We start from the raw sequence: 115343 nt of genomic DNA, 5'->3' as shown, positions 1-115343 counted from the left end.
CCAAACTCGCGATATAAAATCTCTCCGCCTCGTCCGTAAAAATCTCCGAACGCACCAAGCGATTTCATGTCTCCCCCTAAAATCGCCACTTTTTTGTCACCCACGACCTCGTGCACGGCTGGCTTATACTTCGCCACTTTGCTATCCCAGTTCGCAATCCACGCTTCTGCTTCCTGCTCCCTCCCAAACGCTTTGCCAAAAGCCCGAAGCTGCTCCCGCAAATTTTTTTCCCCGTATTTGATCGCGACAGTCGGCGCTATTTTTTGGATGTTCTCCAGGTTTTTCGCGTTGTCCAAGGCGATAATGACGTCAGGCTTCAGCTCCAACAGCTTTTCCAGCGAGTTGCTGTCATCGCCATAGCCCCCGATATTTTCAATCCCGTCCACTTTTCCGGCGTAAAAAGGATGATTCAGGGCAAACTCCGACAACCCTACAGGCTTGATGCCCAAAGCGAGGAAATAGCCTACGTAACTGTCTGCCAAAATGATAACCCGCTTCGGATTTTTCGGAATCGTCACCTCTCCGCTTGTCGTCTTGTAGGTGATCGTCTCTACTTTTGCCACGTTATTCGCATCCCCTTGTGCCGGGGCTGCTGCCCCATTACTCGTACTGGTCGCGCCAGAGCAAGCACTCAGCAACAGCATGATGCACAACAGCGCAGTTGCCGCCAGTGACGCTCGTGAACCTCTGCTCATCGGAAAATCCCCTTTTTTTGTATATTGATAATAATTATCACTATCAATGTACCGATTCAGCATCCGTTCCACAATAGAATATGTAGGGAATTTTGCCGGACTATCTGCAACTTTACTCTGTTGCCAATTCCTTCTCCGATACTCGGCAGGCGACACGCCCAGCTTTTTCTTGAACAAGCGGCTGAAATAATACACATCTTTGTACCCGACACCTGCCGAAATCGTCCGCAGCGAAGCGTCCGTCTCCGTCAGCAGGCTCGCCGCTTTTTCAAGGCGAATGCGAATCAAATAATCGATCGGACTGTAGCCTGTGCTTTGCTTGAATGTCGCGGATAAATGGTACGCACTGTAACGAAACATCTCCGCCAAAGACTCCAGCGTGATCGGCTCCGCATAATTTTTTTCCATGTACAGCATGATTTGTGCCGTCAAATCGGGATAGGTCACTTCGCTGCCCTCCCGCTCCAACTCTGCCAGCACCTGATAAACAAATTGGTAGAAAAGAGCTTTGATCTGAAACCGCCTCAGCGACTCTGTGCCCTGCCATTGCTCGTGCATTTGTTGCAAGTGGTGAAAAAGCAAAACCGGGCTGCTCGGGATCAGGCTGTATTGCGCCAAAAACGGGTTGCTGCGCTTTAACAATTCAAGCAAACTCTGGCTTGCGGGTGCCGGAATCGTTGCTTTGTAAAAAATCGAGTAGTATTCAAACGCTTCACCCGCAGGCACAATCTGGAGCGTGGCTCCTTTTCCGCTGTGCATGAGCTGAAACCCTTTTGCCATGTACGCCGTCCCATCCAACAAAACCTGCGCGTTGCCCCGCGTGGAAAAAAGAAACATGCTGGCCGGGAGCTTGTACGGTCCAAACCCTTCCCCCGGTGCCAACGCTGTGTGACGGATGTCCAAAATTTTAATGGCAGCCTGGTTCCATAGCAGCGCTTGGGTGTTTTCTTGCTTCAATGTGACCAGTCCTTTTTGTTTGGTTGCTTTATTATAATTGATAATAATTATCAGTTGAAGAGCAAGAACAGCAATCTGGCTAAAGCGAACCGGAGCCATCGCTTTGCTGTGCTCATAGCTTTTTTCGCTGTTTATCCGTCTCCCATAAGAGTGGTCGAACCAGCGATTGACGGCATTATAAATGCATATAGTCATGAAAAACTGTCTTCCCAACAACAACAACCGCTACCTGCCAGACAGCTCCGGCATATAGCGGTTGTTTATGTCTCTGGTTAGTTGGATGAACCGTACAATGTACAATTGCCAAATGATAGTTACACCGAGCCTGAGTCTAAGTCTGAGCAAGCCTTGCAATCCCTTGTTGACCCGCTTCCCGTCCCTACAAAATTCACTACGTCCGCCGCATGTAAGCCCGCACCGTCAGCGGAGCGAAAATAGCCACGATAACGGCAGCGCTCGCGAGCGACAGAGCGAACTCCGTACCAATCGTGCCGCTATTGACCAATTCGCGAACCGCGCTCACCAGATGGGAAATCGGGTTGAGTTGGACGAACCACTGGAGCCATCTCGGCATCGTTTCGACTGGTACAAATGCGTTGGAGAGAAAAGTCAGCGGAAACAGCACCAGCATGGAAATCCCTTGCACGCTTGCCGCCGTCCTCGCAATGACGCCGAAAAAGGCGAAAATCCAACTGACCGCCCACGAGCAAGCAATGACAAGAATCCCCGCAATCGCGACGAATCCCAGTCCGCCCTCAGGCTGGTAGCCCATGATATACCCCATCGCAAAAGTAAGCACGGTCGCAATCGTATAGCGTATCGTATCGGCAAGCAAAGCCCCGGCCAAAGGCGCGATCCGGGCAATCGGCAGCGACTTGAAACGGTCGAAAACTCCTTTGTCCATATCTTCGCGGAGCTGGACGCCCGTCACGATGGACGTCGAGATAACGGTCTGCACGAGAATGCCAGGAATGATGATCGGCAAGTAATTTTCCACGTTTCCTGAAATCGCGCCGCCAAAAATATACGTGAACATCAGAGTAAACAGGATCGGCTGAATCGTGACATCAAACAACTGCTCGGGAGTGCGCCGGATTTTCAGCAGCCCCCGGTAGGCCATCGTCAACGAATGGCGGAGCGCCTGAGCGAAACTGGCGCGGTTTTTCAACGAACGATCAAGCTCTTGCGTCAATGCTGCGCTTTTCATACAGTGGCTTCCTCCGTTCTGTTCGGTTGTTCTGAGGCTTGCTGTGCATTTTCGCTGGCACCGTGCCCCGTAATCGTTAAAAAGACTTCGTCTAGCGTCGGCTTTTGCACGCTGATCTCCGTCAGGTGAATGCCTCTCGTCCGCAGAGCGATCAGCAAATCGGTGACCTGGTCGGCGCTCGCCATTGGCGCCGTAATCTTGCCTGCTTCTGCCGTTATGCTGGAACGAACTCCGAGCACTTGCTCCACCATTTCACGGGCATTGGCAATGTCCTGCACATTTTGGACTCGCAGATGCAAGGCGGAGTTCCCGACAGATGCTTTCAACTCATCCACCGTACCTTCTGCCACGACCCGCCCACGGTCGATCACCGCGATTCGGTCGGCCAGTTGGTCTGCTTCATCGAGATATTGCGTGGTGAGCAAAACTGTCGACCCTGTTTCTACCAGGCGGCGAATCGTATCCCACATTTGCGAACGCGTTCGCGGGTCCAGCCCGGTCGTCGGTTCGTCCAGGAAAATGAGCGGTGGCTGCGCGATGAGACTGGCAGCCAAATCCAGCCGACGGCGCATCCCCCCGGAAAAGTGCTTCAATGGACGTTTGGCAGCCTCCGTCAGACCAAACTCTTCCAGCAGCTCAGCAGCTTTTCGTTTCGCCTCGGCGCGCCCCAAGCCGAGCAAACGAGAGAAAATAATCAGGTTCTCTGTGGCGCTTAACGATTCATCGACCGAAGCGTATTGCCCCGTTACCCCGATCAACTGCCGCACGACATGCGCCTCTTTCGTCACATCGTGCCCGAAAATGCGCGCCTCTCCGCCATCCGCCCGGAGCAAAGTCGCCAACATGCGAATCGTCGTAGTCTTGCCCGCCCCATTTGGACCAAGCACGCCGTAAATCGAGCCTGCGCGCACGTTCAAATCCACACCATCTACAGCGCGATTGTCTCCGAACACTTTGACAAGCCCACGGGCTTCGACTGCCCATTCATTGCTGTACTTCTTGTTCATTCTGGCATCTCCTTACCCACTGTTTATTTGATATCGCAACAATACCGTGCGGATTTAAACTGAATGTAAACTGGTTGTCGTTTTTTTATTTTAGGGCTTTTTGTCCGGTTGTTACACGTACATGGGAAGGGGGTGGAGGTCAGTCTGGAGGAGGAGAGGGAAGTGTTTTGCCGTGACATAAAAAGAGAATGATTGTCCAGAGACAATGTGGAATGTTCTTGGTTAGCTACAACAATCCGCTTTTAACTCCAACAAAAAAACGGCATCTCAGCCGTTTTTCGTGCCTTTTATATGCTGGCGCACGTAAGCGGGAGCGCACGAGCACCATTGGCAGTATAATCAATGTAGCAATGGCGGTGATATTACTGAAACCACCGCTGCTTGCCGTATTCAAGGGAAAACAAAACAGTATTACGATCATTTTCAAGCTTCTTATAATTCCAATTTTGACTTGATGCACTGCTGTGCCCAAACATGTTAATGATGTTTTCCTTCGAAGTTATATAAGCGTTAATGACATTCTCCTGATCAATAACAATCGCAAAGTAAGGTTTGCAAGCAAAATGCCCGCACGCCTCGTCTACTTTTCGAAATTCATCACTCGGTCTGGTAATTGTCAGTGCGTTATCAATTTGCCCCGCTGCCCTGCTTCGCGATTTAACGGATATGCCCAACCGTTCACCTGTTGACTTCCTCGTTGCAATGATGTCAATTCCCGTATGAGTGACATGCACACACTCGAATCCATGTCGAGACAACCAGTACATAATTAAATGTTCGGCAAAATCCCCCGTAATTTTCGAGTGATTGCTGCTCTTGTCAACGCTTTGCATTTTCTGTTGTGCCTCCCGATCCTAACGTTATTTCGTTCCTCATCTCTCCAAAATCACCCGTCAGCCAATCTGCTTTTTCCAGTCAAAAAACATTTTATCATCTCAATGCTTGGATAAGTTTATCGATCTGCGCCCGGCTGGCAAATGACTCATCAATTGATAGGAAAGACAACATGGAGACGGGCATTTTGGCATGAGCAGCCGCAAACATTTTGTGATGTCCGTCTAGCAAGTAGTGCGATCAGGCAAAGTGAGGATCGGCCACACTTTTACACAGGAGAATCTATCAAAAGTTTTCCTCATAGTAGCATAACCTAGTATAGTCAGCTAGGCTGCCGACTTTAGTGCCTGGCACGGAAAATCGTTTGGTTAAAACATTGTTCGCAGATCATTCGCGGAAGCCGTCATATCCAACAAAAAAACGGCACTTCTGCCGTTTTTGCAAGATCCATCAAAGCGTTTCTTTCATGTGACTGCGGTAGCGGCTGGCTTTACGGTCCAGCTGATAACTGACAAAGGTCAACAATGATGCAGCCACCGCAACGATCCCGCCTGCCCAGGATACGTCGATAAGTTCCCTGTTCACCGTGACGATTCCCCCGAGAGCCGCTCCAAATGCGATTCCGACGTTTATAGATACAGGAGCCAACGACGAAGCCAACTCCTTCGCTGCCGGATAATACTTATGTGCTACATCAATGAAATACAATTGCATGGTCGAGTTCATCATGTAAACAACAAGAGCAATGAGTGCGATACTAATCAAGGCTGCGACAATCGAATGGGAAGAAAAGTACAACGAAGCAAGGATAGCAGCTTGAATCAGAAACACATACCTCAACTTGCCAATCCCGTTACGGATCGCCAGCTTCCCGCCAATGAGCGTGCTAAAAACGGAAACAACACCGTACAGCAAAAAAATGACGCCGATGTAACGCTCAGGCACGAATAGCACTTCTTGCAGCAAAGGAGCCAAATACGTATATACCGTATAGGTAGCCCCAATACTTAATGCGGGAATAAAAAAGCCGATGACAATACGCGGATTGGTTATGAGACCCATTTGTTTTTGCAAGGAACTCTTTGTTCCCCTCAGCTGTTTGGGAATGGTCACAGCGCTTACGATTAAGGATACGATACCCAATACGCTGGTAAACCAAAAAGCCATTTGCCAGCCGCTCCATTGCCCGATATACGTTCCGATCGGCACCCCGACTACGCTTGCTATCGTAAACCCCGCAAAAATAATCGATATAGCTGGCCCCCGCTTGTCGGCAGGCATCGTTTCATTCGCCACACTCATTGCAAGTGCGATCAGTACCCCGGTAACTACGGCCGTGACGATTCTGCTGGCAACAAGCAGTGCAAACGATCCCGATAAAGCTGTAATGACATTTGCGACAATAAACACCCCGATCAGGGCAAGCATCAGCGGATACTTGGAAAATCGGCTTAAAACAGCCGTCAAGATCGGCGTGCTTATGGCAAACGTGATGGCAAAAACCGATACAAGCGAACCCGCCGTTGATATCGCTATTTTCAAATCTGCTGACACTTCATTGAGCAACCCGACAATCACAAATTCACTCGTTCCCAAGACGAAAGTTAATAAAAACAAATTGAAAATCAGTCGCTTATGTTGTTTCGCCATTCATTGAATCTCCTCTCCAGATGAACTTCCTCATGCTCTTTCTATGGCAACCTGCAACTCGGCAACGTGAGCTTCCGGATCGTTTGACTTTTCATGCGGCAAACAAATTTCGCGCCGCGGTTCATTCTCTTTCATACGATATCCGTTCCGTTCAATCCACGCTGCCAATACCGCGCTTGCACTACAGGGGCGAGTCGTCCGGCAAAGGTGGATAAGCGTAGCCATCATCGGAACTTCCGGCAATTGTTTCACCGTAAAAGGAGGCCGGCTCGGCATATCAAGAGTCAGAGGCCGTGCCACTTCCATGTCAATTTCGTCCTCGCTTTCTTCACATCCGTGCCAAAGTACAATTTGAGGCGTAGATGGCTGAACGGAATTTCCCAATTGATCATCCACCTGTTGGAAAAGCTCCGGAATTTGCTTGAGCGAAGCTTTTTGGCGGTAAGACAGCACAAGTTGAGGCCCGACTTCCTTTACAATAACGTCGTGCGACTTTTGATTCTCGCCTTCATTTTCGATGAAAGACAGCCGTTCCTTAATTTGCGTCAGTTTTGCCTGCTCCTTAGCCAAATTGGACAAAATCTCGCTTTCCTTCAACCGAAACATTCCCCGAATTTGTTCTTGCGAGATTTGCTCTCCTACCAACTGGCGAATTTGCTCTAACGAGAAGCCCAGTTCTTTAAAGGCCAAAATCCGATTGAGTTGAAACATTTGGTCAGCCGTATAATACCGATAACCTGTAAATCGGTCGGTGTGATTCGGCTTGAGCAAATTTAACTGGTCGTAGTAACGAAGCGTCTTTACGGACACCTGGCTGATTTTTGAAAACTCGCTGATTTTAAACATCCATCCATCTCCTTGCACGGGTCATTCTATTCTCTCCCTGGTCTTTTCCGAGTATAACGTTCCAGTTGAGGGGAGAGTCAAGGGAAGCGATCTAGGAGAAATTTTCGTATAAACCGGAATTTCTGCGTCTTCGCCATTTCTACCTGGAGCCGCTGAACCTGTCATTCGTCTCACCGTTTTAGTAGAAGACACTAGGTTGGCAACAAGATTCCTGCATCATTCAGAGGAGAATCCTGTTCGCGAGTCTTTCGTTGCTCTAACGTATCGCGATTGCCCCTGCATTTATCTGAAAGTAAACAGGCCGCTCCCGACACAGAAAAAAGCAGCCTTCATTTTGGCTGCTTTGGATGTTTAAGTATGGTTAACCTACTAGCGCCTCCTTCACTCATACGTTTTCTGGCTGCTAAAACGTTTTGAGGGCTGCGGTTTGAAATGAAAAAACCCAGGATTTCTCCTGGGGAATTGTGGTGCATGCAACAGAACTATGGGGTAGTGACAAACAAGATCGTGTATGTGGCTGTTGTCGTTCCATCCGTTGCTGTAACCAGCACATAATCTCCTGTTTCCAAAAGGTCGAAGGAACCTTTTTCGACGTGAGAAGCAGAGAACAGCTTGACCGTTGCGCCATCTGGGCCTTCAAGATGACCCATCAATGCAGATCCGACATAGGTAGAACCACTGAAGAAGACAGCACTTCCATCAATCACTTTTGCGGCACTGTCGATTGTGAACATCGCAGTAGGTTTCGCAGTCAATGTCACATCATTGTTGATGGCAAAATCAGCGGTAACGGTCACAGAGCCCTTCTGTACCACATGATGATCAGCATCATCAGTAATCACGTAGCTAATCACTGCCGAGCCTCCACCTTGCCTCGAAATCTTGCCCTCTGTGTCGACTGAAATTTTGCTTGGATTGCTTGATGTCCAAGTAATGGTTTGTCCGGAACCTGCCGTGATCGTTTGATCCGGGGATATAGCCGTATCGCCTTCAGCAAGGTTTCCATTCGTTCCAGTACCCGAGTATGAAGGGTTGGTTTCTTGCGCTGTAGCGTAGACTGTCACAGTGACACTGTTTACAGCTCCATTAGAACTTGTATATTGGATCGTTGTCGTTCCAGGTGAAACTGCCGTGATCACTCCAGTGAAAGCATTCACAGTCGCTACTGACGGATTGCTCGATGACCAAATCTTGGTTCCTGGTTCTGTTGTTGTTGCTGTTCTCGTAATTGTCTCGCCAATCTGTAAAACTGTTGCAGATGTACCTACTCCTGTAATTGCTTGTCCGCTATTTCCGGCTAACCCAAAAACGGGCTTTTGCACAGACCAACACCGTGCAGGCGCCTTTCAACGCACACGGCGTTCCATCAACACTAAAGAAGGACTCCTTTCCTAGGACTTTAGAACTCCTACAACGGGCAATTTGATTGTATCATAGATTTCATCGGCTATAAAAGTAAATACTGAAAAATCAGTTTTGGGGGCTAGGCGTGAGGAGTTCGTGTAATTATTCTATCATTTTCGAATTATCGAGCCTCAGCAGATCAAATGAGATATCTGTATCAAATCACTGCTTATCAAAGTGAAATGGACAAGTTGTCATTCGCATACAGAGCTATTTGAAACTCGTCCATTTTTTTACATAAGCAGCTATAATGTGATGGTATCTCGATTTTTCCCACTTGGGAGGGCGTATAAGAATGGGATTGTTAGTTGATGAAATAAAAATACATATCAATGCGTATATTAACTATCTTACATTTAGAATTCGAAAATTGCTCTTCTACTTCTTTCCTGCCAATACATCGAGGACTAAACCATTATTGATATGCTACTTAGTAGCATCGCAGCCATCTTTGCTATACAGTAGAGTGTTAATGTAGAGCAACCATAGCTTCCCATCCCAAAAAGCAGGTACACTTTCCAGAAAAGTCTAGGATCAAGCAAAAAATTGGCGATGAACAAAATGTAAAACAGCATTACTGCCGTTTCCGTAGTTAAATGGTGAACTATTGAGATCAAACTACCGGCCTATGTCTACTAGCTGAGCTAACTTCTCTGTATTTGGTAGTACATCTGACCAGTTCGGACTTCCACCAGAGTCAGGTGTCACTGCCCTAAACAGGTCCTCAAATTCTCCAGTAATCACGCCTGCCTACGACAGGCGACGTGCTGCTCATTGGCAGCGATGTTTTGTAATTTAAAGTTTCAATCCACGCCTGCCTACGACAGGCGACTCAGGAACTTCACCAAAATTTAACGCCCTCCTTGTTTCAATCCACGCCTGCCTACGACAGGCGACGTTGGTTGACCTTACTTCTTGCGTTGATCGGAACTGTTTCAATCCACGCCTGCCTACGACAGGCGACTTTGCATCTGGCTCGTTCGTCCATAGGCTCAAATGTTTCAATCCACGCCTGCCTACGACAGGCGACATGCTTCTTTCAAATAACCAACATCAGACCATGGTTTCAATCCACGCCTGCCTACGACAGGCGACCCGACGGTGTATACGAGTAACGTGACGATCGAGGTTTCAATCCACGCCTGCCTACGACAGGCGACGGAAAGTGGCTCAAGGCTACTTACGAAGAGACAGTTTCAATCCACGCCTGCCTACGACAGGCGACGGTGCGTGCGGTAGATGATGCGGATTTTGGTGCAAGTTTCAATCCACGCCTGCCTACGACAGGCGACGTGGACGAGGCGCTATCTGGTGGGGCACAACCTGGAGTTTCAATCCACGCCTGCCTACGACAGGCGACATCCACCGATGCCAGCATAGTCGGCATCACACTTGTTTCAATCCACGCCTGCCTACGACAGGCGACAGGCCGTATGTGGTTTGCTGAGCGCAACGGTCTGTTTCAATCCACGCCTGCCTACGACAGGCGACCCCCGACGATAAGCCCTTTCGACCGCATGAATTCGTTTCAATCCACGCCTGCCTACGACAGGCGACTTTCTTCCACTTCTTTGTAAGAGTGCTCCACCAGTTTCAATCCACGCCTGCCTACGACAGGCGACGAGTGTTTTGACCGTCTGGATGGCATCGATTGTGGTTTCAATCCACGCCTGCCTACGACAGGCGACACGATAACGAGGTGGTTATCCCTTAGTTACTATAGTTTCAATCCACGCCTGCCTACGACAGGCGACTGGCGACACCTTGCAATTTGTCATTTTCACAACGAGTTTCAATCCACGCCTGCCTACGACAGGCGACTGCAATACCTAGGAAGCTTTGTCCTGACTAGGGATTTCACGCGATTTCCGCGAACCTCGTTTATACGGTCGCATAATACGCAGCAGCATATACCAAAAACACCTCGAATCCCAGCAACGGCAGGCATTTGCGAACCTCCCTGAAAATCGATGTGAGCCTAGTGTTCGCAAATGCCATATCCACTGCTAAATCATCAAAAACCCCTCTGGATCATACCCTTGTTTAGCGCCAACATGTTCAACCTTACCTTTCCAATTACTCCCAATCCGATAGAAGCGCAAGCTGTCCATCTCCGGATCTATAGTCTTTTTCAGCTTAATCTGCAATTCCTTCAGCTGCTGCGAATCAATCAAACATTCAAACACCGAATTTTGCACTCGCTGACCGTAGTCCTCGCATGTTTTGGCAACCTGTCTCAAGCGTCTTTGCCCATCAGCAGAGGTTGTATTCACATCGTAAGTAATTAACACCATCATCCCACATCACTCCTACTTCCAGAAAAATGGCGGGTAATCATCCAGGTCGCCACGCATATACCTGGCCAACAACATCGCTTGCGCGTAAGGAAGAAGTCCAACAGCAATCTTCTCTTCAAAAAATGGATGATAAATCTCGTCCCGCTTCCTCTGCTGCCACTCCGTCAAAACAAGCTTTCTGGCCTCATCGATCAATATAAACGCCCCGGACTCCTTCTCTACAAAGTCATCCTTGGTCACCTGTTTCCGGTTGATAAGCGTCAGCGCCGTTCTATCCGCCATATAGACCCGAAACTCCTCCATCAAGTCCAACGCCAGGCCATTCCGCCCCGGACGATCCCGATGCAAATATCCGGCCTGAGGATCAAGTCCGACCGTCTCCAGTGCATGAGTAACATCATTCGCAAGCAACGTGTACAGAAATGATAGCAGTGCGTTCACCCGGTCCCGAGGAGGACGTTTCACTCGGCCCCTAAACTCGAAGTCCTCTTTATTTGCCAAAATTTGCTCTGGCAACACCGAAAAATAATGCCGCGCCGCCAGTCCTTCGATTCCTCGCAGTTCATCCAGTGACTTTGCCTTCACGACTTCCCTCATTTGCCGATCCAGCCACGTCACAACTGACTGACAATGTTCCGCCTGAATACGTTCTGCGTAGTCACGGAGCGTACGCTTAACGGACACTCTTGCATTGACAAGCTTGGAATAGATGAACCGTTTCGCCAGCAGCAGCGACTGGTCCTCCCTGTCGCACCAGCGGTACTGCGTACGCCGCAGGTGAATATTGCCGGATACCTCACCCGTCACCCGTGCCTTGAACCGGCCCGAGGGCGTCAGAAACACAAGTGAAATTCCGTTGTCCACACATAAGTTCATCGCTTCCGGACTGACGCCGACATAGCCAAAAATAACAATCGACTCCAAATTAATTCGCGGCACCTGCAATTCCTTGACGCCTTCAGCGCTTACAAGCAGTGTTTCGCCTCTCGCCCTCAGATAGGCATTTTCCATCGTGATATACAAGGTGTTCAACAATCGCCTCATTGTCTATGCCCTCCGATCCACTGCTCCACATAAGCGGCAGCCGACTTTGCACCTCTGCTGCTCCACTTCGGCTGGCATAACGATACAAGCGAGCATTGGCGGCAATGCGTCTTGTACACCGCCTTGGGCGTCCGTGACTCCGCATGCATTTTCGTCATTTCAACCGTAATTTTCGCTACGCGCTCCCGCAGTCCAGAGGTAAGTTCAATCTTCTCGCGCTTCCTGACCTCGTGATAAAATATTTCTCCCTCAGAAATGGATACACCCATCATTTCCTCCAGACAAATTGCCTGCGCGCATAGCTGAAGCGCATCGCGGTCATCTCTCTTCGGCTTACCCCGTTTATACTCCACCGGTATGACCGACCAATAGCCTGCACGCCCTTCCAGCACAACCGTTGCCGACGAAGGCTGCTCCTGCCGTCTAAATTCCACCATATCCGCCGTCCCACGAACGCGCAAAGCCTCGGATACAAGCGGCATAGAACGCACCACCCTTTTGTCTCCCCGCGTCTCGTCAAATTGCGGATCGTCCACCATACGATGCACATCGTTGCCTTCTGTCGTCAGCACATTTTCTTTCCACTGTTGCTCCACATGAATAAGCGCCCACTGTCTAGGGCAAAAGGCGAAATGCTGAATGCCCGACAGCATCAGATAATCGTCAGGTTCCAATGCCGTAACCGTCATATGAACCTACAGCTTTTCCAAAATACGAACCCCGTCAGGAGCCGCGTAAATATCAACGACATAATCGTCGAAAGAGCGAGGAATATCCGATCCCGGCTTGCGGTATACCTGGACGAGTTGGAACAGCTTATGCGCCGGCGCGTTGCCCAGCCGGGTCTCATGCTCGAATACGATCAGCTTCTGTGCAGCCATCTTGCCCCTTGCAGCCGAGCGGTCATGGTCGAACATGTTGACAAGCGCACTCCACAGCAGCTCCAGGTCCTCTTCACCAAAATTCGTCTGATTCGCCAACGGCGCGGAAATAAAGCCTTCCATTCTGTACAGTCCGTACGGAACGATGCTCTTGCGTCCCATCGTGCGCTCCTTCTCCGCGTCCTTCTCGTTCGTCACCGCCATCCGCGTAATCGTAACATCCATCGGCGAGATTGGATCGATGCTCCGCGCAAAGCTGAACTGCACTGGTCCGCGCACTTGCCCGCAATTGACTCCGGTCGTCATGACCGCGCCGAAAGCGCGAATATCGTAGTACTTGTCGCACATCCAGCGAGCTAGCGTCTGCTGGTCCTCTCTTTTCTTAGCGGCCATCTTGTCCGGCTTGTTGTCCTTCAATTCCATGTCCGGATGATGGAGGAAGGCTTCTTTGTTCAAATTGTTCAGCACAGCGGCTTCCTTGACATAAATACCGTATGAATCCCGATCACCCTGCGCCAGTTCAATATAGTTGCGCACTTTACGCTTGATGGACACATCTGTTACAAGCCCGCAACCAGTCTCTGGATCAATGCGTGGCAGGTTGCCTGCATCTGGGTCGCCATTCGGATTTCCGTTTTCTACATCGAACAACAGCACAAATTCATACCGTTTTGAAAGCGGTGTTTTTTCCGGCATAATCAAATCCCTCTCTTTCCAAATATATAGTGCTATTCGTGCGTCTCCGTCTGCTCAACCTGCTGCAACGCATCCGCAGGCTCCGATGATGAAGATGTATAGAAGCTTTGCCGCTTATGATAATAGCCGATGGCAAATATGCCCTGCTCCTCCAATGTGAGACGGCGGGGGAAACGGTCCGGCAGCGAACCCATCACATCCTGTATCAAATGGTTGTTGTAGCCGCCCCATTTCTCGTCCTTAGACACATGATGCTGGGCCAGATGAAGCAGCCGTGGAAATACATTAGCCGGGGAAGCCGATGCCGCTCCCCAGAAACGGTCGCGAATCGTTGCGTTAATGCCTGCTCCTAATGCGCTCGCCTGTGTCTTCTCCAAGCAAGCGAACAGCCTTCCCAAATTGTACGCCACGTTCGTAGAATCTTTATTTTCCGCCACTGACAATTCTCCTTCCATCGTCTTGTCTTGGTTGCTCCGGTAAGCTCGAAGCAAATATGCCTTGATCATCGCCGCCCGAATGCTGCCAATTTTGTACAATCCTTTGCGCGGATCGTCCGAATCCACCCTGACGCGATTCATCAGCTGGGCGAACACCGCCTTCGAATACGGCAGTCCTTGCAGGATCGAGCGGAGCATCTGGCCTTCCATATTGGGCGGGATGTTGCTCCAGTCATGACCGACGGCCAGCTCCTTCAACAATTGCCGCACCGTTGGCGTTCGATCCAGACCGACAATGGCAAGATCCTTGTAATGGCGCCACACTCGCTCCCCGATCTCCCCAAGCGTACCTTTGTAGAAGAAACGAATGGACAAACGCGCTGCATTAGGCGATATTCCCAACACGTAAAACGTTGTCTCAAAATGTAAATCCCCGAATGTATCCCGAAACTCCTGGCCGTTCCGCACTCGGGACATCGCACTTTTCACCCGCTCGCGCACGCTGTCGGGATCGGGCGGCTGCCCGTTCTCTCCATCCCCGTCGCCTTGATACTCCTGCATCAGGCTTGCCAGGAAGATCTGCTCATGATCGAGCGACGACTCCGCCCAGAACACAACTGTCATATCGTTCATTCTGACGCGGTGCCTGGGATCGGCAAGCAATTTGTTCAGCACATAACCGTAAGCATCGGCCGCTTTCTTCGAAGTAGGCGCATTAAACGACTTCTCCCTGCCGAAGGAGATAAACGAATCTTTGTTGAACGATACAAGTGCTGCTCCTGATGATTGGGCTCCGACTACATTTTTGATGTTGGGGTGCAACCGCGCAATTTCTCCTACGGATACAGTTTCACCGGATACAAGACATCTCTGCGTCACATCGGAGTGGTCCGTATCGGCCTGTGCCTTCAAATAGCGCTCCCACGCCTTCTGCAGCAAACGGTTGTCTTGCAAGAAGCGGCCTGTTGGCGCATACTTCAGCACGCACAGTCCGCCTGACGAAAGCAATGTGCTTACATCCTCTCTTAGCAACCTTTCGAACTGTCCTGCCAATTCCTCCGTATCCCATTCTATGAAGCGCAACAAAGCCTCCAACTCCGGCGCATCGGCATCCGTATCCGCATAAGCCAGCACCTTGCGCCAGAGCGACTGCAGCTCTTTGCGACACGTTTCCCGCAGCGAAAGCGCCGCCCCGAACAAATAGTCTGCCTTGTCGCAGAGAAAATAGGGGAAGACATTCACAGATCGCTTCACCTGCTCTGGCACATTAAAGGTTCTCTTGATCGGCTTCCCCTTCTCGTTCACATAAGAAATAACGTCAACAACCGTACCGCTCTCATCCAGATGCACTTCGAACGAAACGTCAGCTGCGGAGTAGCCTTCCCTTGGCATGTTATCGCCGTCCTGCCCCAGCAAAATATGATAATAAGAATGAAGCGCCTGTAAAATCATCCGATCACCTCCCGGGGACTCGGAACGCTGATAACTCCATCCACCATTTGAGCCCGGAAGAAATACGGCGTTACCTCCTTGACCTCCCCCTTCTCATCCAATTGGAAGGACTGATCGTATAGCATGTATCCAAGATCAACGGTTCCTTGATGCGGATTGGAAGGTACTGTTGGCGTTCCCTCTATCAGCTCAAAGCTAACGGGAAACTCCCGTGTCCCAAAATACGGTCGATGGAAGCACTGACCCTGCCGCGCTCTTCGCAGAAAAATGTTGTAATGCTTTTCAGGACTTTCTTCACTTCCGCGCCGGTCCGTCATTTCAAAGTGAGCTTCAATGATATACTCCACATTTCTAAGTACCAGGGACGCTCTCTGCTGCCGCTCCTCCGAGGCGTAAATCGCCGCTTTCCGCGCAGAAGCTTTGGTTTCCACCTCATTACGCCGAATATTCTCGAAGCGGATAGGCTGCAGCACATGAATCCGGTCCACGATCCAGCGTATGGCCGGCTTCCAGTGGATGGCCTCCAGTATGCCTCGCGCCGCCGATGGCGTTATTACATCGTAGCTAACCCTCTCCACCTTCATCTCCGGCCTTGTAAAGCAAGCATAATCGCCCCAAACCTTCAACTTGATCCCATACCCCATTGACGCAACTCCTTCCTAAAATAATAAAACCTCATGCTCCACCAAATCCTCAGGCTGAAGCAAGCCCGTCTCTTTGTTGTAATAGGCGCTTTCCGTTAAATAAAGAACGCCACCGCTGCTCGCAAGCAGATCAGCTCTGAGCATGGCAGCCAGCTCGAATTGATAGACCTGCACCGAGTAAGTCTGCAGCTTGCGCATAATACCAGCGGGATGAGCACTGTATCTCAATGCCTCAATGGCTTCCGTCGCTTTGGCATCATAAGGAACGACGATACTTTGCATCTGACCATCAATAAACTGGAATCGATCCGCAATCTCTTCATACGGAATTTGGAGATTCATATTTTTGAGGCTAAGTAGCTCCATGATGCCTTTATCGTCCGTTTTCTGGAGAACGGTGTTGTCATTGAATCCATAGATTCGGTCAAAATAGTTCCGCATGGCTGACAGCGAAAGCGCGTCACCCTCATACCGCAGTACATGCTGCGCTTCCGCCGCCGTCTCCTTCATCCAACCTTTTGTCGGCATGCCGTGCCGCTCCGGGTAAAATACACGCACCTCGCCCAGTACCGCCCCCCCTTCGCGATTGCATCTGCCAGCGGCTTGCGCAATGGAATCCAATCCGGCCATCGCCCGAAACACCTTAGGGAAGTCGACATCGACTCCCGCTTCTATTAATTGCGTGGATACGACGCGACATGGCAGCCCTGCCGCCAACCGTTTCTTTATCTCCTCCAATATGCTCTGGCGATGGGATGCGCACATGCGGCCACTCAAATGATAGATGCCATCTATATGCAGCAACTTTAGATGTTCGAACAGCAGTCTGGCATGCTTGCGCGTATTGACGATACAAAGGACTTGTCCCGCATCCGCAATCCAGTCCACGACAGTTTCGTCAGTGACTGCATCGTCGACTGCACCGTAAACGGAGACTTGAACTCTTTTGAACATATCCATTAATTGCACGGGTGTCGGATCATCCAAAATTTCTTTAGTTTGAACTCCCAGCTTGTCCCATGGGGGCTGTGTTGCCGTACATAGCACCACCGAACACTGGTAATGCTCCACAAGCTCCTGAATCGCATGCAGACATGGCATCACATAGCCTCGCGGAAGACTCTGTGCCTCATCGATCACGATGACGGAGCCGGCAATATTGTGCAGCTTGCGGCACTTGCTTCTTCGGTTCGAGAACAACGATTCAAAAAACTGAACAGATGTCGTGACGACAACAGAAGCATCCCAATTTTCCGAATTCAGCTTGAGCAACCGTGCTTCCTTCGGATCATGATTCTCTTCGTACTCTTCCATATTGAAATTGCTGTGATGCTCAAGTACGGCATCTTCACCAAGCGCCCTCCGAAACACTCTCGCATTCTGTTCTATTATGCTCGTAAAAGGGATGACATAGATGATGCGGCGTAGTTTGCAAACCTTGGCATGCTCCAAGGCGAAAACCATAGACGATAGCGTCTTGCCGCCGCCCGTCGGCACCGATAGCGAGAACAGTCCTCGGGCCGACTGGGCCTGCCGTCGACACACATCTTGGATTTGCCTGCGCTGTCTGTTGATTTGGGTATCTTCGGCCTGCTTGAAAGGACGCAGATAATTGTTCAACCGCTCCAGCAATTGTTCCATCGACGGTTGATTTCGTTCCTGTATCATAAGACGGTCGGCATCACTCGCGAAATCTCTCGTATCGATAGAATCCGCATCGACTAAGCAGGAATACAGCATTCTGCCAAGAAAACTGTATTTCCAAGCTAAAAGGTGCTTATGCTTCAGCAGCAGCTCCGGTTGAAAGACTGGTGGAATCGGTACCTTACCCAACGGAACTTGTATTTCGTCCCATGCGGAAGACCATGACGGAATTTCGGCATCGCTCTTGGACACGCGCTTCTTGAATGAACCCTCTTCGTCCCGAGTACCGTAGTTTTGCAGGCCGCCATGATGACCAGAAATAGACATCGCAGCCAGCGTCGCCAAATATGCGGCCGCACCGCTCGTTCCAATGTGCCTGCTGTACGACTGCTTGTCCAGCATCCATTTCGCTCCCGCAGTAGAATGATCTACCCGCACATTTTTCCCTCTCACCCGTTCCTGGAAAAGCTCTGAATATTTGCCGACATCATGCATGAGGCCGATTATATAGCCCAATTGGCCTAGTCCAAATATATCCGCGTTGCTTTTGCACCTTTCCGCAACCGCTTCCAAATGGATCTTCAATAGCTGATAATCTCCGTTGTCCTTGCTGTGGGCGTAAAATTCCATGGATCTCCTCCTGTCAAAAAAGGGATGCACATAGATATTATTGTTGGAATTTGTAGCAAACTGTAACAGGATTAAATGAACATTTCTACGCCTAAAGTCTCATTCCTTTTAAATTTAATTATTTTTACATAAATGATAGATTATGGTACAAATTGCGGCACCCAAACCATTTCTAGCCCCACCCATTTGTTAGAGCTTCGAATTTACGTCAAACTTGATACTCCTTTATTTACAATAAAAAACGGCATCTCTGCCGTTTCCGTAGTTAACATTATGATGGAACATAGCCGGATCGAACCGCTTACCTCTACATTGCCAGCGATGCGCTCTCCCACAATAGTTTGTTTCACTCCCCATAAATCCGAAACAAACTAAACGACACATAATGAACGAGGCACCTGGAACATCGTTTTATTATAGTGAGAAAGTTATGCAAGCCACATGTTTACCCCGCCAACAGGACTGCTGCTAAAAAGACGAACTGAAGCCCTGTACGAAGAAGTAGCTTAGGTACAGGTCTCCCCCCAATCGTTAAGGATTCCCTGGCCGCACGCACATTGGCTGGGAACATCGCCACCAGCAGCACGGCCAAACCTATGGAAGCCGCCTGAGAGGTGGCAGGGAACAGAATGCCGATGGCTCCGGCAATTTCCAGCAACCCGGTAGCTGTCACGATCCAACCTGGCTTCGGAAAAATCGGCGGAACCATGCGGATTAGGTCAGGACGTTTTGCCCCCCAGTGGGCAGAAGCGGTAAGCAGCAGCATAACAGCTACCGCTCCCTGAAGCGAGGAATGCCACCCTTCGAAATAAGACAAGCCGATTAACCCGAGAATCTTGAACAGCAGAAAAGCTCCGACAAGCACGTAAAAAGGCACCATTTTCATCTCTCCCTTTAGGAATCTGCTTATTAAGGAACGTGACGAGGGTCAGACCCTTGTTCTATTCGCTGTTGTCCCCAGCCTTTTATAGAAGCCTGTCACTGCCAAGAGGTATACCATCAACCATCACGATGGGCGGTCGCCGTAATGGCGATGCCGAAAACTGCCCAAGAGCGGGAAGTCTCACGATACTCCTTGGAGATTTTGCCGCTTTTGATGTGGTGGAAGCCGTAGCGAATCATTCTGAGCTGCAACGGAATAAGTACGGCTAACCAGGCTAGTTTTTATCTTTATGCCGAGCATTTGGTGTCTATATGCCAATTATAAAATACCGACCGTCGGTTTGTAAATGAGCAATTTCTTTTTTGGAGATATTTATCATTGCGCTTTTCTTCTCCTCATAAAATTGAAGTATTTTAGGGAACCATGCTATTTTAGGTTCCTAAGATATGCTCATAGAACGTTTGAATCACAACAAAAAAACGGCATCTCTGCCGTTTTGACGATTAAGTATGGTGGAGACAAGGGGGATCGAACCCCTGACCTCTTGACTGCCAGTCAAGCACTCTCCCAGCTGAGCTATGCCCCCACGATAAAATTAAAGCTGGTATTCATTTTTTGGTAGTACATTTGACCAGCTCGGACTCCCAGCTGAGCTAATGCCCCATTATGTATTCTTCAGCGATATTACCGCCTCAGTGTTCTAAGTATAGCACACGGTCCGTTTACACTGCAAGCGAAAAAACAGGAAAAATTCCCACTCCTTTTGAAAAATCCTTCGGCCATTCCTTCGCCTTTTCATTTAAAGAAGGGAGTCGTTAGTTTGATGACCTGATGGTGTGTCAGCTGTGCTAATCGTGCTTTCTTTTTGGGGAGCAGCCGAGTGGCGAAGAGGAATAGGGGGCAAAGCTGGTGGGTGACCCTTCCGCTCCAGTTGCTCTCTCTGACTCACCCCACCAAGCCGCAAACATTACTCCCCAGACCCCTTACCTGCCTCCCTCTCTCTTCCCACGCCCTACTCTCCCAACTCCCCCTCCATAAACTTCATCAAATAAACCTCCGGCCGCTTCATAAATTCTGCAAAGCTGGCCAGGTCGGCATATTCCTGGTGCTCCTCGTCGTAGCAGCCGATCATGCCTTTTTTCTGTGGATTCCATACCAAAACCAGACCGGAGTAGTTGTCGACGCAGGCGGAGATGCGCAGCAGCTTTTTGCGGCCGATTTTCATTTCGACTGTATCTGTCAGGGACAAAAAATCGATGTGCTTTATCTCGAAATCATTGTCTGCAAGCTTCACGTGCAAGTTGTCTCCGGTGAGGAAGGCGATTAGCTCGGCGGACAGCTTGTGCTTTTGCAGTTCGTATTTTCTGTTCTCCAGATCATGCAGCTCGGCGGGCTCCAACGATTTTAAATAGGCGGCCAGTTCCTCCTGCTTGTTGCTGACGGCAATCGTATAGGGGCGCTCGCCGCCTTTTTCCGCGAAGGTGACGTCTGCGCCGCGCTCGACCAAGTATTTGACCATGCCGACGTTGCCCATGCGGGTTGCGACGGTCAGCGGTGTTGCCTTGTACGGATAGACCATGTCTGGCTGATTGTAGTTGATGTCTACGCCATGCTCCAGCAAGTAATCGATTGTTTTGCGGTCGTTGTCCGCTGCGGCCTTGCGCAGCACCTCTCCCGCGTGCTGTCTGATGTCCAGACCGAGCTCGTGGATCAGCGGGATATTGCTTTTTTGGCCGTAGTAGGCTTGCTCATATGCGCCGGACTTGACCCGGTTCAGCATATCCATGCGGGCGCCTTGCTCTGCGATATAGCGAACGATGTTTTCTTTGCAATAGCGGACAGCCAGCAAAAAAGCAGGCTTCTCTTTCGCATTGAGGTTGGCGCCGTGTTCGACGAGAAGCTTGACTACTTCCAGCTTCTCCGCCATTAACGCCAACTCCATCGGGCTGACTGTCGTGTATTGGCTCAAGACGATTTCTTTTTCCAGATCCCAGCCGGCTGCCAAAGCTGCCTGCAAAGCGTCGACATTTCCTTCGTAAATGTGCGCTGCGATTTCTGGCAACACCTCAAAATTCCCTAAGTCCTTGATCTTGGGCATGTGTGGCCCTCCCTTTTCTCTTTTCCCTAAAAAAAGGGGGTCTCCTGCCGAATACTCGGCTGATGAGACACCCCCTGGAGCTAATGCTTCTATAGATCAGATCTAGCGTACGGTTACGACGATTGGCGTTTTCTTGCCGCCGTAGCTGACGTAAATGGTAGCTTTGCCGGAGCCAGTCGCCTTGATGATCCCGTCCTTCACGTCTGCTACGAGCAGGCGAGAGGTGGTCCACAGGGCTGGCTTCGTGACGTTCGCTTCGGTGCCGTCCATGTAAGTAGCGATCGCGCTGACTTGCTTCGACTCGCCTTTGCTCATGACGACTTGAACGACGTCAGTTTTCAAATATTTCAGCGTGTCCACATCGACCGGGACGCTCACGCTCTTGTCGCTGTATTTGGCGCTGATTGTCGCTTTGCCGAAAGCCAGACCTTTGACCAAGCCTTTGGATACGTCGGCAATTTTATAGTTGCTGACCTTCCAGTCTGCCATGTTCGTGACGTCCATCGTGCGGCCGTCTGACATGGTTGCGGTCAGGGTGATTTGTACCCCGCCACCGTTTGATTTCAGGCTGACAAAGCGCTTGTCCGCCTCCAGCTTGGTCACAATGCCTACTTCTACCGGAAGCGATACAGACTTGCTTCCGTATTTGAAAGTGATTGTCGCGCGACCGTTGGCAAGCCCACGCACTTTGCCGTTTTCCACATCCGCTACCTTCAGGTTGGTCGAGGCCCAATCTGCGGTTTTGGATACGTCGATAGTAGCGCCGGAAGCGTCTGTCGCTTTCAATTCGATTGAGGCCGTGTCATTGACGTTGATGATCAAGATTCGCGGATTGATAGTCAAGGTCTGTGCCTGGTCTACCTCGACCGTCACGGTCACGCTCTTGCCTTCAAAAGAACCTGTAATCGTCGCTTTCCCGGAGCCGATTGCTGTAATTTTGCCTGCGTTCACTTCGGCTACTGCCGCAGAAGTGGACGTCCAAGTCGCTTGCTCATTGATGTTGTTTTTGACTGTTCCATCCGCATAAGTGGCGGTCAGCTTGACTTCCTGGCTGTCGCCTTTGCTTAAGACCACTGACTTTTTGTCTACCGTCAAAGATTGCAGGACACCGACCGATACCGGAATGGTGATCGAGCGTGTGCCAAACGTCGCTGTGATCGTTGCGGCACCCGTCGCTACACCTGTGACCAGACCTTGGCGCACGGTTGCAACTGCTGGCGCGCTGGATGTCCAGGTGACTTTTTGTGTCACATCTTCACTGCTTGCGTTCGGGAAGGCAGCCGTTACTGTGATCTGCTTGACGTCGCCTACCTGAATTGCCACTTTGGAAGGATTCGCCGTCAAGCTTTGCGGTACATCCACGTCCACCACGAAGTTCGCTGTCTTGCCGCCGTATTTCGCCGTCAATGTCGCGGAGCCCGCTTTGTAAGCCGTAATGGTTTTCCCGCTGGCAAACACGATGTCCGGTTGATCCGAGGACCATTCCAGCTTGTCCGTAATATACTCACTTTGTCCATCTGCAAAATAAGCTTTTACCACTACGTTGTTGCCATTTGGTGCCGTTCCTACTTCCACGCTTTTGCCGCTTTGCATCGTCAGGTAGGACGGAATGATATCCAGCGAGCGCGGCACTTCTACATCAACGAGAATTTGCACCGTTTTGTTGCTGTATTTCGCCGTAATGACGGCTTCGCCTGAAGCTACAGCATGAATTTTCCCGTTGCTGTAGTAAGCGACGTTTTCCTTGTCCGAGGACCATTCTGCCTTGTCCTTCACGTCGACAGGAGTGGTGGAGTTGGCATAGGTAGCTTCCAGCTTGACCGTCTGCTCTGCGCCAACTTTCAAAAAGACGTTTTGTGGCGAAACGACCAGTCGTTGCGTATTGTCCACATCCACCTTGATCGTAGCTGTTTTTGTCCCGTATGTGGCGGTAATGGTGGCAGTACCCGCGCTGTAGGCGGTAATTTTTCCTTTGATGGCGTCTGCTACTGCAGCGTTGTCAGAAGACCATTCTGCTTTTGCAGCGACATCCTTATCTTCGGAGCCATCCGGATAAATCGCGGTCAGCACGATGTTTTGCGATTCTCCCAAAAGCAGCGACAGTTGGGTTTTGTCCGGGTCGAGTCGATGCGCAATCTCGACGCTTACCTGCATGCTTGTAGACTGACTGCCGAACTTGGCAGTAATCGTTGCCGTACCGGAGCTAAGCCCTCTGATCTTGCCGTTGATCACGGTGGCGACGGCCGGCTTGTCGATCGACCAGTCTGCTTTTTCTGTTACTTTTTCCGGTTCGCCTTCGCTGTAATACGCAGTCAATTCAACCGTTTTCTCTTCCCCGATGCGAGTGTTGACCGACTGCTGATTCAACGACAGCGCCTTGACTTTTTTCGTGACGGTTACATTGACGATGGCTGTCTGGCCCATATATTCCGCAGTAACTACGGCGTTTCCAACAGCCTTGGCCGTAATTTGTCCTGAGTAGACGTTAATCACTTTGCCCTGGTCAGGGCTTTGCCAATTCGTCTTTACCGTAACATCTTCTGTTTTTCCGCTCTCGTAAAGGGCTGTGGCTCCTACGGATACCGTGTCACCCAACTCTACCGTTACCTCGTTTTTGGTCAGCACCAGGCGGTTGATTACTTCCGCAGCCAATCCGACCCCTGCGCTCCCGGTTCCCACAAAAAGCAGGGCGGCCAGAAACAAGAGCATTGTTTTTTTCCAGAACATTGCCAGCCTCCTCGCAAGTATGACATTTGCTGTTTTTCGAAACCATTCCACCATTACTATATCGGCATTTGCGAGAAATAATTTACCAGTGATTTATGTCGGCCATGTGTCGAAGGGTGTAACTAGACAGCTGTTTCCACGTCTAATGAAAGAGAAAGAACTAGCATTTGTGCGAAAAAGAGAGATACAAGGGAGCAGCAAAAAAATGAAGAATCTAGCAAAACGACTGCAAATATTTTTTCCGCGAAGAGTTTTGGTCGCGTTGGCTATCCTTTTTCTGATCGGCGGAGTGTGGGTCGGCTATCATTGGTGGCGGATTGAACAAGCAGCCGCACAGGCGATTCCTCGCCATGCCGATATCGGAATTGTCCTCGGCGCTGCTGTGTGGGGGGAAGGCCCCAGTCCCGGACTGCGCGAACGACTGGAGGAAGCCGTCCGGCTGTACGAAGATGGGTACGTTTCCACTTTGCTGGTCACTGGCGGGCTTGGTGAAGGCAAGACGCGAACAGAAGCAGAGGTCAGTCGCGAGTATTTGATCGCCCACGGCGTTCCGTCCGGGCAGATTCTCATGGAAGACGAATCTACCAGTACATACGAAAACCTGCTGAATAGCCAGCAGGTTTTGGAAAAGCACTCTATTCGACATGTGTTGATCATTAGCCACGACTACCATTTGGCGCGGGCGATGACGATGGCTGAATCGCTGGGAATCAACGCCTCTCCCGTCGCCGTCCATTCGCACGTCCTGTTTGGACCGTACCATCGCGGCAGAGAAGTGCTGGCTCTCTCCTATTGGGAGGTTTCCAGCCTGTTCTCATTAGTTGCCCGCTCGGTGGTTCTGGCGGCGGATTTCGTAGACGTCCACAAAATGGCGAATCCGCTCCATGATCCGGGCCGCTTTCGTCTGTTCAATCCGGTTGCCGTTGGAGATAGACAGATGCTCCTGTAGTTCCTCCAGCGAGTAATTCGATGTAAACAAAGTCGGCAGGTGATTGTTCGCCCGCTGGTTCAGGATGACTCCCAAAATCTCGTCGCGCACCCATGGCGTCAAGTTTTCCGCGCCAATATCGTCCAAGATGAGCACGGGCACTTCTTTGAGCAACTCGAGCTTTCCGGCATACGATTGATCCGAGATCGAGTCTTTCATTTCGCGGATAAAGTCGGGAACGTAAACGAGCAGGGAAGCCACGTTCTTCTCGGAAAGCTCGCGGCCGATCGCGCCCATGATGTAGCTTTTTCCTACGCCGAACGGGCCGTGAAAATACAGACCTTTTACCCGCTCGCCCGTGCCGATCTTTTCACAAAACTGCACGGCCGCTTCCACCGAGGCCAAATTGTCTGTGTCGATGACCATTCCTTCAAAGCTCGCGTTCAATGTCTCTTCTGACACGTAGTAGCTGCGCATGAGGCGGCGGCGGCGCACTTCTTCCTCATGGGCAAGCTGCTTGGAACAGGGAGTGATGGAGCTGACGATGTTCTGGTGGGCCACTTCCAGCTGCGTGCTGTGGCCCTTGACCAGATTCGGGCACTCTTTCAGCCCTGGACAACGCTCGCACCAATACTGTTCTTTGACCGCTGTATATATACTGGAGAGCGAGCGCAGGTAATCGTCTCGGGTCAATGCCGGGTGCTCCGCTTGAAATGCTTTCAGATAGGCGGACGAACGAAACATTTTATCCAATTGCTGATCGGGTGTCAGCAGCTGACGCGGTGTTCGCCTGGCAAGCTCCTGCATGAACTCACTGATAGATTCCATTTTCCCTCACGCTCCTTACTTCCGTTTTCGCAGTGTTTCCAGTCTCTTCTGCAAGTCCGGAAAATCTTGAATCGACTGTCCTTTGGCAACGTCTGGCGCTGCCTTTTCCTGCGACATTTGCCACTCCACCGAAGCCGGCAGCTTGTCTTGCAAAATCGCCCTGCCGTTGCGTCTGACTGGCGTCGTTTCCTTTTTCGCTGTCTTGGCTTTCTCGGCCGATTGCGCCCGTTGCTCGGAGCGCTCCACGATTTGCTTCACCGCTTCATCGACCGTGGCGATCCGCTTGGCCTTCCAGCTGTCGCGAATCGTCTCCATGTACGCTTTTGGCAGCTCCATTTGCATGCTGGCGAGCGTGTGCAAAAGCAGTGCGTTCACTACTTCAGCGGACATGCCGTCTGCAAAAACGAGCGTCTCCGCCCGTTCCAAGTACACTTTGCTCACGCGGCCGCCCACGACCTTTTCGAGCAGCGCAAGCGGGGAAAGCAAGCGGCATGCACGCACAAACGCTTCGCTGCCCGGCTCGGGCAACTTGCCTGGCCCCCAGTCGTCATCCAGCGATGCAGGCGCCGAATCGCTGCGGTACAGCTTGTCTTCCGTGTAGCGCTGCATGAGCCGTTTGCGCAGCACATCCCCGTCCAAACTCCGATCCGTATTGTACAACGTCCAGTCCCGCAGTTCCTGCCCCATTCCCCAACTGTCCAACTGATAAAAATGGCAGAGGGAAAACAACAGCTCCATGCTTTTGCCATCCAGAACCTTGGCAGGATCGGCATTGTCCGGCAAATAAAGCCGCAGCGACGACACGCTCAGCGAGTGGTTCACCTGGGCCTCGAAGCCGGATTTCATCGCAGCCTGCGGGAAGCTCGTCTCCATCTCGCTCAAAAAGCGCTCGCGCTCCGAACCTTTTTTCACTTCCAGCTCCGACGGTTTCAACGATTGGAACACTTCATGAAAATCTTTCGTTATGTTTTCGACCTGCGAATATTCTTCCGCCAACTGGCTGCCCAGCCCATCCGCATACTGCTGGCGCAGCTGGGAGAAGCGGACGTTTTCGATCTTGTTGAGCAGCATTAGCGAGAGGACGTAATCGGCAAAAAACTCTCCGGGTGCAAGCGGAGGTTTGATCAAGTATTCGTAGTAATAATCGCGCTGCTGGTTTTCGCGGCGGCGCACTTCTACAAGTCCGATGGCCTCCAGACGTTCACGCGCATCCAGCAAACGATCCAGGGACAAGGAAGACGCAAGCATGAGACTGCGGTGGGTTCCCTCCGCAGAGGCCCCGCTCGCTTCCTGCATGCTATGGACAAGCATTTGGTAGAGGGCGTACGATTCGACGCCAATGATCGGCAAGTACAACTGCGTGACAAACCCCATTTCCGAAAAACTGAGAGGTCTTGCCAGCCGCACCAAATAACGATCCTTGGGCAACAATTCGTTCCAGACTAAACGGCGCATCCGATCTTTCCTTCCTGACAAAATTCGATTCTTTTATTATAGCATGGCAAACGAATGTGCGTAGAAAAATAACTGGAAAGCAAAGAAGCCCTGGCGTTTTTTCGCAAGAGCGTGAGGAGAAATCTATAGGAGCGGACGCGTCCGCCTTTCTCTATGATTCTTTTGGGGATGATGGCTGGCTGCCCCTCGCCTGCGTCAGAAGCTCCTCCAGCTCTTTCATGAATACATTGATATCTTTGAATTGGCGGTAAACGGACGCGAAACGGACGTAAGCGACTTCATCTACGTGGTACAAACGTTCCATGACCTTTTCCCCGACGTCGTTGCTCGGGATCTCGGCCTGGCCGCAACTGCGCAATTCTTTTTCGATGTCGTTTACCACATTTTCCAGGACTTCCAAAGGAACGGGCCGCTTCTCGCAGGCGCGCACCAATCCGCGCAGCACCTTTTCACGGCTGAACTCTTCGCGGGTGCCATCCTTTTTCACAATCAACAGCGGGGTCTCCTCGACCATTTCAAATGTAGTAAAGCGACGCTCGCACGATTCGCACTCACGGCGGCGACGGATCGATTTATTATGATTAAACGGACGCGAATCCAGGACTTTAGTCCCGTTGTATTCACAAAATGGACAACGCATATCAGAATCAACTCCAATATTGACAATACATGTCTACAGTGTCCCTCATATTCCAGTCAGAAGTCAAGTCAATCCTTGTACCTATTTATATGATAAGTCGTTTGGAGTACAATATGGGTACTGTTGGAGGGATTGCAATGCGTTTAGTTTCTTTAAGACAAGTCCAGCCGGGAATGAAGCTCGGCCGTACCGTTTTCACGGAAGATGGCAAAGTGCTGCTTGGCGTCGGTATGCAATTGACAGAGCGCTTGATTTCTGGGCTCCAGCGATCTGGTGTGGACTCTGTGTACATCGATGATCCGCGTACAGAAGACATCGTGGTGGAGGAAGTCATTCGCCCCCAGACTAGACAAATCGCGGTCGAAGTCATCGAAAAGACGATCAAGCAGATCACCAACTCAAACAAGCTCGCCCGTAAAATCTCCTTGAAAGAGATGGGGTTGCATTTTCAACGGGCTTTTAGCTCCATTCTGGACGACCTGATGCAAAACAAGCAAATGGTCGGCCACCTGACGACAATCTCTTCTCACTCTCCGTCCTTGTATCATCACTCGGTCAACGTGGCCGTGCTCGCGACAGCCGTCGGCATGTCGATCGGCTACAACCGGACACAACTGATGAACCTGGGCGTTGGGGCCATGCTGCATGATATCGGCAAAGTCAGCTTGCCTGAAGAGTTGTTGCAGAAAAAAGAGCGCTGGAACGCGGAAGAACAAGAGATTGCCAAGCAGCATACCACGCTCGGATTTAATCTGCTCCGCAAGCAGCATGACATTTCTTTGATGTCCGCACACGTCTGCTTGCAGCACCACGAACGGCTGAACGGAAGCGGATATCCTCAAGGACTGGTCGGAAAGCAGATTCACGAATTTGCCCAAATCGTGGGCATCTGCGATATTTACGATTCATTGACTTCGCCTCGTCCTTGGCGTAAACGATACATGCCGCAAGATGCCGTCGAATACTTGCTCGGCTCGGGCGGTCACCTGTTCGAGCACCATCTCGTGAACGCCTTTATCAAGCATATCGCCATCTTCCCGATCGGAAGCAGCGTCGTTCTCAATACAGGCGAGACAGGGGTAGTCAGCCGTGTTGACCCGGACTATTCGCATCGGCCAACGGTGCGTATCCTGAGAGACGGCCGCGGCAACGATGTCATCGCTCCTTACGATCTCAACCTCAAGGAGAACATCAGGCTGTTTATCATCGGGTTCGAAGATGACCAGTTGTTTAACATCAGTGGATTGTCTGAATCCGAATCCTCGTGACTTGCTATCCGGCTTCGTCCACTTGCGGCGAAGCTTTTTCTTTTCCCTTCTCATGTCATGAAAAAACCCTCTGCCCGTTCAATCGGGACAGAGGGTTCTCCATAGCAGCAACTTAGTTTACACCAGCTGTAGCCGCTTCTTTCACAGTTGTTTGGTTGTGCATCTCAGATACGTGGCGAACCAGGTCAACAACGCGGCAGGAATAGCCCCACTCGTTGTCGTACCAAGCGATCACTTTTACTTGGTTAGTTCCCATTACCATCGTGGACAAACCGTCTACGATCGAGGAGTTGTCGTTTCCGTTGAAGTCGCTGGATACGAGCGGCTCGTCGCAAAATTCCAGGTAGCCTTTCATATGGCCTTCGCTCGCTTCGCGCAGCACGCGGTTCACTTCTTCGACCGTTACAGGCTTTTTCGTGTTGATCACCAGGTCCACAACCGACACGTTAGGAGTTGGGACACGCAGCGCGAAGCCGTTCAGCTTGCCGTTCAGCTCAGGCAACACTTTGCCTACCGCGCGGGCAGCACCTGTAGTGGTCGGGATGATGGACTCGCCAGCAGCGCGGGCACGGCGCAGGTCTTTGTGTGGGTTGTCGATGTTTACCTGATCGTTCGTAATCGAGTGAATGGTTGTCATCAAGCCTTGCTCGATGCCGAATGCATCATTCAGCACTTTTGCCACAGGAGCGAGGCAGTTGGTTGTGCAGGAAGCGTTGGACACGATATGGTGATTCGCATGGTCGTAGATGGAATCGTTTACACCCATTACAATCGTTGCGTCTTCTTCCTTGGCAGGAGCGGTAATGACTACTTTTTTCGCTCCGCTTTGCAGGTGCTTGCCAGCGCCTTCGCGGTCTTTGAATTTGCCTGTCGCTTCTACGACGATTTCCACGCCCAGTTCGCCCCAAGGCAGTTTCAGCGGGTCGCGGTCAGACAGGACAACTGTCGCTTTGCCATCTACGATGATTTTGTTGTCTTGTACTTCTACTTTATTTTGCAGGCGTCCGTGAATGGTATCGTATTTGAGCAAATGTGCAAGCGTCTCCGCTGGGTAGCTAGCGTTGATCGCTACGATTTCAATGTTGGGGTCCTGAATAGCGCGGCGGAATACCATGCGCCCGATACGGCCGAAACCATTAATACCAATTTTGATTGTCATAAATAGAAACCCCTTTCGCGATTAAGTTACGCTCATCTGTTACTTTCATTATAATAAGTATAACACAATTATCAATGTGTTTTACTGAAAAATAAATATTTGGACGATTTTCCCCTCCTATTTTTTGTCCGTTTTGTTTCTTAGCCTGCCCTAAACACGAACAAAAGCCGCCCTCATACACGAGAAGCGGCTTTTACCTCAATTGGAAGTCATATATGCGCTTGTAACGGTCATGATAATAGAGGACTCGCTGCACGTACTGGCGCGTCTCTCCGAACGGAATGTCTTCAATCGTCTCGCGGTGCCCGCTCCACTGCTCGGTCGTCAGCCAGCCGTTTACTTTTCCCGGGCCGGCGTTGTAGGCGGCGACGACCTTGATCAGATCGCCCTCATACCGATTGAGCAAAAAGTTCAAATACCATGTTCCGATCTCGATGTTCATGACCGGATCGTACAAGTATTGCTCGTCTTTCGGTTGAAATTTGGCCTGAGTGACGATCCATTCAGCGGTGTCGGGCATGATTTGCATCAAGCCAACTGCGCCCTTTTTCGAGACGCGATCCGTCTTGAAGCCACTCTCCGAACGGATGACGGCCAACACGAGATAAGGGTCCACATTGTATTTGATCGCTGCTGTCAAAATTTCCTGCTGATACTTGATCGGGTACATCCACTTCCAAACCATAGGCGTGCCTTGCAGCAAAAAAACGCTCATCAAGACGAGCAGGATGAATGCTGCGCGTTTGCCTGATTTCATGATCGCAGCTCCGCCCGAATCTCGGCGAGAAGGGCTTCCACTTGTCGCTCTGTCTCTTCGCGTGAAAAGGAGTTGTCGATCAAAAAGTCGGCTTCCAGCTTCTTCTGGTCAATCGGAAATTGCGCTCGCAACCGTTTTTGCGCCTGTTCTTCTTCCAACTCGTCCCGTTCCATCATGCGGGCGAGCTGCATATCGCCTGGCGCGTAGACCACGACGATTTTCTCGACCATGTGTTGCAGCTTGCTCTCGAACAACAGCGGGATGTCCATAAACACGATGTCAGCCCCGTTGGCCTCTGCTGCTTCCGCTTCCTCCCGCATGACTCTCCGTACCTCAGGATGGACGATGGCATTCAGCTTTTGTCGCTCGGATTCGTCTGAGAACACGATTTCTCCCAGTCCTTTTCGATCAATCTGACCGTCTTCCAGCAAAATGTCTCTTCCAAAATGACGCACAATCGCTTCATAGGCTGGTTTCCCCGGCTCTACGACTTCTCTGGCAATCTGATCCGCATCGATCACGGGAATCCCGCGTTCTCTGAGCATCCCTGTGACTGTGCTTTTGCCAGTGGCGATCCCGCCTGTCAATCCTAAAATCATATCCATCCTCCTCCCTCGGCAAAAATGTTACTTCTTCTGGCACACCGGACAAATATGGGTTCCTCTGCCACCCACGACAAAGCGGACGATCTCGGCTCCGCAGCGGACGCAAGCCTCGTTTTTCCGTCCATACACCGTAAGCGATTGCTGGAACATGCCCATCTCGCCCTGGCCGTTCACGTAGGACTTGATGGAGCTGCCTCCTTGCTCGACAGCCTCGGACAAAGTAGCGACGATGCTCTCGTGCAGTCGTTCGACCTCTTCGCGGGTCAATTCTCCTGCCGGCTTCTCCGGGTGGATTCCTGCCTTAAACAGCGACTCGTCCACATAAATATTCCCCAGCCCGACAATACATTCCTGGTTCAGAAGGAGCGGTTTGATTTTTGTTGACCGCCCTGCCAAAAGCTTGGCGAGAACATCGGGAGTAAAGCTCTCTTCAAGCGGCTCTACTCCCAGTTTTGCCAACGGTCCGGTCGCTGTTTCCATTCCTTTTGGAAAAAGATCCATCGTCCCGAACTGGCGCACGTCCCGATAACGCAGCTCCGACTGATCTGTAAAATGGAACACGACATGCGTGTGCTTTTCCATCGGCTCTTCCGACTGGTACAATCCGTACCTTCCTTCCATCCGCAGATGGGAGATCAGCACATCCTGATCCATGAAAAATTGAATGAACTTGGCCCGGCGCGAGATGTCCTGAATCGTTTGTCCCGCCAATTGGGCCTTGAATTGTTCGATATCATCCGGCTGGCGAATGATTCGGGGCAGATGGACACTGACCCGCTCAATCGTTTTTCCCAGCACCAAACTGCGCAGTGTGCGCACAACGGTTTCTACCTCTGGCAACTCCGGCATGGTGCCTCCTCCTCTCGCTGTCTCTTTGCTTACTCTATTGTTTACGGCGACACGCCTGCTTACTTCGCTTCGTACCAGCTGCGTCCGTCACTCACGTCCACTTTGAGCGGAACATCGAGCGCAAGCGCCCCTTCCATGACTTCCGGCACGAGCTTGCGCATGATCTCAAGCTCGTCTTTTGGCACTTCAAACACAAGCTCATCGTGCACCTGCAAAAGCATGCGGCTGGACAGCCCTTTTTCCACCAGACTCTCTTGCATGCGAATCATCGCCAGCTTGATGACATCCGCCGCTGTCCCTTGAATCGGCGTGTTCATCGCTGTGCGCTCTGCAAAGGAACGCAGATTGAAGTTGCTGCTGCGAATGTCCGGCAAATAACGGCGGCGGTGCAGCAGAGTGGTCACATAGCCATCCTGCTTGGCCTGCTGAACGATCTCTTCCATCCAATGTTTCACGCCGGAGAAAACGGCGAAGTAACGCTCGATAAAATCGGCCGCTTCCTTGCGGGTGATGTTCAAGTTTTGCGACAATCCGTAGTCGCTGATCCCGTAAACGATGCCGAAGTTGACCGCTTTGGCCTGACGGCGCATCAGCGAAGTCACTTCGTCTTCGCTCACTCCGAACACGTCCATCGCTGTCCGCGTATGAATGTCCATCCCTTTTTGGAACGCGTCGATCAGATTGGCGTCGCCGGAAATATGGGCGAGAATCCGCAGCTCGATCTGCGAGTAGTCCGCCGCCAGCATGTACCAGTCCTCCTCGGACGGGATGAACGCTTCGCGGATTTTGCGGCCTTCCTCCATGCGGATCGGGATGTTTTGCAGGTTCGGCTCCGTACTCGACAAACGTCCTGTGGCGGTAGTGGCCTGATTGTACAACGTGTGCACCTTGCTCGTCTTCGTATGAATTTCTTTAATCAAGCCTTCAATGTACGTAGAGCGAAGCTTCCCGAGCTGGCGGAAGTTTAGGATCGCGTCGATAATCGGGTGATACGGTGCCAGCTTCTCCAACACGTCTGCGCTGGTCGACGGACCTGTTTTCGTTTTTTTGATCACAGGCAAAGACAGCTTGTCGAACAAAATTTCACCCAATTGCTTCGGCGAGTTGATGTTGAACGAACCGCCAGCCAGGTCGTAAATCTGGGTGGTCAAATCAGCCAGCTTTCTGTCCAGCTCTTCCCCCATCTGTGCCAGGCGCTCGCTGTTGACCTTGATGCCCTGCTTCTCCATTTGCGCCAACACCATGCTGAGCGGCGCTTCCAGATCGCGGAGCAGCTCCACCATTTCATTTTCCACCAGCTGCTCGCGCAGGACGGGCACGCTTTGCCAAATCGCGGCGGCTTTGTGCGCTACATGCTCACTGAGCACATCCATTTCCGGAACAAGCCGTTTGGCTCCTTTTCCATATACCTCTTCTTCGGACAGTACGCGTACGTGGGCATATTGCGAAGCGATGCTGTCAAGTGTAGGGTTGCTCTCCGCAGCGTTGAGCAAATAAGACGCGAGGTACACGTCAAAGCCGATCCCTTTTGCCTCCAGCTCATGCCAGGCCAGGCCGACCGTGTCGCGCTTGCCGTCAAACGCCCACTTTTCCTGCGCCGGGTCAGCCAGCCACGTACAGAATGCCTTCCATTCGCGTGCCACGTCCCACGGTACGAACAGGACGTTCTCTTCTGACGCCAGACCGAAGCCAAGAATCGGCGCATGGTGGTAGTTCTCCCCATCCATTTCGATGTACAGCGCCATTGGCGAGGTCAGCTTGTCTGCGTGCTTGTCGGCATTTTCTTCCGTGACCACTTCGAAGTGGAACGGCTTCGCCTCTGCTTGCTCGCTGCCTTCTCCGGGCTGTGCCACTTTGATTTTGGAGAGCAGCGACTTAAATTCCATCTTTTTAAAGAAATCGCTGACGAGCGCTCCGTCATAGCCGTCGTACGCTGTCTCTTCGACTTGCAATTCGACCGGAGCTTCGCGCAAAATCGTCGCCAACGCCTTGCTCATGTTGGCCTTGTCCACGTTCTCGCGCAAGTTTTCTTGCAGCTTTTTGCCGGAGATGCGATCGATGTTTTCCAGCACCTTCTCGACAGAGCCGTATTCGTGCAACAGCTTCAGGGCTGTTTTCTCGCCGACTCCGGGAACGCCCGGAATGTTGTCGGACGAATCGCCCATCAAGCCTTTCAGATCAATGATTTGCAGCGGCGCAAGGCCGTATTTTTCCTGAATTTCCTGCGGGGTGTACAGCTCGATTTCACTGACGCCTTTGCGAGTCAGCGCGACCGATATGTGATCGGACACGAGCTGGAGCATGTCTTTGTCCCCGGTAATGACGGTCGTTTTCCAAGACTGCTCGTCCGCGTGCTTGGTCAGCGTACCGATAATGTCGTCGGCCTCGTAGCCCTCCAGCTCAAATCGCTTGATGGAAAAGGCGTCCAGAAGCTCGCGAATCAGCGGAAACTGCTCGGACAGCTCAGGTGGTGTCTTGCTGCGTCCACCCTTGTACTCTGCGTATTCGCTGTGGCGAAACACAACTTTTCCGGCGTCAAAAGCAACCATGATATGCGTTGGCTTCATTTCTTCCAGCACTTTCAGCAGCATGGTGGTAAAACCGAGCACTGCGTTCGTATGCAGTCCAGCTGACGTGGACAACAAAGGGAGCGCGTAAAACGCCCGGTTAGCAACACTGTTTCCATCAATCAACACAAAATGACTCAAGGAATCCGACCCCTCTCGTGGCGAAACTACTATCTTTTATCGTAACATAGGGCGATTGCATAAGCCAAGCCGCAGATGTCGCGGGTAAACACGGGCATGGTTGAACAGACTATGAAAAAAATGACAAGGAAGGCGATTGCATGCAACTGCTCAAAAAAATCCCGTTGATTGTAGCGCTTCTGCTCTCGTGTTTTGCCTTTTCCACGGCGACAACGGCAAATGATACGCCTTCGCCCGAACAGCCAAAGCACCTGATTGCTTTTGTCATCGATGATTTTGGCAACAACATGGCGGGAACAGAAGAAATGCTGAACATGCCCGTACCGCTGACGGTTGCGGTCATGCCGTTTATGCCCAGTACGAAGCAGGACGCGGAGCTTGCCCACCAAAAAGGGCACGACGTATTCGTCCATATGCCGATGGAGCCGGTAAAAGGCAAACGCTCCTGGCTCGGCCCCGGGGCGCTCACCACGGATTTGTCCGATGAAGAAATCCGCAAGCGCGTGGAAAAGGCGATTGATGACGTGCCGCACGCGATCGGGATGAACAACCATATGGGCTCAAAAGTGACGGCGGACGAGCGAATCATGCGCATCGTGATGAGCGTCATCAAAGAGCGCGGTCTGGTTTACCTGGACAGCAAAACAACCGACAAGAGCGTCGCAGGCAAGGTCGCGGCTGAAATGGGGGTTCCCCATGCAGAAAACCGGATTTTTCTCGACGACCAGTACACCGTGCCGCACATCACCAAACAAATGGAGAAAATATGCAAGCTGATCGATAACCACCCGGTTTGCATCGCGATCGGGCATGTCGGCCCTCCTGGCAAGAAAACAGCCTCCGTTCTGCGCCAGTACATCCCGCGGATTCAGAAGGAGGCCGAATTTGTAACTATCTCGAAGCTTATTCAACAATCCGGCCATTGATTTGCTCAATCAATGGCTCTTGCCACCAGCTTTCTTCTGTGGACGCCTCCATTTTCAAATTTCCCGTCAAGGTCACGTACTCGCTCACGGCATCGCTGATCGCCTGGGCGATTTTTTCTTGTGACTGGGGATGGGTAAGCATATGTCGGTCAGACGCGTTGCTGATAAACCCCATTTCCACAATGACGGACGGACAGTATTGGTGGCGAAGTACGTAGTACGTTTTGCCTTTGACTGGTTTGTCATTGGTGTTCGCCAGACGGTTGAGGGAGCTTTGCAAAAGATCCGCCAGCATGTAGCTCTGCTCGTTGCTCTGGTAGAGCACGACAGGGCCGCGGCGGCGCGCATCTTTTGACCAGTTGACGTGCAGGCTCAGCATCATTTGCGGCACCATTTCTTTCGCCAAGTTTTTGCGCTGGGCCAGGTCGCGAATGTGCCGGGAGCGATTCCCCAGCCAGCGGTTGTCGTCGCTCAGCGCGATATCCTCGTACCGATTGAGCGCGACGCTGTACCCCGCTTTGGTCAGTTGCTCGTACAAGCGCTTGGCGATTTGCAGATTGATGTCCTTTTCGTAAAGGTCGCCATACGACGTGCCGGAATCAATCCCTCCGTGACCGACGTCAATCAAAATGTGGATGGGAGTCAGCGGGATCGCTTCTGTCCGGGCCGGAAAACTGACGACGACGAACAGGAACAGCAGGACAGCAACACGGAAAAAGAAAGGTAGATATCTCATGCTTGTAGGATTGCCTGATTGAAAAAAAACCTTTCAGGCAACTGGGTAAGCATAACATTGTGAATTTTTCAGGCGGACGTTACAATAGAGAACATCGTGACTTTTAGCAGATATAAGAAGGTGTACTCATGAATCATTCATTGGAAAAGCCGCCTTTTCCCCCGTATCTCGCGCTGTTGATCGGGGTGATTGCGATTTCTTCGTCCGCGATTTTCGTCAAACTGTCCAGTGCACCTGCACCGATCATCGCCACGTATCGGCTGATTTTTTCTGTCGTACTCACGCTTCCTTTTTTGCTCTGGAATCGCGGTGCCATCGCCGAGATCGGAAAAATGAGCAAAAAAGTGTGGCTACTCTGTCTATTGTCTGGCGCATTTTTGGCCAGCCACTTTCTGTTGTGGTTCGAATCGTTGAACTACACATCTGTAGCCAGTTCTACGGTTCTCGTAACGTTGCAGCCCTTGTTCGCCTTTATCGGCGGTTACTTCTTCTTCGGGGAACGCGTGCGGCTGCTCGCGCTCTCTGGCGGACTGCTCGCGATCGTGGGCAGCTTCGTCATCGGCTGGGGTGATTTTCAAGTCGGGGGGATGGCTCTTTTTGGCGATGCCCTCGCCTTGCTCGGAGCGGTGACCGTTACAGGCTACTGGCTGGTCGGCCAATACGTCCGCCAGCACATGTCTTCGTTCTCCTACACACTCGTCGTCTACTCTGCCACGAGCGTGATTCTCGTGGCGTACGATCTCGCACTGGGCTATCCGCTGGTCGGCTATCCCGCGCAAGACTGGGGTTGGTTTTTCTGCCTCGCCCTGTTCCCGACTTTGCTTGGGCACTCGATCTTCAACTGGGTGATCAAGTGGCTGAGTACGACCACGATTTCGATGGGAATTTTGGGAGAACCGATCGGGACGGCCATCCTGGCTTACTTTATTTTGGGAGAGATCGTTACGGTGCCGCAATGGGTAGGCGGCCTTGTCATCATCGCAGGTATTTATTTGTTCATTCGCTATAACCAACCAGCTAAAGGAGTGTCCCAAGGTGAACAAGCACCCCCAACACCGAAAAAGCTTGCGTGAATTTGTCAAAGGACTGAACGTCTGGGCCAAGATCGGCTGGACGATTCTTTTGGGCTACATCGTCGGAAGGATCGTGTACTGGTTGTGGAAGGTTACTTCCTGACTGGATGAAAAGAGGGTCACCCCCGCAGCCTGACACAAGGCTTGCAGGAGTGACCCTTTCTTCTTAGGCAGCCGCCTTTTGCTGCTCGGGCGCCTGTGGAGCTTTCTTCGGTTTTTTATGCAAAAAGTACAAGAGTGGGATCGACAAGGCAATCGGGATGACAGAGACGAGGAACGTGTCTCCGATCCCTTGCACCAGCGCTTCTTTTGCCATCATCCCGTACAGGATCGTGCTCGCTCCGCCTGTTGCGCTCGCCGTATCTACCCCTGCCTGAACGTACAAGCCGGAGATTCCGCCGATAAACTGCGTAGCCATATCCGAGTTCAGGTTGTCGGCAATGGAAGACATGTGGAACGTTTGCCGCGCCTGCATGATCACGGTCAAAATCGCAATCGCGAACGAGCTCATGACCTGGCGCAGCACGTTCGAGAGCGGAGAAGCATCCCCGACACTCGTCCGCGGCACCGCGTTCATCCCGACCGTCGACAGCGTCATCATGCACAGGCCGATACCCACACCGCGGATGGTCAAAATCATGTCCATCCAGGAATGCATGCTGTCTGCCGCGAGATTGTGCAGCTCATAAGTCGTGATGGTCATGATCGTCAGTCCGACCAGTCCGATTGGCCCGATGCCGTATTTATCCATCAGCTTGCCGCTGATCGGCATCATGACTGCCATCGCAATCGACTGCGGCATCAGCAATATTCCTGACTCCATGGCCGTCATCCCCTGAATGTTTTGCAGGAAGATCGGCATCAGGAAGATCCCGCCCATCATCCCCATCATGACAAAACCGGACGTCAGAATACTGATGGAAAAGACAGGAATTTTCAGCAAGCGCAAGTCAAGCAGCGGCTGTTCTTTTCCAAGTTCCACCCAGACGAACAGCGCAAGGCTCGTGATGGCAACGAAGAACAGACTGACAATAAAAAAGGACGTCCATCCTTCCGCCTGTCCTTTACTGAACGCGAGCAGAAGGGCACCAAAGCCGACAATCGCCAGAAAAGCGCCGAGAAAGTCGAACTTCAACTCCGGTTTTTTCGGTGTTTCCTTGAGCAAAACCATACTCATGATTACCGCAAAAATCCCGAAAGGAACACCGACCAAAAACAGAAACTGCCAGCTCAAAAACTCAATGAGGTAACCGCCAAGAGTCGGGCCCAATGCAGGCGCCGTCATCGAAGCAATCCCGAAAATCCCCAGAGCCATCCCGATCTTTTCCCGGGGAACGATCATGTAGATCATCGACATCCCGATCGGCATGATCATCCCGCCACTCACCCCTTGCACGACGCGAAACGCAATCAGGGAAGAATCGCTCCAGGCGAGCGCACAGAGGACGGATGAGATCGTAAAGGCAGACAATGACAGGACGAATATTTTCTTTGCCCCGAATTTGGCTGACAGCGAACCGCTCATCGGAATCATGACGGCGTTTGCCAGCATGTATCCTGTCAAAACCCATTGCATGGTCTCTGTCGTGGAGCCAAAAATACTGACCATGGTGGGCAGGGCAACGTTGATCAAACTGTTATTCAAAATCGCAACGAAGGTTCCCGAGAGAATCGCGATCAATGACAGCCACATGCTGCCGTTGCCGCTCTTTTCCTCCCGCTGTGCCACCGCTTCCGCCATGTCATCACCCCCGTTAGTTTGCGATCACCTTGGTGCCCTCGGACAGTTTGTCTGTCGGGTTCAAAACAATCTGATCGTTGTCTTTCACACCTTGGGTCACAGTTGTCCAGTCACCGCTGGCGTTGTCTACAGAAACTTCCACCTGGTGAACGACGTCGTTGTCCACGGTGTAGATGTAATGCTTGTTTTCTTTGGCAAGAACAGCTGTCGTCGGTATTTTCATTCCTTGGGTCGCCTGACCTTGCAGGGCCACTTCAGCTACCATCCCGGCGCGCAGCAGTCCTTCTTGATTGCTCACCTTCACCTTGATCGGGAACGAGCTGCTGTTAGGGTCAGAAACCGGGGAGACGAACTCTACTGTACCTTTCAACACTTTTCCGCCCAGGCTGCCGACTTTTACGTCAACTTCAGAGCCAACTTTGACGCTGTTGATCTGATCTTGCGGTACGCTTGCCTCTACTTTCACGTCAGCCATGTTGACGAGGACGAGCAATGGCGTGCCTGCTCCAGCCATTTCGCCCGGATCGATGGAACGCTTCGCGACGATGCCGCTGATTGGCGCGCGAATGATCGTGTTGTCATAGCTGCTTTTTGCCAGCTCCAAGCTGGAATTGAGACGGCTTACCTCTGCTTGAAGCGCGGCAACCGTGTCAGCGGTCGGACCTGCTTTTGCCAGATCGTACTGCGCTTGCGCCTGCTCCAGTCCTGTTCTCGCCTTTTCCAGATCGAGCGAGACTCTTTCCAGTTCAGCCTGTGACAGCGCCCCTGCATCGAACAAAGCTTTCATGCGATTGTAGTTGCTCTCTGCCACCTTCAAGCCGGCTTGCGCTTGCGTCACGATGCTCGACAACTGTGTGAGCTGCTCGTTGCGTGCGCCTGCTTTTGTATCGCGCAGCTTGGCGCTTGCTCCGGCAATAGCCGCCTGCGCCTGATTAATTTGTTGCTGATAGTCTGCCGCCTCCAGCGTAACCAATACATCGCCTTGCTTGACGACAGAGCCTTCTTTTACGTTGACGCTCGCCGCTTTGCCGGACACTTTGGACACGACCTGAATTTCATCCGAAGCGGCGATTTTACCGTTCGCAATGACTCCTGTCTGGGAAGGTGTCACCTTCCATGTCTTCACAACCGGAATGCTTTCGCCTCCGGAAGACGCGGAGGATGTATCGCTACAGCCTGCTGTAATGAGCGAAATCGCCATCAAGACAGCGGCGATGGACTTCCATTGAGCTGTTTTTTTCATGCCAGATTACATCTCCTTCACTTGCACTTTGATCTCGGCGTTCAAACCGGCAGCCAAATGAAGACCTGCTGTGTCATCAATGGCAATTTTAATCGGAATACGCTGGGTGACTTTGGTGAAGTTCCCGCTTGTGTTGACGGCTGGCATCAAGGAAAACGTGGAGTTGGTCGCTTTTCCGATCTCCATCAGATGACCAGTCAGTTTTTTGCCCGGATAGGCATCCAGCGAAAATTCTACCTTTTGGCCCAGCTTCAGCCGCTCGATCTCGGTTTCTTCCAGGTTTGCGGAGATGTACAGCTTGCTCTCGTCAATCACCAGCGCAACGGATTGCCCTGTGGAAACAATTTCGCCTTCCTTCGCCTGCGTTTTGATCACGGTTCCTGTAATCGGAGAACGCAGGACGCTGTTTTCCAGCGAAGTAGTCGCGAGGTTGCTCGTATCTTGCTGTCCGACAATTTGATCTGCTACAACCGCGTCGCCTTCTTTTACAGCGAGTCCGGTCAGCTTGCCTGTCATTTTAGGCATAACCCGATAAATATCCCCTGCGACTCTGGCATCCTGCGTCGTAACGTAGTGTTCACCTTGATACCAGTAGTAGTAACCGATGCCCCCGCCCCCTGCGACAAACAGGAGCAAAATGACATACAAAACCAGTTTTCGCTTCATGATTTCTCCTCAACTTTCTCTCTCTTCTAGTTTCGTAATCAACGTTTCCATCGAATAAATAATGCCATCTAGGTCTTCATCCGAAAAACCATGGAAAATCCGCTTGTAAAATTCTTCCGAGAAAAAGTCAACCTTGGCAAACAGTTCGGTAATCTTCTCCGTTTTCTGAATCCAGACAACTCGGCGGTCCTTCTCATCACGCACTCGCTCGACCAGCTGCTCCCTTTCCAGTCGGTCAATGATGCCGGAAACGGTGCTGTACGACAAATCGACAGCTTTGCTCAACTGGCCGATCGTTTTGGGCTCGCAATGAATTTGCCGAATGATCATCAATTGGGGAACGGTCAAACCGTATTTGCTCAGTTCCTTGGTAGCCATCGTCGCGAAGGTCTTGTTCAGACGCTTCAGCAAGTCCCGTATATGCAACGGCTTGTTCATGATGCACTCCTTTCCTAACTAATATTTCGGACACGAAATTTTTATCACAGAAAACACTATACGACTTTTTTTATTCCGTGGCAACTATTTCTTTACATTAAATTTTAACTAGGTAATAAAAAAACCAACATGCCCGTCAAGCTCAAGGCAGTGTTGGTTCCGTGATGGTTTCCGGGCTGGCTGGCCCTTCTTCCGGTGTGTTCTGGCGCACGCTTGGAACATGTCGAGGCTCGTATTCAATCTCGGGAAACGAATGCACGGTCACATACATCGCTCCGTTTCCTGCGATAGCCCTGAGCATGATCGGGTAGGCGTATTTGTTCTGAAACACAAAATCCGGCCCGTACCAGCTCACGGTCGCATCCCGGCCAGGCGGGACGTAGGCGACGTTTCTGCTATGGGAATAGCGCTGCATGATATGCAATCCAGCCTTGTCCACGGCGTTGAACAAAGTCGAGGATACTTGGCAAATCCCGCCGCCAATTCCCTCCGACAGCTCTCCCCTGACGATGATCGGTGCCTGCATGTACCCTTTTTCCTTCGTTCTTTGGCCGACTACTTTATTGAAAGAAAAAATCTCTCCCGGCAAGACGACGTAGTTGTTGATCGCTTGGGAAGCGAGTTTGATGTTGTGAGAGCGGTTTTTGTTCCGCGAATTGAAATAGGTGGCATACTGCCCGATCACTTTTTTCCGGACCTGGCTGATGAGAGCCTTGTCCACTTTTGGATGGACTTCCTGGAAGGAAACTTGTAGAGTCGAAGCGCCCTCGCCGTAGTAATACTGGTAAAACTGCTGCAAAAAAGCAGCTTCATCCAGCTTGCGCCCTTTTTTCTCGGCAACGATGGACCCTTGCGCATTAATCGTCGCATTGATCGGCTCCACATACGCCTGTTTGGCGACATCGTCTATTACTTTTTGCAAACGGTAGTCATCTGCCACTGGGACACCGTCAACAGGCAAGGTATAATCCGCTCGGTCCAGGATGGCTACTGTTTTCTCTCCCAACTCGATGTGCAAAAAGTTGGTCGGATCGAGGGGATTGGCTAGCAACAGCAAAGCCAGCGTCAAAGCAAAACCCATCCGGCCGCTCACCTCCTTCTTGTAGTATGAGCAGCCGAACAGGTTTCATTCGGGTCGATATTGGTTTATCCCATCCGCGCCAGCCTGCTCATGATCGCTTGGGCAACCGCTTTGAGCCTGGACTCATCTGCCAGTTCGGCGTACACATTGTTCAGCTGATCGCGCAGTTCCTTGGCAGCCAAAAGCGATGCTGTCGCTTCCTTGATTTTTTGCGTGTAGCGCGACTTGATCTCAGCCAGCTCATCGTGATACAGCTCGTCGGTGTCAGGGTCGATCGCCCGTGCGTACATGTCGATCACTTCATCTGTTTCTTTGCTGGGGAAGTATTCGTGTGGAGCCGTACTGTCAAAAATCGCCACGCTTTTCTCCGGCACAATCACCATGTCCAGGCTGTGCGGGTCAAGTCCGCAGTGGTATACCTCCACATCGAAGCCGCGATTCTCCGCCTCTGTCACCAGCTTTTTCAGCATGGTCGACTTGCCTGATCCCGGCCGGCCTTTGATGAAATAGCGCTTCTGCAGCGAATCGGTCAGCTTCATGATGTGATCCACCGGACCGTTCGGAGTGGCGGCGCCAAGGTACATTCTGCGCACCTGCGCCCGCTTGTTCTGCTTTTCCTCTCCGAAAAACAGCTCCACGACCTCTTGCGTGACGAGATTGGCTGCCTCCCGGTTCAGGTTCTCGATGTAAGGGGCTTCCCATTCATCGTGGATGCGCAGCGCCTCCCCGAATGCCTGATAAGCTTCTTCGCTCTTTTGGAAAATCTCTTCGTACCACGCCGCGATATGCCTTTTGTACAAAGCCAGCTGATCGGTATCGAGCGCCGACTGCAAGTTGACGTGAATCTCGGTAACGCCGGGCGCAGCCGGTCTCCAGATGCGGGGATAGCTGCCGTCCATAATCGCTACCCGCCATTCGTGAAAGACAACACCATCGTACTGCCCGTTCACGAACGGTGAATGAATCCACTCCACCTGATCGGTCTTGCGAGACATCTCCTTGCCAATCGTCTCGATGAGCGGCGATGTAACCCCCTCCACCACTCCTGACAGGATGTATACGCGCTCCATGCCTTGCAGGACCGAGTCGTAAAATGTTTTGTATCCTCGCGCCGTGTTGCCCGCAGCGTATATGTGACGCACTTTTTTAGCCATGCACATTCCCTCCAGTCACTCACTGATCGAAAATGGATCGGATCGATGTATTGTATGCAGCGAGGAGGAAATGGGCATCTGTCACGACAGGAAAAAGGAAAAAAGCCGCTGCAAGCGCGAACGGCTCACAGCGACTTTTATTCCGTATCCAGAGCGCCCGCTGGCAAAAGCTTTGAGCGTCCTCGATCCTATTTGTTCAAGTCCGTCATTTTGCCTGTGGACATGTAGATGATCCACTCGCAAATGTTCGTGACGTGATCGGCAATCCGTTCCAAATATTGCGCCACCAGGAGCAGATGCGTGCCTTGGGAAATCGCATTGCCATTTTTCGTCATGACCTCGATCAGATCACGGAAGATCGTGGCGAACAGCTTATCGACAATATCGTCTCGCGCAGCGATCTCTTCTGCCGCTTCTTTGTTGCGAGCGATATAGGCATTCAGGCAATCCCTCACCATCGCTTTCACATGATCCGCCATCAACGGAATATCGATCAGCGGCTTGACGTATGGCTCCGCCATCAGGCGACGTGTCGTCTTGGAGATGGACACGGCATGATCGCCCATTCTCTCCAGATCAGTCACCAGCTTCAGCATGGTTCCCAGGCGGCGAAGATCGCTCCCGACAGGCTGCTGCAAGGCGATCAGGCGGAAGCATTCGCTCTGTATTTCCTGCTCCAGCTCATTGATAACCGGATCGGCCGCAATCACTTGTTCCGCCAGATGGACATCCCGTTCTACCAAACTTTTAATCGATTTATGAATCGCTTCCTCAACCAATGTTCCCATGGACATGAGTTTGCGATGCAGTACATCCAGCTGCTCTTCGAAAGCGTGCCGCGACATGTTCCTCGTCCCCCTTCATTTGTCTGACACGACAAATAGTACAAGGGGATTGTAGTCTGCGGGTAAAGCTACTATTTTGTTTGTGTAAATATTTCAGGTGAGCGGCAAGATGACTGTGAAGGTGGAGCCTCTTCCTTCCACGCTCTCTACCTTGATCTGGCCGTGCAGGTTTTCGACCAGATGCTTCACGATGGCCAGACCAAGCCCTGTGCCGCCCGAATCGCGGCTGCGAGCCTTGTCCACCCGGTAGAACCGTTCGAAAATTCTTGCCAGGTCTTTTTCCGGAATGCCGATCCCTGTATCTGCCACCTGAATGGTGATCTGCTTGTCGTCCGCTTCTGTCCTGATCGTGATCTCGCCCTCTTCCGGCGTGTAGGCGATCGCGTTTGTCATCAGGTTCAGCACGATTTGCTGGAGGCAATCTTTGTCCGTCATCAGCCAAATGTCCGGCTGGCTCTCCGGCAGCGTCACTTTCAGCTGCTTTCTTTGCGCCTGATCGTGCATGATCGCGGCCGCAGAACGGATCAGCTCCTGTACGTGCACGTGGCTGAGATGCAGCGGGATGCGCTTCTGCTCGATTTTGGACAAATCGAGAATGTCGCGGATCATCCGGTACAACCGTTCACTTTCATCGGAAATGATTTGCAGGAAGTTGCGGCATGTCTCCTCATCCTGCATCGCGCCTTCCAACAGCGTCTCGGTAAACCCTTTGATCGACGTAATCGGCGTGCGCAGCTCGTGCGACACGTTGGCGACAAAGTCGCTGCGCATCTTTTCCAGACGGCGGATTTCCGTGATGTCATGCAGGACGACGACTACTCCTCGCGACTCGCCCTTGAAATTGATGTACGGGGCAAAATTGACGTCGAGCACGCGTTCCTGCGGGTAGTAAATGTGAACCTCCTGCCGAAACTTCTCGCTCTTGTCCAGGCATCTGTCGATGTACTGGGACAGTCCAAAGCTTTTGCCTGCCTCGATGTGCAGCTTGCCTACCAGCTCATGCCCAGCCGTCCCGAGAAGCTTCTCGACCGCAGGGTTGACGAGCATGATTCTGCGCTGCTCCGATATGAAGATCACACCGCTCGTCATGTTGGTCAAAACCCCGGCGAGCCTCTGCTGGTTCTCGGAGATTTCGTACATTTGCTGCTCCAAGCTGGAAGCCATGAAGTTAATCGCCCCGGCGAGCTGACCGATCTCGTCCTTGGCCTTGATCCGTACCCGGCTCTCGTACTGACGCTGGGTAATGTTGCGGGCTACCCTGGTGATTTCCTCAATCGGACGGATGATGGAAAAAGAAATGCGTGAGACCACGATGGAGCCGACCACCAGTGTGACCAAAAGCCCTGTAAGCAAGCTGTACCACATGTTGTGAATCGTGTCCGTAATGTCTTTCATCGACATGGCGGAGCGAACAGCCCCGACAATGTTTGTGCCTTGCTCGACTGGCACCGCCACGTACATCATGTCATAGCCGAGCGTCTCGCTGAACCGGCGGGAAATGCCTGTTTCGCCCCGCAGCGCAGCCTTCATCTCCGGCCTGTCGTGATGATTTTCCATCTCCTCTACATGGGAGGAGTTGTCGTACAGCACCTGACCTTCGCGGTTGATGATCGTCAGGCGGACTTCGTCGGAAGGAGCCACTTGCTTGACGCGATCCGCCAGCGTAACCTGATTGTCAAAAACCGTCGGGAAGCGAACAGCCTGGGCAACAAGCTTGGACTCGCGGGATAAAAGCTCATGCAAAGATTGCAGGTAAGAGTTCTCCAGTACCTTCGCAAAGTACATTCCCATCAAAAGGAGAACCAATGAGATTAATCCCAAGATAGTGAAGGTGAGTTTGATACGAAAGCGAGTCAAGGTCGTGCCTCCTGTTATCCTTCCAGTTTGTATCCCAAGCCGCGGACTGTTTTAATGTAGCGCGGATTTTTCGTGTCTTCTTCCAGTTTTTCTCTCAGGTGGCTCACATGTACGTCCACAATCCGCGAGTCGCCGATGAAATCGTAGTTCCAGACGGCATTCAGCAGTTGATCGCGCGTCAGGACACGTCCCTGGTGGCTGGCCAAGTAGTTGAGCAGCTCAAATTCTTTCGGAGTCAGCTCGATTTTGGCGTCTTTGCAAAACACTTCATATTTTTCCGGATAGATGCGGATGTCGCCAAATTGAAGCACGACGTCTTCAGGAGCAGTAGCCGTTTCCGGTGTCGATTGGATTCGTCGCAAAATGGCTTTGACGCGTGCCACTACCTCTCTCGGGCTGAATGGCTTGGTCAAGTAGTCGTCAGCCCCAAGCTCCAGGCCGAGAATCTTGTCCAGCTCGTCATCTTTTGCGGTCAGCATGAGAATCGGCGTATTGATGCGTTCCTGCCGCAATGTTTTACAGACATCCATGCCGTCCATTTTTGGCAGCATCAAGTCGAGAATGATAAAGTCAGGCTGCTCGCTTTTCACCATATCCAATGCCTGTCTGCCATCAAATGCAGTAACGACCTGAAATCCCGATTTTTCCAGATTGAATTGCAGCAGCTTCACGATAGAAGCTTCGTCATCCACTACCAAAACCTTGATCATTTTGTCCGTTTCCCCCTACCAATGCGATGCTACAGATTGAATGTTGCAGACCTTCGTCCTCTGATTTGTTTCTTCTCTCTACACTACTCAGTCTGCCAATGCTGAAACCGGAAGACAAGTAATTTTTTTGTAAAGGTGTTTAGCGACAGGCTACTCTGGGCATGAAATTTGCTTTGGACTGTAGTATTCCTCGAAATCGGCTTTGGCATGAAAAAAGACGCCCTTCACGAAGAAAGGCGTCTTTCGTATTCCGATCAGACAAACTATTTCAATACAGCCATGACATTGCGCACCGAGTCGGCCGATTTGTCGAGCGCGGCTTTTTCTTCTGCGGTGAGTTCCAGCTCGATGACTTTCTCGATTCCGTTTGCACCCAGAAGGGTCGGAACGCCGAGGTAAATATCTTGATAGCCGTACTCGCCTTGCAAAAGCGCAATGGATGGAAGGATACGTCGTTTATCCTTGATGATCGCTTCCGCCATCTGTACGAGAGCAGCAGCCGGCGCATAGTAAGCGGAGCCGTTGCCAAGCAGATTGACGATCTCGCCGCCGCCTTTGCGGGTGCGTTCGACGATGGCGTCCAGGCGGTCTTTCGGGATCAACGTTTCCAGTGGAATGCCACCCGCATACGAGTAGCGAACCAGCGGAACCATGTCGTCGCCGTGACCGCCGAGCACGAAGCCTGTCACGTCCTCAACAGAAACGTTCAGCTCCATGGCCACGAAGGTACGGAAACGCGCCGTATCCAGCACGCCGGACTGCCCGATGACACGCTCTTTCGGGAAGCCGGACGTTTTAAAGAAAGTGTAAGTCATTGCATCAACGGGGTTGGAAAGGACGAGCACGATCGAGTTGGGAGCATATGTCTTCACTTGCTCCGCAACCGACTTCATGATGCTTGCATTGGTGTTTACAAGGTCATCGCGGGACATGCCTGGCTTGCGGGCAATGCCTGCGGTGATGATCACCAGATCAGCGCCTTGAATATCCTCGTAGCTTGCAGTACCTGTAATCTGGGCGTCGAAGCCAAGCACAGGGGAAGACTCCATCATATCCAGCGCTTTCCCTTTTGTCGGGTTCTCCAATTGCGGAATGTCAACCAAAACTACGTCGCCTAATTCTTTTTGCCCCAAAATAAATGCTGTGGTTGCACCAGTGAAGCCACTACCGATAACAGCGATTTTTTTACGGTTGAATGCCATGACTTAACTCCCCTCCAAACTGTAAGTGTAAATAGTTGCCAAACTATCTCTATCTTACATGTTTTGAATCAGCGCGTCAGCAAACTCGGAGCATTTCAGTTCAGTTGCGCCATCCATCAGACGAGCGAAATCGTACGTTACTGTTTTCGCGGAGATGGTTTTTTCCATGGAGTTGATGATCAGATCAGCTGCTTCGTTCCAGCCCAAGTGACGCAACATCATTTCTCCGGACAGGATCACGGAGGATGGGTTCACTTTGTCCAGACCAGCGTATTTAGGAGCTGTACCGTGTGTTGCTTCGAAGATCGCATGACCAGTCAGGTAGTTGATGTTCGCTCCTGGAGCGATACCGATACCGCCTACTTGTGCAGCCAGAGCGTCGGAGATGTAGTCACCGTTCAGGTTGAGGGTAGCTACTACATCGTACTCAGCCGGACGAGTCAAGATTTGTTGCAGGAACGCGTCAGCAATCACGTCTTTTACGATGATTTTGCCAGCTGCTTCTGCTTCTTTTTGCGCTTTGTCAGCGTCGCCGCCTTCTGCTTTGATGCGGTCGTATTGTGCCCAAGTGAACACTTTGTCGCCGTATTCTGCTTCAGCCACTGCATAACCCCAGCTTTTGAACGCGCCTTCGGTGAACTTCATGATGTTGCCTTTGTGTACGAGGGTAACGGATTTGCGTTTGTTATCGATCGCGTAGTTGATCGCTGCGCGAACCAGACGCTCTGTACCGTCTTTAGAAACAGGCTTGATCCCGATACCGGAAGTTTCCGGGAAGCGGATTTTCTTCACGCCCATTTCGTTTTGCAGGAAGTCGATTACTTTTTTCACTTCTGGAGTGCCTTCTGCCCACTCAACACCAGCGTAGATGTCTTCTGTGTTCTCGCGGAAGATCACCATATCTGTCAATTCAGGATGTTTGACAGGGGATGGAACGCCATCGAAGTATTGAACAGGACGCACGCAAGCGTACAGATCCAGCTCTTGACGCAGCGCTACGTTGATGGAGCGGATACCGCCGCCTACTGGTGTAGTCAGAGGACCTTTGATTGCGATCAAGTATTCGCGAACAGCAGTCAGCGTATCTTCTGGCAGCCACTCGTTGTATTGGTTGAACGATTTTTCGCCTGCGAACACTTCGAACCAAGCGATTTTTTTCTCGCCGTTGTACGCTTTTTCTACTGCTGCATCCAGAACGCGAACGGAAGCGTTCCAGATGTCAGGGCCAGTACCGTCACCCTCGATGAAAGGAATGATCGGGTTGTTTGGAACGACCAGTTTGCCGTTATCTACGGTGATTTTTTCACCAGCAGTTGGTTGAGTAAGGTTTTTGAACACAAGAATCCCTCCAGTGTTGAAGATATTGGGTGATTATGAATATTTCCAGACGTAGGAGAACTACCACTTCTTGTGGTAGTTCTCAAGCTTGCACTTAGGGCTGGTCAGCATGGCTGCACACGGCCCTCCACGCTCGAAAATAGCGGGTTTTTAGCGGCGGTCAATCGGAACGTAATGTTGGTTGACCGGACCGATGTAATCCGCGCGAGGACGGATCAGACGATTGTTTTCATACTGTTCCATGATGTGTGCCGTCCAACCGGACATGCGGCTGATGGCAAAGATCGGTGTGAACAGGTCTGTTTCTAGGCCGAGAGAGATGTACACGGATGCGGAGTAGAAGTCAACGTTTGGCTTCAATCCTTTTTCCGATGTAATCATGTTGTCGATTTTCACGGACATTTCATACAGCTCAGGACGGCCGATTTGCGCCGTCAGCTTTTGAGACATTTGCTTCAGCCATTTCGCACGCGGGTCGCCATCTTTGTAAACGCGGTGTCCGAAGCCCATGATTTTCTCTTTGTTGTCCAGCTTGCTGCGGATGTAGGATTCCACGTTGTCGAGTCCGCCGATTTCCACCAGCATTTTCGCAACCGCTTCATTGGCGCCGCCGTGCAGAGGGCCTTTGAGCGTGCCGATTGCGGACACGATACCGGAGTAGATATCTGTCAGGGTCGCAACGGTTACGCGAGCAGCAAAAGTAGAAGCATTGAACTCATGGTCTGCGTGCAGAACCAGCGCAACATCAAACGCTTTCACAGCTGTTTCTGTTGGCTCTTCGCCAGTCAGCATGTAAAGGAAGTTTTGGGCAATGGTGAAATCTGCACGAGGAGCGATTGGCTCCAATCCTTTGCGCATGCGCTCGTAAGCAGCAATCAGAGTAGGAGTTTGAGCCATCAGACGGATGGATTTGCGATAGTTGGCTTCAGGAGACATATCTTGCGCTTCTGTGTCGTAGAGCGCTAACGAAGAGACAGCTGTGCGCAACGCCGCCATTGGGTGCACGCCTTTTGGGTAATGGCGAATGCTTTCCAGCACTTCTTTTGCTACTGCTGCATTTTCACCCAATTGTTTTTTCAAAGCGTCCAGCTGATCACGCTTCGGTAACGCTCCATGCCAGAGCAAGTATACAACCTCTTCAAAAGTTGCATGTTCTGCTAACTCATCGATGTTGATCCCGCCATAGCAAAGAACCCCATCGACGATCGAACAGATCGATGATTGAGCGGCAACGACGCCTTCAAGTCCACGTGTTGTTGTCATAGAACTCCCTCTCCTTTTCCACTCAAGTAATAGTGCTTATCCAGTCCTTCGCTTGTCCTCGTGACTGATAAACGACCTCTTCTTAAAGAAATTGATAGCAGCGGTTTCTTTCATCCACCACTCTTGTCAGGAAATATATCCACGCAAATCCTTGAGCATGCCAAGGGGGAGAGGCGAGAGAAAAGAATCCACTATAAGTCGACCCAATTATAAAAGATTATTGCGATTTTGTGAATAAGATTGGCGAAAAAATGTTTCAAAGGATGAAACCCAGTTTTGTTTTTTCGCGCGCTTGCTCCATTTGTCCCGATTGCTGCATAATAGTTCCATAAGCATTTGTTGCTGTTTTTTGGCAGAAAGGAGACCTTTTTGAATCAGGAAAACTGGGTGGAGCGCGTCTTTCAGATCATTCGCTTTTTCTGGGTATGCCTGCTTGTTTATGTAGGAATCTGGCTGTTTCAGTTTGCAACACCATTACTGTACCCATTTATAATCGCTTTAGTCATTGCGCTCATGATCCACAGACCCGTCACTTTCATCACGAAAAAGTTCAAAATTCCCCGCTGGCTGTCGGTTACGATCGCCCTGCTTGTACTGATGCTTCTCGCCATCGGCCTGGCTACCCTGGTCGTAACGGAAACGGTCGTAGAGATCGGCGAACTGGCAAAACGGCTGCCGGTGTTTGCCCAAGAGCTGTCCGAGTATTTGCAGCGGACGATTTCCCAAGACTTCTTGCTCGGCATCTACAACCAGGTTCAATGGATTTACGACCAGCTTGATCCGAACTACAAGGACAAAATCAGCAACACGGTCGGCAGCGGCATCACTTCGATCACACACGCCGGACAAAATCTGATTGTCAGCTTCCTGGACGGCTTGAAAAACTTGCTCGTCTCCTTGCCGAACATGGCTACCGTCTCGGTCATCTCCATCATGGGCGCTTTCTTTATTTCAAAAGATTTCTTCCTCTGGGAATCTCGCTTCCGCCGCCTTTTGCCAAGCGGGGTCAACAATCGCCTGGACCAGATTTTCCGCGATCTGCGCGCCGCTTTGTTCGGGTTCATCAAAGCTCAGGTGACGCTTATTTCCCTGACTGCGGCAATCGTGATCATCGGACTGTTGATCATGCGCGTGGAATACGCGATTACGATCGGCCTGATTACCGGATTGGTTGATCTCCTGCCGTATCTCGGCACGGGAACCGTTTTCGTTCCCTGGATCATCTACATGTTTTTCAAAGGCAACTACACCATGGTCATCGGTCTGTCGATTTTGTACGCTGTCGTGCTCATCTTCCGCCAGATCATCGAGCCAAAGGTTGTAGCAGAGAGCGTCGGCCTCGATCCGCTGCTCACGCTGGTCGCCCTGTTCGTCGGGTTGCAGCTGTTCGGGTTCCTCGGACTGATCATCGGCCCCGTCTCCCTCGTGTTGATCAACGCCCTGGTCAAAGCCAATGTGTTCGTCGACATCTGGATGTACATCAAGGGAAAACGCACCTAAAGAAAAAACCGCTTGCGAGCTGCCTGCTGGGGCAAAGCTCGAAGCGGTTCTTTTTTTGCCATAACCTGTCTGTCTTCTACCTAGCGACTTAGCGACGGAACAAAAAGCGAATCCGTCCCGAAGAAATCAAATACCACAGCCATTGCTTCAGCAAGTGCCGCAGCATCATCCGGGTGTAAGGGATGAGAAAAATCAAACCGATCACATCCGACACAAACCCTGGGAGCAAGAGCAAAATGCCGCCAACCAAGATCAGCACACCGTCGATGATCGTCTCTGTCGGCATCTGCCCGCGAGACAGTTGGAACTGAAGCGTGCGAAACACTTGAACCCCTTGTTGCTTCGCGAGCCAAGCGCCCAACAGCCCCGTAACAATGACCAGCAAAACGGTGTTCCATCCGCCGATCAGCGAACCTACTGTAATCAATCCCCATAGCTCCAAACCAAATCCGATCACAAACAGGATCACGAGAAAGCGCAACATGCTATTCCCCTCCTTTGTGCTGGGCATCCAGCCAAGCGTAAACTTCCGGCTCCGTTTTGGCCAGGCGTATCGGTCTAAGCTCGCTGTTCGTGAAGACGTGCATCGTCTCCCCCGACACAAGCAGCTCCTGATCCGACACGCGAATAACTTCGTAAGCAAACGTCAGGCGAACGGCAGTCAGTTCTTTGACCCGCGTCCTGATCTCCACCATATCATCGTAACGAGCAGGCTTTTTGTAAGAAATGGCGGCATCCGTAACCGGCAAAAGCACGCCTCTTTCCTCCAGCTCGCGATAGGTGAGTCCCGCTTGGCGGATCAACTCTGTTCGCCCCACCTCAAACCAGTTCAAGTAATTCGTATGGTAGACCACACCCATCTGATCGGTTTCGCCGTAGCGCACTCGCAATTGATGAGTATGAATAATTGGACTCACAAACCATCGCCCCTTTCTCTCTAAGGCTATTGTACCATAGACAAACTGCGCTTGCGGTTGACGATGGTATGGCATTTTTTCATTCGGTCAATACTCGAAGAAAAGACTGCCTAAATCAGGAAAGTAGGAAAAAAGGGAATGTGGGGAGCAGCGTTTGTTTTGGTCACAGCGGCCATCATCGCCTGGTTTGAAGTCCCGAAGCTTGTTCGAAGACGCTATCATCGGGAGCTCGTCGTGTTTTCCCTCTTGCTTCTGCTCGGCGCCATTACAGGAACGCTCAAGATATTGGACGTACCTGTCCCCAATCCGGGCGACTGGGTGAAAGTCATCTTGAGTCCCTTCGGAGAATTTTTGCAGAAACTGTTCGAATAGGAGGACGTCAGGTGCTGTCCACAGTCAAAATCTCGAATCGGCAAATGACGATCATTACTTGCCTATTCAGCATCGGCACGACGATTCTGGTCGCCCCTTCCACTCTGGCTGCGAACGCACAACAGGACGCCTGGATTTGCGCCCTCTTGGGAAATGCAGTCGGCTTGGGCCTGGCCTGGCTGTACATCTCCGTCGGCTTGTTTTATCCAAAAAACAACCTGCTGGAAATAAACGAACGGATCTTGGGCAAATGGCTCGGCTGGCTTGCTTCGTGCTTCTTTCTGTTCACCATGCTGCTCTCCTCCGCTCAGGTGCTTTTTTACATCGGCAATTTTTTAAAGACAAACATGTTCCCGGAGACGCCCATCATCGCGCTGCACATTCTTTTTTTGCTCGTCGTCATGCTCGCTGCCCACCTGGGACTGGAGACGTTTGCGCGAAGCATCGAGTTGTTTGTGCCGCTTTTGCTCTTGTTGTTTTTCTCCCTGATCTTTTTTCTTTTTCCGAGCATGGAGATCGAAAATATCCAGCCGATTCTGGAAGCGGACGGGAAAAGCCTCGTAAAAGGAACCTTGACGTTTGCCAGTATGACGTATTTGACACTTCCCACCTTGCTCGTCTTTTTTCCCGTTTGCCTCACTGATCCCCGCTCCGCGCGCAAATATTTTATTGCCGGAGGGCTGATTGCCGGTTTGAAATTATCCATGGTCATCCTGGTCAGCATTTTGGTACTGGGGCCGGATGGCTCGATCCTTTACGCCTATCCCAGCTATACGCTGGCCCAGCGGATCAGCATTGGAAATTTTTTACAGAGGGTGGAGGCGATCGTCGCCATCCTCTGGTTCTTTACCATCTTCGTCAAACTGAGCATGTACTTTTACGCCGGATTAATCAGCATGACCCACGTCTTTCGGCTCCGCACCTACAAACCGTTGATCATCCCGACCGCTTTCGTCGTAGCCGTTTTTTCGCTGATTGTCTACCCGAACACAGCGTACATGGCAAAATGGGATGTCGATGCCTGGTTTCCCTACAGCCTGATCTTCGGACTGTTTTACCCGCTGCTCCTGCTCATCGTCGGCCTGATCCGGGCCAAAACAAAACCAGGGAGAGACCCATCGTAACGGTCTCTCCCTGGTTGATGACTGACTGGATTAGCGAATCGGGCAAGCGCCGCCTTCGCAAGATTCTGCGGTCGACAGGTCTGCATCTGTGCCTGTCTCGTATTGCTGCAAAATAGCAGGGTCAAAAGGCTTCATCGACTGCTTGAGCGCTTCGTACTGCTCTTTGCTGCATTCCTCGTACGGAGCCAACTGGTAGTTTCCGCCATCGAGCTGCAAGAAAGACACGCCGACAAAATTGTCCCAGTTTGCATAGACGATCTCTTCCACTTCGTTCCATTCTTCCTTGCGAACGGTAATCGTATTGGAAGAATTGTGTTCGGTGTACTCCTTTTGGAAACGGAAGTACGTATCGAATTGGCGCTTGGCGCTCACTTCGTTTTTCGTTTCCTGCGCACCCGACGCTACCGGGAAGTCAATCACGAGCGTGCGGGCATTCGCCATGCGCTCCTCGTGCGTCTCCCCTTGTGTGCCGACCTCCGGGTGAACTGTCCAGCCGAGAGCTTGTACCGCTTTTGCCAACGGGTCTTGCGCGTTGATGCGAATGCGGCGGATGTAGTACGGCGAGTGCGACCAGTGCAAGCCGCTGGAAACCCCGCCAGCCACCTGTGACAGCGTTCCTTCCGGCTTCACTGTCGTGACCAGCAGCGGCGAATTGACGCGCAGCTCGTACGCATAGCGGTTCGCTTCGTCGCGGGCAGCATTTCCGAGCTGACGCAGCAGTTCAAGCTCCTGCTCCTCCGTATAGCCGAGAGACGCGAGCGCATCTTTCAAGCCAGTCAGCGACGTTCCGAGCAAACGGTCGCGCTGCTGCACCGTATCCCAATGTGGCAGCTCCAGTGTAACGAGCGTCATCCGCAGTCCTGCACGGGCAGATTTGCGTTGCGCATCCAAAAGCCCATCCAGATCCAAATACTTGGAGCCGTCTTCGTTCTCACGCACAAACTGAACGAGATTGACCGTAGTCAAGTTGCAAACGCCATATGAATCAAGCAAAATTTCCGCACAAGGATTCAAGCCCTCCGCATTTGGACGACGGCGATTGGCTTCTTCCAGGTTGATAAAGCCAGGCTCGCCTTCCAGTTGCATCAGCGTGAACACGAGATGCAAAAACTCTCTAGACGGTTGTTTCGTAAAGGCGATGGAGTTGTTGGACATGCGGCGGTGATCCAGGCCGAATCGTCCGTCCCCTACCTTTTCAATGCTGTCAAACCATACAGGCTTGTGCTCGCCCAAAAGTTCGCCGACGCGGCGGTGATGCGCCAGCTGCTCTTCCGTCCAGAAGCCGTTGATGCCGTATTTCGCCAGCATGCACTCGTAGTCGTCGTGATCGAACAGGAAAATTTCCGCTGTGCGGCGCACGCCCCCAACTACGACGTTTGCTCCGATCAGATTGCCAATGTCGAGAATATGTACGGGGCGAATCTTGCCGTACCCTTTTTCGTCACTTTCAATCGGGGCCAGATGCTCGTCGATCTGGTTTTTCAGCACTTTGTCGATGCCTTCAAACATCTCGCGAAGCGGCTCATGTCCGCTTGCTGTACCGCCAAAACGCTTCAGTCGCTCTCCTTTTGGACGCACGCTGTTGTAGGAGATTTTCACTGTATGAATATGCTCGTAGGAACCGTCGGTCAAAATTTGCAGGTACAAGCGCAGCGACTCTACCCAGCCCTCTTTGCTGTCTCCCACGTAAATTTTGGCGAAACCGTTATCCAGCACATTCAGCTCGGAACGCTCCAGTCGCTGATGCTTGGGCAATGGGCGGTACTCGGAAGAAAGCAAGGTCACGTTGGTCCGGATCGGACCGAGTCCTGCTGCCATTGCTTTCGTGCATTTGAAGCCGACACCTGTTCCTACCAGCAGCAGGTAGAACAAATCGCCAAGGTCGTCCCACGATTTGATGTTCAGGAAAGAGCAGTTGAAGTTGGCCAGCGGGTACAAATCGGCCACGCCATTTTCAGCTCCGCCCACCCACAGCGTCCGGCCGGACAAAAACTGACGCAGGTTGAACATGTTGTCAAACAGACCTTCCGCTTCTGCTTCCATCGCACGCTCATCCGGGTACAGGCCGATTTTTTGCAAATGTTGATACGCAAGCTTCATATTGTAATCCACCGAACGGCGGCATGTTTCTTTCCATGTTTCCCGTCTGCCTTTTTCCGGGATAAAACGAGAATAAGTCCGATAGTACACAAATTGTCCCAGAGGATTCATATGATCGGGAAAGTCTTTGTATTGTGCTAAAAATTCATCCCTCAAGAAAGCGGTGCGGGATACAGTTTCGGTCGCCAGCATAACGTTCCTCCTTCGAATGGTTCCTCTCTAGTTAACTATCTTTATGGGAAAAACTCAATAGTTTTATCTATATGTTGTACGCAATAAAATTCGACAACACTATATGTTGTGTTTTGCTAAAAAATAGTTCTTGACATCGCTCATCCTGCAACGGGAAGCGATTTTCGGTGTTTTCGCTCCTTGCAAACAGGCCATTACAGTGAAAACTCGACACTTTCCCGGCGCTTGCTCAGACGAACACCTGATCGATTTTATCAGATTCCCTCCCCGTTTGCACCACCTAAAAAACACCGTATTCTGGAAAATGCTATCAGCGAAAATCGCGTTGCCACCAGTCTGCCCAATGCAAAAAGGGGTGACAAGATGCCACCCCCAAAAAGTGCTTTTGCTATAAAAATGAGTCTGATGACCTACAGAACCCGCGTCTGCCCTGAATAAATATGCCCACGCTCGGAGTCAACCGTAACGATTTGGCCTTCCTTCAGCAAATCGGTAGCAAACTGCACGCCTACGATCACTGGGACGCCCAAATTGAGCCCGACGATCGCTGCATGGGATGTCAGCCCGCCCTCTTCGCAAATGACCGCTCCTGCCTTGCTGAACGCTTCAATCATGTCCGAGTCCGTTCCGATCGTCACCAGGATCACGCCGTCTTCTACTTTTTGCAGCGCTTCTTCTGCCGAACGGGCGATGACGACTTTGCTCGTCACGACTTTGCGACCGATGCCTTGGCCTTTTGCCACGACATCGCCGATCACGTGAATCTTCATGAGGTTGGTTGTCCCTACTTCACGCACAGGCACACCCGCGGTAATGACTACGAGGTCGCCGTGGCGCACGAAGCCTGCGTCGATTGCTTCCTGGACAGACATCTCCAGCATCTCATCGGTTGTGTTTGCCAGCACGCCTTTGACCGGATATACGCCGTTTACGAGCGCCAGTCGGCGAATGACAGCTTCGTGCGGTGTGACCGCTACGATGGGAGCTTTCGGACGGAATTTGGATACCATGCGCGCTGTATGTCCGCTCTCTGTCGCCGTAATGATCGCTGTCGCATCGAGATCGAGCGCTGCATTGGAGACAGCCTGGCTAATCGCATCGGTAATCGTCACTTGCTTGAGCTGCGCTTGCGCATACAAAATCTCACGGTAGTTAAGCTCTTGCTCTGCTCGTACCGCGATGCGGTCCATCGTTTCGACCGATTCTACCGGATATTTGCCCGCAGCCGTCTCACCGGACAGCATGATCGCGTCTGTGCCGTCAAAAATCGCATTGGCTACGTCGCTTGCTTCTGCGCGAGTAGGACGAGGGTTGCGCTGCATGGAATCGAGCATTTGCGTCGCCGTGATGACAGGTTTGGCCAGCTCGTTGCATTTTTTGATCAGCTTTTTCTGGACGAGCGGCACTTCCTCAGCAGGTATTTCCACGCCGAGGTCGCCACGCGCTACCATGATGCCGTCTGTTACGACGAGGATTTCATCGACATTGTCGACGCCTTCCTGGTTTTCGATCTTCGCGATGATGTCAATGCGCACGTTGTGGCGCTCCAAAATTTGGCGGATTTCGAGAATGTCGCTCGCCTTGCGGACAAAAGAAGCCGCAATGAAATCGACTTGCTGCGCAATCCCGAACTCGATATCTTGTGCGTCCTTTTCCGTAATTCCCGGCAAATTGATTTTGACGCCTGGCACGTTGACGCCTTTTTTGCTTTTCAGCGTTCCGCCGTTTTTGATTTGGCAAACGATCTCGTTGCCTTGCACTTCCAGAACCGTCAGCCCGATCAGGCCGTCATCAATCAAAATCGTGTCGCCCGGATTGACATCCTGAGGCAGTTCCGAATAAGTGATCGAAACTTTCTCTGCCGTTCCTGCCAGTTCTTCTGTCGTCAAAATCAGCGTCTTGCCTTCTTCCAGCTCGACCGAATCTGTAGCAAGCGTGCCTGTGCGGATTTCCGGCCCTTTTGTATCCAAAAGAATCGCCACCGGCTTGCCTGTCTCTTCGGACGCACGACGAATGTTCACGATCCGCGCTGCGTGCTCTTCATGGCTTCCGTGGGAAAAGTTCAGACGGGCTACGTTCATCCCCGCATGAATCAGCTTTTTCAACGTTTCAACGGACTCACTCGCCGGTCCGATTGTACACACGATTTTTGCTTTCCTTAACATAGGAATTATGCCTCCTCTATACACTGCTATCCAGGCTTTGCCTGATCAAATAGACAGTGTGCGCGCCAGTTGATATACGGATAAATCCAGTTGGTGTTTCTGGGACAATGCTTCATTGAAATCGACGTCGACGATTGTGTTGTTCTGGATGCCAACCATCCGGTCTTTTTTGCCTTCCAGGAGCAAGTCGACTGCGGCTGCTCCCATCCGGCTCGCCAGCATGCGGTCCATCGCGGTAGGTGAGCCTCCGCGCTGAATGTGTCCGAGCACGGTCACGCGCGTCTCCCAGCCTGTTTCCTTGGTGATGGCTTCCGCGTACGAAGCAGCGCTGCCTACGCCTTCCGCCACTATAATGATGGAATGCTTTTTGCCACGGCGCTGTCCGGCATGCAGGCGTTCTATAATATCGCTCATGTCCTGGGATTCTTCCGGGATGATAATCGACTCGGCCCCAGCAGCAAGTCCTGCCCACAGTGCCAAATCGCCTGCGTCCCGGCCCATTACCTCGATAATGTAGGTGCGCTCATGAGAGGTTGCCGTGTCGCGAATTTTATCGATCGCTTCCACAATCGTATTCAGAGCGGTATCGAACCCAATCGTAAAATCGGTGCACGGAATGTCGTTATCAATCGTTCCCGGCACGCCGATGGTCGGGAAGCCTTTTTCCGTCAGCTTCTGTGCGCCACGGAACGACCCGTCTCCACCGATGACGATCAGCCCTTCAATCCCGAATTTGCGCAGCTGCTCCACTGCTTTTTGCTGCCCTTCCTCTGTTCTGAAGGCTTGGCTGCGGGCAGAGTAAAGGATGGTTCCTCCTCGCTGGATAATGTCCCCAACGGAGCCCAGTGTCATTTCCTGGATATCGCCATTCATCAGACCTTCGTAGCCGTGATACACCCCGTACATTTGCACTCCGTGGTAAGCAGCACGACGAACTGCCGCACGCACCGCGGCGTTCATGCCGGGCGAATCTCCTCCGCTGGTCAGAACCGCAAGCTTTTGCATGGAATCCACCTCTCCAATCCATTTCGTCTTTAGCATGTCATGAAACGGAAACAGTATGTACCATAACGGCTATGAAACATGCTGTATTACTCCATTTCGTATATCTGTTATACACAGAACAGAAATGTGCCATACTTTTTGAAAGCTCTGATAACTCGCTTGTTCGAAATCGATTGTAGCAGATTTTCCGTGCCAAAAAAAGATAAGAAAACTTGGCTGTGCCATGATTTTATTGCGGTCTGTGTTCAGACCATACGATCGTCCATCAATAGACTCAGTCTTTTTACCGCACAAAAAACGCCCCCTGTGACTTACAGGGAGGCGTATTCGCCGATTCGTTTGAACTTCTCATATCGGTCCTGTATCAGTTCATCCGGGCTCAAACGACCCAACTGTTCCAATTGCTCGGCAATCACCGTCTTGACCGCTGTTGCCTGCGCAATCAAGTCTCGATGCGCCCCGCCGAACGGCTCGTCAATGATGCCGTCGATCACGCCGAGCGCGAGCAAATCAGGAGCCGTAATTTTCATCGACTCCGCTGCGCGCATGCCAAGGCTGGAATCTCTCCACAAAATGGCCGCCGCGCTCTCCGGTGCAATCACGGAGTAATAGGAATTCTCCAGCATATAGATGCGATTGCCGACGCTGATCGCCAGCGCACCGCCACTGCCGCCTTCGCCGATGACGATACAAATAATCGGCACGCGAAAAGTAGCCATTTCCCGCAAGTTGCGAGCAATCGCTTCGCTCTGGCCGCGCTCTTCTGCCGCTTTGCCCGGATACGCTCCCGATGTGTTGATGAAACAAATAATCGGACGTCCGAATTTGTCGGCCTGCTGCATGATGCGCAGAGCTTTTCTGTACCCTTCAGGATGCGCCATCCCGAAATTGCGCTTGATGTTGTCCTTGGTGTCTTTGCCTTTTTGATGGCCGATCACAGTCACCGGACGACCGTCCAGCTTGGCGATGCCGCCCACGATCGAATGGTCATCCCCGTACAACCTGTCCCCGTGTACTTCTATAAAATCAGTAAAAAGAAGTTGAATATAGTCCAAAGTCGTTGGTCTTTCCGGGTGACGGGCCAGTTGGACGCGCTGCCACGGCGTCAAGTTGCCATAAATTTGTTCGGCAAGCTCTTTTGCCTTTTGCTCCAGACGCTTTACTTCGTCGGAGAAATCAATGCCTTTTTCTTCGGTAAAGCGGCGCAATTCCTTAATCTTGTCTTGCAATTCTACTAATGGCTTTTCAAAGGGGAGTTCGCCTGCCATATTTCCACTCCTTCCCGTGACGTGTGCATCTCTACCAGTTTGGACAGCGTTTGACGCATGTCCTTGCGATGTACGACCATGTCGAGCTGACCGTTTTTCAGCAAAAACTCCGCAGTCTGGAAGTCTTTTGGCAGCTCCTGGCGAATCGTTTGCTCAATGACGCGACGTCCCGCAAAGCCGATCATGGCTCCCGGTTCTGCGATATTGTAGTCGCCAAGGGAAGAGAAGCTTGCAGATACACCGCCATATGTAGGATTCGTCATGACCGAAACGAACAGCAAGCGCTCGCGGTCCAGTCTGGACAAAGCGGCACTGGTCTTCGCCATCTGCATCAGACTCAGTACGCCTTCCTGCATGCGCGCACCGCCGGATGCGGAGAACAGGATGAAAGGCAGACGCCGTTCGATCGCTTGCTCAATTGCACGCGTAATTTTTTCCCCGACAACCGAGCCCATGCTGGCCATGCGGAAGCGGGAATCCATAACCCCGATCACGATGCGGTTGCCGCCGAGCAAGCCCTCGCCAGTGATGATCGCTTCGTTCAAATTCGTGTTTGCCATATCCTGCTCCAGCTTTTCCAGATAGTCAGGGAACCCGAGCGGATTGGACGCGATCAGGTTCGCGTCAAACTCCTCTGTCAGGACACCTTCATCCAAAAGGGATTGCAACCGCTCTGGCGCGGACATGGAATAGTGAAACTGGCAGCCTTTGCATACGCGCAAGTTTTTTTCCAAATCCTTCGAGTAGTGGATCGTCCCACAATGTGGGCATTTATTCATCAATCCCTCAGGGACTTCCTTCTCCTTCGTACCCGCTTCCTTGCTAGCGTCGGTGGAAGCAGGGACACGTGCCAGCGTCTCGGAAGGGACAGTGGCAAATTTGCGCTTTTTCCCAAAAAGATCTTTTAGCACAGGTACACCCCACCTTTCTCATCAGTGAAGGATCGAGCCGAGTACATCCCGGACTTCGTTCAGTTCGCCTTCGGGCACAAGAATCTCGTATTGCTTCGAAACTCTCGCCTCGCGAACCTTGACCAAAAATCCTTCATCTGTCAAACGTTGCTGTATCCGTTCAGCTATTCTAGCGCTAGGAGCGATGTAGATGACCGTCCACATGCTGGCTTCCTCCTTCATCGTCCAATACAGGTCTGCATCATCATATCACAGCGCCAGCGCCCCTCGCAAATAGGAGTAAAATCTAGAGCTTGCTGTTCTCCAAGTGGTGCCTCATTCTCTCAACCGCGACAGTGACATCGCCTTCGCGAATCGCTTCCATGATCTCGCGATGCTCCTCCAATGCCATGCGCGCCCTGCCTTCCCGCGACAACGATTCAATCCGCACACTGTTGCTGTACTCTACCAAAGGCGTCCAGATGCGGTGCAAAATGGAGTTGCGGCTGGATCGGCAAATCACGCGGTGGAACTGGTAGTCTTCTTCTGTAGGAACCTCGCCTCTCTCTACCCGCTCTTGTGCGATCGCGAGAATCCGTTCCATTTCCTCGAAATGCTTGGGCGTGGCCCGTCTACAGGCGAGACGGACAGCATCGATCTCCAGCATCTTCCGCATTTCGATCAAGTCCTTCTTGGTTTTCGTATCCCGTAGGATAAAAAAGCCAAGAATATCGATCAGTCGGTTGTGCCGATAATGCTTGAGGAAAGTGCCTTCCCCGCGGCGCGTCTCGATGAGCCCGAGCAGCTCCAGCGCACGGAGGGCTTCGCGTACAGAGGAGCGACCAGCCCCTAATTGCTCAGACAACTCTCGCTCCGACGGAAGCTTGTCGCCAGGCCGTAAGTTTTGCTCCTGAATGATTGCATGCAATTGCAGGAGTATGCCTTCGTAAACCTTTCGATCTTGAGTCGAGTCGAGCACAATGATCCCCCTTAATGGCTGCTACTGGTGAAGTGAAGCACCCCCCACATATTCACGTCTGATACAGATGCTCGTGGAGGGTGTTTGACTGCACTTCCTTACACTTGCTGATAGGAAATGGCTGCCAGACTGGCTGTTTTCTCTTTTACTGCTTCCGGATCGACAGTGATGCGGGCAACGCCGCTCTCCATCGCTGCTTTGGCTACGGCTGCCGCCACATTTGGAGCAACGCGCGGATCAAACGGAGCAGGGATGACTTTTTCTGCGGAAAGCTCTTCTGGCGTGATCAGGTCCGCGATTGCGTACACGGCTGCCAGCTTCATGTCCTCGTTGATTTCAGTCGCGCGCGTATCGAGCGCCCCACGGAAAATGCCCGGGAAGGCAAGTACGTTGTTCACCTGGTTCGGGAAGTCGGAACGGCCTGTACCGACTACGGCTGCCCCTGCTTCTTTCGCCTCGCTCGGCATGATTTCCGGAGTCGGGTTCGCCATCGCGAAGATGATCGCATCGCGGTTCATGGAGCGAACCATGTCAGGAGTTACCGCGCCTGCTACAGATACGCCGATGAAGACGTCAGCGCCTTTCATCGCGTCAGCGAGGTCGCCTTGCAGCTTGCTGCGGTTCGTGATTTTCGCCATCTCTTCTTTTACCGGGTTCATCCCGAATTGACGGCCTTCGTACACGATTCCTTTTGTATCAACCATGATCACTTCTTTTACGCCCATGGAAATCAAAAGTTTCATGATCGCGATACCAGCAGCGCCCGCACCGTTCGCTACCACGCGGATATCTTCGAGCTTTTTGTCAACCACGCGCAGGGCGTTGATCAGGCCCGCAGCCGTTACGATTGCTGTACCGTGCTGATCGTCGTGGAAAATCGGAATGTTTGTTTCGCGCTTCAGGCGCTCTTCTACCTCGAAGCATGCCGGAGCTGCGATATCTTCAAGGTTAACACCGCCAAAAGTCGGTTCGAGCAGCTTCACAGTTTCTACGATTTTGTCTACATCAGTCGTGTTCAGGCAGATCGGGAATGCGTCCACGCCTGCGAACGATTTGAACAGTACAGCTTTTCCTTCCATCACCGGCATAGCGGCTTCCGGTCCGATGTTGCCGAGACCGAGAACAGCGGTACCATCGCTCACGACTGCAACGAGGTTGCCCTTCATGGTGTATTCGTAAACTTTGGATTTGTCGTCAAAAATGTCTTTGCAAGGCTCAGCAACACCAGGAGAATAAGCAAGGCTCAGATCGCGAGCATTGCGAACGGGAACCTTGGTCACTGCCTCCAGCTTCCCTTTATTTTTTCGGTGAAGTTCCAGCGCTTCCTCTCTCAAACTAGACATCCATTACCACTCCATTTCACGATAGTCTTTCTATGATTGCCTGAACAGCCTCTTTATTGCTTGAAAGCCCTAAGTGGTCTGACCACTTAACGAGTTATGAATTCAATATATAGCAAAACCTGTTATCCTGTAAACCTGCCGAAAACGGCGAAAAAGGGAGGACATTCCTCATCCTCCCCAATTTATGGGCAATTCTTTCTGGATTACGCTGTCACGTCCCACAATATCTCGCGCTTGCTCCAAAAATGACTCGTCCACCTCGACCCGAATGTCCTCCGGCAGGCGAATTGTCTGTCTTTTTCCCTCGTAAAACAGAATCACAGGAATCGTTCCTTTTTTTTCGACAAACAGCCGTTGCAAACGTTGCAGTGTCGAATCGTGCTCCTGCTGGGCGGAAATTTTGACAAACAACACCGTCTCGGCGGTCGGCGCTTGCAGTGTCTCGGCATCCCAAAAGCGCGATGCGAGCAGCTTCACCATGTCATCCTGATGATCCACCCGCGCTTCGGCTACGACCATCCGCTCTTTGCCGAGCAAGTCGCCGTACTTGGCAAACACTTGCGGAAAGACGACCAGCTCCACCTGCGCGGTTTTGTCCTCCAGCACCAAAAACGCCATCGGGTCGCCCTTTTTCGTCTGGATGCGCTTTTCTTCCGTAATCATTCCGAACACTTTCACCGTTTTGTCGCGGGCCAGCTCGCTGAGCGCCGAAATAGCCGTCACTTCGGGGCGGGCAGCCACGTGCGCATACTGGTCGAGCGGATGGCCGGAAATGTACACGCCGATCAGTTCCCGTTCTTCTTTCAGCTGCTGGGCGCGTGACATCGGCGGCACTTCCGGGTATTCAGCCGGCTCGCGCAATGGCGCCGCTTGTTCTTCTCCCGCAAACAGGTCGAGCTGATTCGCGTCGCGCTCGATCCGCTTCGCATTCGTCTTGCCGACCGCCTCGTCCAAAAGCAGCAGCAACTGGCTGCGGTGACCAGGCAGCGAATCCAGCGCCCCGCAGAGCGTCAGCGATTCTACCACTCGTCTGTTCACGAGACGCGCATCTACTCTGGCGCAAAAATCGAAAACGTCCCGATACGGACGCACAGCCCGTTCTTTTACAATCGATTCGATCGCTCCATAGCCGACGTTTTTGACGGCAGCAAGCCCGAAACGAATCGCATCTTGTTCGACTGCAAAGGACGCCGTGCTTTTGTTGACATCCGGCCCCAGCACGCGAAGCCCCAGGCGCCGCGCCTCCTCCGTGTACTCGGCGATTCTCGTCTGCGAGCCGATCGACAGCGACAAAAGGGCTGCCATAAAAGCAAGCGGATAGGTCGCTTTCAAATACGCCATCTGGTAGGCGATGACCGCGTAGGCGACAGAGTGCGCTTTATTGAAGCCGTAATCGGCAAAGCGGACGATCAGATCGTACACTTGATGACCAAGCTCTTCGCCGTAGCCTTGACGGACGCAACCAGCCACGAACTTTTCCCGCTGCTCGGCCAACAGCTCGCGTTTTTTCTTTCCGACCGCCCGGCGCAAAATGTCTGCCTCACCCAAACTGAAGCCAGCGAGCGTAGACGAGATTTGCATAATTTGCTCCTGGTAGATCATGAAGCCGTGCGTCTCGCGCAAGATCGGCTCAAGCACCGGATGCGCGTAATGCACAGCGCTCTGGCCGTGCTTGGCGGCGATGTACTGCGGGATAATTTCCATCGGTCCCGGCCGATACAAGGCCAGCACAGCGATAATATCGTCCAGACTGGTCGGCTTCAGGTCGCGGAGCACGTTGCGCATCCCGCCGGACTCCAGCTGGAATACCCCTGTCGTCTCGCCGCGCGACAACATGCGGAACGTATTCGGATCATCCGTCGGAATGCTCTCCAGCTCAATCGCAATCCCCTGTTCATGCAGATGACGAAGTGTCTCCTGAATGATCGTCAAGTTGCGCAAGCCGAGAAAATCCATTTTCAACAGACCGACTTCCTCCAGCACCTCCATCGGATACTGCGTCAGTGCCAAGCCTTCGCTGCCCGTCTGCAACGGAACATAGCTGGTCAGCGGCTCCCGCGAGATCACGACGCCCGCCGCATGTGTCGAAGCATGGCGCGGCAAACCTTCCACGCCTTTTGCTGTCTCGATCAAAAGGGCGGCCTGTCTGTTTTCCTGGCACAGCTTGCCGATGTCCGGAATGAGCTTCATGGCACGGTCAATCGTCATGCCGGGAGATTGCGGAATCATTTTCGCTACCCGGTCGACGATCCCGACGGACAGGCCGAGTGCCCGGCCTACGTCGCGCACCGCAGCGCGAGCCGCCATCGTTCCAAACGTAATAATCTGGGCCACGCGGTCGTGACCGTATTTTTTCGCCACGTAATGGATGACTTCGTCGCGCCGCTCCACGGAAAAGTCGATATCGATATCGGGCATCGTCACCCGCTCCGGATTGAGAAACCGTTCAAACAGCAGATTGAAATGAAGCGGGTCTACGTTCGTTATTTTCAATGCGTAGGCGACGAGGCTTCCGGCAGCAGAACCCCGCCCTGGTCCGGTCGGAATCCCGTGCTGATGGGCGTAGCGCATGAAGTCCCAGACGATCAGGAAGTAATCGGTAAAGCCCGTGCCTGTAATGATCGACAGCTCGTGATCGAGACGCGCCTGTATGTCCGGCGTGATTGTCTTGTACCGCTCCCGGCAGCCTTGCTCGCATAGCGAACGCAAATATTGCGTCGAATCCCGGCCCTCCGGCAAGGGAAATTCCGGCAAAATGTGCGCCCCAAACGACAATGTGAGGTTGCATCTGTCCGCGATTTTTCCCGTGTTGGCAAGCGCTTCGGGTACGTAAGAAAAGGCGGCGGCCATTTCTGCTTCGCTTTTCAAATAGTATTGGTCGGTTTCGTAGCGGAAGCGGTTTTCCTCGTCGATGGTCTTGCCCTCTTTGATCGCGAGCAAAATATCGTGCTGGCGATGCTCGTTTTGCTTCACGTAGTGCACATTGTTCGTGACGACCAGCGGGATGCCCGTCTCCTGGCTCAGCTTGACCAGACGGGCATTGAGTCTGCGCTCGCTCTCCAGGCCGTGGTCAGCCAGCTCCAAAAAGTAATTCGCCTCGCCAAAAACGCGAAGGTGCCACAAGGCTGCTTCTTTCGCTGCCTCGGCTTCGCCAGCCAGCAAAAGCTGCGCAACCTCGCCCTGCTGGCAGCCGCTAAGGGCGATCAACCCTTCCGCATGCCGGACCAGCACTTCTTTGTTCAGGCGGGGAATCATGTAGTTTCCATCCGTATTGGCGATCGTGGCGAGCTTCAACAGATTGCGATAGCCCGCCTCATTTTCGGCAAGCACGATCAAATGGCTCGGGGGAGGCGCATTGCGCACGCGATCTTGCAAATTTCCTTCGATCACGTACAATTCCATCCCGATAATCGGCTTGATCTGGTTTTCTGTACATGCTTTATAAAAAGGGACAGCGCCATACAGATTGGCGTGATCCGTAATCGCCAGCGCAGTCATGCCCAGCTCTTTGGCACGCTCCACCAGCGCATCAATCCGCGCCGCTCCGTCTAGCAGGCTGTACTCCGTATGAACATGCAAATGGACAAAGGAGGTCATCTGGTTCCTTCCTCTCCTGTTTACGACTCGAATCGTGTAGTAGCTTTCTCTCTATCATTATACCGAAAGTAAGAGGATCGTGGGGAAACAAGAACGAACGTTCTTGTTTGAATTTGACCTTTCTTGCTTTGATTTGGTAGGATAATACCAGATTTGTTGGAAAGGATGAAGCCATCTATGTGGTCGGCCTTTTATTTGACCGGCGTTCTCGCTTCACTTGTAGCCAGCGTCTACTTCAGCATCCACGCACGCAGAAGAGGCATCCACCCGCTGGAATCCAGAATGACGCTGGGCAAAATGAACATCGCACTCGGCATTCTCGTATCTTTGTTCGGGCTTAACCAGTTTACGTTTGATACGCTCGATACGATCCGCATCGTGGTCGCGATCATCATGCTGATCGTCGGTGTGCTGAACCTGTACCTGGGAACCCGCAACTTTTTGCACTATCGCAGCGCCTGGCAGGCAGAATTGAAAAAAGGCAGCTGAGAGCTAAAAAAGCATGAGAACAGAGCGATTGTTCCACATGCTTTTTTCTGTATGGGGCAGCATTAAGCGAAGAAGCAGCATGCTGAAATACTTTTCCTGTTTTCCCAATCGTTTGCCATGGCTAAACGCAATTAGTTCTCGCTATAATCAGTTTGTGTGACATTCTATTGTTTCCGACAACCTGAGCGCAGTGCCGACGGTTGTCTTTTTTTATGCTTTTTCAAAAGGAATCATTTTCCTGTTAGCGCAATTCTTCTGCCTTGGCCCACATCTCTTCCGGATTCAGCTCGTAGATGCCCTCTTCGCGGTACATATAGTGGTTCATGACAAATTCGCGGCGAATCGTCGCGTAATCGTCGTGAAACTGGCGGATGTAGTCATTGATTTCCTGTTCCTTGTATTTGCGGCCAAACTCCAGCCCCCGCACCATGTATTCGAACACGATCAGCTTTTTCTTGCGCTGGGCCGGAATCTGCTTGAGCTTGCCGTCGGGGGTCAGGAAGCTTTTGATTACGTGCATCTGATCCGCTGCCATCTGGGACCTCCTCTGCTCCTCGGTCGTTTTGGTTTCCTCATCTGCAAAAAGGTCTTCCTCCATCGTACCTTTCGCCCGTTCCAACACATTCAAAATCGCCTGGGTTTGCCGCTTCATGTTCGCTTCGTGCAAATAAAAGTAAATCGTGTTTTTGTCACGCCGCTCGTAGACGATTCCTGCATCGCGCAGCTTCGCCATATGGTGTGTAATCGTCGGCGGCGTCACTCCGAGCTTCCCTGCCAGCGCCTGCCCGTGCAGCGGTCCATTTGCCAACATGGCCAAAATCCGCACGCGAGTCGGGTCGCCGAGCGCTTTGTAAAAGGTGACGAGTTTATCGAGTTGCAAAAGAGATGCTCCTTTCTTCGGGAAAATGTGCTTTCGGTTCTAATTAGATATTTTTCTAATTAGATGATAGGTTATTTTTGTTTGGTTTGTCAATCAGGAGGGCGGGAAAGACGCCGCGGTTCGCGAAGCCCTGCACTGCGGCCACTTCCCCAATCAAAAAGCAAAAAAGAGCAGCCCCCCAAAGAGACTGCCCTCACCAACGATCCACAATTACCGATCAATAATCTGCGCCGTAATCATAGCCTGCCCCACAAGCTGCTCGCCGTGGTAAACCGACACCTCGACCTTACCGAAGCGGCGGCTGATGTCCAAAAGTCGCGGCTGCACCTGTATGTGGCTCTCCATCTGCACCGGCTTCAAAAAGTACACCGTAATATTTTCCGGCACCATGTCGCCGCGGCGATGCTGACGCAGCAAGTTACAGGCCGCTTCGACCATCACTGTCGTCATGATGCCACTGGCGATCGTTCCCAGGTGATTCGTCATCTGCGGCGTGACGTCGCCCAAGTAAATCAGCTCGTCTGCCTGACGCTCCTCGCGGAAATGCGACATGATCAGGTTCGGAAATGTTTCACTCATCTGCGGCTGCTTCGCCGTAAACTGGAGCGCCTTCAACACGTCGTTGCGGCTCAGCACGCCCACCAGCTTGCGATAATTGTCCACGACCGGCAACAGCTCGATCCCTTCCCACACCATCATGTGCGCCGACGAAGCGACAGACACGCGCGGCGAGGTCGTGATCGGATTTTTCGTCATGACCTTGTCGATCGTCGCCGTCTCCTCGTGGCCGATAATATCTTTCGAAGTCACGATCCCGATGAGCCGCATTTGCTCATCGACAACCGGAAAGCGCGTATCTTGATACAGCTCCGTGTACTGGTGCCATTTGGCGACTGTGTCGGACGGCAGCAGCACGGGCGTTTCCGCCAGCGGCTTCAGCACATCCTCGACCATGACGATTTCTTTTTTGATCAAACGGTCGTAGATGGCCCGGTTGATCATCGATGCTACTGTAAACGAGTCGTAGCTCGACGAAATGATCGGCAAAGCCAAACGATCCGCCAACTGCTTGATTTCCTCGCTCGTATCGAAGCCACCCGTGATCAGGACGGCCGCTCCTTGCTGCAAGGCAATTTTGTGCGCCTGATAACGGTTTCCTACAATTAATAGACTGCCCGCGTCGATATAGCGCATCATCGCTTCCAGCTGCATCGCACCGATGACGAATTTGTTCAGCGTCTTGTGCAGCCCTTCCCGTCCGCCAAGCACATGGCCGTCGACGATGTTCACCACTTCCGCGAAAGTCAGCCGCTCTATGTTTTCTTTGTGCTTCTTCTCGATTCTCACTGTGCCGACACGTTCGATCGTACTGACGTATCCTTGTGTTTCCGCTTCCTTGATTGCGCGGTAGGCCGTACCCTCACTCACATCCAGGTCTTTGGCGATCTGCCGCACGGAAATCTTCGAACCGATCGGAAGGCGATCAATATGTTGCAAGATTTGTTCATGTTTCGTTGCCATATTGCTAATCCCCCTTCCTGGTCTCCCACCCGTTCCAATGTACGTGCGCTCCTTCGACCAATATACCCGAAGGCGCGACAAAAAAAAAGGGTAGCTTTTTTCAAGCTACCAACTCAGAAAGTATATCATTAAGGGGGTTTTCATCGTGCTTTTATCTTACCCAAGGAATATTACAGGATTATTACAGAGCCGTTACAGTTTCGTTTCAGTTTTCCTATCCCAGCCAATTCGCCAAAAGTCCCTGAACCAGTCCGATAATCCCGCCAAGAATAAAGCCGAGGACCGTAATCATCCGGAACTCTTTTCCCGAGATGCCGACCACCATTTCTTCGATCCGTTCGATCGGGAAGCCTTCCACCTGTCTCGTAACAATATCGCGAATCGCTAGACGGGAAAAGATTTTCTCGACGTTTGTCTGCAAAGACTCTACCATCCATTTCGCCAGGCGCGGAACGAGATCGTTTGTGACGGTTTGCTGAATCGGCGCGGTCAGGCGCGACATAGGCTGATCCACGAGTTGCAGGCTCTGCGCTTCGATTCTCGCAAAAAGCGCGCGGGACCAGTCGTCGAGCTGATCGTGGCCGAGCCACTCCACCAGTTCCCCGACCGTTTTATCCAGCAGCTTGTCCGCCTCTTTGCGCAAAAACTGTTGCAAGCGCTCAGCCATCTCCGGGCTTTGCAAAAGCTCATCGAGATGCGGAACAATTTTGCCAATGATCTTGTCGTCTCCAAGAAACATGCCGACCAGCCCACCGAACATGCCCCCGCCTCCGCCGAGCATGCCTTTGACCATGCCTTGCAACGTTTGCTGTCCTTGCGGGGAGTACAAATACTCGCGAATCCGGCCCAGCATATGCTGACTCGCCGAAGTCACCGCCCCGTCCAGGCGATCTATGCCTGCTTGTGGAAGCAGATCGCGCAGTTTTGTTTCTTCATATTGTGTAAACAGCTGCTGGACAAAAGAATGCCATTTTTGCTGGACAGGGACGCGTACCGCTTCGCTCCATCCTCCGTCCTCGGTAAAAAGCTGGGGCACTGCCCGTTGCAGCGTTTGGCGCAACGTACGCTCATCCGCCATCCAGTCCGCAGCCAGGTTGTTCATCCAGCCCGCCAGCGTATTTTCCAGGTCGCCCTGGGCCAGCGCCCGCCTGACGCCTTCTGTCGTAAGCAAATGCTCCTCCACTAATCTGCCCATTTGTATCGCGATGTCGTCCCGCCTTCTCGGGATCAGTCCCGGGGTGAACGGAAGCTTCCAACTGCCGATATACCAAGGCTTGAGCGGTCGAAACAGCATGCGGATGGCGAGTTCGTTCGTAACGCCGCCGATCACAGAGCCTACGCCGATATTCACTAATACTATCCACAAGTTCATAAATACTAACAACCTTTCTTCTCTGCATGGCACCAAACGATTTGGCTACTCATACCATAGACTAACTTTATGCCTGATGGGAAGGGGATAGCCATGTCTTACGTTCCAACCATCGTCGTCGGATACGAGCCAAAGACGGAAGTAGACCTTTACCTGCCCCAGGCGCAAATGCGCAAATGGAATCTTTCTTCGCCCACAGCTACTGTCCAATTCGGAAGCAAAACGGTTCGCGCCCGTATCAGCGGCATTGATCGCAGCAACCAAACGCTTATCCGGCCTGCCTTGGCCCAGTCGCTCCGGCTGCCTACAGGAGGGCCCATGCTTGTGCGCTACAACGCAGATCAGCAAACTCTTGTTGTCGGGCCGTATGTAGGGATTCTCGTATCCTCTTACAATGCCCAATTTCCGCAATCCCCGTTTGGACCATTGTCCCCTTTTTTCAACGAAGTAGCCGATATTTGCCGCAAGCGCGGAGGGATTATCTGCGCATTCCGCCTACAGGACGTCAACTGGGATGCCGGGATCGTGCGCGGTCTTGTTCGCCGGGGCGGAGTGTGGCGCCAAAGAGTCTTGCCGTTGCCCCAATGTATTTACAATCGGCTCGTATCCCGTCAGCGGGAGCGCAGCGAGCAGATGGCCAACTGGTTGCAACGGTGCAAAGACGCCAACATTCCGTTTTTCAACGAACACTTTTTAAACAAGTGGCACGTGCATTCCGCTCTGCAAGATCAGGAGAGTGCTTCCGAACATCTTCCAGCCATGGTTCGCTATCAAAGTCTGGAAGATTTGCGGACGATGCTGTCCGAGCACCGGACGGTTTATGCAAAGCCGGCAAACGGCAGCATGGGTCGAGGGATTATCCGGCTGCGCCGAACGCAGGAGGGATATCAGCTCGCTCGCCCGGGCGGGTTTGGCAAAACATTTTCCAGCATAACGGGCTTGCATCAATATTTGAGCAAACAGACAAAAGGCAAACCTTATTTGCTGCAACAAGGTTTACCATTGATCGGCCTTCACGGACGGCCGACTGATTTTCGTGTATTGGTGCAAAAAAACCGGGCAGGCGAATGGGCCGTTACATCTATGGTTGCCCGTTTGGGATTGAATCGCATCGTTTCCAATATATCCAGAGGCGGCCAGATGATGACGCCCCTCCAGGCTCTGCGTGCCTGTGGGCCTTGGGCCAGTTCGGTTCGCCCATCCCCAGCCACACTAAAAGCTGTGGCGTTGAAGCTGTCTGTCTTGCTCGAAGAGGCGCTGCCCGGCCATTACGCTGAATTTGGTGTCGATCTCGGCGTCGATGTCCGCGGGCAAGTATGGCTATTGGAGGTTAACAGCAAGCCGTCCAAAACGGCCAATACCGTTCCTTTGCCTGAAGGCGTGGAAGAACCGCCCCGCCGCGCCCGGCCTTCCGTCGTACGCATGCTGGAATACGCATCATACATCAGTGGTTTTCCCCGGTCAGCCAAAACTAAAACCAGAACGGCAGCAGGAAAACCGAAGAGCAAGAAAAACAGGCGAAGGTGACCCACATGAGAGCAGACGAGCGAAGTCTTGGCATCATGACGCGCTGCCAAGGCTCCCACTTTGTAGACAAAGGCTATTACAAAAAGCTGACGCTTTACGGACGCAAGCACGGGATGCGTGTCTTCGTGTTCTCGCCGCGTCAGGTCAACTTTTCCTCGCGAACCGTAAGAGGCTTCGAGTACCGCAACGGATCATGGCAGCCGAACACTTTCCCGCTCCCCGCCTTGATCTACGATCGGTGCTTCGTTGGCCCATCTTATCGCCACTATAAACCATTTGTGGAAAAGTTGCAAAACGATCGCAACATTACATTTTTGGGGCATGGCCTGTCCGGCAAGTGGCAGGTGCACCAGATGCTGACCCAATCGCCGCAACTGGCTTCCCTGTTGCCGCCGACCGAAATTTTATCGCTCGCCACGGTGAACGACATGCTGCAACAATACGGCGCCGTCGTCATCAAGCCAATGGCGGGAACGCATGGAATCGGCGTCGTGCGCATCAAGGAAACCAAAAGCGGCTACGAGGCCACAGGGCGGAACCGGGAGAACCAGCCGTTCCGCAGACTGATCCGCGACTCCGCCGGATTGAAAACTTTTATCGCCTCGTTCACTTCTGGTCGCAAGTTCCTTGTACAGCCCTATCTGAAGCTGCACACACCGGACGGCACCCCTTTTGATGTGAGGGTGCTCGTGCAAAAAAACGGGCAGGGTGATTGGGAGACAACCGGCAAGGCGGTCCGCTTGGGCGACAAGCGAAGTATCACCTCCAACCTGCACGGAGGCGGTAAAGCACAGCCGCTCTCCGCTTTCCTATCTCGTCATTTCAAGCCTGCCGTCCACTCCAAAATCGAGACGACCATCAATCAGGTGGCAGAAAAATTGCCACGCTTTTTGGAGGAGTGCCACGGCAGACTGGTGGAGCTGGGAATCGATGTCGGGATTGATACATCCGGAAACGTCTGGATTATCGAAGTCAACAGCAGGCCCGGCAGGACTGTCTTTCGCTTGATTGACGACCCGATCGCCAAACGTCACTCGATTACCCAGCCCGTTCGATACGCCCACTATCTCATGAAAGAGCGCGTAGGAGGTTACTAAGCATGGAAACGTTCAGAATGCGACTCCGCTTCCTTTCCAATCCCCGTGTCAGCGGGATCATCCTGCCGACTAATCTCTTCTCCAAGCTACAGCTGCGCCATCGGCAAAAAATCAAGGTCATGCTGGGCAAAAAGGAAGTCGTCGCAACCGTACTGCAAGACAAGCGGAATCCGGAAGCAAACGTCATCAAGGTGACGACGCTGTTGCAATCCGAGCTTGGCATTCCTCACGGCGGCTTGATCCAGCTCAAGCAAGAAGACTCGGCGCTGCGCATCGGTCCGGCTATCGGGATTGTCACCACAGGAATCCGCAGGGACTCGCGGCAGCCAATCGGCCCGCGCACCTCTTTTTTCTACAAGCTGCTACAAGCTCAGGAAGGAAAAGGCGTCTTTTACTACATCTTCTCCCCGCACGACGTGGACTGGAGCACGAATACCGTCAATGCCTGGTTTTTGCGCAAGGGCAAAACAGGCGGATACTTCTGGAAAAAGATGGTCACAGCCATGCCGGATGTGGTCTACGACCGAATCCCTTCCCGTTCAGCGGAGAAGCATGAAGCTGTCAGGGAGTTCAAATACAAGCTCGCCAGCTACCCGAACATGCCGATGTTCAACCAGGGCTTTTTCAACAAGTGGGGAGTTCACCAATTGCTCTATCCGAACCCGGAAGTCAATGAGCATATCCCGGAAACGTACACCTCCCCGTCCCTCACCACTGTGCGCAATTTGCTGCGCAAGTATCCGATCGTCTATTTGAAGCCGAAAAACGGCAGCCTCGGTTACGGCATCGTGAAGGTCGTCAGACAATCCGGCGGCGGCTATACCGCTTCTTACCACAACGGCAGCGGAAATGTGAAACGGCAGTTTTCCAAGCTGTCCAGTCTGTACCAGCATGTGTTCCGCAGCCGTCGCGTAGGCGGTTATTTGGCGCAGCAAGGCATCCCGCTCAAAACATTCCACGGACGCCCGTTTGATTTCCGCGTCCATTTGCATAAAAACCAGCAAAACGAATGGGTCGTGTCCTGCACGGCCGCCAAAGTAGCCGGTTCCGGCAGCGTGACGACACACGTGCGCACAGGCGGCACCGTCATCCCTGGCGACGAATTGCTGCACCATTTGTACGGAAAACAAAAAGAATTGATGTCCGAGCGGGTCAGCGAAGCATCCATCCGCCTCGCTACCGCGATTGAGCAGGCAAAAGGAATCGACCTTGGCGAACTCGGTCTGGACATGGGAATCGACATCCACGGCCATGTCTGGATGTTCGAAGCTAACTCCAAGCCGGGACGCTCCATCTTCAAGCATTCCAGACTGAGGCAGGCAGACCAGGAATCCCGCAAGCTTCTCGTCGACTACAGTTGTTATTTGGCCAATTTCTAGGCGCATGCAACTAGCACCGTTTTTCAGGAAGGAGGAACACCCATGCTTCAGCAGCGCTCCGGGTGGCTGACCATCCTCCCAAGCGGCAAATGGTTCATACAGCTACCTCGGCAAGCTCTAGGCAAGCGGTCGCAAAAAAAGTTATTCGCAAGCCTCGGCCCCTTTTCTCATCACAAACGGGTGTACACCGGCTTGCCGGCGATGCAGCCAGGACGTTTTCGAACGAGAATCAACTGGAAAATGATCAACAGCGAGTCACTGAAGCTAGGTCCGCTCATCGGCATTTTGACCGTTGGTGAAGGCACGGCCTTTGTGGGAAATCGCGAAAACTTCAAAGACATCTCACAATCCGGCAAGCGATGGGGCGCACTCGTGTACGTCTTCACTCCCCAAGGCATCAACTGGGAGAAAAAGAAGGTTCGCGGCTATTTGTACAACCAAAAGCAAAATTTGTGGCAAGAAGTCATCCTTCCTTTCCCGCATGTCGTCTACAACCGCATCCCAACCCGCAAAGCCGAGCAGCGGCCCGACGTCAAAAAAGCTTTGGCCCGCATCGACGAACTGCCTAACGTCACCTTGTTCAACCGTTGCTTTTTTGACAAGCAAGAGCTTTTCTCCATGCTGAAAAAACACCCTGAGGTGCAGACCTATTTGCCGGAGACGAAAAAGCTCGATACGCTCGCCCGCTTCAAAGGCTTTTGCAACGAGCATCGCTTTGTGTACCTCAAGCCCGTGCGCGGCAAAGCCGGAGAAGGAATCATGCGCATTGAATACAAAAATGACGGCTGGCGTCTTCAGCGGCTGAAGGAACAAAAGGCCGTCACGCGCCGTTTTTCCAATCTGGACGATTTATGGAAGCATGTGAAGAGCCATGTGCGGCAGCAGCGGTACATCATGCAGCAGGGGATACGCAGGGCACGCTTCAACGGCAAGCCGTTTGACGTTCGGGTGCTGGTGCAAAAAGACGGCAAAGGCGAATGGGGCGTAACCGGGGTCGGCATCCGGCGTTCCGGGTCGCAAAGCATTACTACGCACGTGCCTCGCGGCGGCTCCATCCACTCTTTGTCTTCCGTTCTCCAGTCTTTGTTCAAGGCAGATCCGGAAAAGATGGAAAACTCGATTCACGAGACAGCACTTGCCATCGCCCGCGCTTTGAATGAGGAAATCCCGGATCTGGCGGAAATGTCAATGGACCTCGGCCTGACAGAAGACGGCAGTCTGTGGTTTTTTGAAGCCAATGCCAAACCGGAGAAGTTCGATGAGCCTTCCATCAGGCGATTGTCTTTGTCCAACCTCATCCACTACGCTCAGTACGTGTCGCGATTGCAAAACGGGCGTGAAGCCGCCGCAGGGTAATCGCCATGATAAAATCGTTGAAATACGTACTCCTGCCTCCACAAGCACTGGCCGAATCTCAGGCAACCTTGGTGAGATTTGCCCGTCAGGAAGGGGAGCGGCGCATCACCCAGCACGCAATCGAATGGCTCGCGCGCCTGACCCCCAAGATGCTTTCCAAACAGGAAACCAGTGTCGCTCTTGCCATGAACGGGAAGCACGTAGTCGGACTGTTCGCTGTTTCTCGCTGTGGACTGGGTCATTCCTTCCTGGTTGTAGATAAGCGCTACCGCCATCGCGGAATCGGCAAGGCACTGACGGAACACATCTGTCAGTGTCTGCCCAAACTGTATGTGCGCGTAGGTCTGGATAATGAGGCAAGTCTTTCCTTTTTCCGAACGTTGGGCTTTGAGCCTGTCAAAGCGAGCATCGGGCCAGCGGGCAAACCTACGCTTTGGCTCGCCTATGGCCATTGGACTCTCACCGATTTACAGGAACATGCCGGCTGATGGTCCGGCATGTTTTTTCTTCCTAATGCGAATTCTTTTGCTTCATCGATTCGTGCATGAGTAAAACCACCTTGGTAAAAATACCTCGTGGAGGTGGTCTTACCCATGACCTACACAAACAACCAAAATCAAATGCAATCTGGACAACAACAATTTCTCGGAGCGATGACTCCAGCAGGGGCTATGCTTCAACCAGGGTACGCCGGAACAAACGTTCAGGAGGTACAACACTGGAATCACGGTGGACATGCCCAATCGATCGGGACTCCTACATACGGCATGCCTGCGGGCGGCGGTATCGGCCAAGGACAGTCCATTTTCTCTCCAGGCTTCGCGGGTACAAACGCACAGGAGGTCAGACAGCTGAACCACAGCTATCAGGCTCCGCAAGCACAAGGCTACAACCAGCAACAAGCTTATGGTCAGCAACAGCAAGGCTATGGACAAAACCAGGCATTGCAATCCATCATGCACCAATCGGGAGGCTACATTCCGGCTCAGCCTGCGTACCAGCAATCGTACGGCGCCGGCATCAATTCGATTTTCTCTCCCGGTTTTGCCGGAACAAACGCGCAGGAAGTGCGCCAGCAAAATCAACCGGGATACGCTGGCTACACAGGTCAGCAGCACTATGCTGCACAAACTTCCTATCCTCCTGCGCTGACAGGCAGCATCTTCTCTCCTGGATTCGCGAATACAAACGTTCAGGAAGTGCGTCAGCTCAACCAAGGCGGCCATGCTTCCCCAACCGCGCAAGGCGGGTATGGCATGCAGGCAAACTACAACCAGCCGCAGCAATATCAGCAACACCAGCCTTCGATCGGCCTTGGGGCACAATCGATTTTCTCTCCTGGCTTCGCCGGAACCAACGTGCAAGAAGTTCGTCAGTTGAACGCGCCTGGTCAGGCAGCAGCGCCACATACAGGTTCGATCTTCCCGGGATCTTACTAGACTGCGACTTCTTCACACTATCGAGAAACGTAACAATCAGCTAAACATTGTATAGGAACGAAAAATAACAAAAAGAATGCTGGCGTAACTTTCTACGTGCAGCATTCTTTTTTTGTTAAAGTAATCCGTTACTTATTACTTGGGACGGTTCAGTTTCACAATCAAAGCTACAATTGCTGCTATAAATAGGATCAGGATTATGATTCCTGGCACCCCAATAGCCGACATTCATACCCCTCCTTTCACAGCCCTTATAAATACCATTTTTCACCAAAAACACTAGAAAGTAAAGTTGTCATTATATTTTATCAATTAATAATTAACAAAAATTAACTATATTATTTACAAATAAATAAAATTAAGGTTAATATTGTAAATGGAAATATTTTCATGCATAGGAGGATGATTAATTTGAAAAAGATTTTTTCAGTTATGTCTGCAGCAACATTGTCTCTAGCACTATTAACAGGAAGCGCTTTTGCTGCCGAAACACCCTCTACAAAAGCCTCTGCTAGCATAGATTATTCAACCGTAAGTAACGAAATGATTAAACAAAAGCTTATAGAAATTGCTAATAAATATGATATTAACGAAGTAATTGAGGGTGAGGATCTGGAATTTATCAAGACGTACGGAACTAGAGTTATTTCAGTCCCCCAAAAAACCACCAGTAACCAAATACAAGCAAAAGCTGTTACTGATTCGGTAAAAACACACAAAGTAAAAGGTGCAGCCGACAATGACGTGTTCGCTGGCTCTATAAAAGGTACTCTCGAAACAGCTCTAGGCATTTGGCAAAATACTATTGAAGGAGATATAACCACCAAAGTGACCAGCGGAACTCCTGACTCCTATAAAACAGATGTACGGATTGTGGGATACGGTGTTGTTGGTACTAGCGGTACATATATTGGCAAAACTGTTGACGAGACTTACACAAGTGGTTGGACAAAGAGCAAGAAAAAATCTTGGACATATACTTTAGATCGAGTTTTTTACGGGAGTGTAGCTTACCTTACAATTGATGTTGTTGCTTCTGTAAGTGGAGAAGATGGTGAATTAGAAATTACATCTGACTAAAGTGTGCCTTTAACTACGAGAAACGTAAAACACCAGGTTCAACTTGCCTATAACGAAACAATGCAAATTACACGACAATCAATGAACCGAATAAAAGGACTACTGCCACCTGAAACGGAACCAGCAAGGTTAACTATACAGACCGTCCCCTCACATTGGCATCAACAGACCGCAAGCCTGTCGATCAAAAAAAGCGTGACCGCCCTTAAAGACGGTCACGCTTTTTCACTTGTAGACATGGTGCGCTGTTCCTCGACGGCGGCAAACAGGGCGTGCAACTGCGCCAGGCTCGTCTCGTCGACTGTGAACGTGAAGCTGTCGAACAAATAGGCGTCGCGTTCCACCCCGACACAGGACAAGCCGGAGCTTCCCGCTGCGAATTGGGCGGCTACACATGCCTCTGTCTGCTCCAGTTGCTCGCGGACAGCCACATGCGTTTCCAGTGCGGTCCGAAACGTATCCATCACCTTCGCCAGCCGCTCATCCTGACGGGCCAAGCGGTACAGCGCCAACTCGATTTGCAGCCAGCAAGTCGTGTAAAAATGAAATTCCAAAAACAGAGTCGCAAGAGCGGCACGCAACGGCTGATCGTCACCAGTAGCTTGCATCTGTTCAAAACAGGCGTAAGCCTCCTGCTTTTTCTCCTGGATCAGGTCGTAATGGCTGACGGCACCGCGGTAAAACTTGCGAACGACGTTGTACAAAAGCTCAGGCGTGCGAGGCGGAAGACCCCGATGTCTGTTGGAACTGTCACGCATGATCGTTTCCCCTCTCTTCCACCGACCTTCCTCTCTTCATTGTACAACACTCGCCAGCTCGTAGCGCGTCTTGCCTGCTTTTTACTCTTTCCCGTTTTTCCAGTAATCGTAAGCGTGGATGGCGTGGCCCATGTACGATTCGTACGGCGCAAGCGATTTCGTCACCTGCTTTAGCTGCCGCTCCATCTCGGTCATCCCTTCCTCGTAAAACGAGATGCCGCTCCCTTCGTGACTTTCCTTCGTTTCCACGGCGACGACAATATTTTTCTGGATGCTTTGCGCGTACGCCAGCTGCTGCTCTACCAGTCCGACGATTCGGTCTGCTGAATCGCGAAAAGCCATCAAGGTCGTATGATCCATCTGCTGAATCATCCAGTGGGAAAACGGCAGATCAGGCTGTCCCGGCACTGGCGTATGATCCAGCCACGCTGCGAGATCGACGCTTGCTTCCAGTTCGCCGTCTCGCTTCGTCTCCTCCACGAACGCTTCAATATTGCCCATCCACTGGCGCAATACCTCGTCCTTGTCTTCCCGCCAGACAGGCATGACATATGGCTCGATATCGAGGTGGATGCCGTGAAACTGTTCGTCCTCGCTGACGGAGCGGTTGTACGCCTTCACCCAGTTGACGAGCTTCATGATTTTCCCTTTGCTCTCAGCCAGCGCCCAGATCGGATGACCGCCCATGGCGTGCACTTCGATCCCCGCAGCTTTAGCTTGGCGGACAAAATCACGATAATAGGAAGGCGGCTGTTCCAAATCAAGCCGGACGTACAACAGGTTGACCCCGTTCTGTTTGGCAAAGGCGAGAATTTCCGCTTTTTCTGTGCCGATCAATTCGGCTCGCCATATATAGGTGCCTCTGTAACGCGCTTTCGGAACCGGCTCCAACGGCGCAGCCTCCTTCCAATGCCGATAATCGTGGATCGCCACACCGGAAAAGGAGGGATGATCTCCCAGCTTTTCCGGCAAAAGCGCAAGCTGGCGGTTCATCTCCACCGCGCCTTCTTCGGCGAAGGAAGCGTGATCGTCGCTGAGCTTTTTCATGTTGACTGCCACCATCACCCGTTTGCCCAGCTTGTCCGCTTCTCTCAGCTCATCCTCGACCAGCGCAAGGATGCCGTTGTTCCCGGCGAGCGTATCGCGGTACGCCATGATGCACACCGTATCAAACTGCTCGATCATCCACTCGGACACGAAAACATCTTTTTGATCCGGCATGGATATATCGTCGAGCCAAAAAGCGATCGCCGCACTCGTCACAAGGTCGGGCTGCCGTTTCACTTCCCGCGTGAATGCCTGCATGTTCGCTTGCCACTCGCGGAGCACCCGTTCGCGATCGGTGTCCCAAAACGGCAGCAAATACGGCTCGATATCCAGTTGAATACCGCGGATTCGCTCCTGATCAGTCGCCTCCAGATTGTATGCCTTCACCCACTTGACGATGTTGAGCATTCGCTTTTCGTTGCTGGCAAGCGCCCAGGCGGGATGACCAGCGACAGCGTGAACCTCGATCCCCAGCGCACTTGCTTCGCGAATAAAAGCCTGGTAGTAATCAAACGGCTTGTTCATTTCGATCCGCAAGTAAATCAAATTGATCTCGTTTTCCTGGCAAAAGGCCAGAATTTCCCGTTTCTCGTCTCCAATCATCTCGGATTGCCAAATCCACGTGGCCTTACTCTTTTTTTCCGCTGGGGAAAAGCCGAACAGAAAGCCGAGCGTCAGGCAGAGTGCACTAAGGTAGATGGGCGCGGCTTTCATGTATGTTAGCTACTCCTCTCGTTGGCTTCTATACTTTGCTTCCAGCTTTCGTAGTCGTGAATGGCGCTTCCCGCGAAGGCAGGATTGCCTGACAGCACTTCTTGCAAAATGACCAGCTGGTTTTTCATTTCCGTCGGGCCGTCAGCAAAAAAGCTGACATGCGAGCCTTCCGCCGATTCCATGATGTTGACCCCGACGATGACGGAGCCTTTTTTTCGGGAGTTGGCATCGGCGACGATCTTTTTGACAAGCTCCACAATGCCGTTGTTTCCCTCGGCACGATTGCGGTACGCCATGAGCGTGATGCTGTCGAGCCGTTCCACCATCCAGTTGCTCACCTTTTCTTCGCTCCCCGGAACCGACACGGAGTCGATCCAGAACGGCAAGTCCGCGCTGACCGTCAAATCGGTGTCTTTTTTCGTCTCAGCCACCAAGTATGTAACATTTTTCAGCCACTCCCGGACGACTTCTTGCCGGGATTCCTTCCAGTCCGGCAGCAAATACGGCTCGATGTCGACATGGATGCCTGAGAAGCGTTCGTTTGCCTTCGCCTGCTTGTTGTACGCCTTCACCCAGGAGATCAGCTCATCGATACTTTGGCGATTCTTGGTCAGCGCCCAGTTGGGATCGCCGCCAAGCGCCTCCACCAAAATGCCAGCCTGTCCCGCTTTGCGGACGAAGGAGCGGTACGTGTGCGGAGCAACCGCAGTCGGTTCAATGTGCAGGTAAATCAGATTGATCTCATTTTGCCTGGCGAAGTCGATCATTTCGTCGGTCTGTGTCTCGATCTGTTTGGCATCCCATATCCAGGTAGCTGTCGTCAGGGCTTGACGGGTTTGATTTGCGAGTGTGAGCATGAGAATGGAGGCTGCCACGAGCAGCGCAACGCCTGCCCAGAGCGGGCCGTATTTGCGTAGTGCGCGCATCATTTCTGCTCGTAGCTCTGCCCGCTTGTCGCCGCCCCTGCATATGCCAATGCCCTGTCTGTGTGCCTGTTCCCGTCAAACGCCGAAAATGGCGGAACTCTCGTGTAATCCTCGATATTCATGTCTTTTACCTGGGCATGCGGCCCAATCTGGCAGCCTTCCCCGATCCGGGTTTGTCCCAGCAAAACGGTGCCGGGATAGAGCACCGTGTCACGGCCAATCGTCACGGTAGAATCGATATAGGTGGCGTTGGGATCAACCATCGTTACCCCTCTGCGCATGTGGCGCTCGTTGATCCGCTTGCGCATCAGCTGCTCCATGTAGGCGAGCTGCACCCGGTCGTTGACTCCCGCGCCTTCTTCCGCATCCGCTGCCACCGATGCAGCCACCAGCTCGCCTTGCTCCTGCAACAATGCGAGGACGTCCGGCAAGTAATATTCACCTTGGGCGTTCTCGTTGGAAACATGCGGGAGAGTGGCAAACAGCTTCCGGTTGTCGAAGCAAAAAATTCCCGTGCTGATTTCGTTCACCTTTTTTTGTCCCAGCGTCGCGTCTTTCTCCTCGACGATTTTGCGGACGGCTCCATTCTCATCGCGGATAATTCTCCCGTAGCCTGTCGGGTTGTCCACGACGGCGGTCAGCACGGTCGCCGCAGCCTGTTTGGCCTGATGGCAGTCGAGCAGTTCCTGCAATGTTTCGCTCTGGACGAGAGGCGTATCGCCGTTCAGGACAATCGTTACACCTTCTTGCTCCCCGAGAATGCCGCTGCTCATCCAGAGGGCGTGCGCTGTGCCAAGCTGCTCTTTTTGCAAGGCGTACTGCACGCGGTTGCCCAGCTGCTCTTTCACCGCCTCCGCTCCGTGGCCGACGATCACCACCAGATTTCGCAATGCCAATGGAACAAGCGCATCGACAACATGCTCAATCATCGGCTTTCCGCACAGCGGATGCATCACTTTGTAGAGCGATGAGTTCATTCGGGTGCCTTTTCCTGCTGCAAGCACTACTGCGTGTATGTTCATCCTGTCGCCTCCACTTTGGCCCCTTGACTGGATGCAAGCGGGCCTTGCTGGATTTGTGGTTCCAAATACGGTTTCAATTCATACGTCAATGTGTGGATCATCATGTTCAAATCAACATCTTTCCTCTGTACGCCCAGCTGATAGGCTTGGAGCATGATCGCAAGCAATACTTCCTGATTCAACTCCGGCTTCGAGGTGCTCATTCGCTCGTTCCTCCCAGTCAGTCCCGTATTGTGGTTCTTAACCATGGACGGATCAGCCTACTCAACTGTTACACTTTTGGCCAAATTGCGTGGACGGTCTACATCATTGCCCAAGACGACTGACGTGTAGTAAGCGATGAGCTGTAGCGGAATGACGCTAAGCACAGGGGAGAGCAGCGCATCTGTCTTCGGAATCAGGCACACATCATCCACTGTCCGGTGCAAGTCGAGGTGGTCTTCGTGCGTAATGCCGAGCACGTTGGCGCCGCGCGCTTTTACTTCCGTAATGTTGCTGATCATTTTCTCATGCAGCGCGTCCTGCGTGGACAGCGCGATCACCCGCGTCCCTTCTTCGATCAAGGCCAAGGTGCCATGCTTCAACTCTCCCGCCGCGTACGCCTCGGAGTGGATGTAGGAGATTTCCTTGAGCTTGAGCGAGCCTTCCATGGAAACGGCGAAGTCGATTCCGCGCCCGATGAAAAACAACTGGCGCTCGTCCTTGATCGACTCGGCAAAATGCCGCAACTGCTTGGCATGGGTCAAAATCTCTGCGACTTGCTCTGGCAACTCTTTCAGCTTCCCGAGCAGCGCAGCAATCTCTTGCGGGGCCATCGTCGCTTTTTGTTGCGCCAAATACATTCCCCACAAATAAAAGGCGATCAGCTGGGAAGTGTACGCTTTCGTGGAAGCGACGGCGATTTCCGGCCCGGCATTGGTCGTGATCACATCGTCTGCTTCACGGGCAATCGAGCTGCCGACCACGTTGGTGATGGCGAGGACAGCCGATCCGTTGCGCTTCGCCTCTCGCATGGCAGCGAGCGTATCCGCCGTTTCCCCGGACTGGCTGACGGCAATCGTCAACGTGTTTTTCGCAAACAACGGTCGGCGGTAGCGGAACTCGGAAGCGACATCCACCTCGACCGGGATTTGGGCAAGACTCTCGATGACGTGCTTGCCGATCAAGCCCGCGTGGTAGGCGGTACCGCATGCGACGATGTATATTTTCTCGATTTGCTTGACAGATCGAGACGATAACTGAAGATTAGGAAAAATAACCTTCTGTCCTGTCTCGTCGATCCGCCCTGTCATCGTATTGCGCAGAGCGCGCGGCTGCTCATGGATTTCCTTTTCCATGTAATGGGCGTACCCGTCTTTTTCCGCCTGCTCCTTGTCCCAGTCAATGCGGACGAGTTCGCGCTTGACAGGATCGTCTGTCAAAAGGCTCATGACCCGCACAGAATCACTCGTCAGCACAGCCAGATCGCCGTCCTCCAAAACGTACACATCGCGCGTATGCTCCAGAATAGCGGGAATGTCAGAGCCGATAAAATTCTCGTTCTCCCCCACTCCGATGATCAGCGGACTCGCCACGCGTACCGCGACGAGCTTGTCTGGTTCGTATTCCGACATGACTCCGAGAGCAAACGCTCCGCGAATTTTCCCTGCCACTGCGCGTACCGCCGCGACCAGATCGCCAGCGTATTCCCGCGCCAGCAGGTGGGCGATCACTTCCGTGTCTGTCTCCGAGCGAAACGCGACACCCTGCTCGATCAGCTCCTGCTTGATCTCCAGGTAGTTTTCGATAATGCCGTTGTGGACAATCGAAAACTTGTTGGTCGCATCCAAGTGAGGATGTGAATTTTCATCGGAAGGACGCCCGTGCGTAGCCCAGCGCGTGTGCCCGATGCCGATGGAGCCGGATAGCCCGGATTGCTCGGTCTTTTGCACCAGCGCATCGATTCTTCCTTTCGCCTTGCGCACGGCGATAGACTCTCCATCGCAAATCGCGATGCCAGCCGAGTCATAGCCTCTGTATTCCAGCTTTTTCAGGCCGTTGATCAAAATGGGTTGTGCTTGTCTGTACCCGATGTATCCCATGATTCCGCACATGTTCGTAACTCCTCCTTCTGTTGCCCGGCGCTGTTTACGCCAGCAAGCTTACAATCTGTTTTTCCTCCTGGATCGCTACCGAGGTGCCGATGCGATACACATTCGGATTCTTGATTCCGTCGAAGGCATTGCGTGTATCGATAATCGCGATGCCCAAATCAGCCAGCTCCTGATAATCAAAGCATTTGTGGTTGGTGATGAGCACCATGCAATCGTACGTTTTGAACAAGTCGTAGTCATTATTAATGGAAGAAACAACTTGCCCCTTTTTGTCGAGGAAGCTTTGCGCGTACGGATCGAAATAGTCCACCTGCGCACCGCTCTTTTTGAACAGCTCGTAAATTTCCAGGCCCGGGGACTCGCGCAGATCGTCGATATCCGGCTTGTAGGCCATGCCCAAAATGAGGATGCGCGAGCTGTTGATCGCCTTGGCGTAAATGTTCAGCACTTGTGCCGTCTTGTTCAGCACGTAGTCTGGCATATTGTCGTTGATCGATTGGGCAATTTCGATGAACTGGCTGTGGAAGCGATAGCCTTTTGCTTTCCAAGACAGATACATCGGATCGAGCGGTATGCAATGCCCACCGATCCCAGGTCCCGGATAAAACGGCATGAACCCGAATGGCTTGGTCGATGCGGCCTTGATTACCTCCCAGACGTTGATGCCCATTCTGTCGCACATCATCGCCATTTCATTCATGAACGCGATGTTGACGCTGCGAAACGTGTTTTCCAAAAGCTTGGACATTTCCGCCACTTTTGGCGAGGAGACAGGAACCACTGTTTTGACCAGATTGCCGTACAACAGCGTTCCCAGCTCGATGCAACGCTCCGTTGTCCCTCCGATAATTTTCGGCGTGTTGTACGTGTTGAACTTGCGATTGCCCGGATCGACCCGCTCCGGCGAGTAGCAAAGGAAAAAGTCGACACCTGTGACATAGCCGAGCTTCTCCAGCTCGCGTCCGATCAGCTCGTCGGTCGTTCCCGGATACGTCGTGCTCTCCAGAGTGATGAGCAGCCCTTGTCGCATGTACGTTTTAATTTGTTCCACGACATTCGTGATGTAGGACGTGTCCGGGTCCTGATTCGGACTGAGCGGCGTCGGAACGCAAATGCTGATCGCGTCCAGCTCCCCGATGACGCGATATTCGCTCGTTGGCAAAAAGCGCTCGGTTGCCAGGCACTCCTGCAACGTTTCATTGGCGATGTCCTGGACGTAGGACTGTCCGTTTTTCAAGCTCTCGATTTTTCCTTCGTGCAAATCAATTCCTACTACGGTGTACCCGCTTTTCACAATTTCCACTGCGAGCGGCAGCCCGACGTAGCCAAGTCCAATTACGCCGATTCTCGCTGTTTTGTCGGCAATTTTTTTCTGTAGCTCCTCGTATCTAGTCATCCCGGTTTCTCTCCCTTTTTCTTTATGAAATCAAGCGCTTGACTCTGGCTTCCAGCTCTACTGGCGAAAATGGCTTCGTCATGTAGTCGGACGCCCCGAGGGCAAACGATTTTTGCACGTCTTCTTCCAGCTTTTTGTCCGTCAGCACCATGATTTTGCTCATCGCTTCCTGACCGAGGTGGCGAATTTTTTCCATCAGCTGGTAGCCGTTTAATACAGGCAAATTCAGATCGGTAATGACGAGATCAAAAGCGGCCTGGCGCAGCTTTTCCACGCCGTCTCCTCCATCGTGGGCGACCGTGATCTGGTAGCCTTTGCGCTGCAAATAGATGCGCAAAAACTCGTTGACCGTCTCATCCGGATTGACGAGCAAGATGCTCGCCTGCTCCTGCTGGCGCTGCGTGCCGTGCTGCTCGTACACGCTGATGCTGCCCGGCTCGCTCTGCTCCTTCATTTCCTGGATCATCCGCATCAGCATTTGCGCTGTGGAACGGGAGCTTTCCGGGAAGCTGGCGATGTACATGCCGCCAGTCAGCAGCTTGCGCGAGAGCATGTAATCCCTGATTTGCAGGGCGTAAAAATGGGTATCTGCCAGTTTCTTCTGTTCCAGCAAAATACCGAGAATTTGCTTGTTTTTGTCGTATGCGGCATGCAACGTAAGCCCGTCTTTTAGCTGTGCCTCCATGTCCCGTTTGACCAGCTCCAGCGACTCCGCCGAAACGTTTTTGCAAGCAGCCAAAATGACGCCGCACGCCACGCTTCGCTCTTCCATTTTGCTCAGAAGCTCATAAAAAGCAGGTACGAGATTACTCATGATCAAGCCTCCAGACTGGAAATGTTTTTATTGCTTTTCGACTGCCAGCTCGTCCGGGTCATCGTTCCCCACGAATTGTTGTTCCGCAAATATTCAATGTGTCCGAGGAATCTCCAGATGACGCCGATTTGCCGGTAGCCGAAAAACATGAGTATGGTATAGAAAAGCATTTTGACGATGTCCTGAAAACGGGGATAGCGTCGAAATGCGATTTCCTCTAGCAACAGGGACCCGATGCCGAGCAGTACGCCGTACAGCACGTTGAGCAAGCCGTAAATCAGAAGAACGTGGCTGTTCGTCATGTCCAAAAGCGTATAGCCGATCAGCGCCAGCAGTCCCGTAATGCGGAAATACGGATTCAATGTCTCAAACAAAATGTTGAAAGGCAGCGTCAGCATCCCGAACAGCTTGTATTTCGGGCGCAGTACCATATGCTTGCCGTATTCGATCATGTTTTTCAGGTTGCCCCGCCCCCAGCGGCGGCGCTGACTGCCCAAAATTTTCAACGAGTCGGGCGCTTGCGTCCAGCAGACGGCGTCCGGGCAAAACGCTACCCGGTACGGCAGCTTGTTTTCCAGCATGTATTTGTGCAGCTTGATGATGATGTTCATGTCCTCGCCCGGATAACCCTCGCGATAGCCGCCGACTTTGACCACGTAGTCTTTGCGGAAGACGCCGAACGCCCCCGAGACGATGATCAGGCCGTTGATCGCGCTCCAGCCGATGCGTCCGCCGAGAAACGCCTTCAAGTATTCCACCGACTGCATCATCGGCAAAAATTTGTCCGGCAGGCGAATTTCTTTGACCACGCCGTTCTCGATTTTGCAGCCGTTGGCAATCCGGATGTCGCCACCGATCGCCACGGTTTCCTCCGGGTTTTCCATGTACACCTTGGCAATGCGAATGAGCGCATCTTTTTCCAGCAACGAGTCGGCATCAATCGAAGCGATCAGCGGATAGTGCGACAAATTGATTCCGGCGTTCAGCGAGTCCGCTTTGCCCCCGTTTTCTTTGTCGATCAAGTACAAGTTGGGGAAATCCGGGTTGTGGTAAATGCCCCTGACCTGTGAAGTGTGCAGCAGCGGCTGAACTGGCAAATGTTTGGATATCGTCAAGGAAAACTCTTGGATCAACACTTGCAAAGTATCATCCTTGGAGCCGTCATTGACCACGATCACCTCATACCGCGGATAGTTCAGCGCGAGCAGCGATCGCACATTCTCAATGATTGTCAGCTCTTCGTTATAGGCAGGCACGAGAATCGAAATCGGCGGTACGTGCTCCGAGCCGGACAATGCCTGGAAGCGCGAATAAATCGAGCTTTTCAAAATCCCCATGATGCTTTTGAACGAAAACAGCATGATGATGAAATACAAGGAATTGATCGCCATGACGTAGTAGATGGCAAACATTCCGTAGTACAGCAAAAACTCTCTCATGCGGGCCTCCTTTCTGCTTATCCTTCCATCGCCTGAACGGTGGAAATGGTTTTTTTGCACGACTTACGGTACAAATGCAGCTTTTCATTGTAATCCAACAGCTTTTCTGTGCTTGGCTCGCCACCGAGGCTGCGCTCTGCTTTTTCCAGCTCTTCCTGGATGATTTGCTGAGCCATCTCGCTTTTCGGATTGCTGCCCTCTTCCCGCAATATGTCGCACAGAGCCGAAAAGCCTTTTGCTTGCAGCTGCGTCAAGCTGCGGGCGCTGTGATGCCGCACCCACCAGTTGGCATCGCCAACCGCTTTTTTCAGGGCGGGCACATAGTCCGCAAGCTGCATCGCCCCGATTGCTTTGACGATCAATGCGCGTATTTCCCAATCTTTGTGGTTCAAAAAGTCTTTGATCGTCTGGTCGTTCAAATAGCGGATGTCGCGGCACATGAGCTTCACGGCCTTGATCCGCACCTCTTTGTCAGCAGAGAGCGCCAGCCTGGACAATCCCGGCTCCAGTTCGAGCTGAGCGTGCACGGCGAAGCCGATCAACCCGATTTTGACCAATTCCGGATTTTTGTCGCGGATCCATTCGGTATAAAACGAAGTCGTGTCCAGCTGCGAGTCGCTGATCATGTCGACGATGAGCTGGTGAACGTTCTTTTTCATCCGCACGACATACTCCGCCATCTGCCGCAGGTCTTCCGCATCTCGGGCGCATTTGGCAATCGCCCTGGCAAAGATGAACAGGCTCGGATCGTTTGCCCCGCTTTTTTGCAACAGAACGAGCAAATCAGGCGCTGCCTGGCCGGATCGCATGACCCCCAAATTGTAGGCGGCGTCGACTCGCGTCCATTTCCAGCCGCTCCGCAGCCGTTCGAGATCGTGTGCAACGAGTCCCATATCTTCGCAGAGCTGGATCAATTTCTGCCTGTGGACGCCCGTAAAGCGTTCCATCAGTTCAAACAGCTTTTTTTGAATGAGCTGCTTTTCCTTTTGCGTCACCTCGCCGTAGGGCACCTTCAGGCGTTCTTCCTCTTCGCCGTAAGCTTGCAAGTAGACGAAGTAATCGCGGTATTTTTCTTCGCACATGCGTGCCTGCTTCTCTGCCGATAAATTTCGCAGCTTCAGTGCGAACAAGGCAAGCAATCCCAGCACGGTAATCCCGCTTAGCGTGTACACAAAAACAATTGCTGTCGCCAAAGGTGTTTGCACATTTGCCACTCTCCTGTCCAACATTTAAGGTTGAGCTTTGTCTGTCACGGGAGCCTGTATCTGTTTCCATGCTTTTTGGATGATCGAATAGCTTTGCTTTTTCCGCTCGTGGTAACCGACCTGCTCCCAGGCTGGCCAGGAGTAGATCGGAAGCTGCGACACCGGATAAGGGGAAGGCAGCTCGTTTTTCCCGACAATGCTTTGCGTCGAGCGCTCGACGAGAATGGGCAAAAGCCGGATTCCTTTGCTCGTCTCTGATGAAAAGCTTTTGCCAGCGTCCTTGTAGCTCATGACCGCAAGCGAACTCGGATCGGTGAATCCAAGCAGCATCCACGGCACTCTCAGCTCTACCACATCGCCTTTTGCCTGCCAGGCCGTCCGCGAGTCGTACTGCGGGTCCTGGGCATCGGTCGTTCCCCGCAAAAGCTTCCCGACCAGCACTTCTTCCAGCGGATGGTACGTCTTGCTGTCGGGCGGCTCCATCTCCAGTCCCACGGCGAGTTTCCACGGCTTGAATACACCGGAATCGTCGCGCAGTTCCTCTTCCTTCACTTCAAGCATTCCGTACCGTTTCCCGTAAAGCCGCGTGTGGAAGTCGTAGTTTGCCGCAATCTGAATCTGGCTCTCCTCGGCTTTGCCCAGCTCGATCAGCGTCTCCCATCCTTCGTCCAGCGTGAGTCCGGGCAGCTGTGCCGTGTGCTTGTTGCCTCCCTGAATCGTATCGACACCGAAATACAGCTTTGCTTTTTCCGGGTCAAAAGGGTGCGCAAGCTTCGCCAGCATATACACATAGCCTTCGTCGTGCGTCATCCAGATTTCGTCGATACCGGGAACACGGATGTCGAGCTTCTGCTTCTCCTCCGGTTTGAGCTGATCCCAGTCGGAACGATCGCCATCCATGACGAGCACGCCTTCTTTGTTCGGATACATCCCCAGGACGCCGAACAACGACTCGTTGGTCAGGACGTTGAGCCAAAAGGAACGGCGATCTTCCGGCAGTTCGAAGCGCATCGTGTTCCACGTTTTTTTGAACCATTCATCCTGCCAGACGAACAGGATGCCGCCGGCGTATCCTTCCTGATGAATTTCGCGCATGAGCGCCGCGTCGATCTCGCCTTGCTGCCGCTCGGAGTGCCCGCCCTGATTGCGTCCGAGATTGCCCAGGTGAGCGATTCCGACTGACGCCGGGACACCGAACTCCGTAACCATGACTGGCATGTTTTTGTGATGCGCCTTCAATTGCCGCAAATACGCCTTGTACGTGTCGATTTGCCCTGCGTCGTTTTTCACTTGTTGCAGGGCCGGATCGTAACGGAACAAATCCGGATAGTACGGATAGACGTGGTAGGACGCGAAGTAGCCCGCCTCCCATTTCACTGGCTGAATATGCATAGGGTCCACACTGACCAAATCTTCGTGATGCAACGGTTCTCCCGGATGCGACAGCGGATCGGTCGTCACCCAGTTGGTAAACGTCATCGGGTGCTGCCAGCCGTACTTGCTTTCTTCTGTTGCGACCGTATCGACCATTTCGGCGATCCAGGTCTCAAAAGCGGTAGCATCCGCCGTGGCGTTAAAATGCTTCCCCTGATACGGCGGCAGCTTCTGGTGCAAACGGTTTGTGTTTTGCACCATGACCGGGTCCCACTCCGTTCCGGTGTGCCAGCCAATCAAGTATTTGCCTGCATTCGCCGCATATTTGCCGCTCGCCTTGCCTGACTTCTCCGGCAGAGTGACCTCGCCGTAAACAGCCCCGACCGCGTCCTTGATCTCTTGGCGAAACTGCTCGCGAATCTCTGGCAAATACGCGTCTTTTTTCTCGATCAACAACTCCTCCGGGCTCCAGATGCCCTGCATCAAATAGAGCGGTGATCCTGTCTTGCTGCGATTGAACTCAACGAGCGCCTCATAAAAAGCAGGCGGGTGAATCGTGTATACGCGGATGACATTCGCGCCCATCTCGTCGATCATCGCGAACCAGCGCAAGTAGTCTTCTTTTTGAATGGGCAGCTCTCCCGGATAATGTCCTGGCAGCGACGCCCCCAGATTGACGCCTTTTGCAAAGAACGGCTGCCATTTTTCCGCTTGGAATACCTGGAGCTGATCGCCTTCTGTGCGAAACTTGATTTGGATGCCAGACGTCGTCTCCATGCTCTCGACCCGGTCTGCGTCCCAGAACCACCACACCGCGCTTGCGCCTATCACCATCAGGGCCATGAGACTCGCCCAACGCTTGCGTCTATTCTTTTTTGGTTCCAATTCCCGTCAACCTCCGATAAGCTGCCGCTGCCGCGAGCGGCTGCCGGCTCTCTCGCCCAACATCACTGTCATTGTAAACATAGGGGGCAAACGGTTCCCATAGACGAAATTCACTAATGTCTCTTTTGCCTATTTGTCATGAAAATGTAATGCAAAAGCATATTCGCCCCCATCGGCCTACTTTTTTTGGTGCGAAGTCCTGCAACCCGACCGTCCATCTGACCCATATTTTTCTGACAATTAGGTATATGTGCTTGAAGTTTTCCATTTGGGAAAGGCAGGAAAAATAGTAGGTTGCTACTATTTGGAAATGACTGATTTTTGCCGATATCGTCTGATCTTTACATAAAAATTACAGGAGAAAAGTTGTAAAAGCCGTTTCGAATCGGCGAATAGCCCTACTCTTCTGTTTTTCGTGGTAAGGAAGACTGCAAAAAAAGAGGCAATCTCCGCCTTACCAGGACGGTTAGATTGCCTCTTTTTTCACGCTTATGCTGTTTGGCCAGACGAAATTACAAAGTTTTCATGCCAGGCTTCCAGTTTGCAGGGCACAGTCCGCCTGCCTGGAGAGCTTGCAGCACGCGAGTTGTTTCGTCGACGCTGCGGCCTACGTTCATGTCTGTAACGACTTGATAGCGCAAGATTCCTTCCGGGTCGATAATGAACAGTCCGCGGTGAGCTGCGCCTGTTTCTTCATCCAGTACGCCGTACGCACGCGCTGTGTCTTTGTTGAAGTCGCTCGCTATCGGGAAGTTGACTGGACCGATTCCGTTTTGGTCGCGCGGCGTTTTGATCCATGCGCGGTGAGTGTGTACGCTGTCTGTGGACACGCCGAGCACTTCGCAATCGAGATCCTCAAATTCTTCCATGTTGTCGCTGAAGGAAGTGACTTCGGTAGGGCAAACGAAGGTGAAGTCGAACGGCCAGAAGAACAGGATCAGCCATTTGCCTTTGTAATCAGCCAGCGTCACGCGCTCTTCCAATGTCTCCAAGTTTTTCGTGGAGAGCATGTTGAAGTCTGGTGCCGGTTTTCCTACTTGCAGTTGTACAGTTTGTTGCGTTGTCATCATCAATCGCTCCTTTTCCTGTTGCGCTTTTTATAGTCAGTGGGCGTAAGTGATCGAAACAGCGGCGATGAATTACTGTGCAGTCTCTTCCAGAGCTGCCAGCGCTTTTTTGATGCGGGTCGGGTTGAAGCCGAGGATTTGCTTTTCACCGATGACCGTCAAAGGTACGGACATCACGCCGAGACGGTTCAGTTCTTGGGCAAATTCTTCTTTTTCGTCAATGTTGCGCTCTTCAAAAGCGATGTTTTGTTCGGTCAAATATGTTTTCAGTTGTTTGCAGAAGCTGCAGTTTGTGCTGGAGTATACGATTGCTTGTGCCATGAGAAAATCTCTCCTTTATAGTCGTCGATTATTTGTATTGGGGAACCACTTTGGAACGTTTGTTGATGTACTTGTCGACAGCCATCGCCGCAATCGCTCCGTCAGCCGCAGCCACGACAGCTTGCTTGACCGGAGTTTTGCGAACCTCTCCTGCTCCGAACACGCCCGGAACAGAAGACTGCATGTATTCGTCGAGGATCATGAAGCCTTCGTCGTCGAGCGGAACCTGTCCGTCCAGGAAATCCGTCCCGGGCTTGCTGCCGGACAAAAAGACGAACACACCGTCTACCGCAAGCAGCTCTTCGTTGCCTTCCGCTGTGCGGACGCGCAAGCCTTCTACTGCCTTTTCACCGACAATCTCCAAAGGTCGGGAGCGGAAAAAGATTTCCGTATTAGGCAGCTCAGGCACCTCTTCGACTCCTTGCAGGTCGCCACGCGGTACGAGGAAAGTAATTTTATCTGCAAATTTGGTCAGCGCATGCGCTTCTTCCAACGCTTCCTCCGAATCGCCGATCACAGCGACATGCTTTCCTTCATAAAAAGCGCCGTCGCATGTCGCACATGTGCTGACACCTCGACCGAGCAGCGCCTCTTCGCCTGGCAGCATCCGGTTGCGACCTTTGGAGCCGGTAGCGACGATGACAGCCTTCGCTTCAAAAGTGCCATGCGCTGTGAAGATGCTTTTCACTTCGTCTTCTACATCGACAGCGGAAATCGTCGTCTGGATAAATTCAGCGCCGAAGCTCTCTGCCTGTCTGCGCATTTTATCCAGCAGTTCTTTTCCAGTCATTTCGCCTTCTACACCAGGGTAGTTGGCGATTTTATGTGTCAGGGCAAGCGCACCTGTGCCGGGTGCCTTGTCGATTACGAGTGTTTTCAAATTTCCCCGGGCTGTGTATATGGCAGCGGATGTGCCAGCCGGACCGCCACCAATGATGATGACATCATACATGTATGGCTCCCCCTTTCTCGCATCCAAATTATAATTATTATCAACTAGGAACATTTCTCATTTTACTAGATATAAAGTAAAAGTCAATATCTTTTTGTAATCATTTTAAATAAGCTTTTTCCCATGGAGCGATATGCCAGCCAGGCTTATGATCGCAAGAAATGTGCTACTACTCCGTATTATTTTGCGATTCCGAATTTATTTGAACGCGTTGACGAAGCTGGGCATTCAGGATAAAGTCAGCCTATCGCTTGAACGCACAAAAGCAAAAAAGCCAAAAAGCGACAAAGCACAAAAGTAGAAAGCTGTGCAGCTTGTCCGCTTTTGCTTGCCAGTCTTTGCAAGGAGTTGCCATCATGAACAAAACCATTTCCTTTTCCCAAAGTCTCTGGGTGCTCTTGATCATATTCGGCATCCTGTTTCCCGCCTTATTCTGGGGGAAAGTAGAACCACACATGCCGCTTTTTGCCGCCACGATTGCGGCAGCCACTCTGCTGCGCCTGTTCGGCGTGCCTTGGAAGCAGATGGAGGAAGGCTTGGTCAAAGGCATTCAAACCGCGATCGCGCCGATGCTGATTTTGTGCCTGATCGGCATTTTGATCGGCGTCTGGATGATGAGCGGAACTGTGCCGATGATCCTGCACCTCGGCATTTCCTTGATTTCGCCGGAATATTTTACGATCAGCGCCCTCTTTTTGACCGTGATTGTCTCGACTGTCACTGGCAGCTCGTTTACGACGATCAGCACGATCGGCGTGGCGATGATGGGTGTCTCCACTGCGCTTGGGCTTGATCCGTTGATGACCGCCGGAGCGATTATTTGCGGAGCCTGTTTTGGGGACAAGATGTCTCCCCTGTCGGACACGACCAACTTTGCTGCGGCTATCGCCAATGTCTCGCTGATGAATCACGTCAAATTCATGTCGCATACCGCGATTCCGGCGCTGGCGATTACTGCGATTTTCTTCGTCGTTCAAGGGCAGTCCGCGAACGTGAGCCTCGATGCCATCCAAGCGATCCAGTTGTCTTTGGAACAAAACTTTTCGCTTGGCATAGCGACTTTGTTGCCTGCTGCCGTCGTGCTCGTCTGCTCTGCCCTGCGCAAGCCGATCCTCCCGACGCTCGTCTTCGGGATTTTGAGCGGAATCGCCACAGCTGCCCTGATGCAAGGTGTTCATTCCCCTGTCGAATGGATGAACGTCATGCAAAACGGCTTCGCCAGCGAGATCGCCAACGAAGCCGTTGCTTCTATCGTAAACCGGGGAGGGCTGTTGTCCATGACCTGGTCCCTCGCCTTGATTTTGATTGCCCTGTCTCTCGGCGGCATCCTGCAATACAGCGGTGTGTTCCACGCCTTGTTCGCAGGCATGATCAAACGGATCAAAAAAGCGGCAGGCATGGTCGGACTGGCCGGATCGTCTTCCATCCTCGTCAATGTGCTGACAGGGGAGCAATACTTGTCGATCCTGCTGCCGGGACAAATGTTCCGCGATGCGTTTGCCGAGCAAGGAATCGAGGGCCGACGTCTTTCCCGCACATTGGAAGACTGCGGTACATTGGTTAACCCGCTCATCCCCTGGGGCGTCAGCGGAGCCTTTTTCACCTCTACGTTGCACGTAGCGACGATCGATTACTTGCCGTATGTGATCTACCTGTGGATTTCGCCGCTGCTCACTTTCCTTTTTGCCCTGCGACAGCCGAAAGCCTAGCCTGTCGCATACACGGTCGTACAGTTTTTGCCTCTGCGCTTGGAGCGGTACAGTGCCTCATCGGCTGCCCGCTTCAAGCCGTCCGCCGTGTTGCTGTCGTCCGGAAACCGGGCGATGCCGACACTGACCCCGATTGGAATACAGCAATTGTCCTGAAGCAAGGGATGCAAACGCAAAAAGTCGCGAATCGCCCTCACCTTTTCTTCCGCCTCTTTCATGCTCGCCTGTGGACACAGCAGCATAAACTCGTCTCCTGCATAACGATAGGCGTTCTCTTTTTTGTCCGCCACCGTCCGCATCGCTTGGGCAATTCTGCGGATCAGCTCATCCCCGGCATGATGCCCGTACAGATCGTTCACCGATTTCAGGCTGTCCGAATCGAGCATGATCAAGGCAACCGCCGAATCCTCTTCTCCCAGCAACTGCTCCAAATCGCGGTGAAACGCCCGGTAGTTGGCAAGCCCGGTCAATTCATCCTGAAAAGACATTTGGTACATGCGATCGTACAGACGCGCCGTCTCAATCGCGCTCGCCACCTGGAAGCCGATCATTTTCAAAAGCTCCTCGTGCTCTTTTTTATAGGCAAATTCGAGATACGACTGGGCCGAGATCACGCCTTTGATTTGATTCCCCAGCATCAAGGGAACGAAAATACAAGTGTTGGTGTCGATCTCCGGGCTGCCCCAGCGGATCATTTCCGGCTCGCTCGGCTCTCCCTTCATCGTTCGGATGTGGATCGTTTGCTTCGTCTCGATCACTCTGGAGATGAGCGCCTGTCCGTACGGAATGACAAGCGGCCCGTAATTGACACCGTCGTCGATGCTGATCGGAATCCTGATCTCACTGTCGCCCTCGTCAAAAAACGCAATGAAAAACGCATCTGTGCGCATCACGCGCGAAACCAGCTCGAACGCTTTCCACAAAATCTTGTCCTCTTCAAACGTCTTCGCAAAAATGTGGCTCAAGTCGTGCAAAATCTTCATGTGCTCCGACATCCACATCATTTCGGACACTTTGTCGCGCAAGGCGCTGATTTTGCCCAGCAGCTCCTTGTGCAGCTGTCCGACATCTGCGGAAAATACTTCGTCTATCTCGACAGCGACTGCCTCGATTTCCTGCGGATCTACTGATTCCACACGGCTGAGCCAGTCGCTGTAACGCTCCAACAACTGCTTTGCATACGCTTCTTTTACGGCGTGGTCTTCATGCATGAACAACCCTCCGACTATTGGGTAGTCTTACGATTTTTTCTCATGATATCGATCGACAGCTGCACGAATTGCCTGCAAAACAGCTCCCTGGCCGGGGGCGAGGAAACGCTCCTGAATCGTCTGCGTAATTTCCTGCATCCCTGCTGCCACAGACTTGCCCACGAGCAAACTGACCAAAAACTCACTGGTCTTGTCCATCACAAAAGTAAAGCTGGCATCGCATATCACACCGTCATCCGCGTCGATGATGAGCACACAGCCGACCATCGTCGACACCTCGTACAGTGTCGTCCCTTTGGGAATTTGGGCAAACCCCGCTGTCAGCACCGTATTTCTGTTTTTCCAGTCAGCCATTTGCTTGTCCTCCCCTTCGCCGCTCGCGCCCTGTTAACTGATAATGGGCAAACATACCTCTACCGTCGTACCTCTGCCCTGGGTGCTCATGAGCCGTAATGTCCCGCGATGGTTTTCGATGATTCTGCGGCTGACCATCAATCCCAGTCCGGTTCCTGACTCTTTGGTCGTGAAAAACGCCTCGCCCAGACGAGCAAGCTGCTCCTCGGGTATCCCTACTCCATTGTCCTCAAAACGGATGACAACCTTGTCCCTCTCGCACCACAGCCGGATGACGATTTCTCCGCTGCCGGATGTGGCTTCGATCCCGTTTTTCAAAAAGTTGATGAATGCCTGCTTCAGCTGGTTCTCATCGCAATGCACCATCGGCAGCGGCGACTCCATGACCATGCGAATCGTCACTTTTTGCAGGATCGCTTCCGTTTCCAAAAGCGTCACGACGTGGTTCATCAAGTTGGTCAAGTCCCGTACCTCGAAGGCGGAAGCGTGCGGTTTGGCCAGCACCAGCAGTTCGCTGACGATCAACTCAATCCGGGCCAGCTCCGAGCTCATGATGGAAAAATACTCCTGCTTTCTCATGCCATCTTCTTGCATCAGCTGCACAAAGCCTTTCAAGGAAGTCAGCGGATTGCGAATCTCATGAGCGATCCCGGCAGCCAATTGCCCAACCAATGCCAGTTTTTCCGAGTTTTGCAAAAATTCATGCGCTCTTTTCCGCTCGGTCATATCGCGAATGAGTATGTATTTGCACAGCTTGTCCTGAATCATGACAGATGTTCCGCAGACCTCGACTTCAATGCGCGCCCCGTCCAGCCGGATCAGCTCCGCCTCGATCGGAGCCGCTGTCTCTCCCCACTCCAGCCGCTTTTGCAACTCGCGAATCAACGGCATGTCTCGCGGATGAAAAAAGGATGTGAAAGGATACGGCAACAGTTCCTCGAAACGCTGTGCCCCGATGAGCCTGATGCCAGACTGGTTGACATAGCGCAGCACGCCCTTTTCATAGACAAAAGCCGCTTCCAGAGACAGGTCCAGTATTTTGCACTGTTTGACCTCGCTGGCCTCTGCCATGGCTTGCGACATCTTTTGCACCATCGCGTAGTATCCGATCGTTGTCCCTTCGGAAAAAAACTCGCCATATGTAATATGTACGTGAACAGGCGGGCCATTCTTGCGGGAAAAATAGGTGCAAAACGGCTTCGGCTCCCCTTTTACCGCGCACTGCGTTTGCAGACGCACTCTTTCCTGTTCTTCTGCAACTGCCAGCTTCCAGAACGGGTCGCCTTCCCACTCGTCTGCTGAAAAGCCTGTCAGTGCTTCGCAAGCCGGATTTCCCTTGCAAACGCTTCCTGATTGATCTAGCAAAAAAGCGGCTTGCACCATTTGATCAAAGAAGGAGCGATAGAGAAGACTGCTCCTGCATTCATTATCTACCAAGTCTTTCATTGTGCCCCTCCCCTCCTGGGACGAGAAAACGGCTACTCCACTCCGGAAATAGCCTAACCGTTCTCAAATGCTATTCATACCCAATTTTACCCTATTCCCTGGGTCGTTTCCAACCCTTGGGTTTGCGAAATGCACATAAATCTTCTTTTATATAAGTTCGATTGCTTCTCTGACCTTGTGGCCGACACGCGCCAGACGCTCTTGTGCTGCCTTGGCTGCCAGTCCTGTTTTTTGCATCACAATCGCCACTTTCACATCGCCCGCCGCTTCCGCAAGCAGTCGGCCGGCAACCGCGTACGAGACACCCGTCGCCTGCATCACAATATGTTTGGCCCGCTCGCGCAGCTTCTGGTTGGTCGCCTGGACGTTGACCATCAAATTTTGGTAGACTTTGCCCAGCTTCACCATGCTGGCTGTCGTCAGCATGTTCAGCACCATCTTCGTCGCGCTGCCCGCCTTGAGCCTTGTCGAGCCTGTCACCACTTCCGGGCCGACTGCGAGATTGATCGCAATATCCGCGCTTTTGCCAATATCCGGGTCAGAGTTGCAGGAGAGCGAAATCGTTCCCGCCTGCCGCGTCTTTGCTTCCTGAAGCGCGCCCCATACGTACGGTGTCCGCCCGCTGGCGGCTATTCCGACCACGACATCTTTTTGGCTCACTCCTGCTTCCTGCACATCTTGACAGCCCAGCTCGCGGGAATCCTCGGCTCCTTCGATCGCCTCTGTCATCGCTTTGACTCCGCCCGCGATGATTCCTTGCACGACAGAAGGCTCCGTGCCAAAAGTCGGAGGGCATTCTGCCGCATCCAGAATCCCCAGCCTGCCACTCGTACCCGCCCCGAAGTAAAGCAGCCGCCCTCCGCCGGACAAGGAGCGCACGATCATGTCGACGGACTGAGCTATTTGTGGCAGCACACGCTTCACGGCCAAGGCGACCTTTTGATCTTCTTCGTTCATCAAAGTGACGATTTCCAGCGCACTCATCTGATCCAGCCGCTCGCTTGCCGCATTGCGCTTTTCGGTCTGAAGCTGATACAAGTTCTCATCCATGGTGAGGCTCACCTCTTCTCCAAGGCTGTACCGCTTTCTCGCAACTGCTCTGCCACGCTTTCGTCCACCCGGTGGCCTGCGCGGGTCATGGCTGCAACCAACGCCCCGATCACAGGCGAAACCTCAGGGATCACAACCGGAAATGAAGCTTCTGCGAGCACGCGCTGTCTGACCAGCGTGTCTTGTGCAAGCACCCCGCCAGCGAGGACAACCGGGAGCGCTTCCTGCGTCTTTTTCAAGCAAGCATGCGCCAGTTCGCACAACGCAGCCGCCGCTTCCCGGATCAGTCCGTTCGCGAGACGGTCCTTCTGCCTTGCCGCCTGCTCCACCAGCTCACTGGCTCTGGCAAGCTGCATGCGCGGGTTGTCGTCACCGTAAATGAATGCGATCAACTCTTCCGGACTGGACACATGGTAATGGGCAAGAAACAGCTCGGTTAAAACCGTCGGCTCCCCGCGCCCGTCATGTGCGCGCAAAACGGCCGCGGCCGCTTTTTTTCCCAGATCAAAGCCGCTGCCTTCATCCCCGAGCAAATAGCCCCAGCCACCTACGCGATGCCGCACTCCTTCGCTCGTCAGCGCACACGCGATCGAGCCTGTACCTGAGATAAGAACGATCCCCGGCTGCCCCCACGTCCCGGAGTAAAGCGCCGGGATCACATCGTTGTCAAAGAACAACCGCTCCTGCCACGCCTCAGCAAACGCAGCATCGATTTTTTCCCGAACAAACGGGCGATCTGCACCGCCCAGGCCGATGAACAGGCCCGAAACCTCTTCATCCCTGATCCGGGCCTCTTGGCATACGGTTGTGACGAGCTGTTTGAGCGTCGCTTCCACCTCAGCCCAAGGACGCGACAACGGATTGGAAGAATCGCCTGTCGCGATCGTCTGCACCTGACCTCGCTCATCGCAAATCGCCGCTTTTGTCTTTGTTCCCCCTCCATCTATCCCGATAAACCATTTTTTTTCGTCATTTGACAGCACCTGCGGTCAACCCCTCCATGAACTGCTTCGACGCCAGCAAAAATACGACGATCATCGGCAAAGCAGACAATGTCAATCCGGCAAAAAGCAGACTCCAATCTGTTTCGTATTCTCCGAACAAAACCATCATCCCCACCGGAATCGTCTTCAGCGCTTCTTCCTGAATGAAAATCAGCGGGAAAAAGAAGTCGTTCCAGGCGTGGATGAAATTAATGATCACAACGGTCGCAAGCGCTGGCCGGATCAACGGCAAAAGCACCCGCCAAAACACTTGAAGATGATTGCAGCCATCGATTCGCGCCGCTTCCTCCAGTTCCACAGGCAAGGTCCGGAAAAACCCTGTCAAAATAAACACGGAAATGGGAATCCCGCTTGCTGTGTAGATGAGAATCAGCGACCAGAGCGAATTTAATAGCCCGATATTTTTCATCAGCAAAAACAACGGCACAATCCCCAGTTTAATCGGAATCATCAGCCCGATAATGAAAAAGAAATAGAGCGCCCCCGTCCATTTGTAGGAAAAGCGGGACAAGTAAAAGGCCGCCATCGCGGAAAAAACGGTGATGAGCAGGACCGACATGCCACTGACGAAAACACTGTTCAGCAAAAAGTCGGCAAAGGGCACGGCTTCCCACAGCTTTTTATACGTATCCAGACTGAAAGAGTTGGGAAGAGACAGGGGACTTGAAAATATTTCCATGTTTGTTTTCAAGGAAGAAAGAATCATCAGGACGATCGGATACAGCGACAGTAATGCAAACACATACGCGGCGACATACGAGATCGCCTTGCTGCCCACGTTCGTTTTCACCCGCATCCCTCCCTTCACGTTCCATTTGCCACACGCCTGATCGCTCAATGCTGGACTTCACGCTTGCGCATCAAGTAGAGCGAGACGGCCGATACGGATGCGACGATGAAAAACAGCACGACAGCCAGGGCAGAACCGAGTCCGACCGCCACGTCTCCCGCCCCGCCCGCGCTGGAAAACGCCAATCGGTAAAAATAGACGGCAAGCGTATCCGTCGACCGAAACGGCTCGCCCATCGAGCCTTGCATCGCATACACCAGCTCAAAAGCTTCAAACGCCTGGATAAAGGTGAAAATGGTCATAATCGTAATCGCAGGCATGCACAACGGCAGGATGATTTTCCACAACAGCCGGAAGCCCGTAGCGCCATCCAGCCTGGCTGCCTCAATCAGCTCCTCCGGGATCGCCTGAAGCCCCGCCAAAAATATGAGCATGGCAAAGCCGATGCCGAACCAGCAGTTGATCAAAATGATCGCGAGCAGCGCCGTATCCGGGTCGCCCAACCACGGTTTGGCCCATTGTTGCAGCCCGATTTCTGTCAGCAGCGTATTCAACGCGCCATAATTCGGATTCAAAATCAATTTCCATAAAAACCCAATCACAATAACCGACAGAAGTCTCGGCATGAAGTACGCCATCTTGAGAAAAGCCGCGCCGCGAATTTTGCGGTAGATGAGAAAAGCCAGGCCAAAGGCGATGCCGTTTTGCACGATCATCTCGATGACAAAATAGTAGACGTTGTGCCCGAAAGCATTCCAGAACATTTCATGAAACGGCTCCACTGTAAACAACGTGACGAAATTTTTCAGCCCGACAAATACTCCGCGCTTGATCCCATCCCAATCGTACAAGCTATACAAAAAGGCGCTCACAATCGGGTACAGGACAAACAGCGTGTAAATGATCAGCGCGGGCAAAGGAAACAGGTGGATCAACCAGCGAGCCCGCCCCTTCGGTTGAATCGTGTGCCTGTTCATCGTACCGATGTTCTCCACCCCCTTAACAAATCAACAGGCGGGAGTTTTGCCCTGCCTTTGCCTCCCGCCTGTTGTCATCACGGCCTACTTTTTAAATGGAGGGAACCAGGTGGCAGCTGACTTTTGAATTTCCTCTGCAACCTGTTCCGGTGTGAGCTTGCCCAAATACATGCCTTGCAGTGCATTTTCCAGCGCTTGCTTCGTCGTCGGTTTGCCCTCGGCAAAATGAACGACCATCAAATACGGTGTCGAGCTGGATTGGGACAGCTCCGCCATTTTGTTCACCAACGGATCATCAGTCGACACGCCCGGCACTGCACTGATCCGCTTGAATTGGTTGGCAAACAGCTCCCCGAATTTTTTCGTCGCCATAAACTCCATGAACTTCAACGCTTCCGGCTTATGCTTCGACTTGGCGTTCACCGCATAAGAGCCGTCTACCCAAGTCGTAATGACTGCTTTTTGATCGTTGGTCGGCATCGGGAAGAAATCGAGCTGCAAGTCAGGGTTGAGCTTTTTCAGTCCTTCCAGCTCAAAGCTGCCATTGATGAACATCGCCGCTTTTTCTGTCGCAAACAGCGTGCGCATATCATTCAACTCAAGCCCAACATAATTTTCCGGGAAATAAGGGATGAGTTCCTGCATTCGTGAAATGGATTGGAGAAACTCGGGACTTTGCAAATTGCTCTCGCCTTTTAGCAGCTTGTCGATGTAACTGCTGCCGCTGTAGCTCGCTGGCGCAATGACGCCGTGACTCAAGGAGAGCAGCCAGCCTTCTTTTGCTCCAAACGAAATCGGAACGATTCCTTTTTCCTTCAACGTTTTGGCCGTTGCAATCAGTTCATCCCAGCTTTTCGGTTCCTTCAGGCCGTTTTGCTCGAAAATTTTCTTGTTGTAGAAAAATTGCGTGGAGTTCAGGGAGAGTGGGACGCCGTAGACTTTGCCGTCTTTGCCTGTCGCTGCTGCGAGGACGTCTTTGGGGAAAGCCGAGATGCCTGCGATGTTGTCCAGCGGTTCCAAATACCCTGCTTCCGCAAGCGAAATGCCCGGGGCGTATGGCCGCAACTGGAGAATGTCCGGCCCGCTGTCGCTTTGCAGCGCTGTGTTGAGAATCGTGTTGTACTCCGTCGCTTTGAACGGCTTGAAGTCGATCTTGATATTCGGATTTTCGGCCTCGAATGCTTGGATAATCGCCTTGTAGCCTTCCGTGTCCTCGACGCGCCAGCTATGCATGGACAGCGTCACTTGCTGTCCGCTCCCTTCACTTGCGCCTGGCTGAGTGCCTGGCGCGGCTTTCTCCCCTCCTTGCGAGCTGCAACCGACAAGCGCCATGGCTGCAATCAAACAGACAGATGCCACCTTGTGAAGACGGAACTGCTTCATCCGCAAACCCTCCCCCTTTTTCTTCGAACCGATCCTTCCTGCTGCTCTCGCTTTATCCAGTCAGACCGTTTGCAAAGCGGTCGTGACAGCGTCATGCAGAATAGGCCGCAGTTGCCTAAGCTGATGATTGCGCCCGAGGTGAACGGCATTGGTGAGGAAAATGACAGCAAGCTCGCGTACCGGATCGAGCCAGATGCTTGTTCCGGTAAAGCCTGTATGTCCGTAGCTGGTAGAGTGAAAATTTTGGCCGCAACTGAGCAACGTTCCTGTCTGATTCAGCTCCCAGCCGTAACCGCGACTGCCATTGGCGTGCGCCGTATGGTTGCGGACAGCCTCATCGCGCCACTGCTTTGCCAGCAAGGGAGGGTCGGCGTACAGCCAGCTTTTGGCGTACAGGCACAAGTCGTCAGCCGTCGAAAACAATCCGGCATGGCCTGCGACGCCTCCCATGGCGAATGCTTTTTCATCGTGCACTTCCCCGCAGATGTACGCGTCTGTGAGCGAACAATACTCTGTTTGCGCAATATTCGGAAAACATCTGGCACTTGGACGGAAACAGGTGCGTTCCATTTTCAAAGGAGCAAATACGCGCTGCGTGACAAACTCATCCAGTGGCTTCTCTGCCAGTTTTTCAATGAGCAAACCGAGCCAGATCATGCCGAGATCGCTGTAAACGACCTGCTCGCCTGGCTTGTAAAGCAACGGCTGGCGATACAAAAGCCCCGGCAGGTCAATGTCGCTGTTCCTTGTGCGCACCTCCAGATCAGCGGGCAAACCGGATGTGTGCGTGAGCAATTGCCCAATCGTAATCTCAGCCTTATCTGCTGGACAATCCGCAAAAAAGGCGCCAATCCGCTCATCGGCCGCAAGCTTTCCGTCCTGCATCAAGAGCAGCACGGCGGGCAATGTCGCCGTCACCTTCGTCAGGGACGCCAAATCGAATAACGTGTCTTTTGTAATCGGTTGGCCGCAAGCTACACTCGTGGCGCCAACATCGAGAGAAAAGCAGGTCCGCCCTTCCCGTACGATGCGCAGGGCGGCTCCCGGCAACAATTTCTCGTCGATCCAGCTTTGCAACAATGTTTCGATCGCCTTCATGCTTTCCCCTCCTTCCGCTGTCAATTGGATGAACGCTTCGTACGGCTGACAGCCAGCCTGGTTTTTTCCAGCAATGGTATGACCTCTTCCTGCTTTCTGCTGACCATGGTCATGAACAAAATATCGATGACATTCAACTGTGCGATGCGTGATGCCATCGCTCCGCTGCGAATGCTTTTTTCGACCGAACTGGTAAAGAGCCGAATGTGGGCCAGCTCCGCTACGGGAGAAGGGCCGAACTTGGTCAGCGTAATGACGGTAGCCCCTTGCTGTCTCGCTTCCGTCAGCGACTGAATGATGTCTTCTGTCTGCCCGGAATAAGAGATGCCGATCACTACATCGTTTGGCGTCAAATTGACTGCCGATGTCAATTGGGCGTGAAAATCGGAGTACGCCTCGCACCACAGATTGATCCGGCAAAATTTTTGCTTGATGTCATCGGCAATGACGGCGGAAGCTCCCACGCCGTATACATCTATTTTTCTCGCTGTAGACAGCGCTTCGACCGCTCGCTTCACTTCCTCGCTTGATAAAACCGAGAGAGTGTCCTGGATCGACTGGATGTTGTTCCAGCTGACCGCCTGCATGATCGATTCTACCGAGCCTTCCATCATGATTTCCTGATAGCTCGTGGGAGTCGTCTGCTTGTTCAGATCGCCCGCGATTCGCAGCTTCAACTCCTGATAGCCTTTCATATTGAGCGAGCGAGCCAGACGAATGATCGTCGCCTCGGACACTCCGCTCAGCTCCGCCAGTTTTTGCACCGACAGCTTCACCACGTCTTCCGGGTGAGCTACTATATACTCTGCCACCTTGCGTTCGGATGGTTTCAACTCATCCAAAATCGCCTGCAAGCTGACAAGTCCTCCGTTTAACATATGCGCCACCGCTTTCTTCCTCCGAATCTTACTTCCATTTTATGTAGCATTATTTCCTGCGTCAATTGTTATCTAATAAACAATATTACAGAAACCTGCAAATCAGCACTGCTTTTCCGCCCGATGCTGTTTTTTCACGGCAAATCATCCTTGACTCTGCCGTGGCGTGAAGCTTTACGCTAACAACCGAACAAGATACCAAGGAGGAAGCGGAAATGAAAACATTGCTGATTAAAGGCTGCCACATCATGACGATGGTGGAAAAGGAAAAGCCGTGGATCGGAGACATTTTGATCGAGAATGGCCGGATCGTCCGGATGGCGGAAGCGATTGAGGCGAGTGCAAGCACCGGCACCGTGATCGAGGCGAAAAATAGGATAGCCATGCCAGGGCTGATCAACGCGCACAACCATGCCAGCATGTCGCTGTTGCGCGCTTTTTCCGACGACCTGAAGCTGATGGATTGGCTGGACAAAAAAATGCTGCCTGCCGAGGCGCGCATGACGCGAGAAGACGTCTACTGGGGAACGTTGCTTGGCATTGCCGAGATGATCGCATCCGGCACGACTGCTTTTGCCGACATGTACGTGCACATGGATGCTGTCGCCGAAGCGGTGCAGGACAGCGGAATCAGAGCTTCCCTGACTCGCGGGCTCGTCTTTTTGCAAGATGACGGCGGCCGCCGCATGACAGAAGCCCTCGATTTGATTGATAAATGGTCGGGTGCAGCAGACGGCCGAATCACGACGATGCTCGGGCCGCACGCACCTTACACGTGCCCTCCGCAACCGCTGCAAGAAGTATCCGCCCTGGCCAGAAGCCGGCAAATCCCGTTGCATATTCACCTCGCGGAAACGCGCGAAGAAGTGGCCAAAATCCGCGAAAAATACAACCAGACTCCTACCGAGTATTTGCACGAGCTTGGGGTGTTCCACGACAATCACGTCCTGCTCGCCCACGCTGTCCATCTCGATCTGGAAGACGTCGGACGGCTTCGCGGCATGCGCGGCGGTGTCGCGCACAATCCCGTCAGCAACCTGAAGCTCGGCTGCGGCATCGCGCCTGTGACGGAACTGCTCTCGCAAGGTGTCACCGTCGGAATGGGTACGGACGGAGCAGGAAGCGCCACAACGCTCGACATGTTTGCCGAAATCAAGGCGGCATCATGGATGCAAAAGCTGCACTACGGCGATCCGACTGTCCTGCCTGCCGAGCAAGTTTTGCGCATGGCGACGATTGAAAGCGCCAAGCTGCTGCACATCGATCACGAGGTTGGCACACTTGAGGTCGGCAAGCGGGCTGATCTCATCCTGATCGATACGAACAAGCCGCATCTCTCTCCCCTCCACGACTTGCATTCGCTCATCGCTTACAGCGCTACCGGAGCAGATGTCGATACGACCATCGTCAACGGGGAAATATTGATGCGCAACCGCGAACTGACGCTCATTTCCTGGGAAGAAATCCAGCGGGAAGCCGCTGTGCGGGCCAAGCGACTCGTCGAAGGACTGTAAGCCAAGCAGCGCTCAGCGCTCACAAATTCAGCACACAGAACGAAACAGCCAAGTAGATGGCAAATACGCTCCACTGCAAGTACGGAATCAAGAGCGAGGAAGCGATTTTGTCCAGAGGACGGATCGCCCGGATCAGGACCCATGTCGAGTACAAAATCAGGAGCGTATCGACAGCGGCAAGAAACGGGAGCTGCAAGCCATAGAACAAAAGCGGAAACAGCTGATGAAAAAACCAGTTGATTCCATATAATAGAAGCAGCTCCCGGTTCATTTGCCTGCGGCGAACCGAAAGAACGACAGAAGCGGCGATGAGCGCATGCAAAAGAAACCAAACCGTTCCCAGCACATAGTCGGGTGGCGTTCCGTCGGGCTTGGCTAATGAAGCATACCAAGCCCCGCCTACTGGAAAGGCGAAGCTCGCCAGCGAATAAAGGACAATGACAGTGAAAAATAGCAAAACATGATGCAGCGTACTCATTCAGACAACCCTCTCCTTTTTGCCAAGTTGCCTTTCCTATGTTTCTATGTCTATGAGAGTCGCTACCATTTTCATGCCGTATTTTCAAAGATAGTCCCTTGCTTTTTTTTCAGCGTCAAGTTTAGAATGCGTATTGCCTGATAAAAGGAGGCAAGCAAATGAACAGGCCTCTCGGAGTAACCTTAATCGGCTATTTTTACATATTTGGTGCAGTCGTGCTGCTCGTCACAGCCGTAATGTGGCAAGCAGATGCCAGTGAAATCGGGCTTGCAGACAGATTTGGCGTCTCGCCCTTCCCGGAACAACTTTTTCGAGTGATCGTGGCTATTGCTGCTCTGATCGGCGTCTATGGCTACATGCGGCTACAAAAATGGGGTTTCTGATAACTCCTGGCAAAACAAGAAAAACCGCTTGTCCCTTTTTCGAGACGAGCGGTTTTTTGCAATCGCAAAACAAGTGCTCAAGCTACGGCAGGCGCAAAATCTCTCCCGGCTTGAGCGCTTTGCCTCTGATATCCTTTTCGGCCAATGTCGCAACAAAGGCGTCTCCATCCTGCTTGATCGGCGGGAAGGTGTCATAGTGAATCGGCACAACGTAGTCGGCTTCGATCCACTCAGCAGCCTTCACGGCATCCTCCGGCCCCATCGTGAACACGTCTCCGATCGGCAAAAACGCCAGATCGATGTCGTGGGAATCGCCGATCAGCTTCATATCCCCGAACAAGCCTGTATCTCCCGCGTGATAGATCGTTTTGCCGCCCAGCTCGAATACGAATCCGCCCGGCATGCCCATGTAGACGATTTGCTGTTGGTCATCGAGCACCACGCCCGAGCTGTGGAACGCCTGTGTCATTTTGACTTTGCCAAAAGGCAGCGTCACCGATCCGCCCAGATTCATGGAAATCGTTTTTACTCCTTGCCAGCCAAGGTATGTAGCAAGCTCATGCGTCGCAACGATCGTGGCATCGTTCGCTTTTGCCAGTTCCACCGCATCGAGAATGTGGTCCTGATGTCCGTGCGTCAGCAGGATGTACTGGACGTGGATGTCTTCAAGCTTTGTTTTTGCCAGCGGATTTCCCGAAATAAACGGGTCAATCATGATCGAATGACCTTCACTGGTCAACTGCACGGAAGAGTGTCCGTGAAACCGGATTTCCAACATGGTATCCCCTGCCCTCTTTCATTATCGTTTTGTACTCTATCATGTTACCACGTCCAGGGGTGGGAATAAAATCCACCTGAACAGTTGCTGCCCAAAAAGAGAAGAGGCCGCCGATTGCTCGACAGCCTGAGGAACAACTTTTTTCTTGCCAAGACTTCCTTGGAAGCTTAGCAATCGTGGTCGTGTTCTGTAACGGCAATGATTTTCGAATCACGGATGATAGTGCGGCGATTATTATCGTGTTCACGCAGGATGATCGTGCTGGATTTCACTTCAACCAGCTTGCCGAAAAAGTTGCCATTCACAGTCTCAACCTTTACATTTTTCCCTTCGAATCGTTTCACCTGGTCTCTGAATGCCATGGTCAATCCCTCCTTCTGTAAGCATCCTATGTACGTTTGGCATAGCCCTACTGAGCAGATGCACAGACAAACAGAAAATGTACTTGTACCCGTCCGTCATTTGTCCCGATTGCCGCTTTTCCCGTCAAATAGACAAGTTTTTCCGCCAGTTGGCAGAGCCGGACAAACAGTCGTGCACGGGTTTCGAACGCTGCTGGAATTTGTCGCACGATTCCAAAAGGATTTCCCTTTTGGCGCACAGAAAAGGGGTAGAAAACGTACGAACGCACTCTGCGTCAGGAGGGGTAAACATGGGAGACGTCATTGAGCTTGTTGCCAGAGAACGGACTTACAGCGGCAGGGAAGTCGCCGAGATGCTGGGAATTGGCGCGAGCACCTTGCGCAAATGGAGCATGCTCTTAGAACAGCACGGCTACTGGTTCCTGCGAGACAGCCAAAACCGCCGCGAGTATCGCCAGCTGGATGTATCCTGCATGAAACGCTTTTATCGGCTGACCAAAGATCAGCTCATCCCCCAGGAAGAAGCGGCGCAAATGATCGTCAGCCAAACCCAGGTGGAAACGACCCGAAACGAAACGGCTGTCGCGGTTGCCCTCGCCCCTGTCACTCACCCTGCCGCAAATGAAGACGCCCTAGAAGCACTGGAAGCACTGGAAGCCATCGATGAAAAGCTGCACGCACTGGCGCTCCACGTGAAGCAACAGGACGAGAACCAGCAGGCATTGCTCGCCCGTCTGGAAAAGCAGGAAGCGTACATTCGCACCAGCCTGAAGGAGCGCGACCGCCGCCTGACCAAAGCAATGAGCGACATCATGGACGCCAAGGTGCAGTTGGCAAAAATGCAGGACGCCGAGCGGAAAACTTCTATTTGGCATAAGCTGTTTCGGCTGAACTAAATGTAATGGTAGATAGCTGCTGCTTGGCAAGCTGGCGGGGGACGGTTCTGCGGTTTCGTTCATTTGTTCGTGAGGCAAATGCAAAAACACTCTGACTCGCCTCGGTGCGTAAGGGGCGGTAGAGTGTTTTTAGTTTTGGTCGTTAACTGTTACGTTGTGGGGCTGGTCATGATAGGCGATTGCGCATGCGCTTCAGGCGCGTTGCTGATCATTGGGTGTATTTTTCATCTCTTCCGCCAGTTCGATTCTGGCAGACAGCTTGCCGCTCCATCGTCCATTCAGGTAGCCTTCCCTTTGCCCTCGCTGTCTCTCCGGTGAAATTTCTTGATGCGAGTCGTTTACGATTTCAATGAACCACTGTTTATCTGTCTCCTGCGAAGAGTCAAACCTGACGATCCCTTGTCATTTATTTGGCACTCTTGTGCAGACATTTGATAATGTTTTAAAGCCAGTTTGGCACCACCAGGAGGGACTCAGAAGCTGACGCCAGTTGAGTACCGACATCAGCTTGCTGCCCAGGACTTTTTTCAATGTCCACTAAACAGGGCTTGACCACAACTCGACCTATTCAGATACCAAAAGACAGGTGGAGAAAAGAAATGAAAAAGCTTTCCATAACGGTACTTTCAAGTATGTTAGCTGTATTACTGGGAGTGGGTTCTGTTGTCGCTCTGAACGAATACAAAAAAAGCGATCGTCAGGAAACTACTGCTTTAAGCCCAGCCTATAAAGAAAAAGACAAGCTGATGAAGAAATCGGATCTGATTGTGACAGGCTTTGTTCCCGAACAATATACGGAAGTAGAAGTAGAACTGCCTGACGAAAAAGGGCTTTATGAAATTTCACGCGTGTACGAAGTCAAAGTAGCAGAGTCCGCCAAAAACAACAGCAGTCACGCTCTCAAAAAAGACGAAATGATTGAGCTTTACGTTCCAGTTGGATTGAAACAAAAGAAAAGCGGTAAATTTCTTCCTCTTGTCGAAGAAGAAAAAATAAAATTGGAGGCAGGAGAATATTTACTCTTTCTTAAAAGCACCCACTCAGATTTATACGGGAAAGAAATTTATCAGCTGACAACTCCCAACCATATATACAAAAAGAACGGCGAAAAATACGAAAACATCGGCTCTTCCCTTGTTCCAGTAATAGAAGCAAGAGAGCTTTCCATTGAATAGTTTTGCCACAGCAAAAACAGACACGTCACATGTACGTGTCTGTTTTTCTTGCAACAACTCCCCGCACCCGAACCGGAACTTGCGCTTGTGGAGAGAATGGAGTTGCGATCTCAAATTCGCAGAAACGTCTAAGAACTATCCACATCGATTCTTTTTAGCTGTGCTGCCCAATCCCAATTCAAAGGTTTTGTCTTTGATGAACTAAACCAGTTAGCCCCCTCACGAAGCCACCTGCTCCTATATTCTTCAATTGACTCTGGATTGTCCTTTGCATCATCATCGAACCCAGACTCAAATCCACAGCAATTGCATATTTCGTGCGTTGGAAAACCATTTTTGTCCCATTGCGGGTAATTCAGCTCATGGTAACCACAGACTACAGACTGCACACATATATTTACTCATCATGACATCCTACACCTTTTTATGGATTTGGCCGTGACGCTTGTATGGCCAGCTACTTCCTTGATGGTTCTGTACTTGTGCTTGACACCTCCTGCATCCAGATTTCCAAACACTTTTTTAGCATCTCATTCCCCCCCTTCACCCTTTGGACATATCGGCTTCGCTGATCCAGAAGGCCAACTCTCTCCATTGTCGATACTCTCTCACCCATTTCTTTACACGGTCTTTATCTTGAATGCCAAAATGCTCGGTAATCTGCCGATCGGTCCACTTTTCTTTTGATTGCCATAAAAATGCCCCCTTGAATTACATCGGATTCCCTTGGATCGGCTACACTAAATTAG

Annotated in this window: 99 protein-coding genes, 1 tRNA gene, 1 pseudogene and 1 CRISPR repeat array (1 of these 102 running past the window's edge); of the genes and pseudogenes, 21 read left to right on the top strand and 80 right to left on the bottom strand. The window is 52.2% G+C overall.

Features of this window, described 5'->3' with window-relative positions; genetic code table 11:
• From DEP07_RS12010 to DEP07_RS11925, 18 genes are all read right to left on the bottom strand, one after another.
• Window positions 1-1847, bottom strand: partial view of an AraC family transcriptional regulator gene (locus DEP07_RS12010; protein ID WP_122962950.1) — the 5' portion only. Its footprint begins 292 nt before the window's first position; only the first 1847 of its 2139 coding nucleotides appear in the window; the start codon lies at window positions 1845-1847; its stop codon lies off the left edge, out of view.
• Between the two features lie 196 nt (window positions 1848-2043).
• Window positions 2044-2859 carry an ABC transporter permease gene (locus tag DEP07_RS12005; protein WP_122962949.1) on the bottom strand — a complete coding sequence of 272 codons (816 nt, stop codon included), beginning with the start codon at window positions 2857-2859 and terminating at the stop codon, window positions 2044-2046.
• A complete protein-coding gene (locus DEP07_RS12000; protein ID WP_063229218.1) occupies window positions 2856-3866 on the bottom strand; it encodes an ATP-binding cassette domain-containing protein in 1011 nt (336 codons plus the stop codon). The genes DEP07_RS12005 and DEP07_RS12000 overlap by 4 nt, the downstream gene beginning before the upstream one ends.
• 362 nt (window positions 3867-4228) lie before the next feature.
• The gene (locus tag DEP07_RS11995; RefSeq protein ID WP_122962948.1) at window positions 4229-4699 is read right to left on the bottom strand and encodes a hypothetical protein; all 471 of its coding nucleotides are present in this window, start codon (window positions 4697-4699) and stop codon (window positions 4229-4231) included.
• A 451-nt stretch (window positions 4700-5150) separates the two neighbouring features.
• Entirely contained in the window at window positions 5151-6350 is a 1200-nt protein-coding gene (locus DEP07_RS11990; RefSeq protein ID WP_122962947.1) for an MFS transporter, read from the bottom strand.
• Window positions 6351-6380: 30 nt separating this feature from the next.
• Entirely contained in the window at window positions 6381-7196 is an 816-nt protein-coding gene (locus DEP07_RS11985) for a MerR family transcriptional regulator (RefSeq protein ID WP_122962946.1), read from the bottom strand.
• A 482-nt stretch (window positions 7197-7678) separates the two neighbouring features.
• Window positions 7679-8518: an Ig-like domain-containing protein gene (locus tag DEP07_RS11980; RefSeq protein ID WP_122962945.1), complete on the bottom strand. Its 840-nt coding sequence runs from the start codon at window positions 8516-8518 to the stop codon at window positions 7679-7681.
• A gap of 882 nt (window positions 8519-9400) precedes the next feature.
• Window positions 9401-10421: a CRISPR direct-repeat array (repeat unit 32 nt; unit sequence GTTTCAATCCACGCCTGCCTACGACAGGCGAC).
• A gap of 185 nt (window positions 10422-10606) precedes the next feature.
• Window positions 10607-10897, bottom strand: coding sequence for a CRISPR-associated endonuclease Cas2 (gene cas2 / locus DEP07_RS11975; protein WP_122962944.1), 291 nt, complete (start codon window positions 10895-10897; stop codon window positions 10607-10609).
• Window positions 10898-10909: 12 nt separating this feature from the next.
• Window positions 10910-11941, bottom strand: coding sequence for a type I-C CRISPR-associated endonuclease Cas1c (gene cas1c, locus DEP07_RS11970; protein ID WP_063229213.1), 1032 nt, complete (start codon window positions 11939-11941; stop codon window positions 10910-10912).
• Complete coding sequence (gene cas4 / locus DEP07_RS11965) at window positions 11938-12630, bottom strand: CRISPR-associated protein Cas4 (RefSeq protein WP_217364958.1); 693 nt, start codon at window positions 12628-12630, stop codon at window positions 11938-11940. The genes cas1c and cas4 overlap by 4 nt, the downstream gene beginning before the upstream one ends.
• A gap of 6 nt (window positions 12631-12636) precedes the next feature.
• Window positions 12637-13518 carry a type I-C CRISPR-associated protein Cas7/Csd2 gene (gene cas7c / locus DEP07_RS11960; RefSeq protein ID WP_122962943.1) on the bottom strand — a complete coding sequence of 294 codons (882 nt, stop codon included), beginning with the start codon at window positions 13516-13518 and terminating at the stop codon, window positions 12637-12639.
• Between the two features lie 32 nt (window positions 13519-13550).
• Window positions 13551-15407: a type I-C CRISPR-associated protein Cas8c/Csd1 gene (gene cas8c / locus DEP07_RS11955; protein WP_173598432.1), complete on the bottom strand. Its 1857-nt coding sequence runs from the start codon at window positions 15405-15407 to the stop codon at window positions 13551-13553.
• Window positions 15404-16051: a type I-C CRISPR-associated protein Cas5c gene (cas5c, locus tag DEP07_RS11950; RefSeq protein WP_122962941.1), complete on the bottom strand. Its 648-nt coding sequence runs from the start codon at window positions 16049-16051 to the stop codon at window positions 15404-15406. The genes cas8c and cas5c overlap by 4 nt, the downstream gene beginning before the upstream one ends.
• 15 nt (window positions 16052-16066) lie before the next feature.
• A complete protein-coding gene (gene cas3, locus DEP07_RS11945; protein WP_122962940.1) occupies window positions 16067-18325 on the bottom strand; it encodes a CRISPR-associated helicase Cas3' in 2259 nt (752 codons plus the stop codon).
• A gap of 445 nt (window positions 18326-18770) precedes the next feature.
• Window positions 18771-19205 (bottom strand): DoxX family protein, encoded by a 435-nt coding sequence (locus DEP07_RS11940; RefSeq protein WP_173596103.1) that lies wholly within the window; start codon window positions 19203-19205, stop codon window positions 18771-18773.
• A 513-nt stretch (window positions 19206-19718) separates the two neighbouring features.
• Window positions 19719-19794, bottom strand: a tRNA-Ala gene (locus DEP07_RS11935).
• Window positions 19795-20220: 426 nt separating this feature from the next.
• On the bottom strand, window positions 20221-21306 hold the full coding sequence (locus tag DEP07_RS11930) for an ankyrin repeat domain-containing protein (protein WP_280648110.1): 1086 nt from the start codon (window positions 21304-21306) through the stop codon (window positions 20221-20223).
• A 102-nt stretch (window positions 21307-21408) separates the two neighbouring features.
• Window positions 21409-24033: an Ig-like domain-containing protein gene (locus tag DEP07_RS11925; protein WP_280648109.1), complete on the bottom strand. Its 2625-nt coding sequence runs from the start codon at window positions 24031-24033 to the stop codon at window positions 21409-21411.
• 19 nt (window positions 24034-24052) lie between these two features.
• Between DEP07_RS11925 and DEP07_RS11920 the strand changes: the two are divergent.
• A pseudogene (locus DEP07_RS11920) lies at window positions 24053-24748 on the top strand (YdcF family protein); the annotation flags it as partial.
• A 102-nt stretch (window positions 24749-24850) separates the two neighbouring features.
• Here DEP07_RS11920 and dnaI read toward each other — a convergent pair.
• The 3 genes from dnaI to nrdR form a co-directional block, all read right to left on the bottom strand.
• The gene (gene dnaI / locus DEP07_RS11915) at window positions 24851-25789 is read right to left on the bottom strand and encodes a primosomal protein DnaI (RefSeq protein ID WP_280648108.1); all 939 of its coding nucleotides are present in this window, start codon (window positions 25787-25789) and stop codon (window positions 24851-24853) included.
• Window positions 25790-25804: 15 nt separating this feature from the next.
• Window positions 25805-27244, bottom strand: a complete 1440-nt coding sequence (locus DEP07_RS11910; RefSeq protein WP_122962935.1) for a replication initiation and membrane attachment family protein — start codon at window positions 27242-27244, stop codon at window positions 25805-25807.
• A 151-nt stretch (window positions 27245-27395) separates the two neighbouring features.
• Entirely contained in the window at window positions 27396-27884 is a 489-nt protein-coding gene (gene nrdR, locus DEP07_RS11905) for a transcriptional regulator NrdR (RefSeq protein WP_122962934.1), read from the bottom strand.
• A gap of 137 nt (window positions 27885-28021) precedes the next feature.
• Between nrdR and DEP07_RS11900 the strand changes: the two genes are divergently transcribed.
• On the top strand, window positions 28022-29152 hold the full coding sequence (locus tag DEP07_RS11900; RefSeq protein WP_122962933.1) for an HD-GYP domain-containing protein: 1131 nt from the start codon (window positions 28022-28024) through the stop codon (window positions 29150-29152).
• A 112-nt stretch (window positions 29153-29264) separates the two neighbouring features.
• On the opposite strand, the gene DEP07_RS11895 is transcribed toward DEP07_RS11900, so the two are convergent.
• From DEP07_RS11895 to polA, 5 genes are all read right to left on the bottom strand, one after another.
• Window positions 29265-30311 (bottom strand): glyceraldehyde-3-phosphate dehydrogenase, encoded by a 1047-nt coding sequence (locus tag DEP07_RS11895; RefSeq protein WP_242772336.1) that lies wholly within the window; start codon window positions 30309-30311, stop codon window positions 29265-29267.
• Between the two features lie 193 nt (window positions 30312-30504).
• Window positions 30505-31068 (bottom strand): lytic transglycosylase domain-containing protein, encoded by a 564-nt coding sequence (locus tag DEP07_RS11890; protein WP_122962931.1) that lies wholly within the window; start codon window positions 31066-31068, stop codon window positions 30505-30507.
• A complete protein-coding gene (coaE, locus tag DEP07_RS11885; RefSeq protein ID WP_122962930.1) occupies window positions 31065-31673 on the bottom strand; it encodes a dephospho-CoA kinase in 609 nt (202 codons plus the stop codon). The genes DEP07_RS11890 and coaE overlap by 4 nt, the downstream gene beginning before the upstream one ends.
• 21 nt (window positions 31674-31694) lie before the next feature.
• Complete coding sequence (gene mutM, locus DEP07_RS11880) at window positions 31695-32522, bottom strand: DNA-formamidopyrimidine glycosylase (RefSeq protein WP_173596101.1); 828 nt, start codon at window positions 32520-32522, stop codon at window positions 31695-31697.
• 59 nt (window positions 32523-32581) lie between these two features.
• Window positions 32582-35230: a DNA polymerase I gene (polA, locus tag DEP07_RS11875; RefSeq protein ID WP_280648107.1), complete on the bottom strand. Its 2649-nt coding sequence runs from the start codon at window positions 35228-35230 to the stop codon at window positions 32582-32584.
• A gap of 140 nt (window positions 35231-35370) precedes the next feature.
• On the opposite strand from polA, the gene DEP07_RS11870 reads away from it, so the two are divergent.
• The gene (locus DEP07_RS11870) at window positions 35371-36156 is read left to right on the top strand and encodes a divergent polysaccharide deacetylase family protein (RefSeq protein ID WP_280648106.1); all 786 of its coding nucleotides are present in this window, start codon (window positions 35371-35373) and stop codon (window positions 36154-36156) included.
• Here the strand turns inward: DEP07_RS11870 and DEP07_RS11865 are convergent.
• The gene (locus DEP07_RS11865; protein WP_122962926.1) at window positions 36134-36892 is read right to left on the bottom strand and encodes an N-acetylmuramoyl-L-alanine amidase family protein; all 759 of its coding nucleotides are present in this window, start codon (window positions 36890-36892) and stop codon (window positions 36134-36136) included. The two genes, DEP07_RS11870 and DEP07_RS11865, sit on opposite strands and share 23 nt — an antisense overlap.
• Window positions 36893-37020: 128 nt before the next feature.
• On the opposite strand from DEP07_RS11865, the gene DEP07_RS11860 reads away from it, so the two are divergent.
• Both DEP07_RS11860 and DEP07_RS11855 read left to right on the top strand, forming a co-directional pair.
• On the top strand, window positions 37021-37965 hold the full coding sequence (locus DEP07_RS11860) for a DMT family transporter (protein WP_122962925.1): 945 nt from the start codon (window positions 37021-37023) through the stop codon (window positions 37963-37965).
• Window positions 37928-38068: a hypothetical protein gene (locus tag DEP07_RS11855; RefSeq protein ID WP_167470232.1), complete on the top strand. Its 141-nt coding sequence runs from the start codon at window positions 37928-37930 to the stop codon at window positions 38066-38068. Before DEP07_RS11860 ends, DEP07_RS11855 begins: the two co-directional genes overlap by 38 nt.
• A gap of 63 nt (window positions 38069-38131) precedes the next feature.
• Here the strand turns inward: DEP07_RS11855 and DEP07_RS11850 are convergent, their stop codons facing one another.
• The 12 genes from DEP07_RS11850 to citZ form a co-directional block, all read right to left on the bottom strand.
• Window positions 38132-39706 carry a DHA2 family efflux MFS transporter permease subunit gene (locus tag DEP07_RS11850; protein WP_122962924.1) on the bottom strand — a complete coding sequence of 525 codons (1575 nt, stop codon included), beginning with the start codon at window positions 39704-39706 and terminating at the stop codon, window positions 38132-38134.
• Between the two features lie 13 nt (window positions 39707-39719).
• Window positions 39720-40949 carry an efflux RND transporter periplasmic adaptor subunit gene (locus DEP07_RS11845; protein ID WP_122962923.1) on the bottom strand — a complete coding sequence of 410 codons (1230 nt, stop codon included), beginning with the start codon at window positions 40947-40949 and terminating at the stop codon, window positions 39720-39722.
• Between the two features lie 6 nt (window positions 40950-40955).
• Window positions 40956-41615, bottom strand: coding sequence for an efflux RND transporter periplasmic adaptor subunit (locus DEP07_RS11840; protein ID WP_122962922.1), 660 nt, complete (start codon window positions 41613-41615; stop codon window positions 40956-40958).
• Window positions 41616-41624: 9 nt separating this feature from the next.
• Window positions 41625-42053, bottom strand: a complete 429-nt coding sequence (locus DEP07_RS11835) for a MarR family winged helix-turn-helix transcriptional regulator (protein WP_122962921.1) — start codon at window positions 42051-42053, stop codon at window positions 41625-41627.
• A 142-nt stretch (window positions 42054-42195) separates the two neighbouring features.
• A complete protein-coding gene (locus tag DEP07_RS11830; RefSeq protein WP_122962920.1) occupies window positions 42196-43134 on the bottom strand; it encodes a VanW family protein in 939 nt (312 codons plus the stop codon).
• Between the two features lie 65 nt (window positions 43135-43199).
• Window positions 43200-44288 (bottom strand): PRK06851 family protein, encoded by a 1089-nt coding sequence (locus tag DEP07_RS11825; protein ID WP_122962919.1) that lies wholly within the window; start codon window positions 44286-44288, stop codon window positions 43200-43202.
• 188 nt (window positions 44289-44476) lie between these two features.
• Window positions 44477-45133, bottom strand: coding sequence for a phosphate signaling complex protein PhoU (gene phoU, locus DEP07_RS11820; protein ID WP_063229184.1), 657 nt, complete (start codon window positions 45131-45133; stop codon window positions 44477-44479).
• Window positions 45134-45226: 93 nt separating this feature from the next.
• On the bottom strand, window positions 45227-46990 hold the full coding sequence (gene pnpS, locus DEP07_RS11815) for a two-component system histidine kinase PnpS (protein ID WP_173598435.1): 1764 nt from the start codon (window positions 46988-46990) through the stop codon (window positions 45227-45229).
• 14 nt (window positions 46991-47004) lie between these two features.
• The gene (locus DEP07_RS11810) at window positions 47005-47700 is read right to left on the bottom strand and encodes a response regulator transcription factor (RefSeq protein ID WP_280648105.1); all 696 of its coding nucleotides are present in this window, start codon (window positions 47698-47700) and stop codon (window positions 47005-47007) included.
• Window positions 47701-47963: 263 nt separating this feature from the next.
• Window positions 47964-48902, bottom strand: coding sequence for a malate dehydrogenase (gene mdh / locus DEP07_RS11805; protein ID WP_122962915.1), 939 nt, complete (start codon window positions 48900-48902; stop codon window positions 47964-47966).
• Between the two features lie 54 nt (window positions 48903-48956).
• Window positions 48957-50240, bottom strand: a complete 1284-nt coding sequence (icd, locus tag DEP07_RS11800; protein ID WP_122962914.1) for an NADP-dependent isocitrate dehydrogenase — start codon at window positions 50238-50240, stop codon at window positions 48957-48959.
• Window positions 50241-50390: 150 nt separating this feature from the next.
• Window positions 50391-51503 carry a citrate synthase gene (gene citZ / locus DEP07_RS11795; RefSeq protein ID WP_063229179.1) on the bottom strand — a complete coding sequence of 371 codons (1113 nt, stop codon included), beginning with the start codon at window positions 51501-51503 and terminating at the stop codon, window positions 50391-50393.
• Window positions 51504-51872: 369 nt separating this feature from the next.
• Between citZ and ytvI the strand changes: the two genes are divergently transcribed.
• The gene (ytvI, locus tag DEP07_RS11790; RefSeq protein WP_173596098.1) at window positions 51873-53003 is read left to right on the top strand and encodes a sporulation integral membrane protein YtvI; all 1131 of its coding nucleotides are present in this window, start codon (window positions 51873-51875) and stop codon (window positions 53001-53003) included.
• Window positions 53004-53091: 88 nt separating this feature from the next.
• Here the strand turns inward: ytvI and DEP07_RS11785 are convergent, their stop codons facing one another.
• Both DEP07_RS11785 and DEP07_RS11780 read right to left on the bottom strand, forming a co-directional pair.
• Entirely contained in the window at window positions 53092-53487 is a 396-nt protein-coding gene (locus tag DEP07_RS11785) for an FxsA family protein (protein ID WP_122962912.1), read from the bottom strand.
• A gap of 1 nt (window position 53488) precedes the next feature.
• A complete protein-coding gene (locus DEP07_RS11780; RefSeq protein WP_122962911.1) occupies window positions 53489-53920 on the bottom strand; it encodes an acyl-CoA thioesterase in 432 nt (143 codons plus the stop codon).
• 138 nt (window positions 53921-54058) lie between these two features.
• On the opposite strand from DEP07_RS11780, the gene DEP07_RS11775 reads away from it, so the two are divergent.
• The gene (locus tag DEP07_RS11775; protein ID WP_122962910.1) at window positions 54059-54292 is read left to right on the top strand and encodes a hypothetical protein; all 234 of its coding nucleotides are present in this window, start codon (window positions 54059-54061) and stop codon (window positions 54290-54292) included.
• 11 nt (window positions 54293-54303) lie between these two features.
• The gene (locus tag DEP07_RS11770; RefSeq protein WP_274875001.1) at window positions 54304-55416 is read left to right on the top strand and encodes a GerAB/ArcD/ProY family transporter; all 1113 of its coding nucleotides are present in this window, start codon (window positions 54304-54306) and stop codon (window positions 55414-55416) included.
• Between the two features lie 30 nt (window positions 55417-55446).
• Here the strand turns inward: DEP07_RS11770 and nrdJ are convergent, their stop codons facing one another.
• The 9 genes from nrdJ to DEP07_RS11725 all read right to left on the bottom strand — a co-directional run bounded on the left by nrdJ (window position 55447) and on the right by DEP07_RS11725 (window position 68955).
• Complete coding sequence (gene nrdJ / locus DEP07_RS11765; protein ID WP_173596096.1) at window positions 55447-57708, bottom strand: ribonucleoside-triphosphate reductase, adenosylcobalamin-dependent; 2262 nt, start codon at window positions 57706-57708, stop codon at window positions 55447-55449.
• Window positions 57709-58118: 410 nt separating this feature from the next.
• A complete protein-coding gene (gene pyk / locus DEP07_RS11760) occupies window positions 58119-59873 on the bottom strand; it encodes a pyruvate kinase (RefSeq protein WP_122962907.1) in 1755 nt (584 codons plus the stop codon).
• Window positions 59874-59918: 45 nt separating this feature from the next.
• Entirely contained in the window at window positions 59919-60878 is a 960-nt protein-coding gene (pfkA, locus tag DEP07_RS11755) for a 6-phosphofructokinase (protein ID WP_122962906.1), read from the bottom strand.
• A gap of 311 nt (window positions 60879-61189) precedes the next feature.
• Window positions 61190-62146, bottom strand: a complete 957-nt coding sequence (gene accA, locus DEP07_RS11750; protein WP_063229170.1) for an acetyl-CoA carboxylase carboxyl transferase subunit alpha — start codon at window positions 62144-62146, stop codon at window positions 61190-61192.
• A complete protein-coding gene (accD, locus tag DEP07_RS11745) occupies window positions 62113-63057 on the bottom strand; it encodes an acetyl-CoA carboxylase, carboxyltransferase subunit beta (RefSeq protein WP_122962905.1) in 945 nt (314 codons plus the stop codon). The genes accA and accD overlap by 34 nt, the downstream gene beginning before the upstream one ends.
• A 21-nt stretch (window positions 63058-63078) precedes the next feature.
• Window positions 63079-63261, bottom strand: coding sequence for a glutamate decarboxylase (locus tag DEP07_RS11740; RefSeq protein ID WP_122962904.1), 183 nt, complete (start codon window positions 63259-63261; stop codon window positions 63079-63081).
• An 82-nt stretch (window positions 63262-63343) separates the two neighbouring features.
• Window positions 63344-64015: a FadR/GntR family transcriptional regulator gene (locus tag DEP07_RS11735; RefSeq protein ID WP_122962903.1), complete on the bottom strand. Its 672-nt coding sequence runs from the start codon at window positions 64013-64015 to the stop codon at window positions 63344-63346.
• 98 nt (window positions 64016-64113) lie between these two features.
• Window positions 64114-65358 (bottom strand): NAD(P)-dependent malic enzyme, encoded by a 1245-nt coding sequence (locus DEP07_RS11730; RefSeq protein WP_122962902.1) that lies wholly within the window; start codon window positions 65356-65358, stop codon window positions 64114-64116.
• A 168-nt stretch (window positions 65359-65526) separates the two neighbouring features.
• Complete coding sequence (locus DEP07_RS11725; RefSeq protein ID WP_173596095.1) at window positions 65527-68955, bottom strand: DNA polymerase III subunit alpha; 3429 nt, start codon at window positions 68953-68955, stop codon at window positions 65527-65529.
• A gap of 177 nt (window positions 68956-69132) precedes the next feature.
• Between DEP07_RS11725 and DEP07_RS11720 the strand changes: the two genes are divergently transcribed.
• Entirely contained in the window at window positions 69133-69444 is a 312-nt protein-coding gene (locus DEP07_RS11720; protein ID WP_173596094.1) for a YtpI family protein, read from the top strand.
• Window positions 69445-69685: 241 nt separating this feature from the next.
• Here DEP07_RS11720 and DEP07_RS11715 read toward each other — a convergent pair whose 3' ends face one another.
• The 3 genes from DEP07_RS11715 to DEP07_RS11705 form a co-directional block, all read right to left on the bottom strand.
• On the bottom strand, window positions 69686-70324 hold the full coding sequence (locus DEP07_RS11715; protein ID WP_281869000.1) for a DUF2087 domain-containing protein: 639 nt from the start codon (window positions 70322-70324) through the stop codon (window positions 69686-69688).
• A gap of 210 nt (window positions 70325-70534) precedes the next feature.
• The gene (locus DEP07_RS11710; protein ID WP_063229161.1) at window positions 70535-71845 is read right to left on the bottom strand and encodes a DRTGG domain-containing protein; all 1311 of its coding nucleotides are present in this window, start codon (window positions 71843-71845) and stop codon (window positions 70535-70537) included.
• Window positions 71846-72059: 214 nt separating this feature from the next.
• Entirely contained in the window at window positions 72060-73217 is a 1158-nt protein-coding gene (locus DEP07_RS11705) for a DUF445 domain-containing protein (RefSeq protein WP_242772345.1), read from the bottom strand.
• A gap of 93 nt (window positions 73218-73310) precedes the next feature.
• Between DEP07_RS11705 and DEP07_RS11700 the strand changes: the two genes are divergently transcribed.
• From DEP07_RS11700 to DEP07_RS11670, 7 genes are all read left to right on the top strand, one after another.
• A complete protein-coding gene (locus DEP07_RS11700; protein WP_122962896.1) occupies window positions 73311-74744 on the top strand; it encodes a YheC/YheD family endospore coat-associated protein in 1434 nt (477 codons plus the stop codon).
• Window positions 74745-74749: 5 nt separating this feature from the next.
• Complete coding sequence (locus tag DEP07_RS11695) at window positions 74750-75841, top strand: YheC/YheD family endospore coat-associated protein (protein WP_122962895.1); 1092 nt, start codon at window positions 74750-74752, stop codon at window positions 75839-75841.
• A gap of 2 nt (window positions 75842-75843) precedes the next feature.
• Entirely contained in the window at window positions 75844-77220 is a 1377-nt protein-coding gene (locus DEP07_RS11690; RefSeq protein ID WP_122962894.1) for a YheC/YheD family endospore coat-associated protein, read from the top strand.
• Between the two features lie 42 nt (window positions 77221-77262).
• Window positions 77263-78576: a YheC/YheD family endospore coat-associated protein gene (locus DEP07_RS11685; protein WP_173596093.1), complete on the top strand. Its 1314-nt coding sequence runs from the start codon at window positions 77263-77265 to the stop codon at window positions 78574-78576.
• Between the two features lie 5 nt (window positions 78577-78581).
• Window positions 78582-79064 (top strand): GNAT family N-acetyltransferase, encoded by a 483-nt coding sequence (locus DEP07_RS11680; RefSeq protein ID WP_122962892.1) that lies wholly within the window; start codon window positions 78582-78584, stop codon window positions 79062-79064.
• 105 nt (window positions 79065-79169) lie between these two features.
• Window positions 79170-80015: a hypothetical protein gene (locus tag DEP07_RS11675; protein WP_173596092.1), complete on the top strand. Its 846-nt coding sequence runs from the start codon at window positions 79170-79172 to the stop codon at window positions 80013-80015.
• Between the two features lie 411 nt (window positions 80016-80426).
• On the top strand, window positions 80427-81095 hold the full coding sequence (locus tag DEP07_RS11670) for a hypothetical protein (RefSeq protein WP_173596091.1): 669 nt from the start codon (window positions 80427-80429) through the stop codon (window positions 81093-81095).
• A gap of 215 nt (window positions 81096-81310) precedes the next feature.
• On the opposite strand, the gene DEP07_RS11665 is transcribed toward DEP07_RS11670, so the two are convergent.
• From DEP07_RS11665 to DEP07_RS11600, 14 genes are all read right to left on the bottom strand, one after another.
• Window positions 81311-81853, bottom strand: coding sequence for a hypothetical protein (locus tag DEP07_RS11665; protein ID WP_173596090.1), 543 nt, complete (start codon window positions 81851-81853; stop codon window positions 81311-81313).
• Between the two features lie 81 nt (window positions 81854-81934).
• Window positions 81935-83614 carry a hypothetical protein gene (locus DEP07_RS11660; protein WP_287102526.1) on the bottom strand — a complete coding sequence of 560 codons (1680 nt, stop codon included), beginning with the start codon at window positions 83612-83614 and terminating at the stop codon, window positions 81935-81937.
• A 5-nt stretch (window positions 83615-83619) separates the two neighbouring features.
• A complete protein-coding gene (locus DEP07_RS11655) occupies window positions 83620-84540 on the bottom strand; it encodes a hypothetical protein (RefSeq protein WP_287102525.1) in 921 nt (306 codons plus the stop codon).
• On the bottom strand, window positions 84540-85562 hold the full coding sequence (gene glmU / locus DEP07_RS11650; RefSeq protein ID WP_122962887.1) for a bifunctional UDP-N-acetylglucosamine diphosphorylase/glucosamine-1-phosphate N-acetyltransferase GlmU: 1023 nt from the start codon (window positions 85560-85562) through the stop codon (window positions 84540-84542). The genes DEP07_RS11655 and glmU overlap by 1 nt, the downstream gene beginning before the upstream one ends.
• The gene (locus DEP07_RS11645; protein WP_122962886.1) at window positions 85559-85765 is read right to left on the bottom strand and encodes a hypothetical protein; all 207 of its coding nucleotides are present in this window, start codon (window positions 85763-85765) and stop codon (window positions 85559-85561) included. The genes glmU and DEP07_RS11645 overlap by 4 nt, the downstream gene beginning before the upstream one ends.
• A gap of 57 nt (window positions 85766-85822) precedes the next feature.
• Window positions 85823-87655 (bottom strand): glutamine--fructose-6-phosphate transaminase (isomerizing), encoded by a 1833-nt coding sequence (glmS, locus tag DEP07_RS11640; RefSeq protein ID WP_122962885.1) that lies wholly within the window; start codon window positions 87653-87655, stop codon window positions 85823-85825.
• Window positions 87656-87689: 34 nt separating this feature from the next.
• Window positions 87690-89051: a nucleotide sugar dehydrogenase gene (locus DEP07_RS11635; RefSeq protein WP_122962884.1), complete on the bottom strand. Its 1362-nt coding sequence runs from the start codon at window positions 89049-89051 to the stop codon at window positions 87690-87692.
• Between the two features lie 22 nt (window positions 89052-89073).
• A complete protein-coding gene (locus DEP07_RS11630) occupies window positions 89074-89865 on the bottom strand; it encodes a response regulator transcription factor (RefSeq protein WP_173596086.1) in 792 nt (263 codons plus the stop codon).
• Window positions 89866-89867: 2 nt separating this feature from the next.
• The gene (locus DEP07_RS11625; RefSeq protein WP_122962882.1) at window positions 89868-91304 is read right to left on the bottom strand and encodes a glycosyltransferase family 2 protein; all 1437 of its coding nucleotides are present in this window, start codon (window positions 91302-91304) and stop codon (window positions 89868-89870) included.
• Window positions 91305-91321: 17 nt separating this feature from the next.
• The gene (locus tag DEP07_RS11620) at window positions 91322-92509 is read right to left on the bottom strand and encodes a HEAT repeat domain-containing protein (RefSeq protein ID WP_242772355.1); all 1188 of its coding nucleotides are present in this window, start codon (window positions 92507-92509) and stop codon (window positions 91322-91324) included.
• Between the two features lie 24 nt (window positions 92510-92533).
• Window positions 92534-94768: a hypothetical protein gene (locus DEP07_RS11615; protein ID WP_287102524.1), complete on the bottom strand. Its 2235-nt coding sequence runs from the start codon at window positions 94766-94768 to the stop codon at window positions 92534-92536.
• A 512-nt stretch (window positions 94769-95280) separates the two neighbouring features.
• Window positions 95281-95835: a peroxiredoxin gene (locus DEP07_RS11610; RefSeq protein ID WP_173596084.1), complete on the bottom strand. Its 555-nt coding sequence runs from the start codon at window positions 95833-95835 to the stop codon at window positions 95281-95283.
• Between the two features lie 72 nt (window positions 95836-95907).
• Window positions 95908-96156, bottom strand: a complete 249-nt coding sequence (locus DEP07_RS11605) for a glutaredoxin family protein (RefSeq protein ID WP_122962878.1) — start codon at window positions 96154-96156, stop codon at window positions 95908-95910.
• Between the two features lie 28 nt (window positions 96157-96184).
• Window positions 96185-97108 (bottom strand): NAD(P)/FAD-dependent oxidoreductase, encoded by a 924-nt coding sequence (locus DEP07_RS11600; protein ID WP_122962877.1) that lies wholly within the window; start codon window positions 97106-97108, stop codon window positions 96185-96187.
• Window positions 97109-97464: 356 nt separating this feature from the next.
• Between DEP07_RS11600 and nhaC the strand changes: the two genes are divergently transcribed.
• Complete coding sequence (gene nhaC / locus DEP07_RS11595; RefSeq protein WP_173596083.1) at window positions 97465-98817, top strand: Na+/H+ antiporter NhaC; 1353 nt, start codon at window positions 97465-97467, stop codon at window positions 98815-98817.
• Here the strand turns inward: nhaC and DEP07_RS11590 are convergent.
• The 10 genes from DEP07_RS11590 to DEP07_RS11545 form a co-directional block, all read right to left on the bottom strand.
• Window positions 98814-100028 carry a sensor domain-containing diguanylate cyclase gene (locus DEP07_RS11590; RefSeq protein WP_122962876.1) on the bottom strand — a complete coding sequence of 405 codons (1215 nt, stop codon included), beginning with the start codon at window positions 100026-100028 and terminating at the stop codon, window positions 98814-98816. The two genes, nhaC and DEP07_RS11590, sit on opposite strands and share 4 nt — an antisense overlap.
• Window positions 100029-100055: 27 nt before the next feature.
• Complete coding sequence (locus tag DEP07_RS11585) at window positions 100056-100382, bottom strand: DUF3870 domain-containing protein (protein WP_063229137.1); 327 nt, start codon at window positions 100380-100382, stop codon at window positions 100056-100058.
• 33 nt (window positions 100383-100415) lie between these two features.
• Entirely contained in the window at window positions 100416-101828 is a 1413-nt protein-coding gene (locus DEP07_RS11580) for a PAS domain-containing sensor histidine kinase (RefSeq protein ID WP_173596082.1), read from the bottom strand.
• A 147-nt stretch (window positions 101829-101975) separates the two neighbouring features.
• Window positions 101976-102878 (bottom strand): N-acetylmuramic acid 6-phosphate etherase, encoded by a 903-nt coding sequence (murQ, locus tag DEP07_RS11575; RefSeq protein ID WP_242772362.1) that lies wholly within the window; start codon window positions 102876-102878, stop codon window positions 101976-101978.
• Between the two features lie 8 nt (window positions 102879-102886).
• On the bottom strand, window positions 102887-103861 hold the full coding sequence (locus DEP07_RS11570) for an N-acetylglucosamine kinase (RefSeq protein WP_173596081.1): 975 nt from the start codon (window positions 103859-103861) through the stop codon (window positions 102887-102889).
• The gene (locus DEP07_RS11565) at window positions 103848-104672 is read right to left on the bottom strand and encodes a carbohydrate ABC transporter permease (RefSeq protein WP_242772366.1); all 825 of its coding nucleotides are present in this window, start codon (window positions 104670-104672) and stop codon (window positions 103848-103850) included. The genes DEP07_RS11570 and DEP07_RS11565 overlap by 14 nt, the downstream gene beginning before the upstream one ends.
• A 44-nt stretch (window positions 104673-104716) precedes the next feature.
• Window positions 104717-105649, bottom strand: a complete 933-nt coding sequence (locus tag DEP07_RS11560; RefSeq protein WP_122962871.1) for a carbohydrate ABC transporter permease — start codon at window positions 105647-105649, stop codon at window positions 104717-104719.
• 84 nt (window positions 105650-105733) lie between these two features.
• Entirely contained in the window at window positions 105734-107032 is a 1299-nt protein-coding gene (locus DEP07_RS11555; protein ID WP_173596080.1) for an ABC transporter substrate-binding protein, read from the bottom strand.
• A 60-nt stretch (window positions 107033-107092) separates the two neighbouring features.
• Complete coding sequence (locus tag DEP07_RS11550; RefSeq protein ID WP_287102523.1) at window positions 107093-108130, bottom strand: serine hydrolase domain-containing protein; 1038 nt, start codon at window positions 108128-108130, stop codon at window positions 107093-107095.
• Between the two features lie 20 nt (window positions 108131-108150).
• Window positions 108151-109008: a MurR/RpiR family transcriptional regulator gene (locus DEP07_RS11545; RefSeq protein WP_122963250.1), complete on the bottom strand. Its 858-nt coding sequence runs from the start codon at window positions 109006-109008 to the stop codon at window positions 108151-108153.
• Window positions 109009-109223: 215 nt separating this feature from the next.
• On the opposite strand from DEP07_RS11545, the gene DEP07_RS11540 reads away from it, so the two are divergent.
• The gene (locus DEP07_RS11540; protein ID WP_287102522.1) at window positions 109224-110522 is read left to right on the top strand and encodes an amidohydrolase; all 1299 of its coding nucleotides are present in this window, start codon (window positions 109224-109226) and stop codon (window positions 110520-110522) included.
• Between the two features lie 19 nt (window positions 110523-110541).
• Here DEP07_RS11540 and DEP07_RS11535 read toward each other — a convergent pair whose 3' ends face one another.
• On the bottom strand, window positions 110542-111000 hold the full coding sequence (locus tag DEP07_RS11535) for a TspO/MBR family protein (RefSeq protein WP_122962867.1): 459 nt from the start codon (window positions 110998-111000) through the stop codon (window positions 110542-110544).
• A gap of 158 nt (window positions 111001-111158) precedes the next feature.
• Between DEP07_RS11535 and DEP07_RS11530 the strand changes: the two genes are divergently transcribed.
• Complete coding sequence (locus tag DEP07_RS11530) at window positions 111159-111383, top strand: hypothetical protein (RefSeq protein ID WP_122962866.1); 225 nt, start codon at window positions 111159-111161, stop codon at window positions 111381-111383.
• Between the two features lie 82 nt (window positions 111384-111465).
• Here the strand turns inward: DEP07_RS11530 and DEP07_RS11525 are convergent, their stop codons facing one another.
• A complete protein-coding gene (locus tag DEP07_RS11525) occupies window positions 111466-112161 on the bottom strand; it encodes a metal-dependent hydrolase (RefSeq protein ID WP_122962865.1) in 696 nt (231 codons plus the stop codon).
• Window positions 112162-112328: 167 nt separating this feature from the next.
• Complete coding sequence (locus tag DEP07_RS11520) at window positions 112329-112523, bottom strand: hypothetical protein (RefSeq protein ID WP_122962864.1); 195 nt, start codon at window positions 112521-112523, stop codon at window positions 112329-112331.
• 290 nt (window positions 112524-112813) lie between these two features.
• Here DEP07_RS11520 and DEP07_RS11515 point away from each other — a divergent pair, with 290 nt between their 5' ends.
• Both DEP07_RS11515 and DEP07_RS11510 read left to right on the top strand, forming a co-directional pair.
• A complete protein-coding gene (locus tag DEP07_RS11515; protein WP_274874991.1) occupies window positions 112814-113419 on the top strand; it encodes a hypothetical protein in 606 nt (201 codons plus the stop codon).
• A gap of 599 nt (window positions 113420-114018) precedes the next feature.
• Entirely contained in the window at window positions 114019-114594 is a 576-nt protein-coding gene (locus DEP07_RS11510; protein WP_122962862.1) for a hypothetical protein, read from the top strand.
• Window positions 114595-115343: the final 749 nt, after the last annotated feature.

The organism is Brevibacillus sp. (assembly GCF_003521185.1).
Lineage (GTDB): Bacteria > Bacillota > Bacilli > Brevibacillales > Brevibacillaceae > Brevibacillus > Brevibacillus parabrevis.
Note: the sequence above shows the minus strand (reverse complement) of the source record. Positions and strands in the feature narration are given on the sequence as shown.

What these genes read in the sequence shown, in the direction of transcription:
- DEP07_RS12005 (WP_122962949.1), bottom strand. Translation starts at nt 2,859, where the DNA reads ATGAAAAGCGCAGCATTGACGCAAGAGCTTGATCGTTCGTTGAAAAAC.
- DEP07_RS12000 (WP_063229218.1), bottom strand. Translation starts at nt 3,866, where the DNA reads ATGAACAAGAAGTACAGCAATGAATGGGCAGTCGAAGCCCGTGGGCTT.
- DEP07_RS11995 (WP_122962948.1), bottom strand. Translation starts at nt 4,699, where the DNA reads ATGCAAAGCGTTGACAAGAGCAGCAATCACTCGAAAATTACGGGGGAT.
- DEP07_RS11990 (WP_122962947.1), bottom strand. Translation starts at nt 6,350, where the DNA reads ATGGCGAAACAACATAAGCGACTGATTTTCAATTTGTTTTTATTAACT.
- DEP07_RS11985 (WP_122962946.1), bottom strand. Translation starts at nt 7,196, where the DNA reads ATGTTTAAAATCAGCGAGTTTTCAAAAATCAGCCAGGTGTCCGTAAAG.
- cas2 (WP_122962944.1), bottom strand. Translation starts at nt 10,897, where the DNA reads ATGATGGTGTTAATTACTTACGATGTGAATACAACCTCTGCTGATGGG.
- cas1c (WP_063229213.1), bottom strand. Translation starts at nt 11,941, where the DNA reads ATGAGGCGATTGTTGAACACCTTGTATATCACGATGGAAAATGCCTAT.
- cas4 (WP_217364958.1), bottom strand. Translation starts at nt 12,630, where the DNA reads ATGACGGTTACGGCATTGGAACCTGACGATTATCTGATGCTGTCGGGC.
- cas7c (WP_122962943.1), bottom strand. Translation starts at nt 13,518, where the DNA reads ATGCCGGAAAAAACACCGCTTTCAAAACGGTATGAATTTGTGCTGTTG.
- cas8c (WP_173598432.1), bottom strand. Translation starts at nt 15,407, where the DNA reads ATGATTTTACAGGCGCTTCATTCTTATTATCATATTTTGCTGGGGCAG.
- cas5c (WP_122962941.1), bottom strand. Translation starts at nt 16,051, where the DNA reads ATGGGGTATGGGATCAAGTTGAAGGTTTGGGGCGATTATGCTTGCTTT.
- cas3 (WP_122962940.1), bottom strand. Translation starts at nt 18,325, where the DNA reads ATGGAATTTTACGCCCACAGCAAGGACAACGGAGATTATCAGCTATTG.
- DEP07_RS11940 (WP_173596103.1), bottom strand. Translation starts at nt 19,205, where the DNA reads ATGGTGCCTTTTTACGTGCTTGTCGGAGCTTTTCTGCTGTTCAAGATT.
- DEP07_RS11930 (WP_280648110.1), bottom strand. Translation starts at nt 21,306, where the DNA reads ATGCCCAAGATCAAGGACTTAGGGAATTTTGAGGTGTTGCCAGAAATC.
- DEP07_RS11925 (WP_280648109.1), bottom strand. Translation starts at nt 24,033, where the DNA reads ATGTTCTGGAAAAAAACAATGCTCTTGTTTCTGGCCGCCCTGCTTTTT.
- dnaI (WP_280648108.1), bottom strand. Translation starts at nt 25,789, where the DNA reads ATGGAATCTATCAGTGAGTTCATGCAGGAGCTTGCCAGGCGAACACCG.
- DEP07_RS11910 (WP_122962935.1), bottom strand. Translation starts at nt 27,244, where the DNA reads ATGCGCCGTTTAGTCTGGAACGAATTGTTGCCCAAGGATCGTTATTTG.
- nrdR (WP_122962934.1), bottom strand. Translation starts at nt 27,884, where the DNA reads ATGCGTTGTCCATTTTGTGAATACAACGGGACTAAAGTCCTGGATTCG.
- DEP07_RS11900 (WP_122962933.1), top strand. Translation starts at nt 28,022, where the DNA reads ATGCGTTTAGTTTCTTTAAGACAAGTCCAGCCGGGAATGAAGCTCGGC.
- DEP07_RS11895 (WP_242772336.1), bottom strand. Translation starts at nt 30,311, where the DNA reads ATGACAATCAAAATTGGTATTAATGGTTTCGGCCGTATCGGGCGCATG.
- DEP07_RS11890 (WP_122962931.1), bottom strand. Translation starts at nt 31,068, where the DNA reads ATGAAATCAGGCAAACGCGCAGCATTCATCCTGCTCGTCTTGATGAGC.
- coaE (WP_122962930.1), bottom strand. Translation starts at nt 31,673, where the DNA reads ATGGATATGATTTTAGGATTGACAGGCGGGATCGCCACTGGCAAAAGC.
- mutM (WP_173596101.1), bottom strand. Translation starts at nt 32,522, where the DNA reads ATGCCGGAGTTGCCAGAGGTAGAAACCGTTGTGCGCACACTGCGCAGT.
- DEP07_RS11870 (WP_280648106.1), top strand. Translation starts at nt 35,371, where the DNA reads ATGCAACTGCTCAAAAAAATCCCGTTGATTGTAGCGCTTCTGCTCTCG.
- DEP07_RS11865 (WP_122962926.1), bottom strand. Translation starts at nt 36,892, where the DNA reads ATGAGATATCTACCTTTCTTTTTCCGTGTTGCTGTCCTGCTGTTCCTG.
- DEP07_RS11860 (WP_122962925.1), top strand. Translation starts at nt 37,021, where the DNA reads ATGAATCATTCATTGGAAAAGCCGCCTTTTCCCCCGTATCTCGCGCTG.
- DEP07_RS11850 (WP_122962924.1), bottom strand. Translation starts at nt 39,706, where the DNA reads ATGGCGGAAGCGGTGGCACAGCGGGAGGAAAAGAGCGGCAACGGCAGC.
- DEP07_RS11845 (WP_122962923.1), bottom strand. Translation starts at nt 40,949, where the DNA reads ATGAAAAAAACAGCTCAATGGAAGTCCATCGCCGCTGTCTTGATGGCG.
- DEP07_RS11840 (WP_122962922.1), bottom strand. Translation starts at nt 41,615, where the DNA reads ATGAAGCGAAAACTGGTTTTGTATGTCATTTTGCTCCTGTTTGTCGCA.
- DEP07_RS11835 (WP_122962921.1), bottom strand. Translation starts at nt 42,053, where the DNA reads ATGAACAAGCCGTTGCATATACGGGACTTGCTGAAGCGTCTGAACAAG.
- DEP07_RS11830 (WP_122962920.1), bottom strand. Translation starts at nt 43,134, where the DNA reads ATGGGTTTTGCTTTGACGCTGGCTTTGCTGTTGCTAGCCAATCCCCTC.
- DEP07_RS11825 (WP_122962919.1), bottom strand. Translation starts at nt 44,288, where the DNA reads ATGGCTAAAAAAGTGCGTCACATATACGCTGCGGGCAACACGGCGCGA.
- phoU (WP_063229184.1), bottom strand. Translation starts at nt 45,133, where the DNA reads ATGTCGCGGCACGCTTTCGAAGAGCAGCTGGATGTACTGCATCGCAAA.
- DEP07_RS11810 (WP_280648105.1), bottom strand. Translation starts at nt 47,700, where the DNA reads ATGATCAAGGTTTTGGTAGTGGATGACGAAGCTTCTATCGTGAAGCTG.
- mdh (WP_122962915.1), bottom strand. Translation starts at nt 48,902, where the DNA reads ATGGCATTCAACCGTAAAAAAATCGCTGTTATCGGTAGTGGCTTCACT.
- citZ (WP_063229179.1), bottom strand. Translation starts at nt 51,503, where the DNA reads ATGACAACAACACGTGGACTTGAAGGCGTCGTTGCCGCTCAATCATCG.
- DEP07_RS11785 (WP_122962912.1), bottom strand. Translation starts at nt 53,487, where the DNA reads ATGTTGCGCTTTCTCGTGATCCTGTTTGTGATCGGATTTGGTTTGGAG.
- DEP07_RS11775 (WP_122962910.1), top strand. Translation starts at nt 54,059, where the DNA reads ATGTGGGGAGCAGCGTTTGTTTTGGTCACAGCGGCCATCATCGCCTGG.
- nrdJ (WP_173596096.1), bottom strand. Translation starts at nt 57,708, where the DNA reads ATGCTGGCGACCGAAACTGTATCCCGCACCGCTTTCTTGAGGGATGAA.
- pyk (WP_122962907.1), bottom strand. Translation starts at nt 59,873, where the DNA reads ATGTTAAGGAAAGCAAAAATCGTGTGTACAATCGGACCGGCGAGTGAG.
- pfkA (WP_122962906.1), bottom strand. Translation starts at nt 60,878, where the DNA reads ATGCAAAAGCTTGCGGTTCTGACCAGCGGAGGAGATTCGCCCGGCATG.
- accA (WP_063229170.1), bottom strand. Translation starts at nt 62,146, where the DNA reads ATGGCAGGCGAACTCCCCTTTGAAAAGCCATTAGTAGAATTGCAAGAC.
- DEP07_RS11740 (WP_122962904.1), bottom strand. Translation starts at nt 63,261, where the DNA reads ATGTGGACGGTCATCTACATCGCTCCTAGCGCTAGAATAGCTGAACGG.
- DEP07_RS11730 (WP_122962902.1), bottom strand. Translation starts at nt 65,358, where the DNA reads ATGTCTAGTTTGAGAGAGGAAGCGCTGGAACTTCACCGAAAAAATAAA.
- DEP07_RS11725 (WP_173596095.1), bottom strand. Translation starts at nt 68,955, where the DNA reads ATGACCTCCTTTGTCCATTTGCATGTTCATACGGAGTACAGCCTGCTA.
- DEP07_RS11720 (WP_173596094.1), top strand. Translation starts at nt 69,133, where the DNA reads ATGTGGTCGGCCTTTTATTTGACCGGCGTTCTCGCTTCACTTGTAGCC.
- DEP07_RS11710 (WP_063229161.1), bottom strand. Translation starts at nt 71,845, where the DNA reads ATGGCAACGAAACATGAACAAATCTTGCAACATATTGATCGCCTTCCG.
- DEP07_RS11705 (WP_242772345.1), bottom strand. Translation starts at nt 73,217, where the DNA reads ATGAACTTGTGGATAGTATTAGTGAATATCGGCGTAGGCTCTGTGATC.
- DEP07_RS11700 (WP_122962896.1), top strand. Translation starts at nt 73,311, where the DNA reads ATGTCTTACGTTCCAACCATCGTCGTCGGATACGAGCCAAAGACGGAA.
- DEP07_RS11695 (WP_122962895.1), top strand. Translation starts at nt 74,750, where the DNA reads ATGAGAGCAGACGAGCGAAGTCTTGGCATCATGACGCGCTGCCAAGGC.
- DEP07_RS11690 (WP_122962894.1), top strand. Translation starts at nt 75,844, where the DNA reads ATGGAAACGTTCAGAATGCGACTCCGCTTCCTTTCCAATCCCCGTGTC.
- DEP07_RS11685 (WP_173596093.1), top strand. Translation starts at nt 77,263, where the DNA reads ATGCTTCAGCAGCGCTCCGGGTGGCTGACCATCCTCCCAAGCGGCAAA.
- DEP07_RS11680 (WP_122962892.1), top strand. Translation starts at nt 78,582, where the DNA reads ATGATAAAATCGTTGAAATACGTACTCCTGCCTCCACAAGCACTGGCC.
- DEP07_RS11675 (WP_173596092.1), top strand. Translation starts at nt 79,170, where the DNA reads ATGACCTACACAAACAACCAAAATCAAATGCAATCTGGACAACAACAA.
- DEP07_RS11665 (WP_173596090.1), bottom strand. Translation starts at nt 81,853, where the DNA reads ATGCGTGACAGTTCCAACAGACATCGGGGTCTTCCGCCTCGCACGCCT.
- DEP07_RS11660 (WP_287102526.1), bottom strand. Translation starts at nt 83,614, where the DNA reads ATGAAAGCCGCGCCCATCTACCTTAGTGCACTCTGCCTGACGCTCGGC.
- DEP07_RS11655 (WP_287102525.1), bottom strand. Translation starts at nt 84,540, where the DNA reads ATGCGCGCACTACGCAAATACGGCCCGCTCTGGGCAGGCGTTGCGCTG.
- glmU (WP_122962887.1), bottom strand. Translation starts at nt 85,562, where the DNA reads ATGAACATACACGCAGTAGTGCTTGCAGCAGGAAAAGGCACCCGAATG.
- DEP07_RS11645 (WP_122962886.1), bottom strand. Translation starts at nt 85,765, where the DNA reads ATGAGCACCTCGAAGCCGGAGTTGAATCAGGAAGTATTGCTTGCGATC.
- glmS (WP_122962885.1), bottom strand. Translation starts at nt 87,655, where the DNA reads ATGTGCGGAATCATGGGATACATCGGGTACAGACAAGCACAACCCATT.
- DEP07_RS11635 (WP_122962884.1), bottom strand. Translation starts at nt 89,051, where the DNA reads ATGACTAGATACGAGGAGCTACAGAAAAAAATTGCCGACAAAACAGCG.
- DEP07_RS11630 (WP_173596086.1), bottom strand. Translation starts at nt 89,865, where the DNA reads ATGAGTAATCTCGTACCTGCTTTTTATGAGCTTCTGAGCAAAATGGAA.
- DEP07_RS11625 (WP_122962882.1), bottom strand. Translation starts at nt 91,304, where the DNA reads ATGAGAGAGTTTTTGCTGTACTACGGAATGTTTGCCATCTACTACGTC.
- DEP07_RS11610 (WP_173596084.1), bottom strand. Translation starts at nt 95,835, where the DNA reads ATGACAACGCAACAAACTGTACAACTGCAAGTAGGAAAACCGGCACCA.
- DEP07_RS11605 (WP_122962878.1), bottom strand. Translation starts at nt 96,156, where the DNA reads ATGGCACAAGCAATCGTATACTCCAGCACAAACTGCAGCTTCTGCAAA.
- DEP07_RS11600 (WP_122962877.1), bottom strand. Translation starts at nt 97,108, where the DNA reads ATGTATGATGTCATCATCATTGGTGGCGGTCCGGCTGGCACATCCGCT.
- nhaC (WP_173596083.1), top strand. Translation starts at nt 97,465, where the DNA reads ATGAACAAAACCATTTCCTTTTCCCAAAGTCTCTGGGTGCTCTTGATC.
- DEP07_RS11590 (WP_122962876.1), bottom strand. Translation starts at nt 100,028, where the DNA reads ATGCATGAAGACCACGCCGTAAAAGAAGCGTATGCAAAGCAGTTGTTG.
- DEP07_RS11585 (WP_063229137.1), bottom strand. Translation starts at nt 100,382, where the DNA reads ATGGCTGACTGGAAAAACAGAAATACGGTGCTGACAGCGGGGTTTGCC.
- DEP07_RS11580 (WP_173596082.1), bottom strand. Translation starts at nt 101,828, where the DNA reads ATGAAAGACTTGGTAGATAATGAATGCAGGAGCAGTCTTCTCTATCGC.
- murQ (WP_242772362.1), bottom strand. Translation starts at nt 102,878, where the DNA reads ATGGATGAGAACTTGTATCAGCTTCAGACCGAAAAGCGCAATGCGGCA.
- DEP07_RS11560 (WP_122962871.1), bottom strand. Translation starts at nt 105,649, where the DNA reads ATGAACAGGCACACGATTCAACCGAAGGGGCGGGCTCGCTGGTTGATC.
- DEP07_RS11555 (WP_173596080.1), bottom strand. Translation starts at nt 107,032, where the DNA reads ATGAAGCAGTTCCGTCTTCACAAGGTGGCATCTGTCTGTTTGATTGCA.
- DEP07_RS11550 (WP_287102523.1), bottom strand. Translation starts at nt 108,130, where the DNA reads ATGAAGGCGATCGAAACATTGTTGCAAAGCTGGATCGACGAGAAATTG.
- DEP07_RS11545 (WP_122963250.1), bottom strand. Translation starts at nt 109,008, where the DNA reads ATGTTAAACGGAGGACTTGTCAGCTTGCAGGCGATTTTGGATGAGTTG.
- DEP07_RS11540 (WP_287102522.1), top strand. Translation starts at nt 109,224, where the DNA reads ATGAAAACATTGCTGATTAAAGGCTGCCACATCATGACGATGGTGGAA.
- DEP07_RS11535 (WP_122962867.1), bottom strand. Translation starts at nt 111,000, where the DNA reads ATGAGTACGCTGCATCATGTTTTGCTATTTTTCACTGTCATTGTCCTT.
- DEP07_RS11530 (WP_122962866.1), top strand. Translation starts at nt 111,159, where the DNA reads ATGAACAGGCCTCTCGGAGTAACCTTAATCGGCTATTTTTACATATTT.
- DEP07_RS11525 (WP_122962865.1), bottom strand. Translation starts at nt 112,161, where the DNA reads ATGTTGGAAATCCGGTTTCACGGACACTCTTCCGTGCAGTTGACCAGT.
- DEP07_RS11520 (WP_122962864.1), bottom strand. Translation starts at nt 112,523, where the DNA reads ATGGCATTCAGAGACCAGGTGAAACGATTCGAAGGGAAAAATGTAAAG.
- DEP07_RS11515 (WP_274874991.1), top strand. Translation starts at nt 112,814, where the DNA reads ATGGGAGACGTCATTGAGCTTGTTGCCAGAGAACGGACTTACAGCGGC.
- DEP07_RS11510 (WP_122962862.1), top strand. Translation starts at nt 114,019, where the DNA reads ATGAAAAAGCTTTCCATAACGGTACTTTCAAGTATGTTAGCTGTATTA.